108 protein-coding genes, 2 tRNA genes and 4 pseudogenes (2 of these 114 running past the window's edge) are annotated in these 110861 nt (G+C 71.7%); 66 read left to right on the top strand and 48 right to left on the bottom strand.

Annotated features, from left to right (window positions below; all coding sequences use genetic code 11):
* Positions 1–1143: the 3' portion of a transcriptional regulator gene (locus tag ACH4VX_RS16710; RefSeq protein ID WP_398368129.1), read on the top strand. Its footprint begins 243 nt before the window's first position; the window shows 1143 of its 1386 coding nt (coding positions 244–1386); its start codon lies off the left edge, out of view; its stop codon occupies positions 1141–1143.
* Positions 1144–1320: 177 nt separating this feature from the next.
* Positions 1321–3141 (top strand): hypothetical protein, encoded by a 1821-nt coding sequence (locus ACH4VX_RS16705; RefSeq protein WP_398368128.1) that lies wholly within the window; start codon positions 1321–1323, stop codon positions 3139–3141.
* Between the two features lie 44 nt (positions 3142–3185).
* On the opposite strand, the gene ACH4VX_RS16700 is transcribed toward ACH4VX_RS16705, so the two are convergent.
* On the bottom strand, positions 3186–4499 hold the full coding sequence (locus ACH4VX_RS16700) for an ABC transporter substrate-binding protein (protein WP_398368127.1): 1314 nt from the start codon (positions 4497–4499) through the stop codon (positions 3186–3188).
* 172 nt (positions 4500–4671) lie between these two features.
* On the opposite strand from ACH4VX_RS16700, the gene ACH4VX_RS16695 reads away from it, so the two are divergent.
* A complete protein-coding gene (locus ACH4VX_RS16695) occupies positions 4672–5118 on the top strand; it encodes a hypothetical protein (RefSeq protein ID WP_398368126.1) in 447 nt (148 codons plus the stop codon).
* Between the two features lie 47 nt (positions 5119–5165).
* Positions 5166–6047, top strand: a complete 882-nt coding sequence (gene purU, locus ACH4VX_RS16690) for a formyltetrahydrofolate deformylase (RefSeq protein ID WP_398368125.1) — start codon at positions 5166–5168, stop codon at positions 6045–6047.
* A gap of 207 nt (positions 6048–6254) precedes the next feature.
* Here purU and ACH4VX_RS16685 read toward each other — a convergent pair whose 3' ends face one another.
* Together ACH4VX_RS16685 and ACH4VX_RS16680 are read right to left on the bottom strand one after the other, a co-directional pair.
* Positions 6255–7436, bottom strand: a complete 1182-nt coding sequence (locus tag ACH4VX_RS16685; RefSeq protein ID WP_398368124.1) for a maleylpyruvate isomerase N-terminal domain-containing protein — start codon at positions 7434–7436, stop codon at positions 6255–6257.
* A complete protein-coding gene (locus ACH4VX_RS16680) occupies positions 7433–8014 on the bottom strand; it encodes an RNA polymerase sigma factor (protein ID WP_398368123.1) in 582 nt (193 codons plus the stop codon). Before ACH4VX_RS16680 ends, ACH4VX_RS16685 begins: the two co-directional genes overlap by 4 nt.
* A 359-nt stretch (positions 8015–8373) precedes the next feature.
* Here ACH4VX_RS16680 and ACH4VX_RS16675 point away from each other — a divergent pair, with 359 nt between their 5' ends.
* From ACH4VX_RS16675 to ACH4VX_RS16665, 3 genes are all read left to right on the top strand, one after another.
* The gene (locus ACH4VX_RS16675) at positions 8374–8754 is read left to right on the top strand and encodes an STAS domain-containing protein (protein ID WP_398368122.1); all 381 of its coding nucleotides are present in this window, start codon (positions 8374–8376) and stop codon (positions 8752–8754) included.
* 149 nt (positions 8755–8903) lie between these two features.
* Positions 8904–9416, top strand: a complete 513-nt coding sequence (locus ACH4VX_RS16670; protein WP_398368121.1) for an EF-hand domain-containing protein — start codon at positions 8904–8906, stop codon at positions 9414–9416.
* A gap of 483 nt (positions 9417–9899) precedes the next feature.
* Positions 9900–10361: an ATP-binding protein gene (locus ACH4VX_RS16665; protein WP_398368183.1), complete on the top strand. Its 462-nt coding sequence runs from the start codon at positions 9900–9902 to the stop codon at positions 10359–10361.
* Positions 10362–10857: 496 nt separating this feature from the next.
* Here the strand turns inward: ACH4VX_RS16665 and ACH4VX_RS16660 are convergent, their stop codons facing one another.
* Positions 10858–11898: a GlxA family transcriptional regulator gene (locus ACH4VX_RS16660; RefSeq protein ID WP_398368120.1), complete on the bottom strand. Its 1041-nt coding sequence runs from the start codon at positions 11896–11898 to the stop codon at positions 10858–10860.
* Positions 11899–11969: 71 nt separating this feature from the next.
* Here ACH4VX_RS16660 and ACH4VX_RS16655 point away from each other — a divergent pair, with 71 nt between their 5' ends.
* A complete protein-coding gene (locus tag ACH4VX_RS16655; protein ID WP_398368119.1) occupies positions 11970–13289 on the top strand; it encodes an MFS transporter in 1320 nt (439 codons plus the stop codon).
* A gap of 128 nt (positions 13290–13417) precedes the next feature.
* On the opposite strand, the gene ACH4VX_RS16650 is transcribed toward ACH4VX_RS16655, so the two are convergent.
* Entirely contained in the window at positions 13418–14623 is a 1206-nt protein-coding gene (locus ACH4VX_RS16650; protein ID WP_398368118.1) for a flavin-containing monooxygenase, read from the bottom strand.
* A 102-nt stretch (positions 14624–14725) separates the two neighbouring features.
* On the opposite strand from ACH4VX_RS16650, the pseudogene ACH4VX_RS16645 reads away from it, so the two are divergent.
* Positions 14726–15343: pseudogene (locus ACH4VX_RS16645) on the top strand (GNAT family N-acetyltransferase).
* A 215-nt stretch (positions 15344–15558) separates the two neighbouring features.
* Here ACH4VX_RS16645 and ACH4VX_RS16640 read toward each other — a convergent pair.
* The 3 genes from ACH4VX_RS16640 to ACH4VX_RS16630 all read right to left on the bottom strand — a co-directional run bounded on the left by ACH4VX_RS16640 (position 15559) and on the right by ACH4VX_RS16630 (position 17526).
* Entirely contained in the window at positions 15559–16224 is a 666-nt protein-coding gene (locus ACH4VX_RS16640) for a pyridoxal 5'-phosphate synthase (RefSeq protein WP_398368117.1), read from the bottom strand.
* Between the two features lie 27 nt (positions 16225–16251).
* Positions 16252–16677 carry a pyridoxamine 5'-phosphate oxidase family protein gene (locus tag ACH4VX_RS16635; RefSeq protein ID WP_398368116.1) on the bottom strand — a complete coding sequence of 142 codons (426 nt, stop codon included), beginning with the start codon at positions 16675–16677 and terminating at the stop codon, positions 16252–16254.
* Between the two features lie 213 nt (positions 16678–16890).
* Positions 16891–17526, bottom strand: a complete 636-nt coding sequence (locus tag ACH4VX_RS16630) for a TetR family transcriptional regulator (protein ID WP_398368182.1) — start codon at positions 17524–17526, stop codon at positions 16891–16893.
* A gap of 134 nt (positions 17527–17660) precedes the next feature.
* On the opposite strand from ACH4VX_RS16630, the gene ACH4VX_RS16625 reads away from it, so the two are divergent.
* The 3 genes from ACH4VX_RS16625 to ACH4VX_RS16615 all read left to right on the top strand — a co-directional run bounded on the left by ACH4VX_RS16625 (position 17661) and on the right by ACH4VX_RS16615 (position 21653).
* Positions 17661–18398 (top strand): VOC family protein, encoded by a 738-nt coding sequence (locus tag ACH4VX_RS16625; protein ID WP_398368115.1) that lies wholly within the window; start codon positions 17661–17663, stop codon positions 18396–18398.
* Between the two features lie 182 nt (positions 18399–18580).
* Entirely contained in the window at positions 18581–20968 is a 2388-nt protein-coding gene (locus tag ACH4VX_RS16620; RefSeq protein WP_398368114.1) for a PQQ-binding-like beta-propeller repeat protein, read from the top strand.
* Between the two features lie 169 nt (positions 20969–21137).
* Positions 21138–21653 (top strand): hypothetical protein, encoded by a 516-nt coding sequence (locus tag ACH4VX_RS16615; RefSeq protein ID WP_398368113.1) that lies wholly within the window; start codon positions 21138–21140, stop codon positions 21651–21653.
* A gap of 307 nt (positions 21654–21960) precedes the next feature.
* On the opposite strand, the gene ACH4VX_RS16610 is transcribed toward ACH4VX_RS16615, so the two are convergent.
* From ACH4VX_RS16610 to ACH4VX_RS16595, 4 genes are all read right to left on the bottom strand, one after another.
* Positions 21961–22107 carry a hypothetical protein gene (locus ACH4VX_RS16610; protein ID WP_398368112.1) on the bottom strand — a complete coding sequence of 49 codons (147 nt, stop codon included), beginning with the start codon at positions 22105–22107 and terminating at the stop codon, positions 21961–21963.
* A gap of 186 nt (positions 22108–22293) precedes the next feature.
* Positions 22294–22482, bottom strand: a complete 189-nt coding sequence (locus ACH4VX_RS16605; protein ID WP_398368111.1) for a sigma-like protein — start codon at positions 22480–22482, stop codon at positions 22294–22296.
* Positions 22483–22685: 203 nt separating this feature from the next.
* Positions 22686–25643 (bottom strand): AfsR/SARP family transcriptional regulator, encoded by a 2958-nt coding sequence (locus ACH4VX_RS16600; RefSeq protein WP_398368110.1) that lies wholly within the window; start codon positions 25641–25643, stop codon positions 22686–22688.
* 137 nt (positions 25644–25780) lie between these two features.
* Positions 25781–26182, bottom strand: a complete 402-nt coding sequence (locus ACH4VX_RS16595) for a nitroreductase/quinone reductase family protein (protein WP_398368109.1) — start codon at positions 26180–26182, stop codon at positions 25781–25783.
* Between the two features lie 290 nt (positions 26183–26472).
* Here ACH4VX_RS16595 and ACH4VX_RS16590 point away from each other — a divergent pair, with 290 nt between their 5' ends.
* From ACH4VX_RS16590 to ACH4VX_RS16580, 3 genes are all read left to right on the top strand, one after another.
* The gene (locus tag ACH4VX_RS16590; RefSeq protein WP_398368108.1) at positions 26473–27360 is read left to right on the top strand and encodes an LLM class F420-dependent oxidoreductase; all 888 of its coding nucleotides are present in this window, start codon (positions 26473–26475) and stop codon (positions 27358–27360) included.
* Between the two features lie 24 nt (positions 27361–27384).
* Positions 27385–29973 (top strand): bifunctional FO biosynthesis protein CofGH, encoded by a 2589-nt coding sequence (locus ACH4VX_RS16585; RefSeq protein ID WP_398368107.1) that lies wholly within the window; start codon positions 27385–27387, stop codon positions 29971–29973.
* A 104-nt stretch (positions 29974–30077) separates the two neighbouring features.
* Complete coding sequence (locus tag ACH4VX_RS16580; RefSeq protein WP_398368106.1) at positions 30078–30644, top strand: hypothetical protein; 567 nt, start codon at positions 30078–30080, stop codon at positions 30642–30644.
* 11 nt (positions 30645–30655) lie between these two features.
* Here the strand turns inward: ACH4VX_RS16580 and ACH4VX_RS16575 are convergent, their stop codons facing one another.
* Genes ACH4VX_RS16575 through ACH4VX_RS16565 form a run of 3 tightly spaced genes read right to left on the bottom strand, consistent with a single transcriptional unit; the run spans position 30656 to position 31884 of the window.
* On the bottom strand, positions 30656–31054 hold the full coding sequence (locus ACH4VX_RS16575; protein ID WP_398368105.1) for a PIN domain-containing protein: 399 nt from the start codon (positions 31052–31054) through the stop codon (positions 30656–30658).
* A complete protein-coding gene (locus ACH4VX_RS16570) occupies positions 31051–31332 on the bottom strand; it encodes a hypothetical protein (protein ID WP_398368104.1) in 282 nt (93 codons plus the stop codon). Before ACH4VX_RS16570 ends, ACH4VX_RS16575 begins: the two co-directional genes overlap by 4 nt.
* A gap of 39 nt (positions 31333–31371) precedes the next feature.
* Positions 31372–31884, bottom strand: a complete 513-nt coding sequence (locus ACH4VX_RS16565) for a DUF2165 domain-containing protein (protein WP_398368103.1) — start codon at positions 31882–31884, stop codon at positions 31372–31374.
* Between the two features lie 109 nt (positions 31885–31993).
* Between ACH4VX_RS16565 and ACH4VX_RS16560 the strand changes: the two genes are divergently transcribed.
* Positions 31994–34492 (top strand): tetratricopeptide repeat protein, encoded by a 2499-nt coding sequence (locus ACH4VX_RS16560; RefSeq protein ID WP_398368181.1) that lies wholly within the window; start codon positions 31994–31996, stop codon positions 34490–34492.
* A gap of 140 nt (positions 34493–34632) precedes the next feature.
* On the top strand, positions 34633–35751 hold the full coding sequence (locus ACH4VX_RS16555) for an ADP-ribosylglycohydrolase family protein (RefSeq protein WP_398368180.1): 1119 nt from the start codon (positions 34633–34635) through the stop codon (positions 35749–35751).
* 7 nt (positions 35752–35758) lie between these two features.
* On the opposite strand, the gene ACH4VX_RS16550 is transcribed toward ACH4VX_RS16555, so the two are convergent.
* From ACH4VX_RS16550 to ACH4VX_RS16540, 3 genes are all read right to left on the bottom strand, one after another.
* Positions 35759–37321, bottom strand: coding sequence for a sodium:solute symporter family protein (locus ACH4VX_RS16550; RefSeq protein ID WP_398368102.1), 1563 nt, complete (start codon positions 37319–37321; stop codon positions 35759–35761).
* 228 nt (positions 37322–37549) lie between these two features.
* Entirely contained in the window at positions 37550–39406 is a 1857-nt protein-coding gene (locus tag ACH4VX_RS16545; protein ID WP_398368101.1) for an MFS transporter, read from the bottom strand.
* A gap of 111 nt (positions 39407–39517) precedes the next feature.
* Positions 39518–42226, bottom strand: coding sequence for a D-alanyl-D-alanine carboxypeptidase (locus ACH4VX_RS16540; protein WP_398368100.1), 2709 nt, complete (start codon positions 42224–42226; stop codon positions 39518–39520).
* A gap of 238 nt (positions 42227–42464) precedes the next feature.
* On the opposite strand from ACH4VX_RS16540, the gene ACH4VX_RS16535 reads away from it, so the two are divergent.
* The 3 genes from ACH4VX_RS16535 (at position 42465) to ACH4VX_RS16525 (ending at position 44796) form a co-directional block, all read left to right on the top strand.
* Complete coding sequence (locus ACH4VX_RS16535) at positions 42465–43220, top strand: GPP34 family phosphoprotein (protein ID WP_398368099.1); 756 nt, start codon at positions 42465–42467, stop codon at positions 43218–43220.
* A 300-nt stretch (positions 43221–43520) separates the two neighbouring features.
* Positions 43521–44378 (top strand): helix-turn-helix domain-containing protein, encoded by an 858-nt coding sequence (locus ACH4VX_RS16530; RefSeq protein ID WP_398368098.1) that lies wholly within the window; start codon positions 43521–43523, stop codon positions 44376–44378.
* A gap of 226 nt (positions 44379–44604) precedes the next feature.
* Positions 44605–44796 (top strand): DUF397 domain-containing protein, encoded by a 192-nt coding sequence (locus ACH4VX_RS16525; protein ID WP_398368097.1) that lies wholly within the window; start codon positions 44605–44607, stop codon positions 44794–44796.
* Positions 44797–44910: 114 nt separating this feature from the next.
* On the opposite strand, the pseudogene ACH4VX_RS16520 reads toward ACH4VX_RS16525, so the two are convergent.
* Positions 44911–45793 (bottom strand): annotated as a pseudogene (locus ACH4VX_RS16520) (MerR family transcriptional regulator).
* A 62-nt stretch (positions 45794–45855) separates the two neighbouring features.
* Positions 45856–46365 (bottom strand): glutathione peroxidase, encoded by a 510-nt coding sequence (locus tag ACH4VX_RS16515; RefSeq protein WP_398368096.1) that lies wholly within the window; start codon positions 46363–46365, stop codon positions 45856–45858.
* 87 nt (positions 46366–46452) lie between these two features.
* Here ACH4VX_RS16515 and ACH4VX_RS16510 point away from each other — a divergent pair, with 87 nt between their 5' ends.
* Positions 46453–47148, top strand: coding sequence for a Crp/Fnr family transcriptional regulator (locus ACH4VX_RS16510; protein WP_398368095.1), 696 nt, complete (start codon positions 46453–46455; stop codon positions 47146–47148).
* On the opposite strand, the gene ACH4VX_RS16505 is transcribed toward ACH4VX_RS16510, so the two are convergent.
* Positions 47145–47675, bottom strand: coding sequence for a hypothetical protein (locus ACH4VX_RS16505; RefSeq protein ID WP_398368094.1), 531 nt, complete (start codon positions 47673–47675; stop codon positions 47145–47147). The two genes, ACH4VX_RS16510 and ACH4VX_RS16505, sit on opposite strands and share 4 nt — an antisense overlap.
* A 320-nt stretch (positions 47676–47995) precedes the next feature.
* Between ACH4VX_RS16505 and ACH4VX_RS16500 the strand changes: the two genes are divergently transcribed.
* The 4 genes from ACH4VX_RS16500 to ACH4VX_RS16485 are packed head-to-tail and all read left to right on the top strand — an operon-like array spanning position 47996 to position 53707.
* Entirely contained in the window at positions 47996–48742 is a 747-nt protein-coding gene (locus ACH4VX_RS16500) for a hypothetical protein (protein WP_398368093.1), read from the top strand.
* A 19-nt stretch (positions 48743–48761) separates the two neighbouring features.
* A complete protein-coding gene (locus tag ACH4VX_RS16495) occupies positions 48762–50831 on the top strand; it encodes a hypothetical protein (protein ID WP_398368092.1) in 2070 nt (689 codons plus the stop codon).
* 7 nt (positions 50832–50838) lie between these two features.
* Positions 50839–52368 carry a hypothetical protein gene (locus ACH4VX_RS16490; protein WP_398368091.1) on the top strand — a complete coding sequence of 510 codons (1530 nt, stop codon included), beginning with the start codon at positions 50839–50841 and terminating at the stop codon, positions 52366–52368.
* Positions 52358–53707, top strand: a complete 1350-nt coding sequence (locus ACH4VX_RS16485) for a DUF4407 domain-containing protein (RefSeq protein WP_398368090.1) — start codon at positions 52358–52360, stop codon at positions 53705–53707. Before ACH4VX_RS16490 ends, ACH4VX_RS16485 begins: the two co-directional genes overlap by 11 nt.
* A gap of 222 nt (positions 53708–53929) precedes the next feature.
* Here ACH4VX_RS16485 and ACH4VX_RS16480 read toward each other — a convergent pair whose 3' ends face one another.
* A complete protein-coding gene (locus ACH4VX_RS16480; RefSeq protein WP_398368089.1) occupies positions 53930–54217 on the bottom strand; it encodes a DUF4190 domain-containing protein in 288 nt (95 codons plus the stop codon).
* A 366-nt stretch (positions 54218–54583) separates the two neighbouring features.
* Between ACH4VX_RS16480 and ACH4VX_RS16475 the strand changes: the two genes are divergently transcribed.
* The 4 genes from ACH4VX_RS16475 (at position 54584) to ACH4VX_RS16460 (ending at position 57379) form a co-directional block, all read left to right on the top strand.
* Entirely contained in the window at positions 54584–54955 is a 372-nt protein-coding gene (locus ACH4VX_RS16475; protein ID WP_398368088.1) for a hypothetical protein, read from the top strand.
* Between the two features lie 100 nt (positions 54956–55055).
* Entirely contained in the window at positions 55056–55922 is an 867-nt protein-coding gene (locus ACH4VX_RS16470) for a helix-turn-helix domain-containing protein (protein ID WP_398368087.1), read from the top strand.
* 730 nt (positions 55923–56652) lie between these two features.
* Entirely contained in the window at positions 56653–56922 is a 270-nt protein-coding gene (locus ACH4VX_RS16465) for a type II toxin-antitoxin system Phd/YefM family antitoxin (protein ID WP_398368086.1), read from the top strand.
* Positions 56912–57379: a type II toxin-antitoxin system VapC family toxin gene (locus tag ACH4VX_RS16460; protein WP_398368085.1), complete on the top strand. Its 468-nt coding sequence runs from the start codon at positions 56912–56914 to the stop codon at positions 57377–57379. Before ACH4VX_RS16465 ends, ACH4VX_RS16460 begins: the two co-directional genes overlap by 11 nt.
* A gap of 18 nt (positions 57380–57397) precedes the next feature.
* On the opposite strand, the pseudogene ACH4VX_RS16455 reads toward ACH4VX_RS16460, so the two are convergent.
* A pseudogene (locus ACH4VX_RS16455) lies at positions 57398–57664 on the bottom strand (LLM class flavin-dependent oxidoreductase); the annotation flags it as partial.
* A 148-nt stretch (positions 57665–57812) separates the two neighbouring features.
* Between ACH4VX_RS16455 and ACH4VX_RS16450 the strand changes: the two are divergent.
* Positions 57813–58595 (top strand): helix-turn-helix domain-containing protein, encoded by a 783-nt coding sequence (locus tag ACH4VX_RS16450; RefSeq protein WP_398368179.1) that lies wholly within the window; start codon positions 57813–57815, stop codon positions 58593–58595.
* Here ACH4VX_RS16450 and ACH4VX_RS16445 read toward each other — a convergent pair.
* Both ACH4VX_RS16445 and ACH4VX_RS16440 read right to left on the bottom strand, forming a co-directional pair.
* The gene (locus ACH4VX_RS16445; RefSeq protein ID WP_398368084.1) at positions 58574–58996 is read right to left on the bottom strand and encodes a hypothetical protein; all 423 of its coding nucleotides are present in this window, start codon (positions 58994–58996) and stop codon (positions 58574–58576) included. The two genes, ACH4VX_RS16450 and ACH4VX_RS16445, sit on opposite strands and share 22 nt — an antisense overlap.
* Before the next feature lie 310 nt (positions 58997–59306).
* On the bottom strand, positions 59307–59612 hold the full coding sequence (locus ACH4VX_RS16440) for a hypothetical protein (protein ID WP_398368083.1): 306 nt from the start codon (positions 59610–59612) through the stop codon (positions 59307–59309).
* Between ACH4VX_RS16440 and ACH4VX_RS16435 the strand changes: the two are divergent.
* From ACH4VX_RS16435 to ACH4VX_RS16420, 4 genes and pseudogenes are all read left to right on the top strand, one after another.
* Positions 59590–59763: pseudogene (locus tag ACH4VX_RS16435) on the top strand (hypothetical protein); the annotation flags it as partial. The gene ACH4VX_RS16440 and the pseudogene ACH4VX_RS16435 sit on opposite strands and share 23 nt — an antisense overlap.
* 12 nt (positions 59764–59775) lie before the next feature.
* On the top strand, positions 59776–59871 hold the full coding sequence (locus ACH4VX_RS16430; RefSeq protein ID WP_398368186.1) for an integrase: 96 nt from the start codon (positions 59776–59778) through the stop codon (positions 59869–59871).
* Positions 59872–60384: 513 nt separating this feature from the next.
* Positions 60385–60657, top strand: a complete 273-nt coding sequence (locus ACH4VX_RS16425; RefSeq protein WP_398368082.1) for a hypothetical protein — start codon at positions 60385–60387, stop codon at positions 60655–60657.
* Positions 60654–61082, top strand: coding sequence for a type II toxin-antitoxin system VapC family toxin (locus ACH4VX_RS16420; RefSeq protein WP_398368081.1), 429 nt, complete (start codon positions 60654–60656; stop codon positions 61080–61082). Before ACH4VX_RS16425 ends, ACH4VX_RS16420 begins: the two co-directional genes overlap by 4 nt.
* Before the next feature lie 670 nt (positions 61083–61752).
* Here ACH4VX_RS16420 and ACH4VX_RS16415 read toward each other — a convergent pair.
* From ACH4VX_RS16415 to ACH4VX_RS16395, 5 genes are all read right to left on the bottom strand, one after another.
* Positions 61753–62163 (bottom strand): VOC family protein, encoded by a 411-nt coding sequence (locus ACH4VX_RS16415; RefSeq protein WP_361743209.1) that lies wholly within the window; start codon positions 62161–62163, stop codon positions 61753–61755.
* Between the two features lie 76 nt (positions 62164–62239).
* Positions 62240–62599 carry a helix-turn-helix domain-containing protein gene (locus tag ACH4VX_RS16410; RefSeq protein WP_016825257.1) on the bottom strand — a complete coding sequence of 120 codons (360 nt, stop codon included), beginning with the start codon at positions 62597–62599 and terminating at the stop codon, positions 62240–62242.
* Between the two features lie 897 nt (positions 62600–63496).
* Positions 63497–63569: transfer RNA gene (locus ACH4VX_RS16405), tRNA-Arg, on the bottom strand.
* A 223-nt stretch (positions 63570–63792) separates the two neighbouring features.
* Positions 63793–63954 (bottom strand): hypothetical protein, encoded by a 162-nt coding sequence (locus ACH4VX_RS16400; protein WP_398368080.1) that lies wholly within the window; start codon positions 63952–63954, stop codon positions 63793–63795.
* Positions 63955–64130: 176 nt separating this feature from the next.
* Positions 64131–65423, bottom strand: a complete 1293-nt coding sequence (locus ACH4VX_RS16395) for a M6 family metalloprotease domain-containing protein (RefSeq protein WP_398368079.1) — start codon at positions 65421–65423, stop codon at positions 64131–64133.
* A gap of 299 nt (positions 65424–65722) precedes the next feature.
* Between ACH4VX_RS16395 and ACH4VX_RS16390 the strand changes: the two genes are divergently transcribed.
* Together ACH4VX_RS16390 and ACH4VX_RS16385 are read left to right on the top strand one after the other, a co-directional pair.
* Positions 65723–66364, top strand: a complete 642-nt coding sequence (locus ACH4VX_RS16390; RefSeq protein WP_398368078.1) for a TetR/AcrR family transcriptional regulator — start codon at positions 65723–65725, stop codon at positions 66362–66364.
* 128 nt (positions 66365–66492) lie between these two features.
* Complete coding sequence (locus ACH4VX_RS16385) at positions 66493–68043, top strand: MFS transporter (protein WP_398368077.1); 1551 nt, start codon at positions 66493–66495, stop codon at positions 68041–68043.
* Between the two features lie 88 nt (positions 68044–68131).
* Here ACH4VX_RS16385 and ACH4VX_RS16380 read toward each other — a convergent pair whose 3' ends face one another.
* Positions 68132–68653: a MarR family winged helix-turn-helix transcriptional regulator gene (locus ACH4VX_RS16380; RefSeq protein WP_398368076.1), complete on the bottom strand. Its 522-nt coding sequence runs from the start codon at positions 68651–68653 to the stop codon at positions 68132–68134.
* 146 nt (positions 68654–68799) lie between these two features.
* Here ACH4VX_RS16380 and ACH4VX_RS16375 point away from each other — a divergent pair, with 146 nt between their 5' ends.
* Complete coding sequence (locus ACH4VX_RS16375; protein WP_398368178.1) at positions 68800–69561, top strand: dioxygenase; 762 nt, start codon at positions 68800–68802, stop codon at positions 69559–69561.
* A gap of 21 nt (positions 69562–69582) precedes the next feature.
* On the opposite strand, the gene ACH4VX_RS16370 is transcribed toward ACH4VX_RS16375, so the two are convergent.
* Complete coding sequence (locus ACH4VX_RS16370; RefSeq protein ID WP_398368075.1) at positions 69583–70101, bottom strand: GNAT family N-acetyltransferase; 519 nt, start codon at positions 70099–70101, stop codon at positions 69583–69585.
* Positions 70102–70294: 193 nt separating this feature from the next.
* On the opposite strand from ACH4VX_RS16370, the gene ACH4VX_RS16365 reads away from it, so the two are divergent.
* Together ACH4VX_RS16365 and ACH4VX_RS16360 are read left to right on the top strand one after the other, a co-directional pair.
* Positions 70295–71293, top strand: coding sequence for an RNA polymerase sigma factor RpoD/SigA (locus ACH4VX_RS16365; protein ID WP_398368074.1), 999 nt, complete (start codon positions 70295–70297; stop codon positions 71291–71293).
* 681 nt (positions 71294–71974) lie between these two features.
* Entirely contained in the window at positions 71975–72679 is a 705-nt protein-coding gene (locus ACH4VX_RS16360; protein ID WP_398368073.1) for a TetR/AcrR family transcriptional regulator, read from the top strand.
* A 120-nt stretch (positions 72680–72799) separates the two neighbouring features.
* Here the strand turns inward: ACH4VX_RS16360 and ACH4VX_RS16355 are convergent, their stop codons facing one another.
* A complete protein-coding gene (locus ACH4VX_RS16355) occupies positions 72800–73771 on the bottom strand; it encodes a helix-turn-helix transcriptional regulator (RefSeq protein WP_398368072.1) in 972 nt (323 codons plus the stop codon).
* Between the two features lie 63 nt (positions 73772–73834).
* Between ACH4VX_RS16355 and ACH4VX_RS16350 the strand changes: the two genes are divergently transcribed.
* The 5 genes from ACH4VX_RS16350 to ACH4VX_RS16330 all read left to right on the top strand — a co-directional run bounded on the left by ACH4VX_RS16350 (position 73835) and on the right by ACH4VX_RS16330 (position 79756).
* A complete protein-coding gene (locus ACH4VX_RS16350) occupies positions 73835–75349 on the top strand; it encodes an MFS transporter (RefSeq protein WP_398368071.1) in 1515 nt (504 codons plus the stop codon).
* A 199-nt stretch (positions 75350–75548) separates the two neighbouring features.
* The gene (locus tag ACH4VX_RS16345; RefSeq protein WP_398368070.1) at positions 75549–76310 is read left to right on the top strand and encodes a DeoR/GlpR family DNA-binding transcription regulator; all 762 of its coding nucleotides are present in this window, start codon (positions 75549–75551) and stop codon (positions 76308–76310) included.
* Positions 76307–77254, top strand: a complete 948-nt coding sequence (gene pfkB / locus ACH4VX_RS16340) for a 1-phosphofructokinase (RefSeq protein ID WP_398368069.1) — start codon at positions 76307–76309, stop codon at positions 77252–77254. The genes ACH4VX_RS16345 and pfkB overlap by 4 nt, the downstream gene beginning before the upstream one ends.
* An 82-nt stretch (positions 77255–77336) precedes the next feature.
* Positions 77337–79355: a fructose-specific PTS transporter subunit EIIC gene (locus tag ACH4VX_RS16335; protein WP_398368068.1), complete on the top strand. Its 2019-nt coding sequence runs from the start codon at positions 77337–77339 to the stop codon at positions 79353–79355.
* Positions 79356–79471: 116 nt separating this feature from the next.
* Positions 79472–79756 (top strand): hypothetical protein, encoded by a 285-nt coding sequence (locus ACH4VX_RS16330; protein ID WP_398368067.1) that lies wholly within the window; start codon positions 79472–79474, stop codon positions 79754–79756.
* A gap of 21 nt (positions 79757–79777) precedes the next feature.
* Here ACH4VX_RS16330 and ACH4VX_RS16325 read toward each other — a convergent pair whose 3' ends face one another.
* Together ACH4VX_RS16325 and ACH4VX_RS16320 are read right to left on the bottom strand one after the other, a co-directional pair.
* Positions 79778–80524 carry a DUF6227 family protein gene (locus tag ACH4VX_RS16325; protein ID WP_398368066.1) on the bottom strand — a complete coding sequence of 249 codons (747 nt, stop codon included), beginning with the start codon at positions 80522–80524 and terminating at the stop codon, positions 79778–79780.
* 196 nt (positions 80525–80720) lie between these two features.
* Complete coding sequence (locus ACH4VX_RS16320; RefSeq protein ID WP_398368065.1) at positions 80721–81749, bottom strand: P1 family peptidase; 1029 nt, start codon at positions 81747–81749, stop codon at positions 80721–80723.
* A gap of 43 nt (positions 81750–81792) precedes the next feature.
* On the opposite strand from ACH4VX_RS16320, the gene ACH4VX_RS16315 reads away from it, so the two are divergent.
* Entirely contained in the window at positions 81793–81969 is a 177-nt protein-coding gene (locus ACH4VX_RS16315) for a hypothetical protein (RefSeq protein WP_390820596.1), read from the top strand.
* Between the two features lie 22 nt (positions 81970–81991).
* Here the strand turns inward: ACH4VX_RS16315 and mscL are convergent, their stop codons facing one another.
* The 6 genes from mscL to ACH4VX_RS16285 form a co-directional block, all read right to left on the bottom strand.
* Positions 81992–82462: a large conductance mechanosensitive channel protein MscL gene (gene mscL / locus ACH4VX_RS16310; RefSeq protein WP_398368064.1), complete on the bottom strand. Its 471-nt coding sequence runs from the start codon at positions 82460–82462 to the stop codon at positions 81992–81994.
* 162 nt (positions 82463–82624) lie between these two features.
* Complete coding sequence (locus ACH4VX_RS16305; protein WP_398368177.1) at positions 82625–83146, bottom strand: hypothetical protein; 522 nt, start codon at positions 83144–83146, stop codon at positions 82625–82627.
* A gap of 231 nt (positions 83147–83377) precedes the next feature.
* Positions 83378–84220, bottom strand: coding sequence for an S-methyl-5'-thioadenosine phosphorylase (locus tag ACH4VX_RS16300; protein WP_398368063.1), 843 nt, complete (start codon positions 84218–84220; stop codon positions 83378–83380).
* 78 nt (positions 84221–84298) lie between these two features.
* A complete protein-coding gene (locus ACH4VX_RS16295; protein ID WP_398368062.1) occupies positions 84299–84613 on the bottom strand; it encodes an FmdB family zinc ribbon protein in 315 nt (104 codons plus the stop codon).
* Between the two features lie 67 nt (positions 84614–84680).
* On the bottom strand, positions 84681–85967 hold the full coding sequence (locus ACH4VX_RS16290; protein WP_398368061.1) for an MFS transporter: 1287 nt from the start codon (positions 85965–85967) through the stop codon (positions 84681–84683).
* A gap of 223 nt (positions 85968–86190) precedes the next feature.
* On the bottom strand, positions 86191–87726 hold the full coding sequence (locus tag ACH4VX_RS16285) for a potassium/proton antiporter (RefSeq protein ID WP_398368060.1): 1536 nt from the start codon (positions 87724–87726) through the stop codon (positions 86191–86193).
* Positions 87727–87963: 237 nt separating this feature from the next.
* Here ACH4VX_RS16285 and ACH4VX_RS16280 point away from each other — a divergent pair, with 237 nt between their 5' ends.
* Complete coding sequence (locus tag ACH4VX_RS16280; protein ID WP_398368059.1) at positions 87964–90795, top strand: penicillin acylase family protein; 2832 nt, start codon at positions 87964–87966, stop codon at positions 90793–90795.
* Between the two features lie 84 nt (positions 90796–90879).
* Here ACH4VX_RS16280 and ACH4VX_RS16275 read toward each other — a convergent pair whose 3' ends face one another.
* Positions 90880–91494 (bottom strand): 5-formyltetrahydrofolate cyclo-ligase, encoded by a 615-nt coding sequence (locus ACH4VX_RS16275; RefSeq protein ID WP_398368058.1) that lies wholly within the window; start codon positions 91492–91494, stop codon positions 90880–90882.
* A gap of 92 nt (positions 91495–91586) precedes the next feature.
* Here ACH4VX_RS16275 and galU point away from each other — a divergent pair, with 92 nt between their 5' ends.
* The 7 genes from galU to ACH4VX_RS16240 all read left to right on the top strand — a co-directional run bounded on the left by galU (position 91587) and on the right by ACH4VX_RS16240 (position 97162).
* A complete protein-coding gene (gene galU, locus ACH4VX_RS16270; protein WP_398368057.1) occupies positions 91587–92498 on the top strand; it encodes a UTP--glucose-1-phosphate uridylyltransferase GalU in 912 nt (303 codons plus the stop codon).
* Positions 92495–93817 carry a gephyrin-like molybdotransferase Glp gene (gene glp, locus ACH4VX_RS16265; RefSeq protein WP_398368056.1) on the top strand — a complete coding sequence of 441 codons (1323 nt, stop codon included), beginning with the start codon at positions 92495–92497 and terminating at the stop codon, positions 93815–93817. Before galU ends, glp begins: the two co-directional genes overlap by 4 nt.
* A gap of 86 nt (positions 93818–93903) precedes the next feature.
* On the top strand, positions 93904–94434 hold the full coding sequence (moaC, locus tag ACH4VX_RS16260) for a cyclic pyranopterin monophosphate synthase MoaC (RefSeq protein ID WP_398368055.1): 531 nt from the start codon (positions 93904–93906) through the stop codon (positions 94432–94434).
* On the top strand, positions 94431–94973 hold the full coding sequence (locus tag ACH4VX_RS16255) for a molybdenum cofactor biosynthesis protein B (protein ID WP_398368054.1): 543 nt from the start codon (positions 94431–94433) through the stop codon (positions 94971–94973). Before moaC ends, ACH4VX_RS16255 begins: the two co-directional genes overlap by 4 nt.
* A 26-nt stretch (positions 94974–94999) precedes the next feature.
* Positions 95000–95638 carry a GNAT family N-acetyltransferase gene (locus ACH4VX_RS16250; RefSeq protein ID WP_398368053.1) on the top strand — a complete coding sequence of 213 codons (639 nt, stop codon included), beginning with the start codon at positions 95000–95002 and terminating at the stop codon, positions 95636–95638.
* 172 nt (positions 95639–95810) lie between these two features.
* Positions 95811–97019, top strand: a complete 1209-nt coding sequence (glpR, locus tag ACH4VX_RS16245; protein WP_398368052.1) for a gephyrin-like molybdotransferase receptor GlpR — start codon at positions 95811–95813, stop codon at positions 97017–97019.
* A 69-nt stretch (positions 97020–97088) separates the two neighbouring features.
* Positions 97089–97162: transfer RNA gene (locus tag ACH4VX_RS16240), tRNA-Ala, on the top strand.
* Positions 97163–97537: 375 nt separating this feature from the next.
* Here ACH4VX_RS16240 and ACH4VX_RS16235 read toward each other — a convergent pair.
* Positions 97538–97837: a GntR family transcriptional regulator gene (locus tag ACH4VX_RS16235; RefSeq protein WP_398368051.1), complete on the bottom strand. Its 300-nt coding sequence runs from the start codon at positions 97835–97837 to the stop codon at positions 97538–97540.
* 158 nt (positions 97838–97995) lie between these two features.
* Here ACH4VX_RS16235 and ACH4VX_RS16230 point away from each other — a divergent pair, with 158 nt between their 5' ends.
* The 6 genes from ACH4VX_RS16230 to ACH4VX_RS16205 all read left to right on the top strand — a co-directional run bounded on the left by ACH4VX_RS16230 (position 97996) and on the right by ACH4VX_RS16205 (position 102600).
* The gene (locus ACH4VX_RS16230; protein WP_398368050.1) at positions 97996–98331 is read left to right on the top strand and encodes a hypothetical protein; all 336 of its coding nucleotides are present in this window, start codon (positions 97996–97998) and stop codon (positions 98329–98331) included.
* A complete protein-coding gene (locus ACH4VX_RS16225; protein WP_398368049.1) occupies positions 98331–98690 on the top strand; it encodes a hypothetical protein in 360 nt (119 codons plus the stop codon). Before ACH4VX_RS16230 ends, ACH4VX_RS16225 begins: the two co-directional genes overlap by 1 nt.
* Positions 98691–98805: 115 nt before the next feature.
* Positions 98806–99153 carry a DUF6247 family protein gene (locus tag ACH4VX_RS16220; protein WP_398368048.1) on the top strand — a complete coding sequence of 116 codons (348 nt, stop codon included), beginning with the start codon at positions 98806–98808 and terminating at the stop codon, positions 99151–99153.
* Entirely contained in the window at positions 99150–99473 is a 324-nt protein-coding gene (locus tag ACH4VX_RS16215) for a hypothetical protein (protein ID WP_398368047.1), read from the top strand. Before ACH4VX_RS16220 ends, ACH4VX_RS16215 begins: the two co-directional genes overlap by 4 nt.
* Before the next feature lie 1093 nt (positions 99474–100566).
* The gene (locus tag ACH4VX_RS16210) at positions 100567–101856 is read left to right on the top strand and encodes a hypothetical protein (RefSeq protein ID WP_398368046.1); all 1290 of its coding nucleotides are present in this window, start codon (positions 100567–100569) and stop codon (positions 101854–101856) included.
* Positions 101857–102279: 423 nt separating this feature from the next.
* Complete coding sequence (locus ACH4VX_RS16205) at positions 102280–102600, top strand: hypothetical protein (protein ID WP_398368045.1); 321 nt, start codon at positions 102280–102282, stop codon at positions 102598–102600.
* A gap of 143 nt (positions 102601–102743) precedes the next feature.
* On the opposite strand, the gene ACH4VX_RS16200 is transcribed toward ACH4VX_RS16205, so the two are convergent.
* Both ACH4VX_RS16200 and ACH4VX_RS16195 read right to left on the bottom strand, forming a co-directional pair.
* Positions 102744–103103, bottom strand: coding sequence for a hypothetical protein (locus ACH4VX_RS16200; protein ID WP_398368044.1), 360 nt, complete (start codon positions 103101–103103; stop codon positions 102744–102746).
* On the bottom strand, positions 103100–103579 hold the full coding sequence (locus ACH4VX_RS16195) for a hypothetical protein (RefSeq protein WP_398368043.1): 480 nt from the start codon (positions 103577–103579) through the stop codon (positions 103100–103102). The genes ACH4VX_RS16200 and ACH4VX_RS16195 overlap by 4 nt, the downstream gene beginning before the upstream one ends.
* A 231-nt stretch (positions 103580–103810) precedes the next feature.
* Between ACH4VX_RS16195 and ACH4VX_RS16190 the strand changes: the two genes are divergently transcribed.
* A complete protein-coding gene (locus ACH4VX_RS16190; RefSeq protein WP_398368042.1) occupies positions 103811–104041 on the top strand; it encodes a hypothetical protein in 231 nt (76 codons plus the stop codon).
* Between the two features lie 255 nt (positions 104042–104296).
* Here the strand turns inward: ACH4VX_RS16190 and ACH4VX_RS16185 are convergent, their stop codons facing one another.
* Positions 104297–104773 (bottom strand): GNAT family N-acetyltransferase, encoded by a 477-nt coding sequence (locus ACH4VX_RS16185; RefSeq protein WP_398368041.1) that lies wholly within the window; start codon positions 104771–104773, stop codon positions 104297–104299.
* A gap of 50 nt (positions 104774–104823) precedes the next feature.
* Here ACH4VX_RS16185 and ACH4VX_RS16180 point away from each other — a divergent pair, with 50 nt between their 5' ends.
* Complete coding sequence (locus ACH4VX_RS16180; RefSeq protein WP_398368040.1) at positions 104824–105636, top strand: exodeoxyribonuclease III; 813 nt, start codon at positions 104824–104826, stop codon at positions 105634–105636.
* A complete protein-coding gene (locus ACH4VX_RS16175; RefSeq protein ID WP_398368039.1) occupies positions 105636–106121 on the top strand; it encodes an NUDIX hydrolase in 486 nt (161 codons plus the stop codon). The genes ACH4VX_RS16180 and ACH4VX_RS16175 overlap by 1 nt, the downstream gene beginning before the upstream one ends.
* Here ACH4VX_RS16175 and ACH4VX_RS16170 read toward each other — a convergent pair.
* A complete protein-coding gene (locus ACH4VX_RS16170; protein ID WP_398368176.1) occupies positions 106118–106738 on the bottom strand; it encodes a MerR family transcriptional regulator in 621 nt (206 codons plus the stop codon). The two genes, ACH4VX_RS16175 and ACH4VX_RS16170, sit on opposite strands and share 4 nt — an antisense overlap.
* 188 nt (positions 106739–106926) lie before the next feature.
* On the opposite strand from ACH4VX_RS16170, the gene ACH4VX_RS16165 reads away from it, so the two are divergent.
* The 4 genes from ACH4VX_RS16165 (at position 106927) to ACH4VX_RS16150 (ending at position 110514) form a co-directional block, all read left to right on the top strand.
* Entirely contained in the window at positions 106927–108450 is a 1524-nt protein-coding gene (locus ACH4VX_RS16165) for a flavin-containing monooxygenase (RefSeq protein ID WP_398368038.1), read from the top strand.
* Complete coding sequence (locus tag ACH4VX_RS16160; protein ID WP_398368037.1) at positions 108447–109376, top strand: alpha/beta fold hydrolase; 930 nt, start codon at positions 108447–108449, stop codon at positions 109374–109376. Before ACH4VX_RS16165 ends, ACH4VX_RS16160 begins: the two co-directional genes overlap by 4 nt.
* Entirely contained in the window at positions 109373–110257 is an 885-nt protein-coding gene (locus ACH4VX_RS16155; protein WP_398368036.1) for an SDR family oxidoreductase, read from the top strand. Before ACH4VX_RS16160 ends, ACH4VX_RS16155 begins: the two co-directional genes overlap by 4 nt.
* Positions 110258–110334: 77 nt before the next feature.
* On the top strand, positions 110335–110514 hold the full coding sequence (locus tag ACH4VX_RS16150) for a hypothetical protein (RefSeq protein ID WP_398368035.1): 180 nt from the start codon (positions 110335–110337) through the stop codon (positions 110512–110514).
* Between the two features lie 76 nt (positions 110515–110590).
* On the opposite strand, the gene ACH4VX_RS16145 is transcribed toward ACH4VX_RS16150, so the two are convergent.
* On the bottom strand, positions 110591–110861 hold the final stretch of the coding sequence (locus ACH4VX_RS16145) for a S41 family peptidase (RefSeq protein WP_398368034.1). Its footprint extends 3026 nt past the window's final position; only the last 271 of its 3297 coding nucleotides appear in the window; its start codon lies off the right edge, out of view; the stop codon is at positions 110591–110593.

Here is a 110861-nt window from a genome sequence, read left to right as displayed (position 1 = left end):
ATCGACGAGATCGGCATGGCCAACGGCAAGAACCTCGCGTCGGGTGTCGGCCTCCAGTTCTCGCCGACGGTACTGGGAGCCATCGAGCAGGTCTGCGAGCTGTGGCGCAGCGACGTGGGGCGGCGGGACTTCCTGTCCGGGTCCTCCGTCGCCGCCTCCGCGCTGGTGGAGCCCAGCCGCGACTGGCTGATCTCCGCACCCGACGGGCAGGTGGCGCGCTCCGCCGGGCCCCGCGTGGGACAGTCCGACGTGGCGGCCGTACGGTCCATGACGCAGGCGCTGGTGGACCTGGACCACCAGTACGGCAGCGGGCACGTGCGCCCGGTCGTGGTCCACTACCTCAACAGCGTCGTCTCGGGGCTGCTGGCGGGGTCGTACCGCGAGGCCGTGGGACGCGACCTGTTCGCGGCGGTCGCGCGGCTGACCGAACTCGCCGGGTACATGGCCGTCGACACCGGGCAGCCGGGCCTCGCCCAGCGCTACTACATCCAGGCACTGCGGCTGGCGCAGGCGGCCGGGGACCGCGGATACGGCGGGTATGTGCTCGCCGCCTCCATGAGCCACCTGGCCGCGCAACTCGGGAACCCGCGTGAGATCGCGCAGTTGGCGCGTGCGGCGCAGGAGGGCGCGCGGGGGCGCGTGACCCCCCGCGCGGAGGCGATGTTCCACGCGGCGGAGGCGCGCGGGCACGCGCTGATGGGCGACGTGCACGCCGCGCAGACGGCGGCGGGGCGCGCGGTGAGCGCCCTGGAGACAGTCGATCCGGCCTCGGGCGACGACCCGGCGTGGATCGCGCACTTCGACGAGGCCTATCTGGCCGACGAGCTGGCGCACTGCCACCGGGACCTCGGCCAGGCGGAGGCCGCCGCGCGGTGTGCCCGGGAGGCGCTGGACGGGCATCCGGCGTCGCGGGCGCGGCGGCGGGCGATCGGCTATGTGCTGCTGGCCACCGCGCAGGTGCAGCAGCGCGAGATCGAACAGGCCTGCAGCACGGGCCTGAAGGCGGTGGAGCTGCTCAACGGGCTCCGGTCCAACCGGGGCGCCGAGTACCTGGAGGATCTCCAGCAGCGCCTCGAGCCGTACCGGGAGGAGTCGGTGGTACGGGAGTTCGGGGCGCGGATGGAGCTCCAGACGGCGGCGTGACGACCGTGACACGGCGGGCGGGCCGGAAGGAGGCGACGTAATCAGCTTGTGGTGACCCGGTTTTGTTACCGCGCTCACAGGGCAGGAGGCGAGGCCCCGTGCTGCGTGGCACCGGGCTCCGGGGACCCGGTAGCGTGAGCCGACGATTCACAAGGTCCCCCATTAGTAGGAGTCCCGGTGACGCAGAGTGGACAGGGCGAGGAGCCCTCGGCGCGCCCCGCGCGCGAAGGCATCGTGCTGCCCTCCGACGGTGGTGAACCCCTGCTGCCGGGCATGACGACCGGACCGGTCGCCCCCGACGGCGGCGCGGACGGCCGGAACTCCGGCGGCGGGTTCCCCGCCTCGGCCCCGCCCGGCGGCCAGACCTGGGGCACGCCGTGGGGCCCCGAGCAGCAGAGCCCGGCCCCACCGCCCGGCCAGGACTGGCAGCCCCCGTCCGACGGCCGGTGGGGCACCCCGGAGCCGTCCCCGTGGGGCGCGCAGCACCCGCCCGCCCCGGCCCATGGTGGCGGCGGCCCCGGCCCGCTCCCGCCCGAGGGCGCACAGACCCACGGCGGCCACCCCCCGTACGACGCGAACGGCGCCGCGCCGCTGCCCCGGTCCGCCGGATACGGCGGCCACCCGGGCCCGAACGCCCCGCACGGCGCCGGTGACGCGTACGGCTCCGCCGCCGGCGGACACGGGAACGACGCCACGCCGTCGCGCATGCCCCAGCCGGGCACCGGATACGGCGGGAACACCCCGCCCGACCCGCACGGAGACGTTCCGTACGGCGCCGCCGGTCCGTACGCCGCCGGAGCCCCGCTGCCGTCCGCGAACGCCGGCCCCTACGGCGCCCCCGCGCAGAACGGCTACGGCGCCCCCCAGTACCCGCCGGCCGCCGCGCCCGACGGGTCGGAAGGCGCGACCCAGTACATGCCGCCGGTGCCCGCCGGCGGCGGCGACGAAGGGGCGACGCAGCTCATCCCCCCGGTGGGCCCGGGCGCACTGCCGCCCGAGATGCCCGCCCACGGCTCCGGGGCGGGCGGGTACCCGGGCGTTCCCCCGCAGAGCGCACCCGGCGCGGGGTCCCTGCCGTCCGCCGGCAGTCCCGACGCGGAGGCCACCCAGTACATCGCCCCCGTCACCGACCAGCACCCCGGACAGCCCTACGGCACCCCGCCGCCCGGTGACGGCAACCGGCAGCCGCCCGCCGAGTTCGACAACCTCTTCCGCGACGACGCCGGCGGCCCGGCCGGATCCACCCAGCAGCTCCCGCGCGTCGACTACGGCCGGCCCGCCCGGGCCGCCCACACCCCGCCCGGCGGCCCGGCCGGTCCCACCGGTCCCACCGCCCCGACCGGCGGACGGGGCGGACGCGGCAGTGGCCGTACCGGCTCACGCGTGCCGCTCATCGCGGCGGTCGGCGTCGGTATCGCCATCCTCGGCGTCGGCGCGGGCGCGCTGCTCGGCAGTGGGGACGGTGACGACGGCGGCGACGACCAGCCCGTGTCCGCCACCGCGCCCGCGAGCGAGGGGACCTCCGCCTCGCCGTCCGCCGACCCGGCCCGTCAGCAGGCCGCCGAGCTGGACAAGCTGCTGGCCGACAGCGGCAACAGCCGGACCACCGTGATCAACGCGGTCGCCGATGTGAAGGCCTGCCGCGACCTCGGCAAGGCGGCCGAGGACCTGCGCGAAGCGGCCGGGCAGCGCAACCAGCTGGTGACCGACCTCTCCGGCCTGTCCGTGGACAAGCTGCCGAACCACCAGGCGCTGACCACCGCGCTCACCAAGGCGTGGGAGGCGTCGGCGTCGGCTGACGACCACTACGCCGCCTGGGCCGACCAGACCGCCGGCAAGAAGGGCTGCAAGAAGGGCCAGGCCCGGTCGACCGGCCAGACCCAGGCCGGCAACCGGGCCAGCGGCACCGCGACCACCGAGAAGAAGAAGGCCGCCGCGCTGTGGAACGCGATCGCCAAGCAGTACGGCCTGACCGAGCGCCAGCCGACCCAGCTGTGACCGGACGCCGCTGACCCGGTTCCGCCCGGCCGGGCGGAACCGGGTCAGCCCAGATCCGCGTCCCGCAGCGTCTTCGTCACATCGGTGAAGTCCTCGCGGGCCGCGACCAGCCGGCCGCCCTCGACCACCTGCAGGGTCACGTTCGCGTTGACCAGGCGGGGGAAGCCGACGGCGGCGAGCTCGTCCTGGAAGTTCCACCTCAGGGTGGGGGTGAGCCCGCCCGTGGTGACCTTCAGCCCGCTGTCCAGCGCCTCGCTCACCGTGTCGGCGCTCACCTCGTTGTCCCCCAGCGACTCCACGACCTGCTTGAACACGGCGTAGGCGATCCAGGTGGTCTGCACCCCGGCGTCCGCGGCGTCGATCCGGTTGTCGCCGAACGCCTCCTCCTTGATCACCTTCTTCATCGGGTCCCAGCGGGCGTCGCTCGCCGCCGGGTACCAGCCGGTGACGTACGACCCCTCGTACGGCCCCGACGCACCGCCGGACGCGTCGATCGTCGTCTGGTCGACGCTGCCCAGCACGGTCGCGGTGCGCACCTCGGGATAGTCGGCGCGGGCCCGCCGGAAGGAGTCCATGAAGGTGTTCGTGCGGTCGCCGAGAGCGGGCACCACACAGCCCTGCCCGGTCGCGTCCGTGGTGGCGCGCTCCAGGGCCCGCTCCGCCTGGCTGTTGTACGAGGTGGCGTCCTCCGCCGCCCGCTGGTCTCCGGACCGCGCGTGCCCGCCCGCCGCCAGGCCCGAGTCGAGCAGCGGGGGCAGCTGGTCGCCCGCGATGGTGTCGGGCCGGATCAGGGTGACCGGCCCGCAGGTGTCGGCCAGGGTGCGGCCGAGCCCGGCCAGCAGCGCCGGCTGGCCGCCGTTGACGGGATAGGACAGGGGGCTGGTGAACTCGTTGTTGGTGATGCCGTAGCCGCCGATGTACGGGATCCCGGCGCCCTCCAGGGCGGGCATGAACGAGTCGGCGTACAGGCTGTAGGAGCCGACGACCGCGACGGCCTTCTCCTGTACCGCGCGCCGGGCGCACCGTGCGGCGGCCACGGTGTCGTTCCGGTCGTTGCAGGTCAGCACCTTGAGCCGGCGGCCGTTGACACCGCCCTGGGAGTTGATCCAGCGGGCGTAGGCTTCGGCGAACGCGGGCATTCCGGGCTTGTTGGTGGCCCTGGTGTCCTGAGGCGCCCACGTCATCACGGTGATGGGGCCGTCGTCCCCGGAGCCCCCCGTGGCACCGGGGACGACCCCGCACCCGGCGACGAGCGACGCGCACGCCACCAGCGCGCCCGTGGTCAGGGCGCCGGCTCTGACGGGCCGGTGGAGGAGGCGGGGGAGGAGAATGCTGCGGATGCGTCGCCTGCCGGTCATGCTCACGCACGATTCCGCCACATGACCAACCCGGGAGTTACCCTTGGTCAACGGACGGTGACGGTGAGGTGAATTACGGGGTCCCGTACGACCCGTGCGGCGCGGAAACGTACGATCGACGATCGTGCAAGGTTCGGAGAACACTTCCCGTCGCGGCCGTCGCTCCTCCACCATGGGCGGCATGCCACTCAACGACATGCCGTGGTGGCGCTGGCGCAGCAATGTGCGCTCCGCGCTGCACATGCTCTCCGATCCCGCCTTCCAGCGGGACGTCTGGCTGGCCGGGGTCGACGGCTACGGTGACGTCACCGACGCCGTCTACCGGCTGGTCGAGGACACCTGGCTGGACAGCTGGTCCGCCGAGAAGTACGTCGGCACGATCTTCCGCGACTCCCAGGAGGCGGCGCTCGTCGACACCGCGGTGCTGCGCGTGCTGCGGATCATGCACCAGGTCGGGCCGGACGCGCCGGTGGCCGCCTATCTCGAGCACGAGGGGTGGCCGGAGGCGGTGCGGGCCGCGCGGGACGCGCATGTGCGGATGGCGGCGAGCGACGGCGAGGAACCCGACGCCCCGCCGAGCACCCTCGAGGTGCTGCGGATCCTGACGCGGTCCGCGTAGCGGAACGGCCGGCCGGCCGTGACCGCGCGTGTGGGACCCTTTTCTGCATGAGCGAGCAGTCCACCCGAGCCGCGGCCCCGGCCGACCAGTACGTCCTCACCCTGTCCTGCCCCGACAAGCAGGGCATCGTGCACGCCGTGTCCAGCTATCTCTTCATGACCGGCTGCAACATCGAGGACAGCCAGCAGTTCGGCGACCACGACACGGGACTGTTCTTCATGCGCGTCCACTTCTCGGCGGACGCCCCGGTGACCGTGGAGAAGCTGCGGGCGAGCTTCGCGGCGATCGGTGACTCCTTCCACATGGACTGGCAGATCAACCGGGCCGACGAGAAGATGCGCATCCTGCTCATGGTCAGCAGGTTCGGGCACTGCCTGAACGACCTGCTGTTCCGCGCGCAGACCGGCGCGCTGCCGGTGGAGATCGCCGGTGTGGTGTCCAATCACACCGACTTCGCCGAACTGGTGGCTTCGTACAACATTCCCTTCCACCACATCCCGGTGCCGAGGGACGGCAAGCCGGAGGCCGAGGCCAGGCTGCTGGAGATCGTGCGCGAGGACGACGTCGAACTCGTCGTCCTCGCCCGCTACATGCAGGTCCTCTCGGACGACCTGTGCAAGCGGCTCTCCGGGCGGATCATCAACATCCACCACTCCTTCCTGCCGAGCTTCAAGGGCGCGAAGCCGTACCACCAGGCGCACGCGCGGGGTGTGAAGCTCATCGGTGCCACGGCGCACTACGTCACCGCCGACCTCGACGAGGGGCCGATCATCGAGCAGGAGGTCGAGCGGGTGGGACACGACGTCACCCCCGAGGGGCTCGTCGCGATCGGCCGGGACGTGGAGTGCCAGGCGCTGGCGCGGGCGGTGAAGTGGCATGCGGAGCGCCGCATTCTGCCCAATGGGCGGCGGACGGTGGTTTTCGCCTAGGAGCTCGGAGGGTTTCCGTCTTGTCGGCGGGTGCGGGTTCGTCGTGGCTTGTCGCGCAGTTCCCCGCGCCCCCAGGGGGCGGTCTCGCCGCATGCCGATACGGTCCCGCGCCCCTTGAGTACGTGCGGTGGACGTACCTGCAGGGGCGCGGGGAACTGCGCGACCAGCCCCCACGCAGCCGCAGTCGCCCGCGATACCGCGACCCCCCTACATCCGGCTCATCGAAGCCGCCGCCATCAGCACGTCCTTGATGGCGGCACGGTCTCCGACCTGCCCCACCGCGGCCTCGCGCGGCGGCACATGCCCCGCCGCGAGCCGGCAGAACTCCGCCCCGTCCAGCGCGACGTGCGCCACCTCGTGCTCAGCGGATCCCTTCGCCGCGGGGGAGTCCAGCGGGATCAGCCACTCGCCTCCGCCGGACCCCTCGATCTCCAGCCGCAGGCTGCGCCCCGGCTCCCCGGCGGCGACCAGGCGCCGCTCCACGGGGGAGGCCAGCCCGTGCAGCCGGCGGTGCTCAAGCACGGCCGGCAGCATCCGCGCGGCCAGGTCGACGATGCGGTGCAGATGCCGCCCGGAGGGCGGTTCGTACGGGTAGTCCACCGCCTCGGCGATGTCCTCCGCGTGCACCCAGCACTCGAAGGCCCGGTCCAGCATCGCGTCGTGCAGGGGCAGTTCGTAGTCGCCGTACGACACCGGCAGCCGTCCGGTGCCGCCGCCCGTGAAGGACACCGTCCGCACGAGGTCGTGGCTCTGCTCCCGCCAGGGCGCCCGTACGGAGCGGGTGGGCGGGAAGCGGGCGGCCCGCCAGTACGCCTCGGTGCGGTCCGACGGGGTGGGACGGACGGACGCGGCGTCGCCGAGCGGGTCGTCGAGGCCGAGGGCGACCGCGACCAGCCCGTCGACCGTCAGCAGATGCGCGATGACCCCGGCGACGGTGGTGCGGCGGCTGCTCGCCTCGTCGGACTCGTACCAGCGCAGCCGTACCGGCGCGTGCCACTCGGAGTCGCCGAAGTCCTGGAGCAGCGCGTCCAGCCGCGCGGTCTCGGCGTCGTACGCGGCGGCCCACTCCGGCACGGGGACGCGGGGCGGGCGCCGTTCCAGGCAGGACCCCAGGACGCGGGTGCGCAGACCGGGGTCCAGGTCCAGGCTCTCGGGCCGCTGGAGCAGACCGACCGCCTCGCGCAGCCGCAGCGCCTCGTCCGCGCAGGGCCCGCAGGCGCCGAGGTGTTCCTCGACGGCGTCCGCCTCCGCCTGCGAGCAGGCGGCCAGCGCCCAGGCACCCAGCAGCGACTTCAGCACGTGGTGTTCCAGCACGAGCGGTCCGGCGTCCCTCTTCCGGTCCTTCCGGTCGTCGTACGGCTCGGCGCGGCCGACACGGTGCCCGCTCACGCGGCACCCCCGATCCCGGGCGGGGTGCCCGGGGCCCCGGTGTCGTGCGCGGTGGCCAGCAACTGCAGGCCGAGGCGGAGCCGGCGGCGGGCCTCGTCGTCGGTGACGCCCAGGTCGACGGCGGTCTGGCGGTAGTCCCGGCGCTGGAAGTACGCCAGCTCCAGGGCGGCCCGCAGCGGCGCCGGCATGGACTGGACGATGTAGTCGGCGCGGGCCGCCACCGAGGCGTGCCGCACCGTGCGCTCCAGGTCCTCCGCGGTGCCGGGGCCGCCGCGGGCGAGCGCCGCGGTCCCCGTGGTGCGCAGCCGCCGTACGGCCAGCCGGCTGGTCAGCGTGGCGAGCCAGGTGCGCAGGGGTTCCTGCGTGGGGTCGTAGGAGTCCGGGTGTTCCCACACGTGGGTGAAGACGTCGCGGGTGATGGCGTCGGCGGCGTGTTCGTCGTCGACGACGCGGTGGGCGAGGCCGTGCACGAGCGAGGCGAACCGGTCGTAGAGCTCGCCGAGGGCGGCAGCCTCCCCGCGCGCGAGCCGCTGCTGCATCCTGCGGTCCCAGCGGGGCGGTACGTCCGTTTTCGGCATGCGGCCCCTCACCCCCCTGTTCCTTCCGGTCCCGGGTCGGTCGGTGCCCGGGTCCGGCGTGTGGTCGGCGACTCCAAGAATGTAGTCGGCACGCAGGAGGGCGCACGCCCCTTTATGGCAATGTGCGCCCCTGGGGGAGCCGCAGGTGGTAAGGGGTCGCCCGCCCACGTCGGACGCCGTGCGGGCCGCACCTGCCCACCTCCGCACCGATCGGAACCGATCGAATCGGATCGAAGTCGACTAAAACAAGCTCTTTCTGTTCGGTACCCGTTTCTCGGCTCGCGTTTCAGGGAACGGCCGGTGGGCAGCCGCGCTGCAAGGAAGCGTAGGGACTGCTTCCGTTTCGGTGAGCGAGGGGCGTGGTGGTGACCTTCAAAGTGACCGACAAGGGGCACGGCGAGTGGGCCGTGCTCCGGGTGTCGGGCGAGCTGGACCTGATGACGTCCCCGGTGCTGCGCCAGAGGGTGCACGACGTGGTGGCCGAGGGCAGGCACAGCCTCGTCCTCGACCTCTCCGAGGTGTGGTTCTGCGACTCCAGCGGGGTCGGCGTGCTCATAGCCTCCCGCCGGCTGCTCCGCTCCTGCCAGGGCAGTCTGCGGCTGATCCTCCCCGCGCGGGGGGCCGCCGACGGCAGTCACGTCAACAAGGTGCTCGGCGCCCTCGGGGTCCGCAGGCTCTTCGAGATCCACCCGGACGTCCCCTCCGCGGTCGACGAGGACTCCCGCCCGCTGTCGGCGTGACGCCACGCGCGAGCGCTCACACGTGTCACACGCTTGTCCCGTTATTCCCCCGGTCTTGGGCCAGGCGTCGCTTTCCGGCTCCCCGGGGGCCCTCCACCACGTACGCTCCCAGCGAGACGACCCCACTGACCTAAGGCGGCCTGAGAGACATGGTCACCAGCGAGTACGAGCGCAGGATCGCGGCCCGCTTCGCGGGCTTCGACCAGGACGGCAACGGCTACATCGACCGCGAGGACTTCAGCGGAGCGGCCAAGGCGCTGCTCGCCGAGTTCGACACCGCGGCCCGCTCCGACCGGGGCCAGGCCCTGTACGTCGGTGCCGAGGCGTTCTGGCAGGGCATGGCGGGGATCGCGGACCGTGACGGCGACCAGCGCATCACGCGCGAGGAGTTCGTGAACGGCGCGGTCAAGCGGCTGCGGGACAACCCGGACCGGTTCGCCGAGATCGCCCGCCCCTTCCTGCACGCGGCGCTCGCCGTCGCCGACACCGACGGTGACGGCGCGGCCACCGTCGAGGACGCCGCGCGGGTCCTGAAGGCGCTCGGCGTCCCCGAGCACCTCACCCGCACGGCCGCCGCCGCGCTGGACTCCGACGGCGACGGCAGGATCGGCGAGGAGGAGATCGTCCGGTCCTTCGCCCGCTACTTCACCGTCCCCCAGTAGGGCGCCGCCGCGTGGGTGTCACGGATTGTGGCGTTGCCGTGATCACGGAGGGTTGATACCGGCTTGTGTCCTGTGTGCGCTCGTCACGGCCCGGAGTCGGGCGTCCGCTCCGGTAGCTTGTGTGGGATGCGAGTGGTCCCGGGCACGCACCGCGCCGGAGTCGCCCCCGAGGCGACTCCGTACCGGCCGGTGCCTGTGGCTGCCCGCCGGGTGGCCAGGCGGAACGCCGGCCTTCGTTCGACTTCCCGCGGCGAGCGTCGCACAGTATGCCGCACGTGTACTCCTTCGCGCTGGAATATGCCTGAAGCGCTTGTTGGGGTGACTGTACGTCAACCATGCTGGCCCACAGGGGATTCACGTTCCGTGACCCCTCTCCCGGCCGTTGTTCTGGCCATGCAGAAAATGGCTACGATCGTGGCCCTCGTGAGGCGCGAGTCCAAGTGTCCGCCGGTTCGGATGGTGTGAGCGGTGCAGGTGCTTCAAGTGCAGCTGGAGATCCGGCCCGACCCCGCTGAGGTGGGACGGGCCCGGCGATGGACCCGCTCTCGGCTGGCCGGTTCGGGCATAGAGGCCGACGAACCGCTCGCCGAGACCCTGATCCTGCTCGTCTCGGAGCTCGTCACCAACGCCGTGGTGCACACCGGTTGCCCGGCCGTGCTGCGGCTCTCCCTGCCGGGGACGGACGCCGGGGAGGCCACCGTCCGCCTGGAGGTGACCGACCGCAGTGAACGGGCGCCGGTGCCGCGCTGTGTGGATGGCGAGGCGACGGGCGGACGCGGGCTCGCCCTCGTGGACGGGCTGGCCGACCGCTGGGGCTGGAGCGCGGAGGGGGCCGGCAAGCGGATCTGGTGCGAGCTGGACCGCTGCGCCGGCGTTCTGGAGGCCGGGCCTCCCTGTGACGGCGGGACGACCGCGTACGGCGGGTTGGCGTACGAAGCGGTGTAGTGCGCGCGGGGCGGCGGGTCGTGTGGCGTGTGCGGGCTCGTCGTGGTGGATCGCGCTCACGCGGCGGAGCCGCGTACCGGCACGGTCCCGCGCCCCTTCGGGAGTCGTCCGCGCCCTCCTCCGCGTGACTCCCCGTGCTCTCGCAGGGGCACGGGGGCACGGTGGGCCGGTCGGACGGGTGGAGATGTGACGCGGTGCGCCGGGTGTGCTTCCGTGCGCGGTGCCGACGAACAGGACGTATGCGGCAAGCAACTCATTGTCACTCGAAACGGTATTGACGTGCCGTGACCGTTTGATCACTCTATTTGTCAGCGATCCGCCGCGAGGGGACGGCGAGGGCCCGACGACGGGAGCCCTCGACGAGTGCGGGTCGTGATTCGGTGCGGGGGCGCCGAAGTCGAAGAGCGGTGCGGCGCCGCCGTGCTCGGGCGGACGGCGCCGCACCGCCACAGGCGGGAGAGTCCTGGTCGTCCCCAGCCTGTGGACAACTTTCCGCTCATCCTCCGGCGGCCGCGGCCACCCCCGGCCGCCGCCCGCCGGCCCGGAAGGTCCGCCGGTACGCGGTCGGCGTCACCCCCAGCGCCGCCTGGAGGTGCTGCCGCATCGACTGGGCCGTGCCGAAGCCGGCGTCGCGGGCCACCTGGTCCACGGACAGATCGGTGGATTCCAGTAGATGCCGGGCCCGCTCCACCCGCTGCCGGGTCAGCCACTGCCCCGGACTGACGCCGGCCTCCTCCCGGAAGCGGCGCGTGAAGGTGCGTACCGACATCGCCTCCCGCGCGGCCATGTCGCGCAGCTGGATCGGCTCGTGCAGCCGGCCCAGCGCCCACGCGCGGGCATCGCTCGTGGAGGACTGCTGCGGATCGGGCACCGGCCGCTCGATGTACTGCGCCTGCCCACCGTCCCGGTGCGGCGGTACGACCGTACGGCGGGCCACCTCGTTGGCCACGGCGGCGCCGTGGTCGCGCCGCACCATGTGCAGGCACAGGTCGATCCCGGCCGCGACGCCCGCCGAGGTCAGGATGGAGCCGTCGTCGACGAACAGCACGTCCGGGTCGACGTCGATCCGGGGGAACAGCCGCTGGAGGCGCTCGGAGTCGGCCCAGTGGGTGGTGGCGGGCCGGCCGTCGAGATATCCGGCGGCGGCGAGGACGTACACGCCGGTGCAGATGGAGGCGAGCCGGGTGCCGGGCCGGATGTGGGCGAGGGCGGCGGCCAGCTCGTCGGTCAGCTCGCCCCGCTCGAACACCGGGCCGAGCTCGTAGGACGCCGGGACGATCACCGTGTCGGCGGTGGCGAGCGCCTCGGGACCGTGGGCGACGTGCACGGCGAAGTCGGCGTCGGTCTCTACCGGACCGGGCGGCCGGACCGAGCAGGTGATCACCTCGTACAGGCGCCGCCCCCGCCCGTCCCTCGGGCGGCCGAAGATGCGGTGCGGGATGCCCAGCTCGAAGGGGAGCAGCCCGTCGAGGGCGAGGACGACGACGCGGTGGGGCCGGAAGCCGGCGGACGCATGAGGGGGCTCGACCGGGTCCATGGCCCGATCCTAGTGAATGCTGTCCTTCGGGCCACTCGTTGTGGTGGACCCGATCACGGAAGCTCTATGGCGTGACCTGGACAAGCGAGACAGCCGCCGTCGTGGAGCCGCCCGCGAGCGGCCCGAAGCCGACCCGCACCCGTGTGCACCGCGCGTGGTTCGTCGCCGCCGTCACGTTCGTGACGATCATCGGTGCCGCCGCCTTCCGCTCCGTACCGGGCCTGTTCATCGACCCGCTGCACGACGAGTTCGGCTGGTCGCGCGGGACCATCGGCGCGGCGGTCTCCGTGAACCTCGCGCTGTACGGCCTCACCGCGCCGTTCGCGGCGGCGCTGATGGACCGCTACGGCATCCGGAAGGTGGTCGCGGTCGCCCTCGGCGTGATCGCGCTCGGCTCGGGCCTGACGGTGTGGATGACGGCGGCCTGGCAGCTGCTGCTGTGCTGGGGCCTGCTGGTGGGGCTCGGCTCCGGTTCCATGGCGCTGGCCTTCGCCGCGACCGTCACCAACCGCTGGTTCACCGAGCGCCGGGGGCTGGTCACCGGCATCCTCACCGCCGCGTCCGCCTCCGGGCAGCTGATCTTCCTGCCCCTGCTGTCCTGGATCGTCTCGCGCCACGAATGGCGACCGGCTGCCGTCACCGTGGCGCTCGCCGCGCTCGCGGTGGTCCCGTTCGTCTGGCTGCTGCTGCACGACCATCCGGCCGACGTGGGCCAGAAGCCTTACGGCGCGAAGGAGTTCGTGCCCAAGCCGGCACCTGTTCCGGGCGCTGCCCGGCGTGCGCTGACCGTGCTGTTCTCGGCGGTGCGGACGGGGCCGTTCTGGCTGCTCGCCGGGAGCTTCGCGATCTGCGGCGCCTCGACCAACGGGCTGGTCCAGACCCACTTCCTGCCCGCGTCGCACGATCACGGGATGCCGGTCACGACCGCGGCGTCCCTGCTGGCGGTCATCGGTGTCTTCGACGTCGTCGGGACGGTGGCGTCCGGGTGGCTCACGGATCGCTTCGACGCGCGCCGGCTGCTCGCGGTGTACTACGCGCTGCGGGGGGTCTCGCTGCTGTTCCTGCCGATTCTGCTGGCGCCGAGTGTGCATCCGCCGATGCTGTTCTTCATCGTCTTCTACGGGCTGGACTGGGTCGCCACCGTGCCGCCGACGCTCGCGCTGTGCCGTGAGCACTACGGGGAGGACAGCCCGATCGTGTTCGGGTGGGTGCTCGCCTCGCACCAGGTGGGTGCGGCTGTCGTCGCCTTCCTCGGGGGTGTCGTGCGGGACACGTTCGGGTCGTACGACGTGGTCTGGTACGCGTCAGGGGCGCTGTGCGCCGCGGCGGCGCTGATGGCGTTGGTGATCCGGCGGCGGGTGGGCGCTTCCCCTGGGACGGCGGTTGCCTAGCGTCCGCCCCACTGCGGGCGATCGTGCCGCCGGGGCGGCACGGGTGGGCCGGGGGCACCCCTCCGGGGGAGGCACCCCGCAATCGCCGGGCCGCGCAACCACCCCCGCCCGACCCTGACTGCCCGCGGCTACGCGGGGAGTCGGGAAGCTCCCCCCGCGCGGACCACCGCCCTCGCGATGCGCTGCGCGTCCAGCGCCAGTTCGCGGAGGTTGCCGCTGATCGGGTTGGTGAAGCCCGTGAAGTAGAGGCCGGGCGAGTCGGCCGGAGTGCGGGCGCCGTGGACGACCGGTCTGCCCCGGTCGTCGAGGACGCCGAGCCCGCCGACCAGACCCTCCAGACCGCGCGCGTAGCCCGTGGCCGCCACGACCACGTCCGGGCCGATACGGTCGCCGTCCGCCAGGACGACCCCGCCCTCCTCGAACCCCTCCACCGCGGCCACGACCTCCACCGCCCCCGTGCGCACGGCGTCGACGAGGCCGACGTCCTGCACGGGAATGGCCCCCTCCAGCACCCGGCTGTACAGACCGGTGCCGGGGCGCGGGAGGCCCCGGGCCGACAGGTCCGGCAGCGCCACCCTCGCCTGGACCCGGCACAGCCGGTCGACGAGGCCGACCGGCAGCCGGCGCACCAGGACACCCGAGTACTGCGCGGGCCAGCCCGCGGTCGAGCGGCGCACGATGTGCGGAGGGGTGCGTACCGCGAGGCGCACCCGGGAGGCGCCCCCCTCCACCAGGTCCACGGCGATCTCGGCCCCCGTGTTGCCGACGCCCACGACCAGCACGTCCCGGCCGGCGAAGGGCTTCGCGTCGCGGTACTCGGACGCGTGCAGGAACTCGCCGTCGTACGTGTCCCGGCCGGGCCAGTCGGGGACGCGGGGCGTGTGGTTGAAGCCCGTGGCGACGACGACCGCCGCGCCGGTCAGTTCACGGCCCCCCGTGGCGTGCAGCAGCCAGCCGGTGCCGTCGGGGGTGCGCTCGACCCGGGAGACCTCGACCCCGGTGACGATCTCCAGCCGGTGGTGCTCGGCGTACTTCTCCAGGTACCGGACCACGTCGTCCCGGGCCACCCACCGCCCGAACCGGCGCGGCATCGGCAGCCCGGGCAGTGCGGACAGGCGTCGGGTGGTGTGCAGCCGCAGCCGGTCGTAGTGGCGCCGCCAGGAGTCCCCCACGCGGTCGGACCGCTCCAGGACGACGGCCCGCACCCCCCGGGCGCGCAGAGCGTACGCGGCGGCGAGCCCGCCGGGGCCGCCGCCGATGACGTAGACGGGGCGGTCCGCCCGGTTCGGCGCGGTGGGCTGTGCGGACGTGGAGGAGTCGGAGGAGTCGGCCATGAGCGCGAGCGTAATCACGCCCCTGCTTGATGGGTATCGGTCAAGACCGGAATTGGTTGCGGATTGATCACGTGTGCGGAAATCATGGGTTTGAATGTCCCCATGTCCTCCTCGCACGAGCGCACCCGTTCCCGGCCGCTTCCCGAACTGCACGGCCACGGCCTGCTGCTGCGTCCCTGGGACCCGGAGTCCCGAGCCGACGTGGAGGTGTGGCTGCGGGGCCTCACGGACCCGGAGTTCCGGCGCTGGAACACCCCGTTCCGGCCGGTCGCCGATCCGGACGGCGCCCGGGAGTCGCTGTACCGGGGCGCGTAGCGCGACGCGGACGGCACAGGGGCGTCCTTCCGGATAGCCGACGCCGGCAGCGGCACGGTCCTGGGGCACGTCGGCCTCGCCGAGATCCATCCGGTGCTGCGGCGCGGCACGGCCGGCTACTGGGTGCTCCCCGAGGCCCGTGGCCGGGGCGTCGCCACCCGGGCACTGCTGCTCACCACCCACTGGGCTTTCACCGAACTCGGCCTGCACCGGCTGGAGCTGAACCACGCCGTCGGACACGAGGCGTCCTGCCGGATCGCCGAACGGTGCGGGTTCCGCCACGAGGGGACCATGCGCGGCGCGGTCTTCGCGGCCGGCCGCCACGACGCCTTCCGCGACGCCCATCTGCACGCCCGTCTCACCACCGACCCGGACCCCGTCCTCACGGCCGCAGTGACTCCCTGAGCCGGTGCTGGGCGTTCCGTCGGTGTGGAGCCGTGTGTGGCGTCGCAGGAGCGGGCCGCCGGGACGCCCGTCTCACCACCGGCCCGGACCCCGTCCTCACGGCCACAGTGATTCCCTGAGCCGGTGCTGGGTGTTCCGTCGGTGTGGAGCCGTGTGTGGCGTCGCAGGAGCGGGCCGCCGGGACGCCCGTCTCGCCACCGGCCCGGACCCCGTCCTCACGGCCACAGTGACTCCTTGACCCAGTCCTGCGCCTCGCGCCGGTAGCGGAGCCGTACGTGCCGCCGTCGGGTCTCGCCCTGGAAGAACTCCACCTCGTCCGGCCGCAGCCGGTACAGGGTCCAGGACGGGGCCGGGGTGTCCGGCGCGTGCCGCGCCCGCTTCCACGCCGTCTCCGAGGCCCGCGCCAGCTCCTCCGCCGACCCGAGGACCTCGCTCTGCCTGCCGGCCAGCGCGGCCGCCAGCGCCCCGGTGGAACGGGCGTGCAGATCCGCCTGCGCCTCCTCGGCCGGAGCGGCCCCGACGGGCCCGCGCACCCGCACCTGGCGGCCCAGCACCGGCCAGTAGAAGGCCAGTGCGGCATACGGGCGTGCGGCGAGGTGGCCGCCCTTGCGGCTGTGCGCGTGGGTGGCGAAGGACCAGCCGTCGTCGTCCGCGCCGTGCAGCATCACGATCCGTACGTCCGGCAGCCCGTGCGCGTCCGCCGTGGCCAGGGACATGGTGTGCGGCTCGGTCTGACCGGCCGCCACGGCCTCGGCGAACCACTGCGTGAACAGCGGCAGCGGTTCGGCGGGCGCGGCGGCCGGGTCGAACGCCGGCAGGTCGGTGGTCTGCGGGTCCCACACCCGCAGCGACCTCAGCAGCTCGTGGAGATCGGGTTCCATGCACCGATTGTCGGGCGTCCGGCGGCCTCACACCGACCCGAGGTCCGACGACACCCACCGTTCGGGCCGCATCCGCACGATGACCTGCTCGCCGTGGTTCTTCCAGGCGAGGTCGACGTACCCGTCGACCTTGCCGGCCGGCAGATAGCGCGCGGAGATCTCCCGCAGCTGTTCGATCGTGGCCGGGGTGGTGTCGAGCACCGGCCCCTCGACCGAGACGTAACGGATGGTGGGTTCGAGGCGGTCGACCATGAGCGAGAACCGCCCCGCCGCGCCGATCAGCAGGTTCTTGCGCGAGTCCAGGCCGGTCATGATCCATACGTCGCCGCCGGGCGCGTACTGGTACCAGATCGGCACGGTGAGCGGGGCGCGGCCGTCCCCCGCGTCGACCGCGAGCGCCGCGATGTGCGGCTCGGCCAGGAACTGTTCGCGCTCTTCGCGGGTCAGGGCCATTCCGGGTTCCTCCTGCGGCATGTGCGTCGGATGTTCACTCGGGCCTGCGACCGGCTCGCTGAGGCACAACGCCGGCCGGGCGGCGCGGTGTTCCCCGTTCTCCCGGTTCCCCCCACACCGCGCGGAAAGCGACGGGCGGCGGCCCACCGGAGTGAACCGCCGCCCGTCTGACAGGACTTGCGAGACCGTGCACCGGTGTGGGCCGCCGGGCGCCTACTTCGCCGGCTTCTTGCCGGTGACCCCCAGGTGCACCAGCAGGGCCAGGTTCGGCTTGAGTTCCGCCTGCTTCACGCCCCAGGAGGAGAAACCTTTCTGGTGGGAGGCGGCGGCCGCGAGCATGGCGACCAGGGAGCCGGCGATCGCCGCCGGGTTCACGTCCTTGTCGATCCGCCCCTTGGCCTGCAGCTCGGCCACCGAATCCGCCAGTGAGTCGTTCACGGAGTTCAGGATCTTCATACGGATCTTGTAGAAACGTTTGTCCCCCTCGGCCGCGCCGAGGTCCACGACCCGCAGGATCGCCTCGTTGGCACGCCAGAACTCCAGGAAACCGCCGACGAGTTCCTGCGCCGTCTGCCAGCCGGCCTTCCCCGCCCAGGAGCGGCCCTCCAACAGCTCGCTCAACCCGGCGCTCTCGGCGGCCGTCCGCTCGGCGATCTCCAGGACGGCGCCCTCGACGTCCGGGAAGTACTGGTAGAAGGTCGCGGGCGACGTGCCCGCCTTCCGTGCGACATCGATGACTTTGACGTCCCGGTAGGGGGAGGAGCTGAGCATCTCGCTGAGGCAGTCGAGCAGTTTCTGCCGGGTCGCCTGCCCACGTCGGCCGGCCACACGGCCGTCGACGGTACGCACTTGTCCTGTCATGCCGTCAGCTTACCGACGGGTGATCCGAGCGCGATTCGGCCGACTGCAAATGGGGTGTGCGGGTCCGTGGGGGCTGGTGTGCCTGGTCTGCGGCCTGCGGGTGACGCGGTTACTTTGGCGGCATGGCCGAAAACAGGGCATCGGGGCACAGGGTGTCGGAGTACGCGGAGGGCACCCCCTGCTGGGTGGACGCGCAGCTGCCCGACGTGGAGGCGGGCAAGCGGTTCTACGGTGGGCTCTTCGGGTGGACCTTCGAGAACCAGCCCCAGGGAACCGTGCGGGCGTTGAAGGACGGTGACCCCGTCGCCTCCCTCGCGCACAAGACGGACGGCCGGCTGCCCACCGTGTGGACGGTGTCCTTCGCCACCCCGGACGCCGGGGCGCTGTGCCGGCGGATCCGCGCGGCCGGCGGGCAGGTCGTCTCCCCGCCGGGGCCCTTCGGAGACCTGGGCGTCACCGCGCTGGTCACCGACTCCGAGAGCGCCGTCTTCTCCCTCTGGCAGGGCGCCCGGACCCCCGGCTTCGGGCGCCGGTACGAGCCGGGCACCTTCGCCTGGGTGCAGCTGTACACGCGGGACACCCAGGCGGCCAACACCTTCTACGGCGGCCTCTTCCACGACGCCCTGTTCGGCCCGGACGCCGACCCCGACTTCGGCCGCGCGCCGGTCTCCGACGTCTTCCCCGCCGAGATGCCGCCGCACTTCCTCGTCCACTTCGCCGTCGAGGACCCCGGGGCGGCCATGGAGGAGGTGGTGCGGCTCGGCGGCCGGGTCCAGGTCCCGCCCTTCGAGACGTCCTACGGCACGGCGGCCGTGGTCACCGACAATCAGGGGGCGTCCTTCGCACTGCTGCACCGTTGAGCCGTTTCCGTCCTCTGTGTCGTATGAAAACCTGGACACCCTATTTGTCGGCCGGTTCGCAACCGGGGGCGCGGACAGGAAGAATCGGGGTGCGTGCCGCCGCAGCGGTGCGGTGGTGAGACGCTGCACTTCGGTCGCGGGCACAGGTGGTGGCGCGACTCGTACGGGGAGGTGGCAGGCAAGTGGTGGATCAGCTGACGCAGCACGATCCGCGGCGTATCGGGCCGTTCGAGGTGCTGGGACGGCTGGGAGCCGGCGGCATGGGGCTGGTCTATCTCGCGCGCTCGGCGTCCGGGCGACGCGTGGCGATCAAGACGGTCCGGACCGAACTGGCCGAGGACCAGCTGTTCCGGGTCCGCTTCACACGTGAGGTCGAGGCGGCCCGCGCGGTCTCCGGTTTCTACACGGCGGCCGTCGTGGACGCCGATCCGCGCGCCGCCGTGCCGTGGCTGGCCACCGCGTACGTTCCCGCGCCCTCCCTCGAGGAGATAGTGAACGAGTGCGGGCCGATGCCGGCCCAGGCGGTGCGCTGGCTCGCGGCGGGCGTCGCGGAGGCGCTCCAGTCGATCCACGGCGCCGGGCTGGTCCACCGCGACCTGAAGCCCTCCAACGTCCTCGTCGTCGAGGACGGCCCCCGGGTGATCGACTTCGGTATCGCCTCCGGCGTCTCGAACACCCGCCTGACGATGACGAACGTCGCCGTCGGTACGCCCGCCTACATGTCCCCGGAGCAGGCCAAGGACTCCCGCAGCGTGACCGGCGCGAGCGACGTCTTCTCGCTCGGCTCCATGCTGGTCTTCGCCGCCACGGGGCACCCGCCGTTCCACGGTGCCAACCCCGTCGAGACCGTCTTCATGCTGCTGCGCGAGGGCCCGGACCTCGAAGGCCTCCCGGACGAGCTGCGCCCGCTCATCGAAGCCTGCATGCAGATGGAGGCGACGGGCCGGCCCAACCCCGCCGACCTCCAGGCCCAGCTGGCCCCGCACCTGTTCGGCTCCGGCTCCGACGACAGCGGTACGGCGTCGGCGTGGCTGCCCGAGCGGGCGGTGAGCCTGATCGAGACGCGGCGGGGCGGCCGGCCGGTGGTCAGGCCCGTGCACGGAACCGGCCGCAGCGCGGGCGGGGCCCGCCCCCACGTTCCGCCGCCGCCCCCGCACGACCCGGTCGTCCCGCCGCCGCCCCCGTCCGTGCCCGCGCCGATGGGCGCACCGGTGGCCGCCCCCGCAGGCGCCCCCGACACCGGCCCCGTACGGCTGGCGGGCGTGGCGGTGCCCATCGGACCCGGCCCGCGCGTCGCCGACACGCGCGCGGCCGCCGTCAAGGCACCCCGGCCGGAGGCCGCCCTGGCCGCCACCTGGTCCAAGCCCCGCCCCGGCGTCAACGGCGCCGACCCGGCCGTACCGGCACCCATGGCGCCCGCCGGGCCGCCGGAGCAGCCCGGCGGCTGGCGCCCGTGGCGCTTCCGCATGTCCAACGACGTCTGGGGCACCCCGGCCGTCGACGGCGACCTCGTCTACGTCACCTCCTTCGAGGTGCACGCCCTGGACGTCGCCACCGGCCGGCGACGCTTCAAGACCCGTGACGTCGCCTGGTCGATGGCGGTCGCCGACGGCCGTATCCACGCCTCCGACGGACCCACCCTGTTCGCCCTCGACGCCCGTGAGGGCGGCGACCTGTGGCGGCTGTCCACGGACGCCTGGGTGTACTCCCTCAAGGCCGACCGCGGCACCGTCGTCACCGGTACGCGCGGCGGCGGCGTCCAGGCGTGGGAGGCGTCCACCGGACGGAAGCTGTGGGAGATCAGCGGCTGCCAGACCGACTTCGAATCCCCCGAGGCCGGCCCCGCCGTCCACGAGGGCACGGTCTACGTCTGGCAGGACGCCCGCCTGCGCGCCCTCGACGCCCGCACCGGCGACGAGCGCTGGTCGTACCCCATCGGCGACGCGGCCTCCTGCGGCGGCGTACCGATCCGTGTGACGCACGCACCCGACGGCTACGTCTACGTCTGCGCCGGCACTCGCGTCCTCACCCTGGAGGTCGCCTCCGGCCACGTCCGTTGGCACTTCGAGGCCCCGGCGGTCTTCCTCGCCCCGCCCGCGTTCGTGCCCGGCCCGGCGGTCACCGGCGGCGGCCTCTACCTCGCCGACTACCTCGGCACGGTCTACGCCCTCGACGCCACCGACGGCCGCGACCGCTGGCGCATCGCCACCGAGTCCCGCGCCTCCGTCGAGCCGGTCCTGGTCGCCGCCGGCCACGTGCACGTGGGCAGCGGCAAGGGCCTGTACACCCTGGACGCGGTCACCGGCACGCCCAAGTGGCGCTTCCAGTCCGGCGGCGAGATCGTGGGCGCGCCCGCGGTCGCGGAGGGCCGTATCCACTTCGGCTCCAGCGACCACCTGCTCTACACCCTGAAGGCCGACGACGGCCGCCTGAGGTGGAAGCTGGCGACCGGCGGCGAGATCACCGGCTCCCCGGTGGTCCGGGACGGCGTGGTGTACGCGTGCAGCAAGGACCGCTGTGTCTACGCGCTGGACGCGGAGAAGGGGACGGGGACCGCGCGGACGGCGTAGGCGTGAGGCGGGACGGCCGTCGTGCCGGTGCACGGAAGGGGCGTCGGACGGCGGCCGCCGCTGCGGGGAGCGGCCCGTTCGCCGCTCTCACCGCAGACGCTACGCCGGGTACGCGACGGTCGCCAGGCAGTGACATGCCCGTGACACGGGGATCGATAGCCTGACGGCCATGGATCCTCGGGGGAACACACTCAGGCTCACCGCGGTCTCGGCACTCGTCGTCCTCACCCTCACCGGTTTCTCGACCGGCCGCGGCCACGGCGGCAGCAGCGGCGACGGGGGAGGGGGCGGCGGTTGCAGCAGCTCCGGCCAGAACCACGACTCGTCGAGCTCGGGCGGCGGCTCGCACCGGGACTACGACGATGACGACGACCACGACAGCTCGGGCAGCGGCGGAAGCGCTTCCTCGTCCGAGCTGGACGCCAGTGTGGAGCTGGTGGACTGCGCCTCGGAGGAGACCCCGTACGCCACGGTCGAGGTCACCAACCAGAATGCCGCGGACGGCGTCTTCACCGTCACCGTGAGGTTCGAGGACGCGACCGGCGCGGAGGTCGTCACCCGGTCCCAGGACGTCGCCGTACCCGGGTCCGAAACGGTGCCGATCCGGGTGAACGTCGGCGACGGCGAAGACGTGACCCGGATCGCCGAATGCGACCCCGGCATGTACGCCCCGGTGGCGCGCTGATCCGACCGGGGATCACAGGTGGCCGTCGGGCCACTCGCTTCTTTGTCGGTGTCGTGCTTCCGCGAGCCGCGTCAAGGGCGCTGCGTTCCGCTGCGCTCCACTCCGCGTCGCCTTCGGCGACGGGCCTGCGGCCCACCCTTGACCCGGCCCGCTCCAGCACGGGGGAGAAGCGAGCGAGCGGCCGGAAGAGAAGCGGGGGGCCAGGCACGCTTGCGGTGCGAGGTGCGAGCTGGACGGCAGGCAGATCACGGCCGTACGGCGACGGGGCCGAGGTTTCCCTCGGCCCCGTCGGTGGTCGGGTGATCCGTCAGGGCATGTGGTTGTCAAGCGGCACCACGACACCGTCCTGCGGGCTCACCGGCATGTGGTTGTCGGCCGGCGCCGGGCTCGCGACGGCGCCGGTGATGCCGAGGACCAGGGCGATGGTGGCGAGAACCTTCTTGGTGCGGGTCACCGCGGGACTCCTGTTGCGGGAGAGCGGATCCGTACGGGAAGTGACGTGAGGACGAGCGCAGCCAGTTGTTCGAGTGGTTCGAACGGTTCGCGTCGAAGGCTGACCGGAAACCTGTGCGGACACACGTCGGCCGCGACGGCTCCCCCTCCGCGCCGCCGCGGCCGATCCCCCGTGTGCGAAGTGTGGCTACTTGCCGCCGTCGAGGTCCAGGGCGGGCGGGGCCGGTGCGTGCTGGTCGAGCGTGGTGACCTCGCCGATGCTCGGCGGCGCGGGGGCGTGCTGGTCGAGCGTCGTGATCTCGGATCCCTTGCTCGGCGGAGCAGGCGCGTGCTGGTCGAGAGTGGTGATCTCCGGGTCCTTCTTGGCTTCGCTCATGACATGTACCCCCAAGAGGTAGACAGGGTTGTGCGGTCCGAAGCGCCCGCTCGGCAACTCCCCCGAGGGTCACCGAACGGGCGGTCCAGCGGGTCTCAGACTAGAGGTGAGGCCCTGCGGATCCGCTTGCCCCCCGACGCGACGCATCCGTTCCATGAGAGTCGCAGTCAGACATAAACGTTCGATGAACGCGGTTCCCGGTGTCAGGCCGCGGAGAGTGGAGCGAGCAGGCGGCGTACCTGGACCGCTTCGGTGGAGCCCGCCTCGTCGTAGATGGTCAGGGCTTCGCGCCAGCACGCACGGGCCCGGTCCGCCTGGCCGAGCGCGTCCAGCGCCCTGCCGAGCACGGTCAGGGCGTTGGCCCGCATCCAGTCTCCTCCGATGCAACCGATCGCTAGGGCCTGTTCGGCGTGCTGGGCGGCCCGCGCCGGACGGCCGGCCCTCAGGTGGACCTCTGCGATGCGGTAGTGGGTCGTGCCCTCCCAGAGGGACTGCCGGTTCTCCGCGAAGATGCGGAGCGCCTCATCGAGCTGGACGAGCGCCTCGGCCGACCGTCCCGCCTGGGTGAGCACGATGCCGGAGGCGTACCTGGCGTTCGCCAGGCGTACGGACAGCCCCAGCTCGTCGTAGATCTCGATGCCTCGCTGCGCCAGTTCGACGGCTTCAGGGCTGCGGTCCATCGAGGCCAGGGTGCGGGAGAGGTTGCAGACCGCGCTCGCTTCGCCCGGCGTGTTCTCGTCGGCGCGGAAGGCGTCGATCGCCCTGAGGAAGTACCCCTCGGCGTCCGCGTAACGGGCCGTGCACAGGGCGATGATGCCCAACTGGTTGGGGGCGGTGCTCCTCGCCCATGGGTCGTCCGCGCTGCGCAGCAGCGCGTCGGCGCGCCGGGCCTCTTCCTCGGCGGCTTCGAACCGACCTGCCTGGCTGAGTACTTGGGCCAGGGTGACGCGCGCTCGCATTTCGGCTCGCGCCTCCCCCAGAGAGGCGGCGGCGTCACACGTGGCGATCGCGGTCTTCCGGTACTGACGTGAGTCGGCCCCGGATTCCGCCAGGTCGATGGTGACCACGAGCAGGTCGACGGCACGCCGCAGCATGGGGGCCTCGAGGGACTGCTGCACGCAGGCCAGGAGTGGCCCGGCTTCCGCGTGCAACCAGTCCAGCGCCTTCGAGGCGTCGGCGAACTCCTCGCCCGTGAACCGGCCCTTCTCCAGGTGTGCGACGGTCCGGTCGCCCGGCCGCTCAATGGCATACACCTGTACCGCCCTCGCCAGATAGAAGTCCAGCAACCGCGACATCGCCGCCTCCCGCTCGCTCGGCGGCTGTTCGTCGCGTTCCGCGCACGCACGCGCGTAGAGGCGGACCAGGTCGTGGAAGCGGTAGCGGCCGGGGGCGGCGGATTCCAGGAGGGAGGTGTCGACCAGGGACTCCAGCAGGTCCTCCGTGTCGTCCACCGGGAGGTCGAGCACGGCTGCCGCGGCGGCCAGGGAGATGTCGGGACCGTCCGCCAGACCCAGCAGGCGGAACGCGCGGGCCTGGGCCGTGTCCAGGGCGCCGTAGCCCAGCTCGAACGTCGCCTTCACCGCCAGGTCGCCCGCCTGGAGTTCGTCCAGGCGGCGGCGTTCGTCGGCGAGCTTCGCCGCCAGGACCGAGACCGTCCAGGTGCGCCTTGCGGCCAGCCTGGACGCCGCGATGCGGATCGCCAGCGGCAGGAAGCCGCACGCCGCCACCACGTCCAGGGCCGCTTCCCGCTCCGACCCGACCCGCTCCTCGCCCACGATCTTCGTGAAGAGCGCCAGCGCCTCCTCCGGTGACATCACGTCCAGATCGACCAGGTGGGCCCCGGCCAGGCCCACCATCCGGACCCGCGACGTCACCAGCGCCGCGCAGCCGGCCGTCCCCGGCAGCAGAGGCCTCACCTGTGCCGCGTCACGCGCGTTGTCCAGCACCACCAGGACTCTGCGGCCGTCCAGGACCGACCGGTACAGCGCGGCACGTTCCTCCAGGGAGTCCGGGATCGCCGAGTCCGCCGTGCCGAGGGCGCGGAGGAAGGCGCCCAGGACCGTCTCCGGCTCCGCGGAGCGGGATCCCGCGCCCTGGAGGTCGACGTACAACTGGCCGTCCGGGAAGGACGGACGCGCCACGTGGGCCACGTGCACCGCCAGCGTCGTCTTGCCCACTCCCCCGATGCCGGCCAGCGCCGACACCGCCATCACCTGGGCCTCCGCGGCGGACGCCGACGCGAGTACGTCGCTCAGCTCCCGTACGAAGGACGCGCGGCCCGTGAAGTCCGGCACCGTCGCCGGGAGCTGGGCCGGGCGGACGGGGACCGCCACCGGTTCCGCCATGGGTGCGGAGGGCTCCGCGAGGTTCGGGTCGGCCCGGAGGATGCGCTGTTGAAGGTCCTGGAGGCCGGGGCGCGGGTCCACGCCGAGTTCGTCGGCGAGCAGGCGGCGGGTGTCCGCGTACACCGCGAGGGCTTCCGCCTGGCGTCCGCTGCGGTAGAGCGCCAGCATCAGCAGTTCGCGCAACCGCTCCCGTAGCGGATGCGCCGCCGTCAGCGCCGTCAGCTCCGAGACCGCCTCCGCGTGGCAGCCCTGCTCCAGGTCCATGTCCAGCCTGGACTCCAGGAGTTGAAGCCGCCACTCCTCCAGGCGTACCCGCTGGGCCTCCGCGTACGGGCCCGGCACCCCCGCCAGTGTCTCGCCGTCCCACAGGGACAGCGCCCGGTTCAACACGTCCCGTGCGTGGCACAGATCCCCGGTGTTCCGGGCCTTCTCCGCCTCCGCCGCCAGTTCCTGCGCCGCCGCGAGATCCAGCGCCCCCTCGCCGAGCCCGCGCACCGCGTAGCCGCCGGACTCGCTGACCAGGACCCCGGGGTCCAGCACCTTCCGCAGCCGGGAGGCGTAGGTGCGCACCGCCGCCAGCGCCTGGGACGGGGGTTCCTCGCCCCACAGGGCGCCGATGAGTTCGGCCGCCGTGGCCGTACGGCCCTCGCGCAGCAACAGGGCCGCGAGCAGGGCGCGTTGCTGAGGGCTGCCGGTGGTGACCGGCTCGCCGTCGCGCCAGGCGCGCACCGGGCCGAGCACGCTGAAGCGCAGCGCCTCGGGCTCCGTCGAGGAGCCGGGACGCCGCTGCTCCGGTCCTCGCGGCACACCGTCCATTCAGTCCCCCTATGCATCCTGAGCAACTACGCCAGTTTGCCTTGTTCATGGCGGATGCGGCAGTCGTGCGAGACGGCGATCACACGGCAATCACACGGGAGACGGCGGACCACCACCGAGCCCACACATGTGCGTCCTCAGTCGTCCAGATCCACCCGCACCGTCAGCAGACCCGCTCCGAAGGTCCGCACGGCGGCGCTGTTGAAGCGGGGCAGGGTGCGCAGCCGGGCCACGGGGTCGTCATCGGGCAGGAGACGGGCCGTGCCGGTGTGCCAGCGGCCCCGGACGCGCACCCGCACCCGGGGCTCCGCCTTGATGTTGCGGACGTACTGCGACCGCTCGCCGAACTCCGACACCAGCCAGAAGGAGTTCCCGACCCGCCGTCCGCCCACCGGGGTCCGGCGGGGCAGGCCGGAGACCCGGCCGGTGGTCTCGAGAACCGTCTGGAGCGGCAGCCGGCGCAGGACGGGATTGATCCGGCGCTGGAAGGCGGTGGCGCTCCGGTACTTGCGTTCGGCGTGCGGGGTCCCGGAAGTCATCGTGCGGCGAGCCTACCGGCGGCCGGGGAGGACGGGGCCGGTGAATCCGGCCAGGCCGCCGGGCAGCGGCCCGGTGGCCGTCTCGTGCCGCAGTCCGGCGCGCACGCAAGGGGAGGGAAGGGAATCGCCGGCAGCCCATGGGATTCGGCCGGTTCGGCCGGCTTGCCTTCCACCGAGCGGGGCGCAGGGAGCCGAGGGCGGGCCGGGGCGGAATCCCGACCGGTCGGTATGGACAGGCGGGGCGCACACGGGTATTGATGGGTCCGTCGTCCGCGTACGAAAGGCCGCTCATGCGCATCGCCGTCACGATCTTCCTCACCGACGAGACGATCACCCCGGTCCGGCTCGCCCGGGAGCTGGAGCAGCGCGGGTTCGCCGGGCTGTATCTGCCGGAGCACACGCACATCCCCGTCGAGCGGACCAGCCCGTATCCGGCGGGCGGGGAGCTGCCGCGGGAGTACGGCCGCACGCTCGACCCCTTCGTCGCGCTCGGGCAGGCCGCCGCCGTCACCGAGCGGCTGGGGCTCGGCACCGGCATCACGCTCGCCGCGCAGCACGACCCGATCGACCTGGCCAAGCAGGTCGCGACGCTGGACCATCTCTCCGGCGGCCGGTTCACGCTGGGGCTCGGCTTCGGCTGGAACGTCGAGGAGGCCGCCGACCACGGGGTGGAGTGGCGGACCCGGCGTGAGCTGGTGCGGGACCGGATGGGGCTGATGCGGGCGCTGTGGACGGAGGAACCGACGGCGTACGAGGGGGAGTTCGGCAGCGTGCGGGCGAGCTTCGCGCACCCCAAGCCGGTGCGGAAGCCGCGCGGTCCGGTGGTCGGTCCGCGCACACTGGTCGGCGGGGCGGCCGGGCCGAAGCTGTTCTCGAGCATCTGCGAGTACGCCGACGGCTGGCTGCCGATCGGCGGGCGGGGCCTGACGGAGTCGCTGCCCGCGCTGCGTACCGCCTGGGCCGAAGCGGGCCGTGACCCCGGCGCGCTCCAGGTCGTGCCGTACGCCGTCCTGCCCGGCGCGGGCAAACTGGCCCACTTCGCGGAGCTGGGCATCGAGGAGGTCGTGGTGCAGCTGCCGCCGGAGGGGGAGGCGGAGGTGCTGCGGGTACTGGACGCCTACCAGCAGTTCGTGGACGGAGCGGGCGGAGGGGACGGAGCGGACGGACGAGGGGCCTGATCACGCCGAACGTATGCTCAAAGGATGACGACTTCCGTGACCACCGGAACCGGCGGCCCCACCGAGAACTCCCTGCGGCGTGCCCTCAGACGCGCCCGGGACGGCGTCTCCCTGGACGTCTCCGAGGCGGCGGTCCTGCTCCAGGCGCGCGGTGAGCACCTCCAGGACCTCTCCGCGTCGGCCGCCCGGGTGCGGGACGCGGGACTGGAGGCGGCGGGGCGGCCGGGTGTCATCACGTACTCGAAGAGCGTCTTCGTCCCGCTGACCCGGCTGTGCCGGGACAAGTGCCACTACTGCACGTTCGTCACCGTGCCCGGCAAGCTGCGCCGGGCCGGGCACGGGATGTTCATGTCGCCGGACGAGGTGCTGGAGATCGCCCGCAAGGGCGCCGCCGCCGGCTGCAAGGAAGCCCTCATCACCCTCGGCGACAAGCCCGAGGACCGCTGGCCGGAGGCGCGCGAGTGGCTCGACGCGCACGGCTACGACGACACGATCGCGTACGTGCGGGCGATCTCCATCCGGATCCTGGAGGAGACGGGTCTCCTCCCGCACCTCAACCCGGGCGTCCTGACCTGGACGGACTTCCAGCGGCTCAAGCCGGTCGCGCCGTCGATGGGCATGATGCTGGAGACGACGGCGACCCGCCTGTGGTCCGAGCCCGGCGGCCCGCACCACGGTTCCCCGGACAAGGAGCCGGCCGTGCGGCTGCGGGTGCTCGAGGACGCGGGCCGCTCCTCGGTCCCCTTCACGTCCGGCATCCTCATCGGCATCGGCGAGACCCACGAGGAACGCGCCCAGTCCCTGTTCGCCCTCCGCAAGGTCTCCCGCGCCCACCACGGCATCCAGGAACTGATCATCCAGAACTTCCGCGCCAAGCCGGACACCGCGATGCGCGGCATGCCGGACGCGGAACTCGACGAGCTGGTCGCCACGGTCGCCGTCGCCCGGCTCGTCCTCGGCCCCTCCGCCTGTCTCCAGGCCCCGCCGAACCTGGTCGACTCCGAGTACGGGCGGCTGATCGCGGCCGGTGTCGACGACTGGGGCGGGGTCTCCCCGCTCACCATCGACCACGTCAACCCCGAGCGCCCCTGGCCGCAGATCGACGAACTGGCCGAGCAGTCCCGGGCGGCCGGCTTCGAACTGCGCGAACGCCTCTGCGTCTACCCGGAGTTCGTGCGGCGCGGCGAGCCGTGGCTGGACCCGCGGCTGCGCCCGCACGTGGCCGCGCTCGCCGACCCGGCCACCGGTCTGGCACGCCCCGACGCGCTCCCGGAGGGGCTGCCCTGGCAGGAACCGGACGAGGCGTTCACCGCGACCGGCCGCACCGACCTGCACCGCACCATCGACACCGAGGGCCGTACGGGCGACCGCCGCGACGACTTCGACGAGGTGTACGGCGACTGGGACGCCCTGCGCGAGGCCGCCGTCCCCGGGATGGCCCCGCAGCGCATCGACACCGATGTGCGCGGGGCCCTGCGCACGGCGGCCGACGACCCGACGAAGCTGACCGACGGGGAGGCGCTCGCGCTGCTGCACGCCGACGGAGCGGCACTCGACGCGCTGTGCCGAGTGGCGGACGACGTACGCAAGTCGGTGGTGGGCGACGACGTGACGTACATCGTCACCCGCAACATCAACTTCACCAACGTCTGTTACACCGGCTGCCGCTTCTGCGCCTTCGCGCAGCGCCGTACGGACGCGGACGCCTATACGCTCTCGCTCGACCAGGTCGCCGACCGTGCGCGACAGGCGTGGGAGGTGGGCGCGGTGGAGGTCTGCATGCAGGGCGGCATCCACCCCGACCTGCCCGGGACGGCGTACTTCGACATCGCGAAGGCGGTGAAGGACCGTGTCCCCGGCATGCATGTGCACGCCTTCTCCCCGATGGAGGTCGTCAACGGCGCGACCCGCACCGGCATGTCGATCCGCGAGTGGCTCGCGGCGGCGAAGGAAGCCGGTCTGGACACCATCCCCGGCACGGCGGCGGAGATCCTCGACGACGAGGTCCGCTGGATCCTGACCAAGGGCAAACTCCCGGCGGCGACCTGGACCGAGGTGGTCACCACGGCCCACGAACTGGGCATCCGCTCGTCCTCGACGATGATGTACGGCCATGTCGACCAGCCCCGGCACTGGCTCGGGCATCTGCGCACCCTGGCCGGCATCCAGCAGCGGACCGGCGGCTTCACGGAGTTCGTGACCCTTCCCTTCGTGCACACCAACGCCCCCGTCTACCTGGCCGGCATCGCCCGCCCGGGTCCGACGGTCCGCGACAACCGCGCGGTCACGGCGATGGCCCGTCTCCTGCTCCACCCGCACATCCCCAACATCCAGACGAGCTGGGTGAAACTGGGCGCGGAGGGCGCGGCGGAGATGCTCCGCTCCGGCGCGAACGACCTCGGCGGCACGTTGATGGAGGAGACGATCTCGCGGATGGCGGGCTCGTCGTACGGTTCCTACAAGTCGGTCAGGGATCTGATCGCGGTGGCGGAGGCCGCCGGACGCCCCGCCAAGCCCCGTACCACCCTGTACGGCGAGGTGCCGGAGGAGCGCCGCCGGGTGGCGGAGGCCTCGGACGGTCACCTGCCGGAGTTGCTGCCGGTGCTGGACTGAGAGGACCGGGGAGGCACCGGTGCTGGCAGTAGGATGATCCGACCCGCGTTCGACCGGGACCCCTGGCCTTCGATCGGGACCCGTAGCTGAGGAGATGCGTACCGGTGCCTGCCCGTCTTCCCTCGTGGGCCTGGGTGACCGGGCTGACCACGGGGGCGATTGCCGCGGTGGTGGTCCTGGCCGTCCAGGCGGACCAGGGGACGAAGCCCACCGCCGCCACGACCCGGCCGAGCGCGTCGGCGACGGCGGACGCGAAACCGTCCGCCCGGCCGGAGGAGAAGGAGCCGGCGGCGGTACCGGCCGGCTCGGGTACCGGCCGCCGGATCGTCTACTCCCTCGGCGAGAAGCGGGTCTGGCTGGTGGACGCCAGTGACGCCGCCCGCCGCTCCTTCGTGGTCTGGCCGGGCACGGTCGCCCCGGATCCCGGCACGTACACGATCGGCAAGCGCACCGAGGCCACCACCGGCAGCGACGGCGTCCCGGTCGAGCACATCATGTACTTCGCCCAGAAGTCGGGTGTCTTCGTCGCCTTCTCCAACGCGGTCGACGGCTCCTCGCCCCCGCCCGCCGACCCGGGCGCGCAGACGGGCGGCATCCGCGTCGCCAAGTCCGACGGCAAGGCCCTGTGGACCTTCGGCGCGGCGGGCACGTCGGTCCGGGTCGTCGAGTAGCCGCGGCGAACTCAGACCTTCTCGGCCGTCACGCGTGGATGCGCGGCGGTGAGCAGGCCGATGTCCTCCACATCGGATGTCAGGACGGTCACCCTGCCCGGGTAGTGCAGGGCGGTCGCGCAGAGCATGGCGTCGATGGCGTATTTGTGTCCGTGCAGTCCGGCGGCACGCAGCAGGGCGGCGGCGGACTGGGCGACCGCCTGGGTGACCGGTTCCACGCGCAGCCGCGACAGCGTCCATCGCAGCGCGGCATCATTGATCTTCGGGTGGATCACCTCGACCAGGACCGACGCCGAGGCGATCACCGGCAGGTCCGCCTCCCGGGCGGCCGTCAGCCACTCGTGCACCTCACGGTCCCGCTGTACCGCCTTGGCCAGCCCTTCGCTGTCCAGGACCAGGGCACCGCTCACGCGGCGGCCCCCGCGCCGGAGCCCTCACCGGTGAGCCGGGCGCGCTTGGCGGCGACGGCCTCCGGGTCCGCGGGGCCGTGCACCTCCTCGAAGGCGGCGATCAGCTCGTCCAGTTGGTCCCGCTCGATCTGCCGCTGGGCGGCCCTCTCCAAGTACGCCGAGACACCCCGTTTGCCGACACGCTCGCGAATGGCCTGCAAGGTGCCGGCAGTGAGCGTGACGGAGACGCCACTGCTGGGACCGTCGCCGGGAGGGAATTCGGTGCCGTCGTCAGCCATGAAACCCATTATGGCATTACGAATGCCATAGGAGGGTGGTCAGGAGGCGTCCCGTGTTTCGGCGCGTGTCCCCGGCAGATGGTCGACCAGCAGCACCACCCCGCTGAAGACGAACACCCGCAGCGCCGCGTCCAGGCCGTTCCAGTTCTTCGACTGCCACATCGCGAACCACTCGCCGCCGATCGCCATGAAGCCGGCGCCGAAGAGGAGCATGACCATCAGCAGGCCGTACGTGGAGACGCGGCGGGCGTGCGCGTGGTCGTGGCGGGTCCAGAGCCAGGTGCCGTAGATCAGGACCAGTGCGGCGGCCGTCTCCCAGACGATGATCGCGACGTACGCGGCGTCCTGCAGGCCCTCGCTCGTGATCGCGCGCCACATCAGGTCCTCGTCCTTGAACGTGGTGTCCATGGCGAGGACATGCCGGACGAAGTCCTGGTTGGTCCCGAAGTCCGTGATGTTGCCGAGGGCGACCAGCGCCATGTAGAGGGCGACGGAGGCGGTGAGCAGCGTGGCGGTGAGGGTCAGGGCGCCGCGCGGATTCGTGGTGGGCATGGCGGTTCCCTTCCCCGTACGGCGGCCCGTACCCGGGGGAGTTGAGCCAGAATGAGGTCGGTCGGGACACGAGCGAGGGGATGTACGCGTGGCGCAGGCACGGCTGTCGATGCAGCAGATCGTCCAACGGCGCCGGCGTGCCGGACTGGTGGCCCGCAGCGCCGAACGGGAGTTGTTCCGGGGGAACTTCGACATTCCGCCCGAGGACGAACGGCACCGCTTCCTGTTCCATGTGCACGGGAACGCGGGGGTCGGGAAGACCTTCCTGGTCCGGGAGTTCGAGCAGATCGCCCGGGAGCGGGGCGCGCTGACGGCGTACGTCGACGAGAGCGCGGGCAGCGTGCCCGAGGCGCTGACCGCGGTGTGCCGTCAGGTCGCAGGCCAGGGCCACCGCTTCAAGGAGTTGGACAAGCTCCTGCTCGCGCACCGCGAACGGCGCCACGAGGCGGAGCTCGCCGCCCTCACCGCCCTGGACCCGGGCCCGGAGGGCGGCCCGTCGGCGGGCAGCATGGCGCTCGCCCGGGCGGGACTGGCCGGGCTCGGGCTGATCCCGGGCGCCGGCGCCTTCACCGGCATCGTCGATCCCGCACAACTCGCCCAAGGTGCCGACCGGTTGCGGGCCGGCCTCGGCGCACGCTTCCGCAGCCACGAGGACGTGCAGCTCGTCCTCTCCCCGGAGAGCGTCCTCACCCCCGTGCTGACGAAGGAACTCGCCGACGCCGCCTCCGCGGTGCCGTGGATCGTCCTGTTCTTCGACACCTACGAGCGGACCGGTCCGTTCCTCGACGACTGGCTGCACGACGTCATGACGACCGACCGTCACGGCGCCCTGCCCGCCACCGTGATCGTCGTGACCGCCGGCCAGCGCCCCTTCGACGCCGCCCGCTGGGGCGGATTCGCGGACTTCACGACCGCCGTGCCGCTCGAACCGTTCACCGAGGCGGAGGCGCGTGGCCTGCTCGCCGGCCGGGGCGTCACGGCGGAGCCGGTCGTCACCGAGGTCCTGCGGCTCACCGGCGGCCTTCCGGTCCTGGTCTCCACCCTCGCCGGGACCCGGCCCGCCGGACCCGACGACGTCCACGACCCGAGCGCGACGGCGCTGGAGCGGTTCCTGAAGTGGGAGCGGGAACCCGCGCGCAGAGCCGCCGCGGTCTGGGGCGCGCTGCCGCGCTGGCTGGACGCGGACGTGTTCCGGGCGGCGGCCGACTGCCCGGAGGAGCAGCGCGACGAGCTGTACGACTGGCTGAGCGGGCTGGCGTTCACCGACGAGCGTGCGGCACGGCTGCGCTACCACGATGTCGTACGCGCCCCGATGCTGCGGTGGCAGCGCACCCGCTCCCCGCGCGGATGGGCGGAACGGCACCGGCACCTGGCGGGGACGTTCCGCCGGTGGCGTGAGGAGATCGAGACCGGGCGGGACGCCGGGCAGCTGTGGGCGGACGAGGAGTGGCGCGAACTGCGGCTGGCGGAGTCGTACCACCTGCTGTGCGCCCGCGAGCCAGGGGCGCCGCGGGCGGCGATCCGGGATCTGGTCGAGGCCTGCGAGCAGGGTGAGGCCGCGGCCGAGCGGTGGGTGCGGCTGCTGGAGGACGCGGGCCGGGACGCGGACCTGGAGACGGTGACCGGCTGGTGGCGTGAGCTGTCCGAGGCACTCGGGGAGGGCGGTGCGGGAGCCGTCCTGGACCGGCTGCTGCGCTTCCTGCCCGAACCGCCCGTCGATCACCCGGTGGGGCGCGATCCGCTGGACGCGCGGCGACGGCGTGAGACGCCGTCGGTGGCCGGTGATGATGCCGACCTGCTGGGGAGCCCGTGGCCGGGTCCCGTCGCCGCCGGTGCGGGGAGGTACGACGCGGACGGTGCGGGGGAGCACGGTGAGGGCGACGAGCCGGCTGTGCCCGGGACCGGTGACATGGACCTCGGCACCGTGTTCTCCTCCTCCCTGGCGGCCCGTCTGCACCGCGGCAAGGCCGCCCTGGCCGCCGCCCGGGGCGACTACCCGGCCGCCGTCGCCCACCTGCGGTACGCGGTCCGCCTGGCGCCCCGGGACGCCGGCCTCTTCGCCCTGATGGGCGAGTACCGCCGGGTCCTGCGGCATCACTCGGCGGCGGTGCGGGACCTGCGCAAGGCGCTGACCCTGAACCCGGGACACGCCTACGCCTGGGCCTCCCTCGGCGCCACCCGTCTCGCCCTCGGTGCTCCGGCCGCCGCGCTCATCGCACTGGACCGCGCCCTGGAACTCGACCCGCACTACGCCTGGGCGCTGATCCGCCGGGCCCGTGTGTGGCGGGAACTCGGTGAACCCGAACGCCGGCTCGCCGACCTGGACCGGGCCGTCGCCCTGCACCCCGACTCCCCGTGGGCCCACTGCGAACGCGGGGACGCGCTGCGTGCCGCCGGGCACGACGAGGAGGCGCTCGTCGCGTACGGCCTCGCCCTGGGACTCGACCCCGAGTACGCGTCGGCGTACGCGAGCCGGGGCGTCTCCCGCTTCAACCTCGGCCGCCACGCGGAGGCGCTGGCCGACTTGGACCGCGCCCTGGAGCTCGACCCCTCCTATGCGTGGGCGCGCGCCCAGCGGGACGCGGTCGTACGCCACCGCGACGGCTGAAATGCCCCTGCCCGACCACTTCCGATCACTCACTTCACACGCCTCACACTCCGCGTACCGATCCGCCCCCTGAACCGGCCGTCCCCGTTCGATTACAGTGCTGGGCGTCGTACCTACGGACGATGCCCCGGGAGGTCTTGGTGGGCGGTGCTGCCGGACCCGTGTGGGGGCGTCGTGAGCAGCAGGACTTCCGCAGCCGGGTGCGCGGGACGCTGCTCGGGGTCGCCCTCGGGGACGCGCTGGGCGCACCCGTGGACGGGGTGACGACCGACGGGATCCGGGAGGCGCACGGCGCGGAGGGCCTCGCCGATCTCGCCCCCGCCCACGGTCGGCGCGGTGCCGTCACCCACCACACCCAGCTCACCCTCTTCTCCGTGGACGGCCTGATCCGCGCCCAGGTGCGACGCGACACCGGCGCCTGGCACCCGCCGACCGATCTGCACCGGGCGTATCTGCGCTGGGCCACCACCCAGCGGGACTGGGGCCCGGACGAGCGGCGCGAGGACGACGGATGGCTGGCGCGCGAGGAGTGGCTGTACGCCCGCCGGGGCCCCGCCCGCGCGCTGCTGCTCGGGCTCGGGGACGAGACCATGGGGACGCTCGAGGCACCCAAGAACCCCGGGGAGGTGGGACCCGAGGCCGCGGCCCGGTCCGCGCCGTTCGGGCTGCTCGTCGGCTGGGAGCCGCAGCTCGTCGCGCAGCTCGCCGTGGAGTGCGCGGCGCAGACCCACGGCCACCCGGTCGCCTGCCTCGCGGCGGGCGCGTACGCCGTGATCGTGCACGGGCTGGCCCGGGGCGAGAGCCTGGACACGGCGGTGCAGCGGGCGCTCGCGCTGCTGGCCGCCCGGCCGGGACACCAGCCGGTGTCGGACGCGCTCCAGCACGCGCTGGGCGCGGTGCGGCAGGGGATGCCCAACCCGGAGCGGGTCACGGAGCTGGTCGGGAACGCCGCCGCCGAGGGGCTGCTCGCCGCCGCCGTGTACTGCGCGCTGGTGGGGGAGGACGTACGGCAGGGGCTGTGCCTGGCCGTGAACCACGACGGGCCCAGCGCCGTCGCCGGGGCGCTGGCCGGCGGGCTGCTCGGGGCGCTGCACGGCGAGACGGCCCTCCCGCCGGCCTGGCTGGCCGAGCTGGAGGGCCGTCCCACGATCCTGGAACTCGCCGACGACTTCGCGATGGAGATGACCCAGGGGCCCGCACTGCACGGACCCGCCGGCGCGTCCCCCGCCTGGCTGGCGAGATATCCGCGGGGCGCCTGAGAGCCCTTCAGTCCTTCACCCGGGCGGTCTCCTCCGCCGGGGCCGGGGCCGGGACCGCCGCCGCGGCCGAGTCGTCGCCGTCGGTGTTGACGGTCTCGATGACCGCCATCCGCTCCGGGGTGTCCTCCGGCTTCACGTAGCCGATCAGGACGTACAGGACCAGCGAGACCGCCAGCGGGATGGAGACCTGGTACTCCAGCGGCACGCCGCCGTCGACGGCCCAGTTGATCGGGTAGTTCACCAGCCAGAAGGCCAGCAGGCCCAGGGCCCAGCTGGTGAGCGCCGCCGTCGGACCGGAGCGGCGGAACGGCCGCAGCAGGCCCAGCATCATCGGGATGGCGATCGGGCCCATCAGTCCGGCCACCCACTTGATGACGACCGTGATGATGTCGTTGAACGTCGGCGAGTTGACCTGGGTGGCGACCGCCATGGACAGGCCGAGGAAGACCACCGTCGTGACACGGGCCGCGATCAGACCCGACCGGTCGCCCCACAGCCGCGCCCGCGCCGACAGCACCGGCGCCACGTCACGGGTGAAGACGGCCGCGATGGCGTTGGCGTCCGAGGAGCACATGGCCATCGTGTGGGAGAAGAAGCCGACGATGACCAGGCCCAGCAGGCCGTGCGGCAGCAGCTGCTCGGTCATCAGGGCGTAGGAGTCGGAGCCGTCCGCCTTCTGGGACTCCACCAGCAGCGGGGACATCCACATCGGGAAGAACAGGATCACCGGCCAGACCAGCCACAGCACCGCCGACAGCCGTGCCGAGCGCTCCGCCTCGCGGGCGTTGCGGGTGGCCATGTAGCGCTGGGCCTGGTTGAGCATGCCGCCGTTGTACTCGAACAGCTTGATGAAGAGGAACGCCAGCAGGAAGACCGTGCCGTACGGTCCGACCAGTGGCTCCCCGTGACCCTGGAGCTCCGGCTCGTCCCACGCCCCGAAGAAGCCGCCGTGGTCGCCGAGCTCGACCACCACCGCGACGAACATCGCGACACCGGCCAGCAGCTGGATGATGAACTGACCGAGTTCGGTCAGCGCGTCCGCCCACAGGCCGCCGATGGTGCAGTAGATCGCCGTGACGACGCCGGTGATGAGGATGCCCTGGTTGAGCGAGACACCGGTGAACACCGACAGCAGGGTGGCGATGGCCGCCCACTTCGCGCCCACGTCCACGATCTTCAGCAGCATGCCTGACCAGGCCAGCGCCTGCTGCGTCTTCAGGTCGTAGCGGTTCTTCAGGTACTCCAGCGGTGAGGCCACGTGGAGCCGGGAGCGCAGCCGGTTGATCCGCGGGGCGAACAGCTTCGACCCGATGGCGATGCCGAAGGCGATGGGGAACGACCAGGTGACGAAGGACGTCACGCCGTAGGTGTAGGCGATGCCGGCGTAGCCGGTGAACATCACCGCGCTGTACCCCGACATGTGGTGGGAGATACCGGAGAGCCACCACGGCATCTTGCCGCCGGCCGTGAAGAAGTCGCTGACGTTGTCCACCCGCTTGTGCGACCAGACACCGATGCCGACCATCACGGCGAAGTAACCGATGAGCACCGCCCAGTCGAGACTGTTCATGTCCCCCCTTCCAGGGTCCGCCTTGTGAACTCCACTCAGCTGGTTGGCACTTCGCCTGAGCGGGGTAGGGACGAGGAAGGCCGCGAAGTGCCCGCTCATCGTGGGCGTGATGGCGCGATCACGACAAGGAAGCGTAAGGTCAAGAGGAAGTAAAAATGTTCGGCTCGCTGACCCTTGTTCACAGTCATGAACGAGCCGGGAGGGCCGGAATTCCCGGAAGCCCCGGGATCAGCGCAGCTCGTCCGGGCAGGGAGTGCCCCGCTGCCACCGGTACGGAGCCGCCAGACGGTACGTCCCGGGCTCCGGCGCGAGCAGCATCGTCCACGTGTCGCCCTCCGCGTCCTCCTCCGTCGCCATCAGACAGCCGTGGACGTTCTCGTACGTCCTCGGCTCACCCTCCGGACGGCTCTCGGACTCCTCCGTCTCCTGCGGCGGCCCCAGCTTGTTGCCCTCCGCGTCGACGAGGCCCAGCCACGGCGAGTACGGCACACGGATCAGGATCCGGCCCGCCTTCTCCACCCGCAGCGTCCACTCACCCTGCTCGGCCCGCTCCACCACCGTGTTCGGCTCCGCCAGCGGAGTCGGCTCGTCCACCGCGAACAGCTGCCAGTTCGCGTCGCCCCAGATCTGCTTCAGATACGGAAGCCCGCGCTGCACCAGCTCCCGCTCCCGCTGGCCGCCGTCACCGTCCGGCTCGTCCTTCGGCAGCACCACGAAGTGCACGCCCCAGCGCTTCAGCCACTCGCGGTAGTTCGCCGAGTTGAGGGTGTCGTCGTAGAAGAGCGGGTTGCGCTCCATGTCGGCCTGCCGGTTCCAGCCCCGGGCCAGGTTGACGTACGGGGCGAGGGCGGACGCCTCCCGGTGCGAGCGGGCCGGCACGACCTCCACGCGGCCCCGCCCGGCGCCGACCTCCTGGAGCTCGTTCACCAGCGGAGCCAGCTCGCGCGCCCAGGACGCGGCCGGCGTGGTGTGCACGACGTCGTCGACCGACTTGAAGCCGATCCAGCCGGTGAAGCCGACGAAGGCGACGACGATCGCGTACCACTTGAGGGACTTCGGCACCGTGAACGGCAGCGCCGCCACCAGCACCACCCCGCCGAACAGCATCGCCAGCCGGGTCATGTTCGACCCGATCTGCGAACTGATCAGCCAGACCAGCACGATCCCCAGCCCGTACACCGCGGCCGTGATCCGTACGGTCTTCCACTCCGCGGGGACCAGGACGTACACCAGGACCGAGTACAGCAGCGGCAGGATCACCGAGCCGATGCCCATCGGCTGCGTCCCCGAGAACGGGAACAGCCAGGCAGACACCGCCACCACCGCGGTCGGCGCGAGACCCAGCGCCCACGCCCCCGGCCGGCGCTTCTGCAGGAACAGCGCCGCCGCGACCAGGCCCACGAACAGTCCCGCGACCGGCGAGGCCATCGTCGCCAGCGCCGCCAGCGGGGCCGCGCACAGGGCCTTCGCCCAGCGCTTGTAGCGCCACCGGTGGGGCCAGCAGAAGACGACGGCGACCGCGCCGAGCGCGAACATCGTGCCGAGCCCGTACGTCACCCGTCCCGAGGCCGCGTTGCACAGCAGCGCGAACACGCCGGCGAGCGCCGCCCACAGCGGGTTCCGTACCGACCGGCTGCGCATCAGCACCAGCGTCAGCAGTCCCGCCGACACCGTGCCCGCGATCATCATCGTCGTCCGCACGCCGAGGACCGACATCAGATACGGCGACACCACGCTGTACGACACCGGGTGCATCCCGCCGTACCAGGCGAGGTTGTACGCGGAGTCCGGGTGCCGGCCGACGAACTCGGCCCACGCGTCCTGCGCGGCGAGATCACCGCCGCTGTTGGCGAACGTGAAGAACCAGACGATGTGCAGCAGGCCGGAGAGCGCGGTGACGGACAGCACCGGGTGCCGCAGCATGCGGGCGCGCACGGCGAGGACGGCGGCCATGGCGGCGCCGGGAGCGCCTGGGGTCTCGTCGGTGCCCCCGGGGGGCCGCTGTGTCCCGGCCGGCGGTATTCGCGGGCCGGATCCCGGGTCCGGATCGGCGTCGTCGGCGTGTGTCGGCTCCGCTGTGGCCACCTGAAGGCACTCCCCGTATCCCGTCTTGCCTGCCCGTTTCGTGACGCTAGCACGCAGCCCGGCGGCCGTCGCCCGGGTGGGCGGCGGCCGCCGGCTCCGCATGGTCCTGGATCAGGTGAGACGCGTCAGCTTGTCCGTGAAGCCGGGCTCCACGAGGTCTTCCTGCAGGGCGACCGGCACCTTGACGGCGCCGCTCGTGCCGTCGCCCACGGTGAGCGTGCCCACCTCGGTGCCGGCCTTCGCGGTGTGCGGCAGCTCCTCCCCGGCGAACGTCAGCTTCACCGACAGGCCCGCCCAGCCGACGGCCTTGACGTCCTCGGTGACGGCGACGGGCGTACGGCCGCCGAGGCCGTCGTCCGCGTACCCGACGACGGTGCCCTTCTTCAGGATCGTCGCCGACTCCAGCACGTCCTGCGCGGCCCGGATCAGCTGGTCGCCCGCGGCCAGGGCACCACCCAGGATCGTGTTGTCCGAACCGCCCTCGGGCTGGCGCACCACCGCGCCGATGATCCGGTGGGTCTCGCCGTCGACGTCCTTCTTCGCCGCGAAGGTGAGGTTGCCGAGCGCGGAGGTGGTGGTGCCGGTCTTGATGCCCACGACGTCGTTGTGGCCGACCAGGCGGTTCCAGTTGCCGTGCTTGACGTTCTTGTAGTCGATGTACTCCATCATCGCGGCGACCTCGCGGAAGGCGGGCTGCTTCATCGCGGCCTTGGCCAGCTTCACCTGGTCCACGGCGGTGCTCACGGTGGTGTCGTTCAGACCCGAGGGGTCCGTGTACGTCGTGTCGGTCATGCCGAGGTCCTTCGCGGCGGTGTTCATCTTCTGGACGAACGCCTTCTCCGAACCCGCGTCCCAGCGGGCGAGCAGCCGCGCCACGTTGTTCGCGGACGCGATCAGAATGGCCTCGATCGCCTCCCGCTGGGAGATCTCGTCACCCGCCGTGACGTTGACGGTCGACTCCTGCCCGGCGTCGGACTGCTTCTCGGCGAGCTCGTCGACCTTGATCATCGGACCCTCGGCGCCGCTCTTCAGCGGGTGGTCGCGCAGGACCAGGTAAGCCGTCATGACCTTGGCGACACTGGCGATCGGTACGGGCTTCTGCTCGCCGGAGGAACCGAAGGTGCCGATGCCGTCGACGTCCAGCGCGGCCTGCCCCTTGGCCGGCCACGGGAGGTCGAGCTTGTCGCCCTCGAAGGTGTAGCTCTCCTCGGCGGTGAGCACCAGGGTGGGCGCCGGGAGCGAGCGCACGTTCTGCACGACCGCGAAGACGATCACCAGCAGCAGGACCAGCGGCGTCCAGATCTTGACGCGCCGCACGGCGGTCCGCAGCGGAGTCTGCGGGGGCGGCGGGGTGTTGGTCAGCTCGGCCAGCAGATCCAGCGGCGGTCTGGGCGGCAGCGGCTGCTGCGTGGTCCGCTCGGGGCCGACCTGCGGGAGCGAGGTGGTGGCCCCGGCGGGAGCGGTGGGGGCGGCGGGCGGCTTGCGGACGCCGAGGTCGTCGTCCCGCTTGAGCGCGACGAACTTGCTGGTCCGCTCGGCCTCGACCTCGGCCTCGCGGCCCGCGCCGCCCAGCTTGAGCATGGTGGTGGGCTGATCGACGGCGGGCGCGGAGGGCCGCCCGGTCCGGAACACGGCGGTGGGCTGATCGACGGGTCCCTTGGCCTTCGGACGGCCGTCCCGGCCGGTTCCGGCCTCGGGGGCGTCACCCGCCGGCTCGTCGTCGGAGCCCGCGCCCGCGAGGGCGTCGGACTCCGCCGTACCGTCGGCCGCCCCGCCCTCCGGCACGTCCCGGTCGCGGGAGGCGTCACCCGCGAAGACGCCGGACTCCGACGCGTCCGCGCCCGCCCCGGCGCCCTCGGGCGCCTCCTCGGCGCGGGAGACGTCGGCTGCGGCGGTGTCCTCCCCGGCACTCCCGGGCCGGCCCCGGTCGCGGGAGGTGTCGTCCGTGGTCTCCGGGGCGTCCGTGTCCGTGCCGGTCCCCGTGGTGGCCCGGGAGGCGTTCCCGGGCCCGTCCTGATCACCGGAGGCGTCGTCCACGGTGACGCCCTCGGCCGTACCGGCCTCGGAGGCGTCCTCGGTGGCGGCGGGCGTCTCGGGGCCGTCCTCGGCCTCGCCCTTCGGCTTCGTGGCGGCAGCCGTCCGTCCGGAGGCGTCCTCGGCGTCATCACGCGCGTCGTCCGCGTCACCGGACTCCGGCTGCACCCCGGGCCCGTCCTGATCACCGGAGGCGTCGTCCTCGGTGGCGCCCTCGGCCGTACCGGCCTCGGAGGCGTCCTCGGTGGCGGCGGGCGTCTCGGGGCCGTCCTCGGCCTCGCCCTTCGGCTTCGTGGCGGCAGCCGTCCGTCCGGAGGCGTCCTCGGCGTCATCACGCGCGTCGTCCGCGTCACCGGACTCCGGCTGCACCCCGGGCCCGTCCTGATCACCGGAGGCGTCGTCCTCGGTGGCGCCCTCGGCCGTACCGGCGTCCGAGGCGTCCTCTCGTTCCCCGGCGGCAGCCGTACCGGCGTCCGAGGCGTCCTCGGTGTCGGCGGTGGCGCCCTCGGAGCCGGTCCCGGATTCGTCCGGGTCCGCCGAGCGGACCCACGCGGCCACCGCCTCGCGCAGGCGGCCGGACTCGGCACCCTCACCCGCGGGTGCGCCGTCGCGCGCCGACAGCACACGGGTGGCCGTGTCGACGTTCCCGCGGCCCTCCGAGGGCTCGGCCTCGCGGCTCACCGCCCACCGGGGATCCCGCTTCTCGGGAACCGGACTCGCGCTCCCCGACGTCGGTTCTGCCGACGACTCGCGCTGCTTCGACCTGTCGGGGGACTCGCCCGCCACCGATGCCTCCTCCATGTGCCGCACGCCCCGCGTGCGCCAACCGAACCGTGAACCGCCCGCCCACGACAGCACTCCGCAGCGCTGTCCGAACCATGTACCAGTGTCCTGTGTGCGGACTTCCCCCACGTGGTAGACGAGAACGACATAGGTACTGGTTCCACTACGAACCGGTCACGCACCCTCGACAGACCAATGTGAGAGGGGTCACCCTGTCAGACATCCACGCGGGGAGGCATGGATGGGCAGGAGCCGCAGAACAATTCCGGAGGAGCTTCTGCTGCTCGCATTGGACCCGACCACGGGTACCACTGCGCAGCCGCAGTCGCTCGACCTCGGTCTGGCCGGAGCACAGCTAGTGGAGCTGGCGCTGGCCGGACGGATAGCCCCAGACGGGGATCGTATCGCCGTGGTGGTGCCACGGCCGACTGGAGACCCAACACTGGACTGCGCGTTGGAGTTGCTGCGAAGGCGCGGTGCTCCCGTACGGGCGGTCCACTGGATCGGCGGGCCGCGTCTCGGGCTGCGCCAGACCTATCTCTCGCATCTGGAGCGGTGCGGCATGGTGCACGCCGTGGCCGGACAGATGTGCGGGGTGCTGCCGACGACTCGCTACCAGGCGACGGACACCGAGATCAGCCGGGAGATCAGGGCCCGGCTGGACTCCGCGATCCGCACCGGCGTACCGCCGGACCCGCGGACCGCGGCGCTCGCCGCACTGGCGCACGCGGTCGGCCTCGGCAAGCACCTGTACCCGGGGAACGAGGGGCGCTCCTCGCGTTCCCGGTTGCGGGATCTGATCCGGCACGACCCGATGGGCGGACTCGTCGCGCACGCCGTGATGGACGTCCAGAACGGCGCGGCGGCCCAGCCGCGCCGCAGCCCCGCTCCGGCAGGCCGGCAGGCCCCCGCCGGCGGCCGGGGCGCACCGGAACCCGCCCGAGGCGTTCCGGCGCAACCGCACCACGGATCCATGGCACGCGCCGTGGCCCACTGAGCCGCACGTCCCCCAGGGCCAACGGCACGGCACGGCCGACGGATCCACGGCCGACGGACCCGGTCACGGGAGCCGCAGTCCGGGCGGGGCGAGGAGAACGCACGGGTTCCCCTCGCCCCGCCCGGCGCACCCGCGGCCCGCTTCGGCGTGCGCCCGCACCCGCCACCACACCGTGAAGTGGCGTGTACCCGTCGTATATCCACAGTTTCCCAGCGGCAGGAAGCGCCTTGGTGGCAGTCTGCTCCACAGCAGACACGCAAAGTGGCAAGTACGAGGCACGCAGCCGGAGGTGCACGTCCCGTGGCGTCCAATGTCAATCCCACCGTCAGGCGGCGCCGGCTGGGCCAGGAGCTGCGCCGGCTCCGCGAGGTCAAGGGCATGACCGCCGAGGAAGTGGCGGAACGGCTGCTGGTGTCGCAGTCGAAGATCAGCCGCCTGGAGAACGGCAGGCGCAGCATCAGCCAGCGTGACGTCCGCGATCTGTGCGGGGTCTACGAGGTGGAGGACCAGCGGATCGTCGAGTCGCTGATGCAGATGGCCAAGGACTCCCGCCAGCAGGGCTGGTGGCACGCCTTCGGCGACATCCCGTACAGCGTCTACATCGGTCTGGAGACGGACGCGGAGTCGCTCCGTGTCTACGAACCGCAGATCATCACCGGCCTGCTGCAGACCCGCGCGTACGCCGAGGCGATCGTCCAGGGCGGTTCGCCGGAGTCGTCCGAGCAGGACAACGACAAGCGGGTCGAGGTCCGGTTGCGCAGGCAGAGCCGGATCACCGCCGAGAAGGACCCGCTGCGGCTGTGGGTGGTGCTGGACGAGGCGTCGCTGCACCGGGTCGTCGGGAGCCGGCAGGTGATGCGGGAACAGCTGGAGCACGTCATGGAGTTGTCCCAGCTGCCGCACATCACCGTGCAGGTGCTGCCGTTCGAGGTCGGCGCGCACGCCGGCATCAACGGCCAGTACTCGATCCTGGAGTTCGCCGACGCGGCCGATTCCAGCGTCGTCTACATCGAGGGCGTCACCAGCGACCTGTATCTGGAGAAGCCGCACGATGTGCAGAAGTACACGGTGATGTACGAGCACCTGCGGGCCCAGTCGCTGAACGTGGACCAGTCCCGGCAGCTCGTCGAGCGCCTCGCGAAGGACTACGCGCGCTGAGGGCCGACCAGGCGGCGGCGGGATGGTACACCGCTGACATGCCGGACTGGAAGACTCACCTGGTATATGCCACCCGGTCGAGTGAACGACTGCTCCGAAAGAAGATGTTGGCGAGTAGCGTCGATCACGCCAACCACCAGCGAGGGTTGGCGAAATCCGTTCTGCGGGTCCACGCCGGAACACGCAGGCCGGTGACAGCAACTCAGCATCTGGCTACGGAGCGAACATGGCAATTCGTCTGGGCGCCACGGAAACGTGGACGACGTCCTCCTACACCAACAACAACGGCGCGTGCGTGATGGTCAGGTCGACCACCGGGGCGGCGCTGGAACTCGGGGACACCAAGGTCCCCGAGGGCCCGAAACTGGCCTTCCCCGCGGACGCGTGGAGTGTTTTCGTGGCCTCGGTCAAGAGCTGACCGGTCCGGCGACCGCCCACCGGGCGTCACCGGACCGCCGTGCGCGCCACCGACAGGGCCCTCTCGACCGGTCCGCCGTCCCAGCCGAGAGGGCTCGGCCCGCGCCCTCTCGGCTCAGCCCGCCGTACGGGCCACCGGGAAGGCCACGTCGCACACCGGGTCCTCGGGGCCCGCGGCGTCCCAGTCGGCGAAGTACACCTCCCGGCAGGGGCCCGCCGGCGTCAGCGCCTCCGCCCTCATCCACTCCTCCACCGCCTCGAAGGCGGCCAGGATCTGCGGATGTGCCACCTGCGCCTTGGTGATCCGGGTGCGGGCCGGCCGCAGCGCCGGCTCCACCCGCACCGCCGTCCCCCGGACCCGGCCCCGCCGACCCGCCCAGGCGCGTGCCGCCGCCTCGTCGGCGACCGGCACGCACGCCTCCGCGGGGCCGTCGCTCTCCGTGGACACCTCGGCGTGATACGCCACGAACGGCACACCGGCGACACCCCCGCACTCCCGGGCCGCCTCCTCCAGCCGGCCCAGCGAGGCCCCGATCCACGCCGGCAACTCCTCCGCCAGCACGTGCCGCTCCTCGGTGACCAGCACCTGCGCCGGTACGTCCACCGTCTCGACCACGAACTTCCCGTACATCTCGGAGCTCCTCCCCGACAACCGTCCACGGAGGTATGCCGCGAGCGTCCGCTGCCCGGCGTGCCGCGCCTCGACGTCCGCCCAGTAGGCGGCGAGCCGTCCGGCGGCCGTCGCACCGTCGTCCGCGTCGACGACCTCGGCGATCCGGGCCAGCGGCATGTCCAGCTGCCGCAACAGCGCCACCAGCCGGGCGTGTTCGACCTGACCCGGTCGGGTAGGACCGGTAGCCGGTGGTCTCGTCGACCCGTGCCGGGGCCAGCAGCCCCAGCCGGTCGTACAGCCGCAGCGCCTTCGCCGACAGCCGTGCCCGTGCCGCGAACGCCCCGATGCCGATCAGTTCCTCGTCCACGTCGACATCCTCCGTCACCGGACGGCCTCTCCGCCCGGTGACGGACACGCTCACCCCTGCCCCAGGGGCAAGGTCAACGGTCAGCCGATCGCCTTCTCCACCGCCGACACGACCTCCGCCGACTCCGGCTCGGTCTGCGGCGAGAACCGGGCGACGACCTCGCCGTCCCGCCCGATCAGGAACTTCTCGAAGTTCCAGCGGACGTCCCCGCTGTGCCCCTCGGCGTCGGCGAAGCCGGTCAGCCGCTCGTACAGGGCGTGCCGCCCGTCCCCGTTGACCTCGACCTTCTCGGTCATCGGGAAGGTCACGCCGTACGTCGCCGAGCAGAACTCGGAGATCTCCTCCGCGCTGCCCGGCTCCTGCCCGAGGAACTGGTTGCAGGGCACGCCGAGCACGGTGAAGCCCTGCTCCGCGTACCGCTCGTGCAGCCGCTCAAGACCGGCGTACTGCGGGGTCAGCCCGCACTTGGAGGCCACGTTCACGACGAGCACGGCCCGCCCCGCGTACTGGGCGAGACCGGCGGAGCCGCCGTTCAGCGCGCCGATCTCCACGTCGAGGGGAGAGGTGCCGTCGTTCTCTGCAGTCGTCATGAGCGCGAGCCTAACCCCATGGCGCCGGGCCGGACGGAGGGGCAGGATCGGTGTGGTCACCGAGAGGTCGGGGGGACCGCCGTGCCGATGCCGTCGTACAGCTCCGTCGCGTGGCCCGCGCGCAGTCTGCTGGGGAGGCTGCCGCTCCAGGCCCGGCGGGAGCTGCTCGCCCTGGGCGTGGAGACCCGGTTCGAGGCGGGGCAGGTGCTGCTGAGCGAGGGCGCGCACGACCGGCACGCCCTGCTGCTGCTGTCCGGCTTCGCCAAGGTGACCGCGTGTGTGGAGAACGGGGAGGCGTCGCTGCTCGCGGTGCGGGTCGGCGGGGACACGGTGGGCGAGATGGCGGCCATGGACGGGGCGCCCCGCTCGGCCACGGTGACGGCGTGCGGGCCCATGACCGCGCGGGTGCTCCAGCCGGGCGTCCTGCGGGCCCTGCTGATGCGGCGCCCGGACGTGGCCATCGTGCTCACCGGGATCGTCGCCGACCGGCTGCGCTGGGCCAACCGCCGGCGCCTGGACTTCCGTGGCTATCCGGTCAAGGTGCGGCTGGCCCGGCTGCTGGTGGAGCTGGCGACGACCTACGGGCACCCCGTGGGCGACGGCATGGTCCTGGGCTGCCGGCTGACCCAGCCCGAGCTGGCCGCGCTCACCGGGGCCGCGGAGACGACGGTGCACAAGGGGCTGCGTGAGCTGCGCGGGGAAGGGCTGCTGGAGACCGGCTACGGATCGACGGCCATCCGCGACCTGCCCCGGCTGAGACGGATCGCGGACCTCGCCCCCTAGGACAGCAGTGGCCGTAGCACCACCAGCAGTCCGGCGCTGACACCCATCACCGCCGTGCACACCACCGCCCCCGTCAGCCACCGGTACTTGCTCACCGCCACCCCGGCCAGGAAGCGAACGGTCTGCGACAGCTCCCCCCGCTCCCGCGTCGCTTCGGCCTCCGCACCGTCACCCGGCGGGGCGGACGGCAGGATGTCCGGGCCGGTCGCCAGGTGGACGAAGCTGTAGCGGTTGGCGCACCCGGGGCGCAGCACCCGAGGGCGCAGGGCGGCGGCGAGGAAGCCCGCGCCGGCGAACAGTCCGCCCAGGAACAGCGCGAGCAGCGCGCCCGCGAGCACCCCCGGCGCTCCGCCGTCCCGCACGGCGTGCAGGGCGGGCCCGCTCCACCAGCCGGCGGTGCCGACCAGGGCCGCCTGGACGGCGGCCAGGACACCGGCCTTGGCGTCCGCGTGCTGGTGGGTGGTCTGCAGCGCGGTGAACATGTACTGCGCCGGGCGGCTGTCCCGGTCGGCTCCGGTGGACGGCATACGGACTCCTGCGGTCGGTGGTCGGCTCCCGCTCCCCATGAGAAGCCGCCTCGCGCGCGACGATCCGGCATTTCTGCGGGATCACGGGTGACTTGTTCTCGCCCCCGCCCACCGGAACCCGCCCGTCACTTCCGTGGCCCGCTGTATGTTTCGCACCCTTCCGCATCCCGTATTTAGACGGGGTTTCCCCCTGGGCGAGACGTGTACCACTGGCGTACCGGCGTCCGCACGGCTCGGGGGAGCGGGCGCCGGTGTGCCACGGAGTCCCCGGATACGTACGTCCCGGGTGTGACTCCACCGAAAGAACGGGGAGTTCGAGCATGGGTACCTTCCGTCGCAGGCTGCTGCTGGCGGTCGACGCCAAGGGGTACGGCCGCGTCGACGTCGTGACGCAGCGGCAGTTGCAGGAGGCCATCCAGAAGCTGCTGGTGGTTTCGGCCGACGCGTCGGGGCTGGAGCGGGAACGCTGGGAGACGCAGGTGGGTGGCGACTCGGTGCTCGCCGTGCTGCCGGAGGGCTCCTCCGAGCCGCACCTCGTCGACACGTTCATGCGACATCTGGACGCCGGTCTGCGGGAGTTCAACCACGGCCGGGTGCGCGAGGCGTGGCTGCGGCTGCGGGTGGCCGTGCACTTCGGTTCGGCCGCACCGGCCGCCAACGGCTTCGAGGGGCGGGCCCCGGTCGAGATCGGCCGGATGCTGGACAGTGCCGCGCTGCGCTCGGCCCTGGACGCGGCCCCGGACGCCTGCATGGCCCTCGCGGTCTCCTCGACCGTCTTCAACGACGTGATCCGTGAGGCGTACACGACGATCCGGGCGCAGGAGTTCCACGAGGTGCGGATCGAGGAGAAGGAGTACGCGGGACGGATATGGATCCGGGTGCCCGGACACGACGGGCAGGCATCCGGTTCCGGCACCGTCGTCGAGCCCGCGCAGGGGGGTGCGAAGGGTGGTGAAGTGCCGGACGCGCGCCCCTCGAATGCGTCAACTGCCCGTGGCGACACGGTAGTTCAGGTCATTTCCGGAACCGTCCACGCGCCGGGTGCCGTCTTCGGGATCTCCAAGTGACGCGGAGTGATGACTGAGGATGGACGAGGAACAGAGCGAGCGGGGACCCGGAGAGGCCGCGGGGGCCGACGAGCCCCAGGACGGGCGGAGTGCCCCGGAACAGCCCGACGCGGCGGCCCCGGACACTCCTGCGGCGGCCCCCGTGCAGCACAACCGTGTCAACCAGTACTTCTACGGAGCCCTCGACGCACCCGGCGCCCACTTCGGCATCGGCGTCGGTGACTTCGCCAACGCCCGCCGCCGTGCCGTGGGCCGGCTGGACGCGGGCGAGGCGGACGCGCTCCTCGCCCCGTACGTCGAACCCCGCTGCTTCGAGGAGGCCGCCCGTGCCCTGGGGCAGGAGGGAGTGGTGGTGCTCGTCGGCCCGCCCGGCATCGGCAAGCGGTCCGCGGCGGTGGCGCTCGTCGCGAAGGCCGCCGAGGGCACGGAGTACGTGGTGCTCTCACCCGGCCGGAGCCTGGAGGACCTCGCCGACGGGCGACGCATGGCGTTCGAGAAGGGCATCGGCTATGTGCTGATCGACCGCATGCACGAGGCCGCCTCGGGCACGGCGGACTTCGACTGGCGGCGCGTCCGGGACGCCGTCCGGGACGCCGACGCCCACCTGGTGATCACCACCGTGCACCCGGTGGAGGGCGACGCCCCCGGCTCCGTACGCCATGTGCCGTGGCAGCTGCCGGACCTGGCCGCCGTACTGCGGGTGCGGCTGCTGCGGGCGCGGTGCGCCGCGGACACCGTCGAGCGGGCCGTGGCCGGCCTGCCGGGCGGCTGCGGGGTCGCGGAGGTCGCCGAGGCGGCCGGGCGGATCGCCCGCGGCGCCGACCCCGACGAGGTCTGGCAGGAGTACGGCAGTGGCGCGGCGGAACCGGTACGGGAGTGGTTCGCCGCCGGGCGGGAACCGCGGGAGTGGGCCGAGGTGACCGCGCTGTCCTTCGTCACCGGCGCCGGCTACCGCGACTTCGAGACCTGCCAGGAGCGCCTGGAGGAATGGGTGGCGCCCACCTTCCCGGTGCTGGCGAACGACGAGGAGACGGCCGCCGCCCACCGCCGCGACGCCGACCGCCGGCTGTCCCTGGGCCGCAACACCCTGGTCGCCGTGGAGGAGCGCAAGGACGGCGCCCTCACCCGCGGCGCGCTGGTCTTCGCCCACCCCCAGTACCGGCCGTGGGTGCTCCGGGAACTGTGGGCGAAGCGCTCCACGGCGTACTGGAACGGCGTACGCGACTGGCTGACCGAACTCGTCGGCGCCCAGCCCGGCCTCGGCGTGCAGCTGTCCGTCGCCTCGGGGCTCGCCCTGCTCACCCGGCCCGCGTTCGACGAGGTCGCCGAGAACTACCTGCACCCCTGGGCGGGCGGTGTGGCCGGACCGGCGGGGCAGTCCACGGCCACTCTGGTGCTGCAGTGCATGTGCCTGGACGAGGGCCTCGCCGCCACCGCGCTCGCCGTGGGCCGCGACTGGGCCCGCTCGCCGGAACCGGCGCTGCGGTCGACGGCCGCGGCGGCGTTCAGCGGGGCGCTCGGCGTCCGGTTCCCCACCGACGCCGTGAACGTGCTGCTGCGGCTGACCGGCCGCTCCGAGGAGGCGATGCTCGCCCTGGCCGGCCTGGTCGCCCTGCTCCTGGAGTGCGGCGAGGACACCGGCGCGGTGCTGCGGCCGCTGGCGTACCGGCTCAGGGCCCTGCGCACCACGCTGACGGGACACCACAAGGAGACCGCCCTCGACACCCTCCAGACCCTCCTCGGGGCCCGCGACTCCACGACGGGCCGGCTGGTGGGCGCCTCGCTGCTGGTGGGCGCCCCCGGGCAGAGCGACCGGGTCGCCGAACTGTGGGCGGGCGCGCTGGAGAACCGGCCGCGCCGGGGATGGGCGCTGCGCGTCCTGCACGCCACCCTGCGCGACCTGACCGCCGTGACGACCGAGCCGGACCCGGTGGCCGAGCGCTTCGGGCGCTCCCTGGGCGCCGCCCTGACCCCTCGGGAGCGGCAGCACCTCGTCACCGCCCTGCGGATGAGCGCCGCGCGTTCCGCCCCGGCGGCCGCCGCCCTCACCGACATCTTCCTTACCGCCGTACTGAGCACGGAGGACTGACACAGGTATGGCCGAGAACTATCCCCTCGTCGAGCAACGGGAGTACCGGCGGCCGGAGAAGCGGGTCGGCTGGCTGAACAAGCGCAGCGTGCGCGACGAGGACGAACTGCCCCTGATCGCCGCGCACCAGGTGCGCGTCTTCCGGGTCGGCGAGGACTACGTCGAGGACCCCGGGCATCTGCGGCCCGACGACCCGCTGGTGACCGCGGCGAGCTCCGTCACGGTCGTCGACCGGCGGGTCGAGGTCCCGGTCGTGGTGGAGACCCGCATCCCGTCCGCCGAGGCGGGCGACTTCACCGTACGCACGACCTTCTACTGCACGGTGACGGATGCCTGCGCCGTCGTACGTGACGGCGTCACCGATCTCGAGGCCCTGCTGCTCGGCCACCTGCGCGAGGTCCCCGGGCTCACCGAGGACGGCAGTGACCTGCCGGTCGTCGACTCGGACGCCGTAAGGGAACGGATCGACGCCCGGCTGACCGCCTACCACGAGATGCGGCCCGCCCCGCTGTCCGGGCTGCGGGCCCGGCACGGACTGGTCGAGGTCCTCACCCCGGCGGAACTCGCCGAGGACATCGCCAAGCTGCAGGAGGAGCGCCGGCAGCGGGAACGCGACCTGGTCAGGCAGGACTGGGAGCAGGAGACCGCCCTGAAGCGCTCCCTGCTGGAGACCGAACTGGAGCTGAAGCGCGAGAAACTGCGCAACACCAGCGCCCTGCACAGGGAACGCAACCGGCAGGAGGAGGAGCTGGAGAAGGAGTACGGCCGCCAGAAGCACGAGAAGCTGCTCGCGCGGTTCCGGTACGAGTCCGGCACCGAGGACCAGCAGCACGAGCTGGCGCGGCAGTCCGAGCGCAACCGCTTCAACCGGGACCAGCTCAGGGAGGACGTCCGGCTGATCGGCGCCGACCCGATCCTCGCCGACTTCAACGCCTGGCGGCAGGGAGACATCAGCGCCGACGAGCTGTCCCGGCGGCTGCACGCGGACGACGAGCGCCGGGCCGAGCTCACCGACCGGCGCCGGCGGGCCGAACTGGAGGACGAGCTGACGCGGCGCGGCTTCGACCGGGACGAGGTGCGCTGGCAGGTGGAGCAGGACGACCGGCGCAAGGAGCTCGAACGCCAGATGCGGCGCGAGGAGACGACCGCGGGGCAGCGCGAGGAGAGCCGCCGCTGGGACCTGGAGCACGAGGACCGGACGCGGGCCCGCAACGAGGCCCGCGAGGACGCCCACCAGCTGCAGCGGGACCACCACGAGCTGCGCCGGGAACAGCTCGCCGCCTGGACCGGGCTGAGCAAGCAGGCCTTCGAGCGCGGACTCTTCGACGGCCAGCTGAGCGACCCCGGCGCACACATCAACCGGGTCCAGGACATCTCGTACGACGAAGGCCGGCCGACGCCGGAACGCGGCACCGGGCGGGAGGTCCCGGGCACCGCCCCGAGGAGCATCCCCCGGGGCGAGCCCGCGGGCTTCGACGAGGACGACGCCGACCTGGACCTCGGAGGCACCGACTCGGAGGCGAACCTTGGCCACTGACACACCGCTGCGCCTCGCCGACAGCGCGCCCTTCGACGACGACCCGGGCGCCGGCCGCCCGGTCCCCATGACGCGCACCGGCCCCGGGACGCGGCTGCGCCGCCTGATCGGCGTCGACGAGGCGCTGCTGTCCTGGGTGCCGGAGGAACGCACCCGCTACACCTGGTACGGAGCGCTCGTCCTCAACACCGCGCTGCTCGGCGCCCTCTCCATGTCGCTGGCGCTCGGCAGCTTCCGCTCCGACCTGCCGCTGGTGGCGGTGCTCGGGGTCGCCGTGGTCTGGTTCTGGGTGGTGCTGGCCATGGACAGCTGGCTGGTGTCCAGCACCCACGGCACCACGGTCAAGAAGTGGTCCCTGGTGCTGCGGCTGTTCCTGTCCGTGCTCCTCGGCCTGTTCATCGCCGAGCCGATCCTCTTCCAGATCTTCGACAAGGAGATCCGCCAGGAGATAGCCGTCGGCAACGAGCAGAAGGTGGCCGACTACCGGGGCCTGCTCGTCGCCTGCAACCCCACCGGCGGCGAGTCCACCGTGGCCCGCCCGGAGTGCGCCCGCTACCAGCTCAAGGTGGCCGGCTCCCCGGCCGAGCTGGCGGAGCAGATCAAGAGCAACAAGGCCGGCATGAAAACCCTGCAGAGCCGGGTCACCGAGATCAACAAGACGCTCGACGGCAAGATGGCCACCGAGCAGCGGGAGTGCGGCCGGGACCACTGGATCCGCAAGGGCGGCGGCTGGGACGTCACCATCACCTGCGAGCGGGCCCGCGAGGACGCCTCCTCCTACCGCACGACCAGCAAGATCGAAACGTACGAGAAGCAGCTCGCGGGCATGCGGGACAAGGCGGGGACCCTGGAGGCGAGGAAGAACCGGGCCGCCGACGCCTACCAGCCCCTGCTGCAGAAGGCCGTCGACGCCAAGACCCGGGAGAGGGCCGGCGGCCTCGACTCGGAGGGCATCCTCACCCGCGCGCACGCCCTGCGCACGGTCGCGGACTCCGACGGCTTCGCCCTCTTCATCACCGTCGTCCTGCACCTGCTGCTGCTGTCCCTGGACGCCCTCCCGGTCCTCGCCAAGTTCATGAGCGGTGCCACGATGTACGACCGTCTCCTCGGCTCCCGTTTCGACACGAGCCGCCGGCTGCACACGGAGGAACTCCAGGTGCAGCAGGCGTGCGTGCGGATGGAGCACGAGGTGCGCCGCCACCGGGTGGAGCAGGACACCAACGAGCGTATGCGCCGCACGGAGCACGAGTACCAGCGGGCGCAGGCGGAACGAGCGGCGCGGGAGCGGACGGAACTGGAGGAACGGATGACCCGGATCATGCGGACGAGGAGGGCCTGAGCGCCATCGTCCCCGCCCACGCGGTCGGCGCCCGGTTCCTCGACGTCCGTACCCCGATCGGCACCGGCAGCGTCCCCCCGCACCCCGGCGCGGTCCCGGCGTACCGCTCGCCGCACGGCTGAACGCGGATGCTCCGGTCTCTGTGGCCACGGCGGAACAGGGGAGTGCGGGTGGGTACCCGGTACCCACCCGCACGCACGGACTCGTCCTCCCGCGGGGCCACTAGCCGCCCACGTACCAGCTGAACCCGCCGTTGTTCGCGGCGACGATCAGGAGTACGAGCCAGAGGACCACGTCGACGATGCCGAGGATGATGCCGGCCTTCGCCATCCCGGCACCGTTCTTGACCGACGCCTGGCGGCGGGCGACGGCACCGAAGACGATGGCCAGCGGGCCCAGGACGATGTTCAGGACGAACAGGCCGACGACGCCGCAGCACAGACTCGCGATCGCCAGGCCGTTGGTGCGCGAGCCGGAGGACGCGGCGGAAGAGCTGCCGTAACTCGTCATTGGATACTCCCGGTTGTCGGTTGCACGGACCGAACGGGTCGCAACTTCCTTGCTCTTGACTTGCTGTTCCGAATGCCCCCTCGCCGCACTCCCATGTCAACTGTCCGAATCGGGGGCCCTGTCGGACCCCCGTCGGATCCTTCGCGTACGGCGCCTCCGCCGCCGGCACCCGCGCGCTCTCACCCCCGCTCCGGGCGCGTCCGGAGGGCCTGCGACCGGACGGCACGCCGCCCCTGCCGCCACCGGCGGCCGTGCCCGCACCGAGTGGGCGGGGCCGCACGCACGGCCTCCTCACGGACATCCACCACCGCAGCCCCGCGGAGCGAACCGGTGCCGGACGACCCGGGGGACGGGCAGGATGACCTCATGACGAAACTGCCCGCACAGAAAGTCCGTCGCGCCTCCTCCGGTTCGGTGCTGTCGCTGTGGTCGCAGGACTCCGTGCTGTCGATCGGATCGGTGGGTTCGGTGCTGTCCGTGGGCTCCGTGGGGTCGGCCCTGTCGGTCGCCTCGATCGGAAGCGCCCTGTCGGTCGGCTCGATCGGGTCCTCCCTGTCGCTGATCTCCACCGGCTCCTGGCTGAGCACGGGATCGCTGTTCTCCGCACAGTCCCGGTGGTCGGTGCTGTCCTGGCGGTCCACGCGCGGTTTCCTGGCAGTGGGAGCGGTGGGGGCGGCGGCCGGAGGCGCCCTGCTGCTGGCCCAGACGCTGCACAGGGCGGAGACCGGCACCGCGTGACCCGGACCGGCCGTGGCCGATCGGATCGGGCACGGAATGTCGGGTCGGGGAGGGGGTCCGCTCCCTAGCGTGGTGAGCGCGAAAGAGGAAGGGGACCGGAGTGCTGGAGCGTCTCAACCAGACCCTGGAGTACATCGAGGGCCGTCTCGACCGGCAGGTCGACGTGACCGAGGCGGCCCGCATCGCGGCCACCTCGGAGTACCACCTGCGCCGGATGTTCTCCGCGCTCGCGGGCATGCCGCTGTCGGAGTACGTACGGCGTCGTCGGCTCACGGTCGCGGGTGCCGAGGTGCTCGCGGGGCGGCAGTCCCTGCTGGACATCGCGGTGCGCTACGGCTACGGCTCGGGCGAGGCGTTCGCCCGGGCGTTCCGCGCCATGCACGGCATCGGGCCGGGTGAGGCCCGGCGCACCGGTGCCGCACTCGTCTCCCAGCCCCGGTTGACCTTCCGCCTCACCGTCGAAGGGAGCAGCAGCATGCGATACCGCGTAGTGGACAGGACGGACTTCGATGTCGTCGGACTCAAGGCCCGGGTGCCGCTGGTGCACAGCGGACCGAACCAGGCCATCATCGACTTCGTCCGCGGGATCGACCCGCGGACGACGGAACGCCTGGAGAAGCTGTCGGACCAGGAGCCGCAGGGCATCGTCGCGGTCTGCGACGACCTGGACCCGAGCCGCGCCGAGGGCACCGAACTCGACTACTACCAAGGGGTGATCACGACAGCGGGCGCCCCCGAGGGCACCACGACGCTCCACGTCCCGGCCGGCACCTGGGCGGTCTCCACCACCTCCGGCCCGGCCCCGCAGGCCATCCAGGAGCTGTGGCGGGACGTGTTCACCCAGTGGTTCCCGTCCAACCCGTACCGCAGCCGCCCCGGCCCGGAGATCCTGCGCACCAGCCTGTCCCCCGACGGGACCGAAGCCGACGCCGAACTGTGGCTCCCGGTGGAACGGGACCACGACTGAAGCCGGCCGAGGGGGAATCCGGTGATGTCGGGCCCGTGCCGGGGCGGCGCGTCCCGATCCCGATGACGGGCATTCGGAGGTTGTTTCCGCCCGAGGAGGTCCGGTGCCCATGACCGCTCCCATCGCCTACAAGGGACTTGAGCTGATGCCCACGTGGTTTGTCGTCGTGGCCGTGGTGCTGGCTGCGATCGGAATAGTCCTGGCCTGGCGACGGGGACGCTGACGGCCGGTCCACGAGCCGTCGTCCGTCAGCTGCCGGTGGCGCCGGACCCCGGTCCTGGGACCTGCCGACCGTCCTCGTCCTTGCCAGGCCGATCACGGGAGTCGGTGGCATCGGCCGGCCCGCCGAAGTGGCCGGCCGAAGCCGCCACGCCGACCGCCCCGGCTCGGACCGCGGTGCGCGAACATGCCGCGAACGTTTGAGACACCTCACGGACACCCGAGGCGGTCCACTGCTCGCGCAAGGCCACCTGCCGACGCCGGTAGGTGGCCTTTCCCCTGTGTTCCGGCAGGATTCGAACCTGCGACGCCCGCTTTGGGAGTTCTCCCCGGCCAGGTCCGTGACCCGTGCAAACGTCGACCGCGGGACGGCCGACCTGGTCGGACACCCCTCCGTGGTTCTCGCGTATGCGCGAGGTTTCCCGTTCTCATGTGTGCTGGATCCGTTCCGGCGGGAGCTGCCCGCGGGATGGGGTGCCACCAGGTAGCACCTGGTGCTACCGTGGTCGGTATGAGCGTTCAGCCCGAAATCACCCAGCGGGATCTGCGCAACCGGTCCCGAGAGATCATGGACGCCATACAGGGCGGCCAGTCGTTCACCGTCACCAGGGACGGACACCCGGTCGGTCAGCTCGTCCCCCTGAGGCGACGCCGCCGGTTCGTCTCCCGCCAGGAGTTCGCCGCGCTGTCCAGGACCGCTGCCGGCATCGACCTCGACTCGTTCCGAGCCGACCAGGACGCCACGGCCGACACCTGCCTCGACGATCCCTATGCCCGCTGACCGCTTGACGTACGAGCAGGGACTCCTCGACACCAACATCATGATCCTGCGCAGGTGGGTGGCTCCCGAGGAACTGCCGGACGAAATGGCGATCACCGCCATCACCCTGGCCGAATTGTCCGCCGGCCCGCACGAGGTCCGTCGCAACGACGAACAGAGCGCCTACGACGAACACGCCGAACGCGCCCGCAGGCTCGACGTCCTCCAACGCGCCGAGCACGAGTTCGACCCCATCCCCTTCGACGCCGACGCGGCCCGCGTCTACGGCCGCATCTGTGCGGCAGTGATCAGCGCCGGCCGCAAGCCGCGCCGCCGGGTGGCCGACCTGATGATCGCCGCCATCGCCGTGGCCGAGGACCTTCCCCTCTTCACCACCAACCCCGACGACTTCAGGGGGCTGGACGATCTCCTCACCGTCGTGCCGGTCACCCGACCGAAGGTGCCCCACGAAGGCTGATGCCGGGGCGTCGGGTATTCAACGTACTTCGTGGTGAGAGCGTGGTACGGACACGGTCAGCCGGCCATCGGACAGCACGTCGATCGACCCAAGTGACTGCGCGGCCTGGATCGGCCGACGCGGGAACGGCATCAGCGCAGCCGTACCCGGCGTCACGGTCTCGGTCACCGGGGCGAGCGCGGCCGGCATCGTGAGGGCCTCGATGCGCGGGCTGATCAGGGAGTCGTTGACGAAGAACGAGGAGAAGCCCAGGCGTTCGGCCCGGCGGCCGAAGCCAAGTAGCTCACGAGGGTCGTCGGCCGGGCCTCATTGGGCGGTTCCGGTCGGAAGCAGTACGCCGATGTCCATGCCGGTGATGTTCGCGACCGGTGCGGATGGCGGCAATTCCCTGGGGGGAATGGCCTGGGACCCTCCCCACCGTTACAACTGGCCCGTGGACTTTCCTCATGCGCTTCGCGAACGTCGTACCCGCCGTCATCTCAGCCAGCTCGACCTGGCGCTGAGGGCGGGCACCTCCCAGCGGCACCTCAGCTTCATCGAATCCGGCAGGTCCGTCCCCGGCCGGAACATGGTCGTGCGCCTGGCCGAGTCGCTGGAACTGCCGTTGCGGGAGCGCAATGAGCTGCTGTTGGCCGCAGGGTACGCACCCGCCTATCCAGAGAGCGCACTCGCCGACCCGGTTCTGGCTCCCGTGCGCACGGCGATCGAACACATCCTTCGCGGACATCTGCCGTATCCGGCGCTGGTGGTGGACCGCGGCGGTGACCTGATCGCCGCGAACACCGCATTCGACCTGATCACCGAGGGGGCCGCCCCCGAGCTGGTCGGCCCAGGCACGAACATTTATCGTCTTGCGCTGCATCCCGACGGCCTGGCTCCCCGCATCCGCAATCTCGCTGAATGGGCCCGCCACATCCTGGCCCGCCTCGGCCACCTGGAGGAGTTGCGCGCCGAGCTCACCGGGTACGTTCCCCCACTGGATCCGTCCGCCGGGCTACTCGGTTTCGCGGTTCCGCTCCGTCTGCAGTCCTCGTACGGTGAGCTGCGTCTGATGACGACTGTGACCACCTTCGCCACCGCCGTTGACGTGACACTTGCCGAGTTGAAGCTGGAGGCGTTCCTGCCGACCGACGCGGCGACAGCCGAGGCACTCTCGGCGGCCTCCGGGCCGGTGGGCGCCTCTGCTTCAGTGGATCAGGCTCCCGGGAACATGTAGTCGGCCCTGATCCGGCCGTCGTCGTCGAGTACGAGAATGTCCAAGCCGCCGCCCACCACGTCGTCGGTTTCGGTGGACACCGTCTCCCAGCTGAACTTGACCACGCCGTTGAGGCGTACCGCATCGGTGCGGGCCCGGAAGGTGAATCCCTTTTTCTCGACGAACCGTTCGTAGCTTCGCGCCACTCGAGCCTCGATGGCGTCGTACCCCTGAGCCTCCAAAGTTGTGTGATCGAAGCCGAGTTCCGCGGCGATGTCCCTGATCTCCGCGGGTGGGTGAAGGACGTGGGTGCCGTTCACGGCCCACAGCTGTTCGATGGCCGCGCGCCGTTCGGCGGCGTCCGACAGTGTCCATTGGGTCATGTAGCGGTCGGCCAGGTACTGCGGGTCAATCTCGATCATGTGAAACTCCTTGCAGGGCATATCGCTTCGGACCAGATCCTGCGATGTGCAGCGACGGCCGACAATTCCCCGCAGGGAATGGTCCTTCGAGGCAGAGACGCCTGCGGTCGCACATGAGCTCACTGGATCAGTTCGATGTGGGGATGGTCCGGGGATGCCGGGCAGGCGTGGAGCTGGAGGTCGAAGCCGCCGAGGAGCGGCTATGCGCCTCGTTCTACCTGCCGCTGAGCAAATCCAGTCGCACGCGGCATTGGCGAGTGCTGCGCGAGGCAGGCCGGTCTACCTTTGATCTTGCGCAGTGCTCCGTCCTTCAAGGCGGAGGTGAAGCGCATCTCAGGACTGCTCCGACCTTGGCCGTGGGCACGGATCTGCACTGTTGGCCCGTGCCGACGACGGCCGTCACGCGGGGTGCTGAGCGTGGGCTGTAGTCGGGCATGAGGATTTCGCTCAGCTCCTTGTCCAGCGTTCCGGAGATCGCATGGGCCGGCGACCAGACGGCTCGGTCGTGCACGATCCCCTCGAGGTCGTCGGACTGGAACATGACTTGGTGGAGCCAGTCCGACAGCACGAACGCTTGATCGCGCGAGAGCCTGATGGTGATCGCTTCCTCGTCCACGCCCTCAACTGGCGGTGTCGTTGACCCAAGCTTCCGCGACGACTGGGGCAAGGCCCGGAAGACTGCGGGTGTCACGCCCGATCTGCACTTCCACGATCTCCGGCATACGGGCAACACGCTGGCTTCGACGGCCGGGGCCGGTACGTGGGAGCTGATGACGAGGATGGGACACAGCAGCTCCCGGGCCGTGCTGATCTACCAGCACATGACCAGCGACCGGGACCGGGCCGTCGCGGCTCGGCTCGGCTCGGGACCATGATCCGCGACGGCGGGGGACGGGTATCCGGCTAGGGGATGTGGCATCCGTGGCATTAGTGGCACGCGTGTGGCACGACCCCGAACGGGACGAAGGGCCAGCCCGGGAGGGAACCCCTCCTGAGCCGGCCCTTTTCTTTGCGCCCCCGGCAGAATTCGAACCTGTGACACCCGCTTCAGGAGTTTTCTCCGGGCGGGGCTGTGACCTGCGGAAACGCACTGCTCGACCCGTCTGGCCTGGGGAAGTACCCCTCCGTAGTTCTCACATGTTCGCGGGGTTTCCCGGCCTCATGTGTGCTGAATCCGTTCCGGTCAGCCATTGGGTTGGGTGTGGGTGCCTGATGCGGAACCTCACCGACGAGGACGACCGGGCGTACTCGGTGCGAGCTGCCGCTGTCGCTCAGCGGACAGGCTGACGGATGCCCCGCTCTCGTCCCAAAGCTGTGAGCGGGTAGGCGGGAACCCGTAGCCTGGGGCCAGCAGCAGTACGCAGCCTGTTCAAGCGGAAGGGATGCCGATGACCACAGCCCCGAGCGGCGTGCCTCACCCGCCGCCCCCGTCGTCGCACCCGCTGCGGACCGTCCGAGACATCCGGGAGTCCCTGCCTGAGGAGCAACGTCGGCACTTTGACGCAGAGCTCGCCGACACGGAGATCGAGGCACTGCCCGAAATGCTGCACCGCTGGGTGGCGCTGAGCAACGACGGCTTCGAGGAGTTCCTGCTCTCCCGGCCATTCGAGGGGCTGGAGTTCGGCGCCCGCTCCTACGACGAGCAGACGGACGCCGAGTGATCTACCTGTTCGACACCAACGTCGTCGCCGAGCTCACGACCCGGGCGAAGCCCGACCCCCGCGTCCTGTCCTGGTTCAAGTCCACGGCCCGACCCAACCGCTTCCTGAGCGTGATCACCGTGGCCGAGATCGAGGCCGGCGTTGCCGCCACCGCGGATCCCGTGCGGCAGGCCCGCTACGCCCAAGCTCTCGCCGTGGTACGGCACGAGTACCGTGACCGCATCGCGCCGATCGGCGAACCGGAAGCGGCCGCCTACCTCACGATCCACAAGACGCTCAAGGCCGCCGGCACCAGCATTGACCCACCGGACGCCCTGATCGCTGCCACTGCCCTGGCCAACGGCTGGACAGTGGCCACACGCAATATCAAGCACATGGCCCGAACGGGCGCTCTGGTGGTCAATCCGTGGGAGCAGCAACTGTAGGCGGCCGCAGCGCAGCGTCGCGTCCGTCCCTCCGACGAGGAGGGAGTGATCACCTGCACTGGAGACCTCGACTCTCTCCCGGCGGCGCCGGCTGTGGCCAGGTGAAGGAGAAATCCGGGGCCTCCGGCGACGCCGAGTCTGTTGTCACCCCGGCTTCCGGCGCCGATGAGCAGGCGCTTTTCCGCCCGCTGATCCGCCCCGTCGAGTCGGGGGAGGCGGCGGTGCAGCGGCGGGCCGTGTCCCCGCTGGATTCGCCGTGTCCCCGATCTGTCCCCGCGCACAGAGAACACCCCTCGGAAGACCACTTCCGAGGGGTGTTCGATGCTCCATGCCTGGTCAGACACTGTGCCCCCGGCAGGATTCGAACCTGCGACGCCCGCTTTAGGAGTTCGGCCCGTGCCTCTCCCTACCGCCACTGCTCACTGGCACGGCGGCCGGACAGGGGTGCTGAGGTACGACTCCGTCTGGTGTCGTTGATGTCAGCCGTGGATGTCGAAGACCTTCTGATCCGTAGCTCTGTGTGGATAGTTCCGCACCGGTCATGCAGGACCTCCGGGCCGCCAATGGGCGTCACTGTGGTCTGCTGCAAGTCGCTGCGGTTGCTGTACTTCTGTGCTGTACGCCGGACCCGAGGTGTGACCGTTCGTGGATGTCGAAGTGCCGGAGTGCTTCAGGCCTTCGGCTGGGTGAAGCGGATGCGGTTGCCGAAGGGGTCACGCAGACCGCAGTCGATCCCGTACGGACGCTCGGTGGGCTCCTCGGTGAACTCCACCCCCTTCTCGAGCAGCGTCTCGTAGGTCTTGCGGCAGTCGTCCGTGGTGAGGATGAGCCAGCCGCCCATGGCCCCCTTGGTCACCAGCTCGCGCACCTGCTCCGCCGTCTCCTCCGACATCGCCGGCGCACCCGGCTTCTCCAGAAGAATCTGTCGCTCGGGGTGACCCGGTACGCCGACGGTCAACCAGCGCATGAAACCCATGTCGACGTCTGCGGTGATCTCCAGGCCGAGCTTGCCGACGTAGAAGTCGATGGCCTCGTTCTGGTCGAGGACGTATATCTGTGACTGCGTGATGGCGTTGAACATGACACTGACACTAGCGATCAGCCAGGACGAGAACTTATCCAAAACTGCTCAGTGAGCAAGACGTTCTGTCGGCCGGTCAGGCATGCGGACGAGTCCACGCCATCGTGAAGCACGTCGGCACGCCCACGGCAACCGCTTCCTTGCGGTACGTCCGGGGCGACCGGCCGACGATGTCGCGGAACGTTCGGCTGAAGGTGCCCGGGCTGGTGAAGCCGACCTCGAAACTGATGTCCGTCACGCTGCGGTCGGTCTCCCGTAGCAGGAACATCGCCCGTTCCACACGGCGACGCTGCAGGTAGCGGTGAGGTGTCTCACCGAACGTGGCCCGGAAGGTACGCGTGAAGTGGGCCTGCGACACGTGTGCGACGCGGGCCAGGGCGGGGACGTCCAGCGGCTGCGCGTAGTCGCGGTCCATCACGTCACGCGCTCGAAGCATACGGCGATTGGTCTCTTCTGCAGCGCGGCTCACGGCACCATCTCATCACGGTCCACCCGGACAGGACCCAGGACGGCGGATCTTCCAGGACTTCCCAGGCCACCACTCACCCCAGCTCCCATCCCGTCCGCCGTCGACCCACACACCGTGGAGCAGGCGCGGTGCCGGGTGTCCAGGTGGAACGCGCCACTGTACGAACGGCCTGGACGCCCGATGCCGTGTCTGCTCGGCTCTGCCTGGGTCGACGGCGGACGGGATGGGAGCTCCCCGCGCCCGCCACACTCGGCCGGCACCCGCCCGTGGCGCCCCCGCTGTCTCGGAGCCTGAGCGCCCCCGCCGGAGGCATCTCCTTCACCGCGGCCCCGGCTGGGTGATCTCGAGCCTGATCTGCGTCTTCGTCGGCCGAGGAAGCGGGCGGCTACTCGACCGCAGGGCACCGGTATTGACCGTGGCTGACCCCTGCGTCTGGCACGGTCGTGGCACGGACCTCAGCCGACGACAGTCAGCCACGGCGGCGGGTGCGCCGACCGATCAGGTGCGCGTATGTCTCGCCGCACTCCCAGTGTCCTTAGCCACGCGCTACCGGTACGGCTGTTCTTGAGGAGCGTGATGAGCACCAGGGACAATGAGGGCATGAGCCCTGGGTTAAGTCGTGCAGCCGGCATCGTGACCATGGCGGTCGGCATCGCCGTTGCGTCATGGGTGGTATTCGGTCCCCCCGGAGACTGGGGAGGCGACATGCGGTGGGTACGTCACGGTCTTGCGTTGGGAACGCTGGGAGCGATCAGCATCGGCGCGAGACTGATGTTCCCTGAGACAGGCGAGGACGAGACCAGCACGGGGTAGCCGAAGGGGTCTCACCCATCAGAACTGGTGGGTGAGGCCCCTTCGAGACCGTGCCCCCGGCAGGATTCGAACCTGCGACACCCGCTTTAGGAGAGCGGTGCTCTATCCCCTGAGCTACGAAGGCGGGGCCTGATCGTGAGACGGTCCTGGGTGGGTGTCTCCGTCGGGCCCTGAGTGTCCTGGGCCGGCGGCCGCGGTGTGTGCCGCGGTGCTTGCCAGGGCGCTCGATCCACAGGGTACCGGATCGGTGCTGCGGCGAGTGCTGGTGCGGGGTGGAGGCGGGGAGCTCGACCTCGTCGGTGGTCCCGCCGGCTCGCGCCGACCTGCCGTGCTGCGGGGCGGGGTCGTCAGGTCTCGCCGAACAGTATCCAGAGCGCCATCAGGGCCAGGAATCCGGTCACTGCCAGTGCCGGGACGCCGAGGATCGCGGTGACCACCCCCCACCGGGTCCGTCCCCTGGGTGCCTCCGGCGCCCCGGACTTCGGGACTGTCCGCTGTGTCTCCGTCATGGAGCTCCCCTGTCGATTCGTAACTGCCTTGCAGAGCATTTCAGTTGGCATCGGTCCGCGGACCCCGGCCCGGCGATTGTCATCGATCGTGCCGCGTCGCACCATCTCTGCCGGCGCGCGACCGCACCGGCCGGTGGCGCCGAGGTCGAAAGGCCCGGCTTTCTCCGCGTCGGGGATCAGCTCTGCGACGTACGGGTCACCCGTACCCGGTACTCCTCCGCCTCCGCCGTCGTCACCGCCACCCGGATGCCCGCCCGGTGGTCCACGAAGCTCTCGCCCGGGGTGAACGTCGCGTCCGACAGTTCCGCGTGGATGTTGGGGGAGCGGGTGCAGCCGCCGCTGTCGCGGCGGGAGTCGTAGACGGTGATCGGGCCCATGCCGGTGTCCACGTTCGCGTCGACGCGGTAGACGAGGACGCCGGGGCGGCACACCGCCTCGTCGTTGCCGGCGCGGGTGCGCAGTTCGACGGCGTAACCGGAGTGGGCGCTCAGGGGGACGAAGACGAGTTTGGGGCCGCCGACCCGGGCCAGGGGGGTGAGGACGTACTCCCTCGTGCCCGGGCTCGCCGCGCAGCCGACCTGGGACGCGTCCAGCCAGCCCAGCTTCCACTTGTGCCAGGCGAGGAGGTCGTTGTTGGCGCCCCAGTCCTCGCTCATGATGTCCCAGTGGCCGACCGCGCCGCCGCCCTCGGCGGTGTACAGGTCGGGCAGGCCGAAGACGTGGCCGTTCTCGTGCGGCAGTACGCGGTAGCCGGTGCGGTCGTAGGAGCCGGAGCCGTCGTCCTGGCGGGAGTAGACGAAGGACGCGTTGGAGACGGGGACGCCGTCCGCGCTCGGGGCCTCCTTGTTGCCGGCGAAGGTGACGGACAGGACCGTGTCGAGGGCGGCGGGGCCCGCGTTGGGGGTGACCAGTACGTTCAGCAGGTCGTACGACTGGAAGTCCACTTCGGGATCGGCCTCGGCCACGATGTCGCGGACCAGTTCGCGGTAGCCGGGGTCGAAGGGGGCGCCGCGCTCTATGCCGTAAGCGCGGAACGACTTGGGCATCCGGAGCCAGTCGGGGACGGGGAGTTCGGGGCGGTAGTCGAGGCGGCCGTAGGAGCTGGTGGCGAACCACTCGCGGGTCTTGGGGAAGAACTCCCGGTAGCGGTCGAGGGCGTCGCCCTCGCCGGGCGCGTCGGAGAAGTCGATCATCAGGGTGAGGGCGCGGACCGTGCCGGTGGAGCGGGTGTAGCCGGGAGTCGTGGGGATGCTCTCGGACATCTGGACCTCGCGTTCCCCGCTGATCATGCAGGGGCCGTGCACGGAGGTGCGGGACAGGGCGCTGGGTCCGGCGCCGGCGGTGGAGGTGCCGGGGGAGAGCCGGCCGTTGCCGGCCGAGGTGCTGACCGCGAGGGTCAGGGCGGTCACCGATGCCAGGGCGGCCAGCCGGCGCGGGGATATCCGGCGTCGGCTCGGCTGCGGCTGCATGCGGGGACCTCCGCTCCACACGGCAGCCGCCGGTCTCCGACTGCACCCTCCCGATCACCCTGCGTCGCCGGGTGGGAGGGCGCCTGCTGGGAGGTCCGATCGTGGGGACGTACGGCCCGGACGGTGTGAGGCGGGTCACAGGAAAGGCGGTGTGAGGTGGGTCACAGGAAAAGGGTCCGGAGGAGGGAAATAACCGGGGATCGTTTCCCCGTTTAGACCTGTGTTCGCGCGAAACGGGGAAACGATCCCCGGATCGCCGAGAGGCGCAAGGCAGAGCCACAACGACCTGGGAGTACATCGTGCAGACCGCCACCCCCGTACCGCGCAAGGCGCCCCGGCCCCGCGCCGACGCCCTGCGCAACCGGGAGCGGATCGTCACCGCCGCCCGGGAGATGTTCGTCGAGTTCGGGCCCGAGGTGCCGCTCGACGACGTCGCCCGCCGGGCCGGCGTCGGCAATGCCACGGTGTACCGCAACTTCCCCGACCGCGACGCGCTGGTGCGCGAGGTCGTCTGCTCCGTGATGGACCGTACGGTGCGGGCGGCCGAGCAGGCGCTCAGTGAGACCGGGGACGCCTTCGAGGCACTGGAGCGCTTCGCGCACACGGCTGCCGACGAGCGGATCAGCGCGCTGTGCCCGATGGTCTCCAGCACCTTCGACCAGCACCACCCCGACCTGGAGGACGCACGCCGGCGCGCCGAGAGCCTCGTCGCGCAGCTGATGGACCGCGCCAAGGCGGCCGGTCAGCTCCGTACCGACGTGGAGTACGGCGATCTGATGGTGGGCGTCGCCCAGCTGAGCCGGCCCCCGGCCGGCACCGGCTGTATGAACGCCGACCGCTTCGTCCACCGCCATCTGCAGCTGTTCCTGGACGGGATGCGGGCCCCGGCCCCGACCGTCCTGCCGGGTTCGGCCGTGACCGTGGAGGATCTGCGCTGCTGAGCGATCTCTGACGCGAACAGGATTCCCGCACCAGCGGCCGTCCCCAGGACGAGTCGTTCCCTGACGACACCGATTTTTCCTTACATCTTTCTAAATTTCCGTCACACACTCCCGAAGTGGGTACCCCCATGTCTCAAACAGCCTCAGCGGCCGGAAAGGCCCGGAGCGCCCTGGGCGTCCCGGACGCCAACCGCTGGAAAGCGCTCGTCTTCATCGCGCTCGCCCAGCTGATGGTCGTCCTGGACGCCACCATCGTGAACATCGCCCTGCCCTCCGCCCAGCAGGACCTGGGCATCTCGGACGGCAACCGCCAGTGGGTGGTCACCGCCTACGCCCTCGCCTTCGGCGGACTGCTGCTGTTCGGCGGCCGGATAGCCGACCTGTGGGGGCGCAAGCGGGCCTTCGTGCTCGGTCTGGGCGGTTTCGCGCTGGCCTCCGCGCTCGGTGGCGCGGCCACCAACGAGGCCATGATGTTCGGCGCCCGTGCCCTCCAGGGTGTGTTCGGCGCGCTGCTCGCGCCCGCCGCGCTGTCCCTGCTCGCGGTGATGTTCACCGACGGCAAGGAGCGCGCCAAGGCGTTCGGCATCTACGGCGCGATCGCCGGTGGCGGTGGTGCCGTGGGCCTGATCCTCGGCGGTTTCCTCACCGAGTACATGGACTGGCGCTGGACGTTCTTCGTGAACATCCCGTTCGCCGTGGTCGCCGCGGCCGGCGCGTACTTCGTCATCCGTGAGCCCGAGGGCGGCCGCAACCGGTCCCCGCTCGACATCCCCGGTGTGGTGCTGTCCACCGTCGGCCTGGTCGCGCTGGTCTACGGCTTCACCCGCGCGGAGTCCGAGGGCTGGAGCGACTCCGTGACGATCGGCATGTTCGTCGCCTCCGCCGTGCTGCTCGCCGCCTTCGTGGCCGTCGAGGCCAAGGTCAAGGCGCCGCTGCTGCCGCTGCGCGTGGTCACCGAGCGCAACCGCGGCGGGATCTACCTCTCGCTGGGCCTGGCGATCATCGCGATGTTCGGCCTGTTCCTCTTCCTGACCTACTACCTGCAGGTCGTGAAGGGCTACTCGCCGGTCAAGACCGGTTTCGCCTTCCTGCCGATGATCGCGGGCATGATCACGGGCTCCACCCAGATCGGCACCCGGCTGATGACCCGGGTCGCACCCCGGCTGCTGATGGGCCCCGGCTTCCTGGTCGCCGCGCTCGGCATGCTCTTCCTGACCCAGCTGGAGATCGACTCCTCCTACGCGGCCGTCCTGCTGCCCGGCATGCTGCTGCTCGGTCTGGGCATGGGCACGGCGTTCATGCCGGCCATGTCGCTGGCCACGCTGGGCGTCGAGCCGCGTGACTCCGGTGTCGCCTCCGCGATGGTCAACACCTCGCAGCAGGTGGGCGGCGCCATCGGTACGGCCCTGCTGAACACGATCGCGGCCTCGGCCACCACGTCCTACGTCGCCGACCACATCGGCGGTGCCACGAACCGGTCCCAGCAGCAGCTGGTCCAGCTCCAGGGGCAGGTGCAGGGCTACACCAGCGCGATCTGGTTCGCCGTCGGGATCCTGGTTGCGGCCTCGGCCATCGCCATGACCCTGATCAACGCCGGCCGGCCGGGCGGCACCGCGGTCGCCGGGTCCGCCGACGCGGCCGTCGAGGACGAGATGGCCGTGCCGGTGGCCATGCACTGACGGTCCGTCCGTCCCTCACCACCCGTACGGAAGAGGAGGGGACGCCTCCTCCGTACGGCTTCCCGGACCTGCCCCGGCTCCCGCCTCGTCAGCGGAGCCAGGGCAGGTCCGCGCCCGCTCCGCTCGGCTGAAGTCCCTCGGCGACGATCCGCATGATCTCGCCGAGGGACTTCTGCTGTTCCGGGGTGAGCCGGTCGAACACGGCCTGGCGTACGGCGTCGACATGGCCGGGGGCGTGCCGGCTCAGCACCTCCATGCCCTCGTCCGTCAGTACGGCGAACTGGCCCCGCTTGTCGGAGGGGCAGTCCTCACGGCGTACCCAGCCGCTCTTCTCCAGGCGCGCGACGGCGTGCGAGAGGCGGGAGCGGGTGATCTTCGCGGACATCGCCAGTTCCGTCATCCGCAGCCGGCGGTGCGGGGACTCGGCGAGCTTGACCAGCAGGCCGTAGTAGACGTGCGGCATTCCCGCGTCGCGCTGGAGCTGACGGTCGAGGTGGTCCTCCAGGAGGGTGGCGGCCTCGATGTAGGAGCGCCAGACGCGCTGTTCCTCGTCGGTGAGCCAGCGGGGTTCGCCGGCGGACGCCGATGATGCTGCGGGTGCCGTGTTCATGTACTCCACTGTACGGCCGCTCTTCTTGAATGTTAAACAAACTCGGCGTAGGGTCGACAGTGCAAGTTGAGAGTTCAAGTAAATCTCGAGTCGACGCCCCGCCGTCGAAGGGAGCCGCCGTCATGACCGCCGCCACCCGGGAGCGCATGCCCGCGCTCTACCTCAGCCACGGTGCCCCGCCCCTGGCCGACGACCCCGTCTGGCCCGGCGAACTGGCCGCCTGGTCGGCCGGACTGCCCCGCCCGAAGGCGATCCTGGTCGTCTCCGCCCACTGGGAGGAGGCCCCGCTCGCCCTCGGCGCCACCGAGACCGTCCCCCTGGTCTACGACTTCTGGGGCTTCCCCGAGCACTACTACCAGGTCACCTACAGCGCCCCCGGCGCCCCCGCGCTCGCCGACTCGGTGCGAGGGCTGCTGCGCGCACCCGGCATGCCCGTCCAGGACGTCCCCGACCGGGGCCTGGACCACGGCGCCTACGTCCCGCTGGTCGAGATGTACCCCGAGGCCGACATCCCGGTGCTCCAGGTCTCCATGCCGACGCTGGACCCGGTGAGGCTCATGCAGATCGGGCGGAGGCTCGCGCCGCTGCGCGACGAGGGCGTACTGATCGTCGGCTCCGGGTTCTTCACCCACAACCTCGCCGCACTGCGGCAGGGCGGCATCCCCGCCTGGTCGACGGAGTTCGACGCCTGGGGCCGGGAGGCCCTGGAGACGGGTGACGTGGACGCGCTGCTCGACTTCACCCGCAAGTCCCCGGCCGGCCTGCTCGCCCACCCGCGCACCGAGCACTTCGCCCCGCTCTTCGTGACCATGGGCGCCGCGGACGCCGCCGGGGAGCTCGGGGAACAGAAGTCCGTGATCGACGGGTTCTGGCTGGGGCTGGCCAAACGGTCGGTGCAGTTCGGCTGACGGCGACGGGGCGGGGCGGGGCTACAGCTCCTTCTCGTACCAGGCCACGTCCCACCAGCGGCCGAACTTGCGGCCCACCTCCCGGTACGTGCCGACGTGCCGGAAGCCGAAACGCTCGTGCAGTCGCGCCGAGGCGTCGTTCGGCCGGGCGACGCCGGCGTAGGCGCGGTGCAGGTCCTCACCCGCCAGGGCCTCGAAGAGGGCCTTGTAGAGGAGTGTGCCGATGCCGCGCCGGCCGGCGTCGGGGGCGACGTAGACCGTCGTCTCCACCGAGGTCGCGTAGGCGGGCTTGGGGCGGAAGGGGCTGGAGGTGGCGTACCCCAGGATCCGCCGCGAACCGGCGCCCGTGGCAACCATCAGGCGGTACGGGCCGTCTACAGGGTGGGAGAGCAGCCAAGGGCGGCGCTCCTCCGGAGTGAAGGTCTCCGTATCGAATGTGATCGCCGTCTCACGCACGTAGTGGTTGTACAGGTCGGTGAGGGCCGTCAGGTCACCCTCGGTGCCCGGCCTGACCTGGATCTCTTCGTCCTCCGACGGCATAGGGCCTCCTCGCGTGGCCCGACAGGGTACTGCATGATCAGAAAAAACGGGGGACGGGTTGGGAATTCTGTCCGGATTCCAGTCGTTGTTTCCATTGGATGCAGGGCACTCGACCAGAGTCCGGAGGGACCTGAGAGACGTGTTGAGCGTCCGTAGAACCACCCGCTGACCTCATCATCGCAAGGGAGCACGCATGGCAACCCGCGCCGTCGCCCGTCGTCAGTCCGCCACCGGCGAGACGGCCGACTCGGCACGCAGTGTCCGCGCCCACAGCGGCGAGATCGCCGACCGCGACCTGGTCGGTATGTACCTGGACGAGATCGCGCGCACGCCGCTGCTCGACGCCGCCAAGGAGGTCGAGCTGTCCCAGATCATCGAAGCGGGTGTGTTCGCGCGACAGATCCTCGACGGCGTCGAGGAGAACAAGGCCGGAGCCACCCCCGAGGAGCTCCATGCCCTGTACGACGCCAGTGAGCGGGCCAAGGACGTCTTCATCCGCTCCAACCTGCGCCTGGTCGTCGCGGTGGCACGCCGTTACCCCCGCAGCGGTCTGCCGCTGCTCGACCTGATCCAGGAGGGCAACGCCGGCCTGGTCCGCGCGGTCGAGAAGTTCGACTACCGCAAGGGCTTCAAGTTCTCGACGTACGCGACCTGGTGGATCCGTCAGGCCATCACCCGGTCGATAGCCGACCAGTCGCGCACCATCCGTCTGCCCGTCCACCTGGTGGAGGAGCTGGGCCGGATACGGCGCGTGCAGCGCGAGTTCAACCGCGAGCACGGCCGTGACCCGGAGCCCGCGGAGATCGCCGCCGAGCTCGGCTCCACGCCGGAGCGCGTCGTCGACGTGCTCGACTGGGCCCGTGACCCGGTCTCGCTGAACATGCCGGTGGACAACGAGGGCGAGACCCAGTTCGGCGACCTGCTGGAGGACACCTCGGCGGAGTCGCCGGAGCAGTCGGTGCTGACGCTGCTGCGCAGCGAGGAACTGGACGACCTGATCGGCCGCCTCGACCAGCGCACGGCCTCCATCATCAAGATGCGGTACGGCATCGAGGACGGCCGCGAGCGCACGCTGACCGAGGTCGGCAAGGAGCACGGCCTGACCCGCGAGCGCATCCGCCAGATCGAGAAGCACGCACTGCTGGAGCTGAAGAAGCTGGCCCGCGACACCGGCTTCGACGCGGCGGCGTGAGGGCCCGGGTGGGAGCGTCGGCGTGAGAACCGGGTCCGGCGCGGCGGCGTGAGGCCGGACCGGACGCGGTGGCGTGAGGCCCGTGCGGGGCGGCGGCGCGGTGGCCGGAACGGCGGCGCGGCAGCCAGTCCCTGGTCCCGAGCGTGGCGGCGTGACGCCCGTACGGGGCGCGGTGGCGTGATACCCGTGCGGCGCGGTGGCGTGATACCCGTGCGGCGCGGCGGCGTGATGCCCGTGCGGCGCGGTAGCGTGACGGTCGGGTCGCCGGAGGTGAACGCGGTGGTGCGACCGCCGGGTCGGCGCGGTGGTGCCGGTGCGGCCGCGCGGAGTCCGGGGGAGTGACGAGGGCCGTGCAGACTCCGGACGCGTACGCCGGGTGGCGAAAGACCGCGCAAAACATGGCCGTTCCCCGCCGCTTCAACCCACTGAGCCCTGGGAACAAGAATTCCAGGCCTAGGAGTTCGAACTTCGGGCCCCTGAGATCCTGGACCCACCGAGCCACGTCCCGACGCACCACCCCCCCGGCGCCGGGACTTCCCCAAGCCGGGTTCGGCGCCCTCCCCCCGGGCGCCGGGCCCGGCTTCCTCGTGCGTGCCGCCGGTCGGCGGGTCACCCCGAACCTGAACCCCGGGGTGGCCCGCCAGATGGCAGATTGTGTCACATGGGCATAGCCTGCCGGTCGTGAGCAGCACCACCCCGACGTCGTCCCCTCCGCCTCCCGCGGTCTCACTGACCGAACGGCGCAAGGCCGAGACCCGTATGGAGATCGCCCGCGCGGCGGCCGGCCTCTTCGTCCGGCAGGGCCCACGGGCCACCCGTGCCGAGGACATCGCCCAGGCGGCCGGCATCGCCCCGCGCACCTTCTACCGGTACTTCGCCAGCAAGGAGGAGGCCATCGGCCCGCTCTACGCGATGGGTGCCCAGCGCTGGGTGGCGGCGGTGCGCGCCGCCCCCGTCGGCGTGCCCCTGCCGCAGGTCCTGGAGGACGCCGTGCGTCACACGCTCACCCCCGGCCTCGGAGTGTCGGCGGCCTCCTGGGACTGGGCGCGCACCCTGATCCGGCTGGCCGAGGCGAACCCCGCCCTGCGCCGGGTGTGGGCCGAGGCGTGCCGGGCGTCGGAGCGGAGTCTGGCGGAGGCGCTGGCGGAGCGGCTGACGGCCGCTCACGTCCCGTACGACGCCGACAACGTTGCCGCCCGCACCCGGCTGTGCTTCACCGCCGCCGTCGCGAGCGCGGCCGTGCGTACGGCCGTGGAGAGCTGGGCGGCCGGCGACGACCCCTCCGAGGGCCCCCGGGGCCCGGCCGAGCTGGCGGTCGCCAACCTCGCGGCGCTACGGGACTTCGCGTGGGGGGACTTGACGCACGACCCTTTCCGGAGGGCCTGAAGCCGGGGCGCGGGTCCTTTTCGGAGGGATCGAGCCGGGTCACGGGCCGTTCCCGGAGAGCCTGACGCCAGTTCACGACCCTCCTCCGGGAAGCCTGACGCCACGCCACGCCACGCCACGTCACTTCGCGCCGCCCGCCGCCCGGCTCATCCGTGCCCCCAACTTCCTTACTTCCTCCACCAGTTCCACGGGTTCCTGCACCGTGAACTCGTGCCCCAGCATCGCCAGCCGTACCGCCATCCAGTCCTTGGCGTCGCTCACCGTCGCGCGCAGCCGGCAACTGCCCTCGTCCAGAGGCTCGGGCGGGCCCAGCCAGCCCGGCAGGCGGGCCGCGACCGCCTCGGCCGGTGCGGCGAAGGTGACGACCATCTCGTACGACTCCCGCGCCCGGTGCATGGAGCGGCGCAGAAACTCCGCCGCGCTCCCGGTCGGCAGCTCCCTCGGGGTGAACCGCGCGCCCGTCGCGAAGGGGTCGCTCACCCGGTCGACGCGGAACGTCCGCCAGTCCGCGCGGTCGAGGTCGTACGCCACCAGGTACCAGCGCCGCCCGGTCGACACCAGCCGGTACGGCTCCGTCACACGCCGGGACGCGGTGCCGTCGGCGGCCCGGTAGGCGAACCGCAGCCGCTCGTGCCCGGCCACCGTGGAGGCCATGACGATGAGCGTCTCGGGCGCGATCGTCGCACCGTCGCCGCTGGTCAGCGGGGTGGTCGCGGCCTGCAGCGTGCTGACCCGGTGGCGCAGTCTGCGGGGCAGCACCTGCTCCAGTTTCGCCAGTGCCCGCACGGACGCCTCGTCCACACCCTCCAGCGCGTGCCCGGCACCGGCCCGCAGCCCGACCGCGATGGCCACCGCCTCCTCGTCGTCCAGCACCAGCGGGGGCATCGCCTTCCCGGCGACGAGCCGGTAGCCGCCGTCCGCGCCGAGGGTCGCCTGTACGGGATAACCGAGCTCGCGCAGCCGGTCGATGTCCCGGCGCACGGTGCGCCGGGAGACCCTGAGCCGGTCGGCCAGCTCGCCGCCGGGCCATTCGCGGGGCGTCTGGAGGAGGGAGAGGAGCTGAAGGAGCCGGGCCGGTGTGTCCGTCGTCATGAGAACGAGGATGCCGCAGAACTAGGACCTGATCCGACCTACTTCGGGAATAGTCTCCGGGACATGAACTCCACCGACACCCCGCACGCACCGCGGCCCGTCACGGGCGACCGTCGCCGCTGGTTCGCGCTGGCGATCGTGATGACCGCCGCCTTCATGGACCTCGTCGACGTCACGATCGTCAACATCGCGATCCCGTCGATCCAGCGCGACGAGGGCGCGACCTTCAGTCAGATCCAGTGGATCACCGCCGGTTACGCGCTGGCCTTCGCCGCCGGGCTCGTCACCGGCGGCCGGCTCGGCGACATCCACGGCCGCAAGCGGGTCTTCCTCGTCGGTATCGGTGGTTTCACCCTCGCCTCCGCGCTGTGCGGCTTCGCCGTGAACCCGGAGATGCTGGTCGCCTCCCGCCTCCTGCAGGGCGCCATGGCGGCGCTGATGGTGCCGCAGGTGCTGTCGATCGTGCACGCGACCTTCCCGCCGCACGAGCGCGGCAAGGTGTTCGGGCTGTTCGGCGCGATCGTCGGTCTGGGCGCGGTGTCCGGGCCGCTGCTCGGCGCGCTGCTGACCGAGTGGAACCTGTTCGGCCTGGAATGGCGGCCGATCTTCCTGATCAACCTGCCGGTCGGCATCGCGGGCCTGATCCTCGGCAGCCGCTTCATCACCGAGTCGAAGGCGCCGCGCGCCCTGAAGCTGGACCTGGTGGGCGTCGCGCTGGTCACGCTCGGTCTGCTGATGCTGCTCTACCCGCTGACCCGTGGCCGTGAGCTGGGCTGGCCGCTGTGGGGGTACGTGTCGATGGCCGGCGCGCTGGTGGTCTTCGGGGCGCTGGTGGCGTACGAGCGGGTCAAGGGCGCGCGGGACGGTTCCCCGCTGATCGAGCTGTCGCTGTTCCGGGTGAAGAGCTTCGCGGCGGGCATCGCGGTGCAGACGGTGTTCGGGGTCGGCCTCGGCATCTTCTTCCTGGTCTGGACGCTGTACATGCAGGTCGGCCTGGGCTGGAGCGCGCTGCGGGCCGGGCTGACCGGGGTGCCGTTCTCCCTCGCGGTCTCCGCGGCGGCCGGGATGTCGGTGCAGCTGCTGGTGCCGCGCTACGGGCGCAAGGTGCTCCAGGCGGGCGCGCTGGTGATGGCGGCCGGGGTGCTGACCTACCTGTGGGAGGCCGAGCGGTACGGCCTGTCCATCACCTCCTGGCAGATGGCGCTCCCGCTGGTGGTCATGGGCGTCGGCATGGGTCTGATCGTGGCCCCGCTGACGGACGCGGTGCTGTCCGAGGTGCCGCGCGAGCACGCCGGGTCGGCGTCGGGGCTGATCAACACCGTGCAGCAGATGGGGAACGCGCTGGGGCTCGGCCTGGTGTCGGTGGTGTTCTTCGGGGTGATCGACGAGCGGCTCGCCCCGGCCGAGGTGGGCCCGGCCTACGCGGACGGTTTCCGGCACGCGCTGGGCTGGGTGGCCGCGGTGCTGGGCGTGATCTTCCTGCTGATGTTCGCCCTGCCCAAGCGCCCCGCCCAGCACGTGGAGGGGGCGGGAGAGGCTCCCGTGACGGTGGAGAAGGAGCGGGAGCTCGTGGCCTGAGCGGACCCGCGGGAAGGGCCCGGCACCTCATCGGGGTGCCGGGCCCTTGGCATGTGTATGTGCGGATGCGGATGCGGGCATGAACGGAAGCCCGTTCATGCCCGTTCATGCCCATGTCCGTTTACTTTCTGGGTGTCCGGGCGTATTCTGCGAGAGAAACCACACGTTCGGGCACGAATGGACTCGGAGGCAGATCGGCATGTACGCACCGGAACGCCAGCGGGAGATCCTGCGGCTCGCCCGCGACGGCGGCCGGGTGGACGTGGTCTCGCTGGCCGAGGAGTTCCAGGTGACCGCCGAGACCATCCGCCGGGACCTGAAGGCCCTGGATCGCGCCGGCCTGGTCCGCAGGGTGCACGGCGGGGCCATCCCGGCCGGACGCCTCGACTTCGAGCCGGACCTCGCCGAGCGGGAGACGACCGCGGCCGACGAGAAGGACCGCATCGCCAGGGCCGCCCTCGCCGAGCTCCCGGCCGACGGCACGCTGATCGTGGACGCCGGTTCGACGGCCGCGCGGCTCGCCGGCACCCTGCCGGTGGAGCTCTCGCTCACCGTCGTCACCCACAGCCTGCCCATCGCGGCCCGCCTCGCCGACCACCCCGGCATCCAGCTCCATCTCGTCGGAGGGCGCGTACGGCACCGTACGCGCGCCGCCGTGGACGCCTGGGCGCTGCGCGCGTACGCCGAGATCCGCGCGGACGTCCTGTTCGTGGCCGCCAACGGGTTCTCCGCCGAACACGGGCTGACCACGCCCGACCTCGCCGAGGCCGCCGTGAAGCGCGCGGCCATGGCAGCCGCCCGCCGCGTGGTGCTGCTCGCCGACTCCTCCAAGCACGGCCAGGAGCACTTCGCCCGCTTCGGTGACCTGGGCGACGTGGACCTGCTGATCACCGACAGCGGGCTCAGCCCGGACGACGCCGCCGCGATCGAGCGCGGCGGCACGGAAGTAGTACGCGCATGATCCTCACCGTCACCCCCAACCCGTCGCTGGACCGCACCTACGAGGTCCCCTCACTGGACCGCGGCGAGGTCGTCCGGGCCACCGGCGAACGCGTCGACCCCGGCGGCAAGGGCGTCAACGTCTCCCGCGCCGTCGCCGCGGCGGGCCGGCGCACGGTCGCCGTACTGCCCCTGGGCGGTGCACCGGGCGCGCTGGTCGCCGACCTGCTCGACGCGCAGGGCATCGAGGTCGCTCCGGTCCCGGTCGCCGGCGTCACCCGCTCCAACATCGCGCTCGCCGAGGCGGACGGCGTCCTCACGAAGATCAACGCACCGGGTCCGGAACTGACGGCGGCCGAACAGGAACTGCTGCTGGACACCGTGCGCCGCCAGGCCCCGGGCGCCGACTGGATCGCCTGCTGCGGCAGCCTGCCGCGCGGACTCGCCCCCTCCTGGTACGCCGAACTGGTCGCCCGGGTGCATGCCGCCGGCGTACGCATCGCCCTGGACACCTCCGGACCGGCGCTGCTCGCGGCCCTGCGTGAGCGGCCCGACGTGGTGAAGCCGAACGCGGGGGAGCTCGCCGAGGCCGTGGGGTGGCCCCTGGTCACCGTGGGCGACGCGCTGAAGGCGGCGGAGGAGCTGCGGGGGATGGGCGCCCGGGCCGTCCTCGCGAGCCTCGGCGCCGACGGGCAGCTGCTCGTGGACGACGACGGCGCCTGGTTCGGCACCGCCGCGGTGGACGCCGTCCGCAGCAACGTGGGCGCGGGCGACTCCTCGCTGGCCGGATTCCTCGTCGCCGGCGGGCGCGGCTCCGAGGCGCTCGCCTCCGCCGTCGCCCACGGCGCGGCAGCCGTCCAGCTCCCCGGCAGCGTGATGCCGACCCCGGCGGACCTGGACCCGGCCGTGGTGACCGTCACGGCCGCAGTACCCGCCGACCGCGTACTGCGGGAGCCGGTGTCATGAACCGTCCCCTCCCCCTCCTCACCCCCGTCCCCCCTTTCGCCCACCCCGCTGCACGGGCGATACGCGTGCGAAGGAGCCCGCGATGAGTGACATGATCACCGCGGAACTGGTCGATCTCGACCTGTCCGCCGGTACCAAGGAGGCGGCGGCGCGCGCCCTCGCCGAGCGCATGGTGGCCCTGGGCCGGGTGACCGACCTGGACGGCTTCCTCGCCGACGTCGCCGCGCGCGAGGCGCAGATGCCGACCGGCCTCGACGGCGGCATCGGCATCCCGCACTGCCGCAGTGAGCACGTCACCGAGCCCACGCTCGCCTTCGGACGCAGTGCCGCCGGGATCGACTTCGGCGCGGCCGACGGGCCCGCCGACCTGATCTTCCTGATCGCCGCCCCGGCCGGCGCCGACGACGCCCATCTGACGATCCTGTCGTCGCTGGCCCGGCAGCTGATGAACGCCGGGTTCACCGATGCCCTCCGGTCGGTGGGGGACGCGGGGGCGGCGGCCGCGCTGATCCGGGGTGAAGAGGACGGCTCCGAGGACTCCGTGGCGGCACCGGCGGCGGCCTCCGCCGGCGCCGCCACGGTCATCACCGGCCCCGAGGAGGACCGCCCCTTCCGGGTCGTCGCCGTCACCTCCTGCCCCACCGGCATCGCCCACACCTACATGGCCGCCGAGTCGCTGGAGAACGCCGGCCGGGAGGCGGGCGTCGAGATCGTCGTCGAGACCCAGGGCTCGGCGGGCTTCACCCGGCTGGACCCGGCCGTGATCGCGTCGGCGGACGGTGTGATCTTCGCCCACGACGTCCCCGTACGGGAGAAGGACCGCTTCGCCGGCAAGCCCACCGTCGACACCGGCGTCAAGGCGGCCATCAACCGCCCCGCCGACCTGATCACCGAGGTGAGAGGCAGGGCGGAACGCGGCGAGGTCACCGCTGCCGCGTCCGGCGGTACGCCCGTCGAGCGCGGCGGCGACAGCGGCGAGGGCTACGGCACCAAGCTGCGCAAGTGGCTGATGTCCGGAGTCAGCTACATGGTGCCGTTCGTCGCGGCCGGCGGTCTGCTCATCGCCCTCGGCTTCGCGATCGGCGGCTACGAGATCAACGAGGCGCCCTCGGTGATGGACCACTTCGTGTGGACCCAGGCCGACAGCTGGGGCGCCCTGCTCTTCCAGATCGGAGGCGTCGCCTTCGGCTTCCTCGTCCCGGTCCTGGCCGGATACATCGCCTACGGCATGGCCGACCGGCCCGGCCTGGTGCCCGGCTTCGTCGGCGGCGCGATCTCGCTCACCATCAACGCCGGGTTCCTCGGCGGTCTCGCGGCCGGTCTGATCGCCGGTGGTGTGGTGATCGCGATCCAGAAGGTGCGGATCCCGGCGGCGCTGCGCGGCATCATGCCGGTGGTGGTGATCCCGCTGATCTCCGCGGCGGTCGTCGGCTTCCTGATGTTCGTCGTCATCGGCAAGCCCATCGCCGAGGCCCAGAAGGGCATGACCGACTGGCTGAACGGCCTCACCGGCACCAACGCCGTCCTGCTCGGCGCCCTCCTCGGCCTGATGATGTGCTTCGACCTCGGCGGACCCGTCAACAAGGTCGCCTACACCTTCGCCACCGCCGGGATCGCCGTCGCGAGTCCCAGCGACTCCGCGATGAAGATCATGGCCGCGGTCATGGCCGCCGGCATGGTGCCGCCGCTCGCGATGGCCCTCGCCACCACGGTCCGCGGCAAGCTCTTCAACCGCACCGAACGCGAGAACGGCAAGGCCGCCTGGGTTCTGGGCGCCTCCTTCATCACCGAGGGCGCGATCCCGTTCGCCGCCGCCGACCCGCTGCGGGTGATCCCCGCCTCGATGGTGGGCGGCGCGGTCACCGGCGCTCTGTCGATGACCTTCGGTGCCACCCTGCGCGCCCCGCACGGCGGCATCTTCGTCGTCCCGCTGATCGGCAACCCGTTCCTCTACCTGGTCGCCATCGCCGCGGGCGTGTGCGTCACGGCGGCCCTGGTGATCGTCCTCAAGGGTCTGCGCAAGCCGGCCCCGCTCACCACGGGCACGGGCGAGGGCACATCGGTGTCACCGGCGGAGACCAAGCAGCCGGTGGCCGCGTAGAGTTACGGCGATGCGTCCGTTTGGGTAGGTGTGGGCGGTTCATGCCTACTGCGATATAGATCACGATCATCACGATCCGGGGCCGGAACCCCGGATCGTGGTGTGTACTGGGCCGCATGCCTGAGTACACGACACTCTCGCGGACGACGGGCGCCACCGTCCTCACCCTGGTGGCCGTGGCCTGCGCGGCGGGTCTGGCCGACGCACTGCGGCGCCGACGCGGGCGGATGCGCGAGCGCACCCCGGGGCACCCGGAGGCCACCCCGCGGCACGCGCCCCACGGCGTCCCGGTGATCCCACGCCAGCAGCGGACCGGTCCTCACGTGGAAGCCGTACGGCTCACCCCGGCGGAGCGCGACGCGTTCACCGTGCTGGTACGGCGCTTCAGCGAGGGAGACTGAGCCGCGGCCCCGGCCGCCGGGTCAGAAGACCTGCGCCGCCCGGCGCTCCATCGCCTCCCGCGCCGCGTCCTCGCTGACGTACACCTCGCACATGTGCCGTCCGTCCGGCGTGACCGTGTGCTCGACCTCCCACACGGACATCTCCGCACCGTCACCCAGCAGGAACGCGTGCTCGTAGAGCGAGAAGGACAGTCCCGGACGCCCCGTGCGGGACGGGCGGCCGAAGGCCTGTGTGATCCGGTGCGCGCACGCCGTGGCCAGCAGCGCGGCCGTCTCCGCGCCCGGCCGGTCCGTGTTCTCCGCCCGGCGCAGTAAGCGCCGCGCGTGATCCGCGGAACCGTCCGGGACGTACAGGTGCCGCAGAGTGGGGGGCGGCAACAGCTGCACCGTCACCGGCAGCTCGAAGTCCGGCGTGTCCGGCGGTAACGGCAGCCGGTCCGTGGCCGTCCGCAGCTCCTCCTCGTCCACGTACACCTCGTGCTGCGGCTCGTCTCCCGGCGCCGTGTTGTGCACGAGCTCCCAGAGCGTCAGCGCCGAACCGTCGGCGAGCAGCCAGGTGTGCCGGTACGTCTCCCGGTGCAGACCCGCACTGTGGTGCGCGGAGTGCAGCGAACCGTCGTGCGCCAGCGCGCAGTCCAGCCGCCGGATCGTCTCGTCCGGCAGCTCGAAGGAGTTCAGGGCACGGCCGAGGAGGCGCGTGAGGTGCTCCTCCGGAGACTCGGGCGAGTCGGATGGTTCGTACGCTGCCGTCTCGTACGGAACGCTCAAGGTTTCTCCCGGCGTCGCTGCATGTCACCTTGTGGGTGCATACCGTAGCCCCTCGGCCGGACATCATGTCCGGGAACCGAGAAAACGTATGGCCGAAAAACGAGCGGGGCACGCGAGAAGTTCCCGACACCGCCCGGACGTACGTCAATTGTTCCTGATCAAACGGTACTTCGGCAGCCGATCGACGCCCTCTTTTTCAACGCCCGCCGTACAGTTCCCCGTACGACGGCCACGAACCGCCCGGACCGTCCACCGGGCCGGCGGCGCGGACCGCTCGTACGATCGCGCGGGTCACCAGGTCCGCGCCCGCCGCGAGCACCTCGTTCAGGGCCAGGGGGTTCGCCGCGTCCAGCGGGCGGGTGCCCGTGGCCAGGGTGAAGACGGTGTCGCCGTCGCTGAGCAGATGGACCGGCCGTACGGCCCGCGCGATGCCGTCGTGCGCCGTGCCGGCCAGCTTCTGCGCCTGCGCCTTGGACAGGCCGGCGTCGGTGGCGACCACCGCGAGCGTGGTGTTCAGCGGCGGAGCCGCGTTCCGCTCCGTCACCTCCGCGAGCCGCCGCAGCGCGGCCTCGTGCACCTCCGGCTCCGGATAACGCACCCGGCCCTGGAACAACTCCCCGTACAGCACCCCCGTCTCCGGATCCACCGCCGACCCCGCCGCGTTGGCCACCACCAGCGCGGCCACCGTGATGCCCGACTCCAGCACCGTGCTCGCGGTGCCGATCCCGCCCTTCACCTGCCCGACCACCGCGCCCGTACCGGCGCCCACGCACCCCTGCGGCACCGGCGCGCCCTTCCCGCCCGCCGCCGCGGCCTCGACCGCGGCACGGCCGGTGGCCGCGTCCGGCCGGGCCCGGAAGTCACCGCCCCGGCCCAGGTCGAAGACACAGGCCGCCGGCACCACCGGCACCACATGCGCGGGATCCGGCCCGACGCGTACCCCGCGCCCTCGCTCCTCCAGCCAGGCCATCACCCCGGACGCCGCGTCGAGCCCGTACGCGCTGCCCCCGGTCAGCACGACCGCCTCGACCCTCCCCACCAGGTTGCGCGGATCGAGCGCGTCGGTCTCCTTCGTGCCGGGTCCGCCGCCGCGCACATCCACCGCGGCCACGGCCCCGCCCTCGGGCGCGAGCACGACCGTGGTGCCCGTGAGCCATCCGTCGCCGCTACGCGTCGCGTGCCCCACGCGCACGCCGGCCACATCCGTCAGAGCGTCAGCTGTCATGGGGCCAGTACTGCCCGGTCAGGGGCGGCCGTACCCTGGACGTATGAGCACCGCCCCCGATCCCCGCCCGAGTGAGCCCAAGCCGGCGCTGGTCTTCGACGACCCGCTGGACCAGCGGTCCTCGGACGACACGGACCGCGGCTGGGGCGAGCGCCCGTCCGGCGACAGCGCGGCCGATCTGAAGCGCTTCCTCGACGAGAAGCCGCCCCACCACCTCTGAACCGCCCGTCGGCGGGCCGCCGCTACCGCTCGCCGTGCCCCGTGCCGCGCTGCGCGACGAGGGTGTCGCGGATCTCCTTGAGCACCTCCAGCTCGGTGATCTCGATGACCTCGTGCGTGCCTTCCTTCGCCTTCCGGCGGGCCTCCACCCGGGCCAGGTACTTCGCCATGGGCAGCACCATCAGGAAGTAGACGACCCCCGCGGTGATCAGGAACTGCAGCGTCGCCCCGAGGACCGAGCCCCACAGGATCCTGACGCCGGTCGCGGCATCCCCGGCACCCTCGCAGGGGCCCTTCAGACACGAGCTGTAGCTGTCCAGGTCCTTCGTGCCGAAGGCCCCCACCAGCGGATTGATGACGCCCTTCACGACCGTGTTGACGATGTTGGTGAAGGCGGCGCCGATGACCACCGCCACGGCCAGATCGACGACGTTGCCACGCATCAGGAAGGCCTTGAAGCCCTGCAGGACGCTCGTCTTCTCCTGGTCGCTCACTTCGAGGCCTCACTTCTCGTGCATCTCGTGCGTAGGGTGCGGAAGAAAGCGCTCCGCAACCTACGTCACGCCTGTGCGGACCTGTCCAATCGGGCCGCTCGGCGAAAGGGCCCCATGCGCGGGCAAGGGCGAGGGCATGGGCAAGGGCCGGAGAAGCACCGGTCAGCACATCGTCACCGCCAACCGTGCCGTGGCGCTCGTGCCGGCCAGGCCGGCCGCGGTGGAACGCGGCACCGACAGCACCACCAGCGCCCCGCCGTCGCCCGCTCCGTCCGCCGGTTCCGGCACCTCGGTCACCCGTGCCCCGCGCGCGACCACGCGGGCCTCGCCTCCGGACACCGTCTCCTCGGCGGCGATCACGTCCACCCGGTCGCCCGGCCGCAGCAGTCGTACCGTGGCCGCGTCGGCGATCCGCACCGCCACCGTGACCGCCGCACCCGCGCCCCGCGCCCGTACGGCACGGTTCCCGGGGGACACCGAGGCGGCCCGGGCCGCCGGGGACCCGTCGGGACGGCCGCGGGACCGGTCCGAGTCCCGCGGCCCCGCCGCCACCAGCGCCGCCGCCGTGACCGCGAGGCCGAGCGCCATGGCCCGCCTCCGGTGCCGTACGAGCCCGCCCGGGAGCGGCAGGGCGCCACGTACCCGCACCGGGGCGAAGTGCGGCACCTCGCAGGGGGGAGGGATCTCAGGGCTGGGCGGGTGGGGGAGAGCGGCGCTGGGCGGGTGGGGGAGAGCGGGGGAGGGGGAGCGGAGTGAGGAGGGAGGACGAGACACGGGTACCACCACCTGGGACGAGGGACCGGCTTGCGACTCCCACGATGAGGCCTCGCGCCGCGCCCCGCCGGGCCCTGTGGACGTACCACGGCCCTGTGGAGAACCCGCCCACCCGAACGGGACGTTCCGCTCCGCGAGCGGTTACGGCAGAGCGAATCCCGGGTTCATCCCGCCCAGCGCCGACGTGCACGGACAGTCCCGCTCCCCCGTCGTCGGCAGCGCGGCCACCGCGTCGAAGAGCACGCCCCGCAGCCGGTCCACGTTGGCGGCGAACACCCGCAGCACCTCGTCGTGGGAGACGCCCTCACCGGTCTCGGCGCCGGCGTCCAGGTCGGTGACCAGGGTCAGGGAGGTGTAGCAGAGTTCCATCTCACGGGCGAGCGCCGCCTCGGGGTGGCCGGTCATGCCCACCACCGACCAGCCCTGCGCCTGGTGCCACAACGACTCGGCGCGGGTGGAGAAACGCGGCCCCTCGACCACGACCAGCGTGCCGCCGTCCACCGGCTCCCAGTCCCGGCCCCGTGCCGCCTTCAGCGCGGCGGCCCGCCCGGTGGGGCAGTAGGGGTCGGCCAGCGACACATGGACCACGTTCGGCACCGTGCCGTCGGGCAGCGGCAGCCCGTCGAAGTAGGTGTTCGCCCGGGACTTCGTACGGTCCACGAGCTGGTCCGGCACCAGCAGCGTGCCCGGCCCGTGCTCGGGCCGCAGGCCGCCGACCGCGCACGGTCCGAGGACCTGGCGCACGCCGACCGACCTCAGCGCCCACAGGTTGGCCCGGTAGTTGATGCGGTGCGGCGGCAGATGGTGGCCGCGTCCGTGCCGGGGCAGGAAGGCGACCCGCCGGCCGGCCACCTCGCCGAGGAAGAGGGAGTCGCTGGGCGCCCCGTACGGGGTGTCCACCTGGACCTCGGTCACGTCGTCGAGGAAGGAGTAGAAACCGGAGCCGCCGATCACGCCGATCCCGGCCTTCGCCATGTTCACCATGCCCCGCACCCTAACGGCACCCGGAAACGCCGAGGACCCCGTCGTCCGATGACGACAGGGTCCCGTAAGGAAGAGGCCTTACGCGGCGGTGGTGCTGGTGGAGCTGCCCGAACCGGACGAGCCGGACGACGAGCTCGAACCCGAGTCCGAGGAGGAGGACGCGGGAGAGGGGGACGTGGTGGGCTTTGACGACGCCGGCGAGCTGCTCGACGAGGAGCCGCGGCTGTCGTTGCGGTAGAACCCGGAGCCCTTGAAGACGATGCCGACCGCCGAGAACACCTTCTTCAGGCGGCCCTTGCAGTTGGGGCACTCGGTCAGGGCGTCGTCGCTGAACTTCTGCACCGCCTCGAGGCCCTCGCCGCACTCGGTGCACTGGTACTGGTAGGTCGGCACTGTCTTCCTCCTGGCACTCTCACTCGATGAGTGCTAACGACGGTCCATAGTGACGTATCTCGTCGGTTCAGTCCACTGCGACGGGCTCGCGGTGACCCACGCCACGTGCGACGGTGCGCCCGCGCGGGCTCGCGGTCAGCCGCGACCGCAGCGCCAGCAGCGTCACGAGGGCCGGCACCGTACCGGCCAGCGGCACCAGGAAACCGGCGCCGCCCCAGAGATGGTCCTCCAGCTGCCCCGCGACCGTGACGGCAGCCGCCTGGCCGAGCGCGACGGCGCCGGTCAGCCAGGTGAAGGCCTCGGTGCGGGCACCCGCCGGGACCAGGTCCTCCACCAGCGTGTAGCCGGTGATCAGGGCCGGTGCGATGCACATGCCGACCAGGAGGCCGAGCCCGGCCAGCAGCAGTGCCGAGTGGGCGGTCCAGAGGGCGGACGCGGTCAGCGCGAGCGCCGCGTAACCGATCACCAGGCGCCGCTGCGGGGCGGCCTTCCAGGCGATCGCGCCGCAGGCGATGCCGGAGAGCATGTTGCCCGCGGCGAAGACGCCGTAGAGGACGCCGTTCAGTCCGGGCTCGCCGATCGACTCGGTGAACGCGGCCAGCGAGACCTGCATGCCGCCGAAGACGGAACCGATGCCCAGGAAGGCCACGATCAGCACGCGCACACCGGGGACGCGCAGCGCGGAAACGTGCTCCACGCGCGCGTGCCCGTCGCGGCCCGTCGCGGGCTGCGTGCCCTTCTGCGCGGCGAACAGCAGACCGCCGACCAGCGTCAGCGAGGCCTCGGTGAGCAGGCCTGCGGCCGGGTCGACGGCCGTGCACAGGGCCGTGGCCAGCAGGGGTCCGACGACGAAGGTGAACTCGTCGGTGACGGACTCGAAGGCCGCCGCGGTGGCCATCAGCGGGGAGCCCTTGAGCCGCACGCCCCAGCGGGCCCGCACCATGGGCCCGATCTGCGGCACCGAGGCACCCGTGGGCACGGCGGCGGCGAACAGCGCCCACAGGGGCGCGTGGGTCAGCGCCAGCGCGGTGAGGGCCAGTCCGGCCGCCGTGTGCACCAGGACGCCGGGCACGAGGACGGCGCGCTGTCCGTGACGGTCGGCGAGACGGCCGCTGTAGGGGGCGAACAGCGCCATGGAGACGCCGGTGACGGCCGCGACGGCGCCGGCCGCGCCGTACGAGCCGGTGGTGTGCTGCACCAGCAGCACGATGGAGAGGGTGAGCATCGCGAACGGCTGGCGGGCCGCGAAGCCGGGGAGCAGGAACGTCCACGCGCCGCGTGTGCGCAGCAGCCGGCCGTATCCCGGTCGGGAGGTGGCCGCCGAGTCCTTCGACGTGGTGACCGTGGATGCCACGGCCCGTGCCTTTCTGCCACCTGGTAGCGGCCCGCGCGGTCGTGCGGGCACACCGAGAGCTGTCCTCTTGCGCTGACTGCGGTAGATGCCGGCGCCACAGCTCAGGGCGTTCCGGCCGCCATACGGTCGCGCCAGCTCTGCGTCAGGCAGAGTTGGTTCGATATGGGGGTCGTCTGCATCGTACAGGGATCACGTGAGGGTCGCTGTGAGGTCGGGCACGCCGTCAGCGCCCCGCCTGTGATCCGTCGGCGGTGCCCAGCCAGCCGGCCAGCTTGCCGCCCCGGCCGACCACGCGCAGGCGCCGTTCGGCGGCGTCCCGTACCGGGTCCGTGGCGACGACGAGCAGCTCGTCCCCGCGGCGCAGCACCGTCGACGGCAGCGGCACGAAGGACGTGCCGTCGCGCACGACGAGGGTGACGGCGGCCCCGGCCGGCAGTCGCAGTTCGGCGACCTCCACGCCGTGCATCCTCGACCCGGCCGGGATGGCGACCGACAGCAGGTGTCCGCGCAGCCGCTCCAGGGGCGCCGACTCGATGCCGAGGTCGGCGGCGGAGTCCGCGCCCAGGCGCAGCTTGCGGGCCAGCCAGGGCAGCGTCGGACCCTGGATGAGGGTGTAGACGACGACCAGGACGAAGACGATGTTGAAGATCCGCTCGCTCCCGGCGACACCCTGCACCATCGGGATCGTCGCCAGGATGATGGGCACGGCGCCGCGCAGTCCCGCCCATGACATCAGCGTCTGTTCCTGCCAGGGCACCCGGAACGGCAGCAGGCAGACGACGACGCTCAGCGGGCGGGCCACCATGGTGAGCGCCAGCCCGATGACCAGCGCGGGCACGATGTCGTCGCCCAGTTCGTGCGGGGTGACGAGCAGGCCGAGCAGGACGAACATGCCGATCTGGGCGAGCCAGCCGAGCCCTTCGGCGAAGCCGCGTGTGGCGGGCCAGTGCGGCAGTTTGGCGTTGCCCAGCACCATCGAGGCGAGGTAGACGGCGAGGAAGCCGCTGCCGTGGGCGATGGCGCCGGCCGCGTAGGCGGCGACGGCGATGGCCATGACGGCGATCGGGTAGAGGCCGGAGGCGGGCAGCGCCACGTGCCGCAGCCCCCAGGCGCCCAGCCAGCCCACCGCGAGCCCGATGGCGGCGCCGATGGCCAGCTCCAGCACTATCTCGCCGACCAGGACGTACCAGTGCTCGACCGGTCCGGCCGAGGAGAAGGCGACGACCAGGATGACGACGGGCGCGTCGTTGAAGCCGGACTCCGCCTCCAGTGCGCCCGTCACCCGCGCGGGGAGCGGTATCTTCCGCAGCACCGAGAAGACGGCCGCCGCGTCGGTCGACGACACCACCGCCCCGATGATCAGTGCCTGCCGCCACTCCAGCCCGACCAGGAAGTGCGCGGCCGACGCCGTGACGCCGACGCTCACCGCGACGCCGGCCAGCGCGAGCGCGGAGGCGGCGGGCAGGATGGGTCTGACTTCCGTCCACTTCGTGCCCAGACCGCCCTCGGCCAGGATCACGACCAGGGCCGCGTATCCGATGACCTGGGTCAGCTCAGCGTTGTCGAAGTGGATGTCGCCGACGCCGTCCTGGCCCATGGCGATGCCGATGCCGAGATAGACGAGCAGGCTGGGGAGCCCGCTGCGCGAGGAGATCCGGACCGCTGCGACGGCGACGAGCAGGACGATCGAGCAGACGAGCAGAAGCTGGTTGAGGTGGTGGACAGTCAGCGGCCGTTCCCTTCCCTGACCCAAGCGCACTCGCGCGTGAGCTCACGTACATCGCATGCGATCCACCGCTTTCGCGGCAAACTACTTCGTTACCTTACCTAACTCTTGACGCGTTCTTGACGCTCCGGAGGGCAAGATCGAACGTCCGTCCGGGCTGGTTCCCCACTCCGCGTCAAGTGCCGCGGGGCCCTGCGCCTATCGTTGCTCCAGCGCTCAGTTAAAAGCACAGCCCGACCTGCCGCTCGCGTTAGGACAGCAAGGACAGCGATGCCCACCGACACCACCGCCTCCACGGGTCAGCAACACGGCAAGTCCGGCAGGAAGAAAGGGCGCAAAGCCCGTCTGATCGTGCTCGTCCTGGTGCTGGCCCTGATCGGCGGTGTCGCCTACGGGGGGTACTGGTCGGTCAGCACCGTGCGCGCCTCCTTCCCGCAGACCAAGGGCTCGATCACGCTCCAGGGCCTGTCGGGGACCGTCGACGTCAAACGCGACGGCCACGGCATCCCGCAGATCTACGCCTCCTCCGACGAGGACCTGTTCATGGCGCAGGGCTACGTCCAGGCGCAGGACCGGTTCTACGAGATGGACGTGCGCCGGCACATGACCTCCGGGCGCCTGTCGGAGATGTTCGGCGAGGGCCAGGTCGACAACGACGAGTTCCTGCGCACCCTGGGCTGGGACCGGGTCGCGAAGGAGGAGTACGACAAGAAGCTCTCCCCCGCCACGAAGAAGTACCTCCAGGCGTACGCCAAGGGCGTCAACGCCTACCTGGAGGGCAAGGAGGGCGAGGAGATCTCCCTGGAGTACGCGGCCCTCGGCTTCGAGAACGACTACGAGCCGGGGGAGTGGACCCCGGTCGACTCCGTGGCCTGGCTGAAGGCGATGGCCTGGGACCTGCGCGGCAACATGCAGGACGAGATCGACCGCGCGCTGATGACCAGCCGCCTCGGCCCGAAGGAGATCGCCGACCTGTACCCGGCGTACCCGTACAGCCGGAACAAGCCGGTGGTCCAGGAGGGCCAGTACAACCAGCTCACCGGGGCGTACGAGCAGGGCGAGGGCACGGGCGGCACGGGGACCGGTACAGGCACCGGCACGGGCACCGGTACAGGCACCGGCACGGGCACGGGGACCGGTACAGGCACCGGTACAGGCACCGGCACGGGCACGGGGACCGGTACAGGCACCGGCACCGGCGGTTCCACCTTGGAGAGCCAGCTGACCGGCCTTCAGGAGGTCCTGCAGGACCTCCCCACCGCCGTCGGCGTCAACGGCGACGGCATCGGCTCCAACTCCTGGGTGGTCGCGGGCGAGCACACCATCACCGGCAAGCCGCTGCTCGCCAACGACCCGCACCTTTCGGCCTCACTGCCGTCCGTCTGGTACCAGATGGGCCTGCACTGCCGCAGCGTCTCCGCCAAGTGCCGGTACGACGTGACCGGCTACACCTTCGCGGGCATGCCGGGCGTGATAATCGGCCACAACCAGGACATCGCCTGGGGCCTGACCAACTCCGGCGTCGACGTCACCGACCTCTACCTGGAGAAGATCACCGGCGACGGCTACCAGTACGACGGCAAGGTGGTGCCGTTCAAGACGCGCGAGGAGACCATCAAGGTCGCCGGCGGCAAGGCGCAGAAGATCGTCGTACGGGAGACCAACAACGGCCCCCTGCTCTCCGACCGTTCCGACGACCTGGTGAAGACCGGCAAGAAGGCCACCGTCGACAGCGCCGCCCCCGACCGGGGCGACGGCTACGGCGTCGCGCTGCGCTGGACCGCCCTGGACGCCGGCCGCACCATGGACTCCGTCTTCGCGATCAACCGCGCGAAGGACTGGGACGACTTCCGCGAGGCCGCCGCCCTGTTCGAGGTGCCCTCGCAGAACCTCGTCTACGCGGACACCGAGGGCAGCATCGGCTACACGCTCCCCGGAAAGATCCCCACCCGCGCGGAGAACCACGACGGCTCCATCCCCGCCCCCGGCTGGGACGCCGACTACGAGTGGACCGGCTGGATCGAGCAGGAGGCGCTGCCCTACGAGTACAACCCGGACCGCGGCTACATCGTCACCGCCAACCAGGCCGTCGTCGACGAGGACTACCCGTACACGCTGACCACCGACTGGGGTTACGGCGCCCGCAGCCAGCGGATCACCGAGCTGATCAAGTCGAAGATCAAGGACGACGGCAAGATCTCCACCGACGACATGCGGCAGATGCAGCTCGACAACTCCAGCACCATCGCCAAGCTGCTGGTGCCGCACCTGCTCAAGATCGACACCGAGGACGAGGACGTCCGCGAGGCGCAGAAGCTGCTGGAGGGCTGGGACTACACCCAGGACGCCGACTCGGCGGCCGCCGCCTACTTCAACTCCGTGTGGCGCAACATCCTCAAGCTCGCCTTCGGCCACAAGCTGCCCAAGGAGCTGCGGGTCAAGGGCCAGTGCCTGTGGGTCGACCCGGTCAACACCACCGGGCCCGCCGACGAGGCGGACAAGGTCCGCGAGTGCGGTCAGCGGGACACCGACCAGGCACAGCCCGACGGCGGCGACCGCTGGTTCGAGGTGGTCCGCAAGCTGATGGACAAGGAGGACAGCGACTGGTGGAAGGCCCCCAAGTCGGGCACCCGCCCCGCCGCGGACGATCGTGACGGCCTGTTCAAGCGCGCCCTGATCGACGCCCGCTGGGAGCTGACCGCCAAGCTCGGCAAGGACATCGACACCTGGAGCTGGGGCCGGCTGCACCGCCTGTTCCTGAACAACCAGACGCTCGGTACCGAGGGCCCGGACTTCCTGCAGTACCTCCTCAACCGCGGCCCGTGGAAGCTCGGCGGCGGCGAGGCCACCGTCAACGCGACCGGCTGGAACGCCGCCGGTGGCTACGGGGTCGTGTGGGTGCCGTCCATGCGGATGGTGGTCAACCTGGGCGACCTCGACAAGTCGCGGTGGATCAACCTCACCGGCGCCTCCGGGCACGCCTACAGCGCCCACTACGTCGACCAGACGGACAAGTGGGCCGAGGGCGAGCTGCTGGAGTGGTCGTACTCGGAGAAGGCGGTCGAGGACGGCACCAGCGACACCCTGCTGCTGAAGCCCTGACCCCGGTCCCCGCCGTCGGAAGCGGCCGCCACGCGCGCGTGGCGGCCGCTTCCGCGTGTGCGGGGGCTCGACAGAACCGGCGGCTCAGCCGAACCGGCGTACCCCGGACGGCGTCACCACCGCGTGCACCGGCCGGTCGTGCGGCTCGACGGGGACGCGCGCGACGACCTCCGTGTCGTACAGCAGCACCACCAGTGCCGGACGCGCGCCCGCGCGGTCCAGCCGGGCGAGGACCCGGTCGTAGGAGCCGCCGCCGCGTCCCAGGCGCATCCCGCGCGCGTCGACGGCCAGGCCCGGCAGCAGGACGACGTCCGCCTCGGTGACGGCGTCCGGTCCGAGACGCGGCCCCGCGGGCTCGAAGAGCGCCATTCTCGTGCCGTGTCGCACGCGCGCGAGCGAGCCCTCGCCCTCGTACGCCCCCCAGTCCAGGTCGTTGTCGGGCAGCAGCGCGGGCAGCAGGACGTGTGCGCCCCGCGCGCGCAGCGCGTCGAGCAGTGCGGGCGTGCCGGGTTCGCTCCCCACGGAGACGTACGCCGCCACCGTGCGCGCGTGCGCCAGTTCGGGCAGTCCGTGTGCCTGCCGGGCCAGCGCGACCGCGGCTTCCCGCACGTCGTCCGCCGTTAACCCGTTCCTCGCCGCGAGGAGTTCCCGACGCCACACCCGCTTGTCAGGCTCGTTCGCGCCCTCTTTGTGTCTCAAGTCTGTTCCCGTACCGTTCCAATATGCTCATATGATCGGTAATTAACCGGAGCCTCGGATTCGCTGCAAAGGGGCCCGATATGGTGGCGGACATGTCTCAGTCACACCCTCGGATCAGCAAGGCTGTCATCCCCGCAGCCGGTCTCGGCACCCGGTTCCTGCCGGCCACCAAGGCCACTCCCAAGGAGATGCTGCCGGTCGTCGACAAGCCGGCGATCCAGTACGTGGTCGAAGAGGCCGTCTCCGCCGGTCTCGACGACGTCCTCATGGTGACGGGCCGCAACAAGCGCCCCCTGGAGGACCATTTCGACCGCAATTATGAACTGGAGTCCGCCCTTCAGAAGAAGGGCGACGCCGACCGCCTCGCCAAGGTCCAGGAGTCCAGCGACCTCGCCACCATGCACTACGTCCGCCAGGGCGACCCCAAGGGTCTCGGCCACGCCGTGCTGTGCGCCGCCCCGCACGTCGGCGACGAGCCCTTCGCCGTCCTCCTCGGCGACGACCTGATCGACCCGCGCGACCCCCTGCTCCAGCGCATGATCGAGGTCCAGCAGCAGTACGGCGGCAGCGTCGTCGCGCTCATGGAGGTGGCCCCCGAGCAGATCCACCTCTACGGTTCCGCCGCGGTCGAGACCACCGCGGACGCCGACGTCGTCAAGGTCACCGGTCTGGTCGAGAAGCCCGCCCCCGAGGACGCGCCCTCCCACTACGCCGTCATCGGCCGCTACGTCCTCGACCCCGCCGTCTTCGGCATACTGCGCAGGACCGAGCCCGGCCGCGGCGGTGAGATCCAGCTCACCGACGCCCTCCAGCAGCTCGCCGAGGACGAAAAGGCCGGCGGCCCGGTGCACGGCGTCGTCTTCAAGGGCCGCCGCTATGACACCGGCGACCGCGGCGACTACCTGCGTGCCATTGTCCGACTCGCGTGCGAACGTGAGGACCTGGGACCGGACTTCCGGACCTGGCTCCAGCGATACGTCACCGAGGAGATGCAGCAACGTTGAGCACCGCCGCGCCCCGCACCGCAGGACCGGACCACCTCTGGTCGGTGGACGAGCACCTGGACGACATCCTCGCGACCGTGCGACCCCTCGAACCCATCGAGCTGCACCTCCTCGACGCCCAGGGCTGTGTCCTGGTCGAGGACATCACGGTGCCGGTGTCCCTGCCCCCGTTCGACAACAGCTCCATGGACGGGTACGCGGTTCGGGTCGCGGACGTCGCGGGCGCGAGCGAGCAGTACCCGGCGGCCCTCGAGGTCGTCGGGGACATCGCCGCCGGCGCGGCCGGCCTCCTCCACGTCGGCCCCGGCCAGGCCGCCCGCATCATGACCGGCGCCCCGCTCCCGCCCGGCGCCGAGACCGTCGTCCCCGTCGAGTGGACCGACGGCGGGCTCGGCGAGGGCCCGGCCACCGGGATGCGCGCCCGCAGCCTCGCCCCCGAGGGCGCCACCGGGCAGGTGAACGTGTACCGCCCGGCCGAGGCACGCGCGCACGTGCGCGCCGAGGGCAGCGACGCCAAGGCCGGTGACCGCGCCCTGGCGGCCGGCACCGTCCTCGGTCCGCCGCAGATCTCCCTGCTGGCCGCGATCGGTCGCGGCACGGTCCGGGTGCGCCCGCGCCCGCGCGTGGTGGTGCTCTCCACCGGCAGCGAACTCGTCCAGCCCGACCAGGAACTGCGCCCGGGCCAGATCTACGACTCCAACAGCTTCGCCCTCACCGCCGCCGCGCGGGACGCCGGCGCGATCGCCTACCGCGTGGGCGCCGTCGCCGACGACGCCACGACCCTGCGGGACACCATCGAGGACCAGCTGGTGCGCGCCGACCTGATGGTCACCACCGGCGGAGTGAGCGTCGGGGCGTACGACGTCGTCAAGGAGGCGCTGTCGTACGCGGCGGACGAGGACGAGCCCGGCAGCGGCGTCGACTTCCGCAGGCTCGCCATGCAGCCGGGCAAGCCCCAGGGCTTCGGCTCCATCGGCCCCGACCACACCCCGCTGCTGGCCCTGCCCGGCAACCCGGTCTCCTCGTACGTCTCCTTCGAGCTGTTCGTCCGTCCCGCCATCCGCACCCTGATGGGTCTGACGGACGTCCACCGGCCGAGGGCGCGCGCGAAGCTCACCGCGGACCGGGCGCTGACCTCGCCGAAGGGCCGTCGCCAGTTCCTGCGCGGCCGGTACGCCGACGGCACGGTGACGCCCGTCGGCGGCGCCGGTTCCCACCTCGTGGCGGCCCTCGCGCAGGCCGACGCGCTGATCGTCGTTCCCGAGGACGCCGAGTCCGTCGCGCCCGGCACCGAGGTCGAGGTGGTCCTGCTCGGCTGAGCGCGACCGGTTGGCGGTACCGTGTCGCGCACAGCAGGCCCGTGCGGCGCACCGCGACGGGCCAGGACCGGGAGCGCCACACGATCATGACCGTGCCTTCCCGGGGGGAGACCCCCGGACCCTCCGAACCCTCCGGACCCGCCGAGCGGTCCCGTCTGACCCACATCGACGAGGCGGGCGCCGCCCGCATGGTCGACGTGTCCGGCAAGGACGTCACCGCGCGCACCGCGCGGGCCACCGGCCGCGTTCTCGTCTCACCGCGCGTGATCGAGCTGCTGCGCGGCGAGGGCGTCCCCAAGGGCGACGCGCTGGCCACCGCGCGCATCGCGGGCATCATGGGCGCCAAACGCACCCCCGATCTGATCCCGCTGTGCCACCCGTTGTCGGTGTCCGGTGTGAAACTGGACCTGTCGGTCGCGGACGACGCCGTGGAGATCGCGGCGACCGTGCGGACGACGGACCGCACGGGCGTCGAGATGGAGGCGCTCACCGCGGTCTCCGTCGCCGCGCTCACCGTGATCGACATGGTCAAGGCGGTCGACAAGGAGGCGGTCATCACGGACGTGAGGGTCGAGGAGAAGACGGGCGGCAAGTCGGGCGACTGGAGCCGGGCATGAGTCTCGACGCGTCGGCCGGCGGTGCGCTGCTCGCGCCGTACAGCGCGCTCGTCGTCACCGCGTCCAACCGGGCCGCCGCCGGCGTCTACGAGGACAAGGGCGGCCCACTGGTCGCGGAGGGACTGAAGCGCTTCGGCTTCGCCGTCGACGGCCCTCAGGTCGTCCCCGACGGCGACCCCGTGGAGGCCGCCCTGCGCGCGGGCGCCGACGCCGGGTACGACGTCGTCGTGACCACCGGCGGCACCGGCGTCTCGCCCACCGACCGCACCCCCGAGGCGACCCGCCGGGTCATCGACCACGAGGTCCCCGGCATCGCGGAGGCCATCCGGGCGTACGGCCGGGACAAGGTACCCACGGCCGCCCTCTCCCGGGGCCTCGCGGGAGTCGCGGGCCGGACCCTGATCGTCAACCTGCCCGGTTCCAGCGGCGGGGTGAAGGACGGTCTTGCCGTCCTGGAGCCGCTGCTGAAGCACGCCGTCGACCAGCTGCGCGGCGGGGACCACCCGAGACCGGACACCACTGGTGGGGGTGCGAGCTGAACAGCCCCCACTGGCCGTCCGAGCTGGTGGACGGCGACATCGTCCTCCGGCCGATAAGGCTGCGCGACCAGAAGGCCTGGCGCGAGGTCAACCGGCGCAACCGCGACTGGCTGCGGCCCTGGGAGGCGACCATCCCGCCGCCCACGCCCAGTGGCCCGGTCACCCACCGGCCGACGTACCGTCAGATGGTCCGCCATCTCCGGTCGGAGGCGAACGCGGGCCGGATGCTGCCGTTCGTCATCGAGTACCAGGGCCGTCTCGTCGGCCAGTTGACAGTCGCCGGGATCACCTGGGGCTCGATGTGCTCGGGCCACGTCGGCTACTGGGTGGACGAGGCGGTGGCCGGCCGCGGAGTGATGCCGACGGCCGTGGCGATGGTCGTGGACCACTGTTTCCGCACCGTCGGACTGCACCGCGTCGAGGTCTGCATTCGCCCCGAGAACGGACCGAGCCGCAGGGTCGTGGAGAAACTCGGATTCCGCGAGGAGGGTCTGCGCCCGCGGTATCTGCACATCGACGGGGCCTGGCGCGACCATCTCGTCTTCGCGCTCACGGCGGAAGAGGTCCCCGACGGTTTGCTCGCCCGGTGGCGCAGGGCACGCTCCGAGGGGCGGTCCGGCCACGAACGGCGCAATCCGGGAATCCCGCACGGCCCTGGAAATTGAATAAACGTTCGAATTTGAGCGGAAGGCGACCACCTTCGGGCGCGGAATTCCCGCTTCGAGCGGGTCCCTGATCGCATCGGTCACAAGAAAAGTTCGAAATATCAGCCAGATCGTGCGACACACCGGCCCAATTGGCGGATGGCCCCGTGCAAACCCCTCTACCGTGTGAGACGTGAGCAGCAGCGGCCTCATCTACGCAGTCATTGTCGGGGCCTGGGCCGCCTACTTGGTGCCGATGTGGCTCCGTAGGCAGGACGAGCTGAACGAGGCCCGTCCGACGGAACGCTTCAGCACCGCCATCCGATTGTTGTCCGGACGGGCGGGAATGGAGCGCCGGTACGCCAAGGACCTGCGGGCGCGCTCCGCCGACGAGGGGGAGTACGACGTCCACGACCCGGACGCGGTCACCGACTCGGTGGACGTCCGGGCCTTCGCCGTGTCCCAGACCCGTCCGCAGACCCAGGCGCCCGTACCGTCGCTCCCCGCGGAGCGGCCGGAACCGGCACCCGGACGGCCCCCGCGCGAACGCGCGGACCGGCGGACACCCGAACCGGCCGCCGCGCGGGGACGGGTGCCGGCCGCCCGCCGCGAACCGGACGCCCAGCGGGCCCAGTCGGCGCGTGCCGCGCAGGCCGCCGCCGCGCGCGCCCAGCGCTCGAAGGCGCTCGCCCGCCGCCGGCGCACCACCACGATGCTCTTCGTCGCCTTCACGCTCGGCGCGGTCGTCGCGGCGGTCGGCGGGCTCGCGTTCCTGTGGGCGCCCGCCGTGCCGGCCGTGCTGCTGAGCGCGTACATCGCGTATCTGCGCTCCCAGGAGCGGCGCCGTTTCGCTTACCAGATGGACCGCCGGCAGGCCGAGGTCGCGGCGCAGCGGCTGCGCGAGCGGGAGCGTCAGCCGCGCCGCCGCCCGTCCGCCGAGGACGCCGACCCCGACGAACCGGAGGGGCCGGAAGCGGGAGTCGAGCCCGACCCGGGCCTGACCGCGCTCGCCGCGGACCGGCGCGCGCTCGTCGAGCAGACCGACCACGCCGAGTGGGTCGACCAGCAGCGCGAACGGCAGCGGCGGCCCGGCCAGGGCGGCGACAGCTGGGACCCGGTCCCGGTACCGCTCCCCACGTACGTGACCGCCCCGGTCGCCCCCCGCGCCACCAACGACGTGGACCTCGGCGCCCCGGACACCTGGAGCTCGGCCCGCTCGTCCGCGGTACCGGCGGACGAGGCACAGGGGCCGGCCGAGGAAGAGGATCCGGACCCGGCCCCCGCCGACGACCGCAGCGACGCCCGCAGGGCGGCATCGGCCCGCCGCTCCCGCGAACGCGGCCGCACCCCCCTCTTCGACCAGTACGAGGACGGGGACCGGCCCAAGGCCGCCAACGAGTAGCAGGTGGCCCGTGGTGCCAATGGATTTCCGAGCACCCCGATCGGGATGCTAAAGTTTCACTCGTTGCAAGGGCCTGTGGCGCAGTCCGGTAGCGCACCTCGTTCGCATCGAGGGGGCCAGGGGTTCAAATCCCCTCAGGTCCACTGCACGGTTGGAAGCCCCCGCCGAGAAATCGGCGGGGGCTTCTTCGTGCTATGCGCAGGTTCCTGGTCAGTGGTGGTCGTCACAAGCGTCTTCATGGCGCTCCGTGGGTCAGGCGGTCACACCTGGAGGGCCACTCCGCCCACCCTCCCGAACAGACTCGGGGAGGCGGCCTGTTGAGCGTCGATGCCCAGGCCGAGCCAGGGCTCGCAGGGACGTTCTCAGGCAAGGCGGTGCCCCGTCTTCGACGACTGCCGGTTGTGGCCCTTCGTGTCCCACCACTCCTCCGGCGCAGGTCGTTGCCCCGGCCGGTGTACCGGTGATCGTCCGGAACTTCTCGATCTCCGGGCGGCAGCGATGCGGCAGAAACGGGACTGTCAGTCGGCGGTCCTGTCCACCTTCTCCGGAGCATCGGGCAGTGGCCGTTCCACGACGAAGGATCCCTTGCCACGTACGGTCACGATGAGTCCGCGCTCACGGAGTTCTTGCGCTGCTCGCCGTGCGGTGAGCCGTGCTACACCGTACTCATCGGCAAGGTGGTTCTCTGACGGAATCGGCCTGTCCGGTGCCAGCTCACCTGATTCGATCTTCTTGGCGATCACGTCAGCCAGTTGAACGTAGAGCGGCCGTGCGCTCATCGGGTCCAGCGTCGGCTTGGGCTGCGCTGTATCGCTCATATGTCCACCGTAAGCATGATGTGACGTCCACTAACGAGTGGATCCCTCTGTACTTGTATGCAGAGGGCTATTGACCGATATAGCTTTGTAAACAAGAGGGCCCCGGCGAGGTGGCTAGACCTCCCGGGGCATGGCCAACGCTAAGAAGGAGCGTCGACATGCACGACCTTATCCGCCGCCTCGCCCATTGGCTGGACCTTCTCTTCGGTCCCGGCACCGGAACCCACCGCGCGGGCGACCTTCACCCCGCGCATCTCACCGCGGATCCCACCCCCACCACTGACTCCCTCTGTCTCCTCCTCCACCGCTCCCCGTGCTGCCTGCACCTCCCCCTCGATGGAGGAGACTCCCGGCTCGTCCGCCCTTACCTCGCCGCCCATGAACAGGAACGCGCACGTCAGCGGCGGCGCCGCAGGGTCACACTCGTCCTCGCCGCCGACTTCGGGATCGACCTCGATCAGCACATCATCGGCGCGGGGAAGGCGGCCGCGTGATGGACTCGTACCCCTCGCTCCGGCTGCTGCCCTGGTCGTCGCCGGACGGAAAGCCCTGCTTCCTCGCCAACGGCAGCGGGGACGGATACGTCTCGCGGCTGGCCGACGAGATGGAGGCCCGGCAACTCGCCGACGGCCTGGACGTGCTGGGACGGGCCCGACTGGTGCTGGAGGACCCGATGTCCCCGTACGCCGAGGTGCGGTACGCCGGTATCCGCCTCACCGAGTGCCTGGCTGACGCACTGCGCGTGGCGGAGTCCCGCGGCCGACGTCTGCCACCGGCGGATGACAACACCGAGCCCTGCGGCTCGGCGGACGGTGGCGGAATCGGTGACCGCGCCCCGGGAGAGCCCGCATGAACCCACGCGCCGCATACCGGGCCCGGCCCCAGTGCCCCGGCGCCGAACAGCTCATCCGGGTCATCGAGGCGAGCTATCGTCATAGGAACGGTGCGCCGAAGGAGTACCCCTGGCCATGACCGCACACGCTGTAGAGCCCACGTCGACCGTTCCGCCCATGCCCGAGCGGAATCCGAAGGCGCTGCGGGCCTCCATCGCCCGGCACGCTCCCCAGCTCCTGCCCGACTTCGACGAGCACTGGAAGCGGGCGATCGCTGACACATACGACATCGGCCCGCTGCTCGCGTTCATGGCCCGCTGGTGGGGTGAGTACGCGATCGCCCGTGACCCGGAGCTCGACGCCCACATGGCCGATCTCCACCACCGGGCGACGGAGTGCACCGACCCCGCGGAGGCCAAGGAGCTTCTCGAAGAGGCTTCGAGCATTCGCTACAGGGTGCGGGATCTGGAGCCCGGTCAGTGACCGACGCGCTCATGGGCCCGCCCTGGCAGATGGACTGGCGGCTCGACGCTCTGGCGGACCGCGACAGGTTCCCCGAGCATGTCCGGAGGATGGTCGATGAGGCTCCTGCTGAATTGGTCACGGCCAAGGACCCTTTTTTCCGGGGAATCGATGCCGACGCCGACCTCCCGAAGTCGATGTACGTCGAACCGGTACGGTCCACCGACCCGAAAGGGCCGCACGTCCTGCACTTCGACAACCACAGGGGCTGGCTGATCTACACCTTCATCCCGCGTACCGAGGATCCGCAGATCGTCGTGGAAGAGATCTTCTGGCAATGATCTGCTGAAACCGCTTACGTCCCCGCACACCGCTCCGCCGGGCCGGAAGGCCGGAAGGGTTGTGCGCGGAGACGTAGGGGACCGCTGAGCCCGCCGGACGCCGGAGTCCGGCCGGGAATGAGCCGGGCTGTGGGTTGATGTACCGGCCTGTGCACGAGCCGCCCGGCCTGAGCGCCGTCCCACCGGTGATGCGTGAGGTGGGCGCTTCCCGTCCGGCCGAGGAACCAGAGCCGCACCCGAGTCCCGCGCACCTGCTGGATCTCCTCGACGAGCCGGCGAACACGGGGTCCTCAGCCGGTGCTCCTGTTCTCGCTGTGGGGCGTCTCGGGAATTCTGGTGACGTATGTGCCGCCCTTTATGGGGAGTGTCCGCGACGAGGTCCCGCTTCCGGTGGCCGACTCCACCGTTTCGACGGCTCGCGCGGCACTTGCCGAGCCATCGGAGTCGATTGCGTCGACTTGGGCCGTGTTTCCCGGAATGTGCGTCTCGTCGATGCCGCACAGAAAGAGAAAGACGATTTCCGCAGAGAAGGTCGGCGTGACGACATGGACGAATGTGACACCTGGCTGCGGCATTGCCCGTCTGGTCGCGGAGTTCTCGGGAACCGCGCGGGTGCGGGGGCGGGGAGGGCCTGGGCGGCGTGGCACCGCCGCGAGGGTGTGCTTCCGGTGCCCCGTGACGGTGTCGCGCCGGGAGCACCGCAAACGATTCCTGCCGATTCAATGTGGTTATCGGCGAGAAAGTGCCCAGATTTCGGTCGGCCGGCAATGGAGGGGGTGAAAGTGGCGCAGCTCACAGGGGGTTCGCAGGGGGAGGCGTCCGGGTAAAGTCGCGATCTGTGATGTTGGCACGCCCGTGACCTGGATTCTCGTCGAGTACCACGTACCGCGTTCCATGGCGTGAAATCGACTGTCCGGGGGCGACGATCATAAAATTCGCGACGGTTTCGCCGCGCTCTCCTCACATATGGCTGATTCCGTTCCTGTGGACCGTTTCGCTCGGTCTGTGGGGGCTGTCCCGGCAGCGCAGCGTCTGGCGCGACGAGGCCGCCACCTGGCAGGTCGCCCTCCGTTCCACCGACGAGATCCTGCGCATGCTGGAACACGTCGACGTGGTGCACGGGCTCTACTACCTGTTCATGCACGGGCTCTTCGAACTCTTCGGCCCCTCGACCGCGGTGCTGCGGATGCCCTCCGTTCTGGCCGTCGCCGCGGGGGCCGCATGTGTGGGCGAGCTCGGCCGGCGACTGGCCGGGAACGCGGTGGGACTGGGGGGCGGGCTGGCGTTCGGGCTGCTCCCGTCCGTGCAGTTCTACCTTCAGGAAGGCCGGCCGTACGCGCTGGTGGCGGCCGGGGCCGGGCTCTCCACGCTGTTGCTCGTGGCCGTGCTCCAGGGACGCGACCGGAAGGCGTACTGGGCCGCCTACGGTTGCGCCGTCCTCGTCTGCGGCCTGTTGAACTGGCTCTCGCTGCTGATCCTTCCGGCGCACCTGGCGACCCTGATGTGGGCGCGTGCCGCACCCGGCGTCCGGGCGCGCTGGGCCGCGGCCTCCGCGGTCGCGACGGCAGGCGTGTCACCACTGATCCTTTTCAGCCACAGCCAGTCCGACCAGGTCTCCTGGATACCGCCGCTGACCTGGCACATGCTGATCGGCCCGATGGTCCTGCTGGCGATCGCCGGCCTCGGCACCGTCCTCGACCGGCCCCGGACGAGGCGGCTGTCGGCGGCGGCCGTCGGACTGCCGCTGCTGGCGGTTCCGCAACTCGGCCTGGTCGGACTCTCCTTGTTCCAACCGCTGTTCGTGGACCGGTACGTCCTGTTCAGCCTGGTCGGCCTGGCACTCATGACCGGGGTGCTCCTCGGCGCCGCCGTACGGGCGGTGTCCCGGCGGTCGGTGAGCGCGTCGCGGTGGGTCCTTCCCGCTCTGGTCGTCGTCTCCTCGATCGCCCTGCTGCCGCAGTCGCTGGCCAAACGGTCACCGGCCAGCCGCGTGGACGACGTCCTGTCGGCAGCGGCGCAGGTCGAACGCCTGAAGGAGACCGGGGACGCCGTCCTGTTCCTCCCGGCGGCCCGCCGGGACACCCGGATGGTCTCCCCGGACGCGTTCGCCGGCCTGCACGACATAGCCCTGGCGGAGAGCCCCCAGCACTCCGGAACCCTGAAGGGCGTGGAGGCGAGTCCCGCACGGATACGGGTCTCGCTCCTCGCCCAACAGCGCGTCGTCCTCATCACGGACGCGACAAAGATCGCGAGGCCGACGCGTTCGGCACGCGACAGGACGAAGGTCTCCGTTCTGCGGGAGCACTTCACGCTGGTGGCCGACGCGCAGGTCCGGGGCCGCCGGGTGGCGGTGTACGAGCGGCTGCCACCGGGGTCGTCATGAGCGCGGCCCGGCCCGTGGTGTCGGGGACCCGGCGCCGGCCACGTCCCCGGCGGACGTGTTCGCGCCGGGCGCGGTCCTCGTGGCGGCGGGCGGCAGCGCGTTCGGGAGAGGCACGCCGATGGGGTTGATGTACCGGTCGGTGCACGAGCCGCCCGACCTGAGCGCCGTCCCGCCGGTGATGCGCGAGGTGGTCGCGTCCTGCCTGGCCAAGGAACCGGAGCTGCGTCCGAGTCCGGCACGGTTCCTGGATCTCCTCGACGAGTCGGCGGACACGGAGACGGTGACGTCGTATCCCCTGGTGCCCGCGCGCCCGCCCACGCCTCCGCCGCCGTACGTTCCCCCCTACGTGCCCACGGTCGTCGACGCGCCGGCGGACGCCCGCCCGGGGCGGGGGCGGCTTCGGACGGTGGGGCGTTCATCGCCGTGGACGTGGACTCCGGCATCGTGGTCGACGCCGACGGGGTGCTGCTGACACTCCACGGACGCGGACTGCCGCTCGACCAGGTGGAGAACGACGAGGACCTCGACCGGGGCGGTGTCGAGATCGCTTTCTCCTGGCCGGAGACCGCCGGCATCGCCCACCGCGTCACCCGCCGCGCCTGGCTGCACATCACGGTCACGCTGCACGACGGCTCGTGTTCGAGAGCGAGATCAAGGCTCCCCGTGCCGCCCGCGTCCAGGAGTGGCACCGTGACCTGGCCGGGGCGGTCGCCCGTCATCGGCAGCGCTGACGGCCTCGGCTGAATACGGTCACGCTGCGCCCCGTAGGTCGGGTGCCGGACTGTGGTCCTCGCCGTGGTCGGCGGACGGTCCACGACGAAGGATCCCCAGTGGGAAACCCTCGCCGAGAAATCGACGGGGGCTTCTTCGTGTTGTGCGCTCACGCCTCAACGGCGATCTGTGGCTCTCGGATGCCCTGCGCCGGCAAAGGTGATCCAGCACGTAGCCCGTGCGGCGTCCAGGAGGTACCAGATACGCCCGCCACTGGTGACCTCGATCTGCCACTGCTCGCAGGTCTGCCCGCGATGAGTGCCGTGTGCCAGGCTGCCCTTGAGCCGGTGGTGCCGCGATGTCTCCATGGCCGGCCTGGGCTCGGTGCGCATGATGACCCAGGCGCGGTACGTGTTCTCACGAGCTTGTTGAGCGAGGTTCTCCCAGCCCTTGGCCGAGGCGGCATCCGTGAAGCGGACCTCCCAGTGTCCATCCGGTGCCGGAGGCGCGGCGCGGTCGCCGCGGCCCGTGGTCACGCCACGTCCCGCGGGTCGGGCGCCGGCCCGTAGTCCTCGCCATGGTCCCTGGTCAGCGCGGCCAGCAGCTCAGGGTCGGAGTGAACCTCCGCAGTGTGCTGCCAGGCGACGAGGAGTTGGGCGACGGACGCGCTGTTGCCGAGTGAGTCGGCGGCGCGCATGGTGTCGACCAGTTCGATGGCGAAGGCGTGGAGGTCGGGCTCGGGCAGGAAGCGGACCCAGGGGAAGGCGTCCGGCAGTATGTCGAGGAGGAGCTCCATGCTCCCCGGCTCCCGGCGCGCCATCGCGGTGAGCATGCGCGTGGCGGCCGACACCACGGTTTGGTCCTGCTCGGCCCGAGCCGCAGTCGTGAGGACCAGGTCCTCGCCGTCCCTGCGGTGGAGCAGGAGGCGCGGTGACTCCTGAAGTCTGGCCAGCGTCTGCTTGTTCTTGTTTACCAGCTCGGAGAAGTTCACGGCGGCGTTGTCAGCGCTCATGAGTTTGAAAGTACTTTGAAACTTACGCGGCCGCCATCGCTCAATGGAGTGAAGCGCAGCGGTGCGCCCAGTGGGACTGGACACTCAGGGCTCAGGCCGTTCGCGACACGCTGCCCGGGGTTGTGCGGAAGAGGGTCTGCGTCGTGGGCAGTTCACCGAGGGGGACGGGCCGGCAGCCGGGCAGTACAGCCGGATCGAGCCGCGCCCCTCGGGGCCCTCCTTCGTTTTCGGATGGACTCCGGCATCGTGGTCGACGCCGACGGGGTGCTGCTGACACTCCACGGACGCGGACTGCCGCTCGACCAGGTGGAGAACGACGAGGACCTCGACCGGGGCGGTGTCGAGATCGCTTTCTCCTGGCCGGAGATCGCCGACATCGCCCGCCGCGCCTGGCTGCACATCACGGTCACGGGGAGCGACCTCGATCAGCACGTCGTCGGCGCGGAGAGGGCGGCCGCCTGATGGAGTCGGCCCCTCACTGCGGCTGCTGCCCTGGTCCTCGCCGGAAGGCAAGCCCTGCTTCCTCGTCAACGGCGGCGAGTGCGACTCCGCCCTCGCTCGGCCTCTTGGAGTGGACGGGACACGCGGCGTCCCGGTCCACGTCGAGCCGAGCGAGCGGGGTGTTCCGGTCACCGTGGAGGCCGGTTGGCCCTACGGCACGTCTCGTGACGCGGCGTACTTCCTGCCCGGCCCGGCCCGGACTGACCGGGCCGGCCGCTACAGCGCCTTCGCGTAGCAGCGGCTCTCCTCGTGGAAGCGGTAGTAACCGAACTTCTCGCAGGGCTCGTAGCCGCTGGAGGTGTACAGGGCGATGGCCTCCGGCTGCTTCGTGCCGGTCTCCAGGACCATGCGGACGCGGCCGGCCGCGCGGGCGTCCTCCTCCAGGGCGGCCAGGACACGGCGGGCCAGGCCCCGGCCGCGCATCTGCTCGATCACGTACATGCGCTTCAGCTCGGCGTCGCCGTCCCGGTTGCCCTCGTCGTTGGCGTCCTGCGCGCGCCAGCCGCCGGAGGCCACGGGGACGCCGGACTCGTCGTAGGCGATCAGGTAGGTGCCGTTCGGGGGCCTGAAGTCCGCCGGGTGCATGGGGGTGGAGTCGCCGCCGTCGCCGTAGCGGACGTGGTACTCGGCCTGGACCTCGGAGTCCAGTTTCACGGCGTCGGGGTGGTCGTAGGGGACCGGGCGGATATCCATGCCCAGAACCGTAAAACATGCCCGGACCTGGAGTGTCGTATCGTGCCCTGATGCTCACTGTGACCTCCGTCAATGTCAATGGACTGCGGGCCGCCGCCAAGAAGGGTTTCGTGGAGTGGCTGGCCGGGACCTCCGCCGATGTGCTGTGTCTGCAGGAGGTGCGGGCGGAGGCGAAGCAGTTGCCGGAGCAGGTGCGGGAGCCCGAGGGGTGGCATGTCGTGCACGGTCCCGCTGCCGCCAAGGGGCGTGCGGGAGTGTCCCTGTACACCCGGCGTGAGCCCGAGCGTGTGCAGATCGGGTTCGGGTCGGACGAGTTCGACGACAGCGGGCGGTATGTGGAGGTCGACCTGCCCGGTGTGACCGTCGCCTCGCTGTATCTGCCGTCCGGGGAGGTCGGGACCGAGCGGCAGGAGGAGAAGGTCCGGTTCATGGACCAGTTCCTGGTCTACCTCAAGGGCCTGCGGGAGCGGGCCGCCGCCGACGGGCGGGAGGTCGTCGTGTGCGGGGACTGGAACATCGCCCATGAGAGGGCCGACCTGAAGAACTGGCGCGGGAACACCAAGAGTTCCGGGTTCCTGCCGGAGGAGCGGGAGTGGCTGTCCCGGGTGCTCGATCCGGACGACGGCGGGTACGTCGATGTCGTGCGGGCGCTGCATGCGGACGTGGACGGGCCGTACACCTGGTGGTCCTACCGGGGGCGGGCCTTCGACAACGACACCGGGTGGAGGATCGACCTCGCCGTGGCGACTCCGGGGCTCGCGGAACGGGCGGTCGAGGCCCGCGTCGAGCGGGCCGCCACCCACGCCGAGCGGTGGTCGGACCACGCGCCCGTGACGGTCGTCTTCGAGCAGGTGGCTGGCTGATGCGAACTCCCAGGCAGGCCGCCCGGGTCGCCGTACTGGATCCGGACGGGGCCGTCTTCATGTTCCGGTACGACAACGACGAGGTCGGCGTCCACTGGGCGATGCCCGGCGGCGGCATGGAGCCCGGGGAGACGCCCGAGCAGGCCGCGCGGCGGGAGCTGCGCGAGGAGACCGGGTGGGACGACATCGCGCTCGACGGCACCATGCTGTGCCTGTGGGAGCACGACTTCACCCGGGCCGGTGTTCCGGTGCGGCAGAGCGAGCACATCTTTCTCGCCCACGGTCCCCGGCGTGATCTCACGGGAGACCTCGCCGCCGCGCACGCCGCCGACCGGATCCTGCGGTGGCGCTGGTGGTCGCCGGAGGAGCTGGCGGGGGACACGGAGCCGTTGTGGCCGCCGCAGTTGCCGGAGCTGCTGGCGGATGTGCGGCGGGACGGGGCGCCGGTGACGCCCGTCGACCTCGGGTATGTGAAGAACCGCTAGTCCTGCTTGCGCAGCCGCCGGTCCAGGGCCAGTGACAGTTCCGCGTCCACCACGCTGCGGGCCAGCGGGCGCAGGCGGTGGAGGGCTTCCTCCGGGGCGTGGCGGAGGATCAGGCCGGCGAAGAGGTCGGCCAGGGTGTCGGCGTGGGCGCGGACCTCCGCGCCCGCGCGGAGCACCTCCCCGAGCGGGATGCCCTCGCGGACCAGGTCCGACGACACGTCCAGCAGGCGCCGGCTGATGTGGACGATCTCCTCGCCGTCGGTACCGAGGTAACCGAGCTCCAGAGCGGCGGCCAGGTTCTCCGGTGTGACCTCGCCGTCGAAGCGGTCGGCGAGTTCCTCGGGGGTGAGGCGGACCGGGGTCTCCTCGGTGGGGGTGTCCATCCCGAGGAGTTCGCCGACGTCCCGGCCGTGGTCGAAGGCCTCGGCGAGTTCCGCTATGCCGTTCAGGGTGTGGCCCCGCTCCAGCAGCGCCGTGATCGTGCGCAGCCGGGCCAGGTGGTGGTCGTCGTACCAGGCGATACGGCCCTCGCGGCGGGGTGGCGGGATCAGCTTGCGCTCACGGTAGAAGCGCAGGGTGCGCACCGTGATGCCGGCCAGCCGGGCCAGCTCGTCCATGCGGTACTCGCGCCGCTCACCGGGTCCTCCGCTGTCTTCTGCCACGCCTGAAGCCTAGGGCGTACCGGCGGTAACTTTCCTCGCGTGCCCCCTACCCATCAGTACGGAGCTGCTCTACGCTCCCCATTGCGCCAGTGTTCACTGGCGGAGTTCTGGTGGAGTTCTGAGCGATGCGTGGAGGCTTCGGGATGGCCGAGCACGAGCACGAACATGTACGAGTGGCGGTGATCGGGTCCGGATTCGGCGGGCTCGGGGCCGCCGTACGGCTGCGGCGCGAGGGGATCACCGACTTCGTCGTCCTGGAGCGGGCGAGCAGTGTCGGCGGCACCTGGCGCGACAACAGCTATCCCGGGTGCGCGTGCGACGTGCCGTCGCACCTGTACTCGTTCTCCTTCGCGCCCAATCCCGACTGGCCCCGCTCCTTCTCCGGGCAGCAGCACATCCGCGCCTACCTGGAGCACGTCACCGACGTCTTCGGCCTGCGCCCGCACCTCCGCTTCGACTCGGAGGTGAAGCGGATGGTGTGGGACGGCGAGCGGCTGCGGTGGGAGATCGAGACGAGCAGCGGGAACCTCAGCGCGGATGTGGTCGTGTCCGCCACCGGGCCGCTGTCCGAGCCGAAGCTCCCCGACATCCCCGGCCTCGACACCTTCCCCGGCAAGGTGTTCCACTCCGCCCGCTGGGACCACGACTACGACCTGCGCGGCAAGCGGGTCGCCATGGTCGGAACCGGCGCCTCCGCGATCCAGATCGTGCCGGCCGTCCAGCCGCTCGTCTCGCGGCTCACTCTCTTCCAGCGCACCCCCGCCTGGGTCCTGCCCCGCGTCGACCGGCCCATCAGCGGCGCCGAGCGCGCCCTGCACCGGGCGCTGCCCGTCACCACCAAGCTGCGCCGCGGACTGCTCTGGGGCATCAGGGAGCTGCAGGTCCAGGCGTTCACCAAGCACCCCGGTGAGCTCGGCTTCGTCGAGCAGCTGGCCAAGCGCAACATGGGCCGCGCGATCAAGGATCCGGCCCTGCGCGCCAAGCTCACCCCCGACTACCGCATCGGCTGCAAGCGGATCCTGCTGTCGAGCACGTACTATCCGGCGCTCGCGCGGCCCCATGTCGATGTCGTCGCGAGCGGGCTGAGCGAGGTCCGCGGGTCGACCGTCGTCGGCGCCGACGGGACCGAGGCCGAGGTCGACGCGATCGTGTTCGGCACCGGGTTCCACGTCACCGACATGCCCATCGCGGAGCGGGTCGTCGGCGCCGAGGGGAAGACCCTCGCCGAGACCTGGGCGGGCGGGATGCAGGCCCTGCGCGGTGCCACCGCCGCCGGGTTCCCCAACTGGATGACGGTCATCGGGCCCAACACCGGCCTCGGGAACTCCTCCATGATCCTCATGATCGAGTCCCAGCTGAACTACCTGGCCGACTACCTCCGTCAGCTCGACGTCCTCGGTGGCCGGGTCGCCCTCGACGCCCGACCCGGTGCCGTACGCGCCTGGAACCACCGGGTGCAGGAGCGGATGAAGCGCACGGTGTGGAACACCGGCGGCTGCACCAGCTGGTATCTCGACGAGAGCGGGCGCAACACCACCATCTGGCCCGGTACGACGAGTGAGTTCCGGAAGGAGACCCGGCGGGTCGACCTCGCCGAGTACGCCGTGCTCCGGAACATCCCGACCGCGGCGAAGGACGACCGGGAGAACGCCGAGGTGACCGCATGAGCCGTCCCGCCCACGTCACCTCCGGGCCGTACGCCCCGCCCGTCGCCGCACGTGAGCTGACCGCACTCTCCGCCGACGGCGCCCGGCTGCACGTCGAGGTGCACGGCCCCGAGCGGGCGCCCGCGGTCGTCCTCGCCCACGGCTGGACCTGCTCGACCGCCTTCTGGGCGGCGCAGATCCGGGAACTGGCCGTCGACCACCGGGTCGTCGCCTACGACCAGCGCGGCCACGGACGCACCCCCGCGAGCCCGGCGTGCAGCACCGACACGCTCGCCGACGACCTCGAGGCCGTACTCACCGCCACCCTCGCGCCGGGTGAACAGGCCGTGGTCGCCGGGCACTCCATGGGCGGGATGACGGTGATGGCCGCCGCCACCAGGCCCGCGTTCCGCGAACACGTGGCCGCCGTCCTGCTGTGCAGCACGGGCAGTTCGCGGCTGGTCGCCGAGTCGACGGTGCTGCCGATCCGGCCGGGCCGGGTGCGCAGTCGGCTGACCGGGCGCGTCCTCGGCTCCCGGGCCCCGCTCGGACCGGTCACACCGCTCGCCCGCCGGATCCTCAAGTACGCGACGATGGGCCCCGCTTCGGCCCCGGACATGGTCGAGGCGTGCGCCCGTATCGTGCACGCCTGCCCGCGCGCGGTGCGCCACGCCTGGTCGCACGTGCTCGACGGGCTCGACCTCGACCACGGACTCGCCCGGTTGCGCGTACCGGTCGAGATCGTCGCCGGCGGCGCGGACCGGCTCACCCCGCCGGTGCACGCCCGGTCGCTCGCCGCCGCGCTGCCGAACTGCCTCGGCGTCACCGAGCTGCCCGGCATCGGCCACATGACACCGGTCGAGGCGCCCGACCTGGTCACCGGGAAGATCCGCGCCCTGGCCGCCGCCCACCTGCACGCCATACCCGCCGTCGAGGAGAGCGCATGAGCAGGGTGAGTCTCGAAGGAAAGGTCGCCGTCGTCACCGGAGGGGCACGCGGAGTCGGGGAGCTGCTGGCACGCAAGCTCTCCGCGCGCGGGGTGAAGGTGGCGCTCGTCGGGCTGGAGCCGGACGCGCTCAAGGACGTCTCCGCGCGGCTGCACAGCGACAGCGACCACTGGTACGCGGACGTCACCGACCACGAGGCGATGGCCCGGGTCGCCGAGGAGGTCCGGGGGCGGTTCGGCCGGGTCGACATCGTGGTCGCCAACGCCGGTGTGGCGACGGGCGGTCCGTTCGCCGACTCCGATCCGGAGTCCTGGCGGCGGGTGATCGAGGTGAACCTGATCGGATCGGCGGTCACCGCGCGGGCCTTCCTGCCGCTGCTCACCGAGAGCCGCGGCTACCTGCTCCAGATCGCCTCCCTCGCGGCGATCACCCCCGCCCCGATGATGACGGCGTACTGCGCCTCCAAGTCCGGTGTGGAGGCGTACGCGCACGCGCTGCGGGCCGAGGTCGGGTACCGGGGCGTGAAGGTGGGGGTCGGGTATCTGTCGTGGACCGACACCGACATGGTGCGCGGGGCCGATCAGGACGACGTGATGCGGGAGTTGCGGCAGCGGCTGCCGTGGCCGTCGAACAAGACCTATCCGCTGGGGCCCGCGGTGGACCGGCTGGTGGCCGGCGTCGAGCGGCGGGCGAGCCATGTGTACGGGCAGTGGTGGCTGCGCGGGATGCAGGGCGTGCGCGGCTGCCTGCCCGCGGTCATCGGGACCGTGGGGCAGCGGGAGATGCGGCGGTTCGAAGGCCGGCTCGCGGGCGTCCGCACGGGGTTGGTCGGGGCGGGCGGCAACGCCGATGAGCAGCACCGGAACACGGTCCGTAAGTGATCGACATGCGCAGGGTGACGGGCCGTGTGAATCTGGTCGGGCAAGTTCCCCCCACCCCACCACGGGAGTGAACCCACATGGGTATGAAGGACCAGTTCCAGGAGAAGTCCGAGCAGTTCCAGCAGCAGGCCAAGCAGCGTGCCCAGCAGGGCAAGGAGCAGCTGCAGAACCGCGGCCGCCGTCGGGACGAGGACATGGACGAGCAGCAGCGTCAGCGGGAGTCCGAGGAGCGCTTCGACCGGGACTACGACGCCTGACGTCGAGCGCTGAAGACGGCTGAACGCGTCATGCGCTGAAGTGGAAGGGTGCCCCGAGGCGAAGGGGCACCCTTTCTCACGTCCGGGGCGGCAGCTTCGGCCGGGAGCGGTCGGGTACGTCGCGGTACGTCGGAGGCGTCGCCGGGGGGTTGGTCTCCAGCAGGCCGAGGGCGAGCCGTACCGCGTCGTCGAGTACCGCGTACCGGCCCTCGGCCCAGTCCAGCGGGGTGCGCAGCGCCTCCAGGTCGGGGGTGACGCCCTTGTTCTCCACGGACCAGCCGTACGCGTCGAACCAGGCCGCGTTCATCGGCACCGTGATCACCGTGCCGTCGCCGAGCCGGTGCCGG

Origin of the sequence: Streptomyces sp. NPDC020731 (genome assembly GCF_044334705.1) — a bacterium.
Taxonomy (GTDB): domain Bacteria; phylum Actinomycetota; class Actinomycetes; order Streptomycetales; family Streptomycetaceae; genus Streptomyces.
This window is presented reverse-complemented; position numbering and strand designations above follow the sequence as displayed.

Bases quoted from the DNA above. Each gene is read 5' to 3' on its own strand.
- ACH4VX_RS16700 (WP_398368127.1), bottom strand. From the start codon at position 4,499: ATGACCGGCAGGCGACGCATCCGCAGCATTCTCCTCCCCCGCCTCCTC.
- ACH4VX_RS16695 (WP_398368126.1), top strand. From the start codon at position 4,672: ATGGGCGGCATGCCACTCAACGACATGCCGTGGTGGCGCTGGCGCAGC.
- purU (WP_398368125.1), top strand. From the start codon at position 5,166: ATGAGCGAGCAGTCCACCCGAGCCGCGGCCCCGGCCGACCAGTACGTC.
- ACH4VX_RS16680 (WP_398368123.1), bottom strand. From the start codon at position 8,014: ATGCCGAAAACGGACGTACCGCCCCGCTGGGACCGCAGGATGCAGCAG.
- ACH4VX_RS16670 (WP_398368121.1), top strand. From the start codon at position 8,904: ATGGTCACCAGCGAGTACGAGCGCAGGATCGCGGCCCGCTTCGCGGGC.
- ACH4VX_RS16660 (WP_398368120.1), bottom strand. From the start codon at position 11,898: ATGGACCCGGTCGAGCCCCCTCATGCGTCCGCCGGCTTCCGGCCCCAC.
- ACH4VX_RS16650 (WP_398368118.1), bottom strand. From the start codon at position 14,623: ATGGCCGACTCCTCCGACTCCTCCACGTCCGCACAGCCCACCGCGCCG.
- ACH4VX_RS16640 (WP_398368117.1), bottom strand. From the start codon at position 16,224: ATGGAACCCGATCTCCACGAGCTGCTGAGGTCGCTGCGGGTGTGGGAC.
- ACH4VX_RS16635 (WP_398368116.1), bottom strand. From the start codon at position 16,677: ATGGCCCTGACCCGCGAAGAGCGCGAACAGTTCCTGGCCGAGCCGCAC.
- ACH4VX_RS16625 (WP_398368115.1), top strand. From the start codon at position 17,661: ATGGCCGAAAACAGGGCATCGGGGCACAGGGTGTCGGAGTACGCGGAG.
- ACH4VX_RS16615 (WP_398368113.1), top strand. From the start codon at position 21,138: ATGGATCCTCGGGGGAACACACTCAGGCTCACCGCGGTCTCGGCACTC.
- ACH4VX_RS16605 (WP_398368111.1), bottom strand. From the start codon at position 22,482: ATGAGCGAAGCCAAGAAGGACCCGGAGATCACCACTCTCGACCAGCAC.
- ACH4VX_RS16600 (WP_398368110.1), bottom strand. From the start codon at position 25,643: ATGGACGGTGTGCCGCGAGGACCGGAGCAGCGGCGTCCCGGCTCCTCG.
- ACH4VX_RS16595 (WP_398368109.1), bottom strand. From the start codon at position 26,182: ATGACTTCCGGGACCCCGCACGCCGAACGCAAGTACCGGAGCGCCACC.
- ACH4VX_RS16590 (WP_398368108.1), top strand. From the start codon at position 26,473: ATGCGCATCGCCGTCACGATCTTCCTCACCGACGAGACGATCACCCCG.
- ACH4VX_RS16585 (WP_398368107.1), top strand. From the start codon at position 27,385: ATGACGACTTCCGTGACCACCGGAACCGGCGGCCCCACCGAGAACTCC.
- ACH4VX_RS16570 (WP_398368104.1), bottom strand. From the start codon at position 31,332: ATGGCTGACGACGGCACCGAATTCCCTCCCGGCGACGGTCCCAGCAGT.
- ACH4VX_RS16565 (WP_398368103.1), bottom strand. From the start codon at position 31,884: ATGCCCACCACGAATCCGCGCGGCGCCCTGACCCTCACCGCCACGCTG.
- ACH4VX_RS16560 (WP_398368181.1), top strand. From the start codon at position 31,994: ATGCAGCAGATCGTCCAACGGCGCCGGCGTGCCGGACTGGTGGCCCGC.
- ACH4VX_RS16550 (WP_398368102.1), bottom strand. From the start codon at position 37,321: ATGAACAGTCTCGACTGGGCGGTGCTCATCGGTTACTTCGCCGTGATG.
- ACH4VX_RS16535 (WP_398368099.1), top strand. From the start codon at position 42,465: ATGGGCAGGAGCCGCAGAACAATTCCGGAGGAGCTTCTGCTGCTCGCA.
- ACH4VX_RS16525 (WP_398368097.1), top strand. From the start codon at position 44,605: ATGGCAATTCGTCTGGGCGCCACGGAAACGTGGACGACGTCCTCCTAC.
- ACH4VX_RS16515 (WP_398368096.1), bottom strand. From the start codon at position 46,365: ATGACGACTGCAGAGAACGACGGCACCTCTCCCCTCGACGTGGAGATC.
- ACH4VX_RS16510 (WP_398368095.1), top strand. From the start codon at position 46,453: ATGCCGTCGTACAGCTCCGTCGCGTGGCCCGCGCGCAGTCTGCTGGGG.
- ACH4VX_RS16505 (WP_398368094.1), bottom strand. From the start codon at position 47,675: ATGCCGTCCACCGGAGCCGACCGGGACAGCCGCCCGGCGCAGTACATG.
- ACH4VX_RS16500 (WP_398368093.1), top strand. From the start codon at position 47,996: ATGGGTACCTTCCGTCGCAGGCTGCTGCTGGCGGTCGACGCCAAGGGG.
- ACH4VX_RS16495 (WP_398368092.1), top strand. From the start codon at position 48,762: ATGGACGAGGAACAGAGCGAGCGGGGACCCGGAGAGGCCGCGGGGGCC.
- ACH4VX_RS16490 (WP_398368091.1), top strand. From the start codon at position 50,839: ATGGCCGAGAACTATCCCCTCGTCGAGCAACGGGAGTACCGGCGGCCG.
- ACH4VX_RS16480 (WP_398368089.1), bottom strand. From the start codon at position 54,217: ATGACGAGTTACGGCAGCTCTTCCGCCGCGTCCTCCGGCTCGCGCACC.
- ACH4VX_RS16475 (WP_398368088.1), top strand. From the start codon at position 54,584: ATGACGAAACTGCCCGCACAGAAAGTCCGTCGCGCCTCCTCCGGTTCG.
- ACH4VX_RS16465 (WP_398368086.1), top strand. From the start codon at position 56,653: ATGAGCGTTCAGCCCGAAATCACCCAGCGGGATCTGCGCAACCGGTCC.
- ACH4VX_RS16460 (WP_398368085.1), top strand. From the start codon at position 56,912: ATGCCCGCTGACCGCTTGACGTACGAGCAGGGACTCCTCGACACCAAC.
- ACH4VX_RS16445 (WP_398368084.1), bottom strand. From the start codon at position 58,996: ATGATCGAGATTGACCCGCAGTACCTGGCCGACCGCTACATGACCCAA.
- ACH4VX_RS16430 (WP_398368186.1), top strand. From the start codon at position 59,776: ATGGGACACAGCAGCTCCCGGGCCGTGCTGATCTACCAGCACATGACC.
- ACH4VX_RS16425 (WP_398368082.1), top strand. From the start codon at position 60,385: ATGACCACAGCCCCGAGCGGCGTGCCTCACCCGCCGCCCCCGTCGTCG.
- ACH4VX_RS16415 (WP_361743209.1), bottom strand. From the start codon at position 62,163: ATGTTCAACGCCATCACGCAGTCACAGATATACGTCCTCGACCAGAAC.
- ACH4VX_RS16410 (WP_016825257.1), bottom strand. From the start codon at position 62,599: ATGCTTCGAGCGCGTGACGTGATGGACCGCGACTACGCGCAGCCGCTG.
- ACH4VX_RS16400 (WP_398368080.1), bottom strand. From the start codon at position 63,954: ATGACGGAGACACAGCGGACAGTCCCGAAGTCCGGGGCGCCGGAGGCA.
- ACH4VX_RS16395 (WP_398368079.1), bottom strand. From the start codon at position 65,423: ATGCAGCCGCAGCCGAGCCGACGCCGGATATCCCCGCGCCGGCTGGCC.
- ACH4VX_RS16385 (WP_398368077.1), top strand. From the start codon at position 66,493: ATGTCTCAAACAGCCTCAGCGGCCGGAAAGGCCCGGAGCGCCCTGGGC.
- ACH4VX_RS16380 (WP_398368076.1), bottom strand. From the start codon at position 68,653: ATGAACACGGCACCCGCAGCATCATCGGCGTCCGCCGGCGAACCCCGC.
- ACH4VX_RS16375 (WP_398368178.1), top strand. From the start codon at position 68,800: ATGCCCGCGCTCTACCTCAGCCACGGTGCCCCGCCCCTGGCCGACGAC.
- ACH4VX_RS16370 (WP_398368075.1), bottom strand. From the start codon at position 70,101: ATGCCGTCGGAGGACGAAGAGATCCAGGTCAGGCCGGGCACCGAGGGT.
- ACH4VX_RS16365 (WP_398368074.1), top strand. From the start codon at position 70,295: ATGGCAACCCGCGCCGTCGCCCGTCGTCAGTCCGCCACCGGCGAGACG.
- ACH4VX_RS16355 (WP_398368072.1), bottom strand. From the start codon at position 73,771: ATGACGACGGACACACCGGCCCGGCTCCTTCAGCTCCTCTCCCTCCTC.
- ACH4VX_RS16350 (WP_398368071.1), top strand. From the start codon at position 73,835: ATGAACTCCACCGACACCCCGCACGCACCGCGGCCCGTCACGGGCGAC.
- ACH4VX_RS16345 (WP_398368070.1), top strand. From the start codon at position 75,549: ATGTACGCACCGGAACGCCAGCGGGAGATCCTGCGGCTCGCCCGCGAC.
- pfkB (WP_398368069.1), top strand. From the start codon at position 76,307: ATGATCCTCACCGTCACCCCCAACCCGTCGCTGGACCGCACCTACGAG.
- ACH4VX_RS16335 (WP_398368068.1), top strand. From the start codon at position 77,337: ATGAGTGACATGATCACCGCGGAACTGGTCGATCTCGACCTGTCCGCC.
- ACH4VX_RS16330 (WP_398368067.1), top strand. From the start codon at position 79,472: ATGCCTGAGTACACGACACTCTCGCGGACGACGGGCGCCACCGTCCTC.
- ACH4VX_RS16320 (WP_398368065.1), bottom strand. From the start codon at position 81,749: ATGACAGCTGACGCTCTGACGGATGTGGCCGGCGTGCGCGTGGGGCAC.
- ACH4VX_RS16315 (WP_390820596.1), top strand. From the start codon at position 81,793: ATGAGCACCGCCCCCGATCCCCGCCCGAGTGAGCCCAAGCCGGCGCTG.
- ACH4VX_RS16300 (WP_398368063.1), bottom strand. From the start codon at position 84,220: ATGGTGAACATGGCGAAGGCCGGGATCGGCGTGATCGGCGGCTCCGGT.
- ACH4VX_RS16280 (WP_398368059.1), top strand. From the start codon at position 87,964: ATGCCCACCGACACCACCGCCTCCACGGGTCAGCAACACGGCAAGTCC.
- galU (WP_398368057.1), top strand. From the start codon at position 91,587: ATGTCTCAGTCACACCCTCGGATCAGCAAGGCTGTCATCCCCGCAGCC.
- moaC (WP_398368055.1), top strand. From the start codon at position 93,904: ATGACCGTGCCTTCCCGGGGGGAGACCCCCGGACCCTCCGAACCCTCC.
- ACH4VX_RS16255 (WP_398368054.1), top strand. From the start codon at position 94,431: ATGAGTCTCGACGCGTCGGCCGGCGGTGCGCTGCTCGCGCCGTACAGC.
- ACH4VX_RS16235 (WP_398368051.1), bottom strand. From the start codon at position 97,837: ATGAGCGATACAGCGCAGCCCAAGCCGACGCTGGACCCGATGAGCGCA.
- ACH4VX_RS16230 (WP_398368050.1), top strand. From the start codon at position 97,996: ATGCACGACCTTATCCGCCGCCTCGCCCATTGGCTGGACCTTCTCTTC.
- ACH4VX_RS16225 (WP_398368049.1), top strand. From the start codon at position 98,331: ATGGACTCGTACCCCTCGCTCCGGCTGCTGCCCTGGTCGTCGCCGGAC.
- ACH4VX_RS16220 (WP_398368048.1), top strand. From the start codon at position 98,806: ATGACCGCACACGCTGTAGAGCCCACGTCGACCGTTCCGCCCATGCCC.
- ACH4VX_RS16210 (WP_398368046.1), top strand. From the start codon at position 100,567: ATGCTGGAACACGTCGACGTGGTGCACGGGCTCTACTACCTGTTCATG.
- ACH4VX_RS16195 (WP_398368043.1), bottom strand. From the start codon at position 103,579: ATGAGCGCTGACAACGCCGCCGTGAACTTCTCCGAGCTGGTAAACAAG.
- ACH4VX_RS16190 (WP_398368042.1), top strand. From the start codon at position 103,811: ATGGACTCCGGCATCGTGGTCGACGCCGACGGGGTGCTGCTGACACTC.
- ACH4VX_RS16185 (WP_398368041.1), bottom strand. From the start codon at position 104,773: ATGGATATCCGCCCGGTCCCCTACGACCACCCCGACGCCGTGAAACTG.
- ACH4VX_RS16180 (WP_398368040.1), top strand. From the start codon at position 104,824: ATGCTCACTGTGACCTCCGTCAATGTCAATGGACTGCGGGCCGCCGCC.
- ACH4VX_RS16175 (WP_398368039.1), top strand. From the start codon at position 105,636: ATGCGAACTCCCAGGCAGGCCGCCCGGGTCGCCGTACTGGATCCGGAC.
- ACH4VX_RS16170 (WP_398368176.1), bottom strand. From the start codon at position 106,738: ATGGACGAGCTGGCCCGGCTGGCCGGCATCACGGTGCGCACCCTGCGC.
- ACH4VX_RS16165 (WP_398368038.1), top strand. From the start codon at position 106,927: ATGGCCGAGCACGAGCACGAACATGTACGAGTGGCGGTGATCGGGTCC.
- ACH4VX_RS16160 (WP_398368037.1), top strand. From the start codon at position 108,447: ATGAGCCGTCCCGCCCACGTCACCTCCGGGCCGTACGCCCCGCCCGTC.
- ACH4VX_RS16155 (WP_398368036.1), top strand. From the start codon at position 109,373: ATGAGCAGGGTGAGTCTCGAAGGAAAGGTCGCCGTCGTCACCGGAGGG.
- ACH4VX_RS16150 (WP_398368035.1), top strand. From the start codon at position 110,335: ATGGGTATGAAGGACCAGTTCCAGGAGAAGTCCGAGCAGTTCCAGCAG.